Source organism: Streptomyces sp. NBC_00285 (assembly GCF_036174265.1).
Taxonomy (GTDB): domain Bacteria; phylum Actinomycetota; class Actinomycetes; order Streptomycetales; family Streptomycetaceae; genus Streptomyces.
This window is the reverse complement of record NZ_CP108055.1, coordinates 1-110,781: the sequence shown is the minus strand read 5'-3', so window position 1 is coordinate 110,781 and position 110,781 is coordinate 1. Positions and strand designations below refer to the sequence as shown.

Here is a 110,781-nt window from a genome sequence, read left to right as displayed (position 1 = left end):
GGAGCCGACAGTGTCACGCACCCGCAAGGCCGCCAACAAGTGTGCTCGCGTCCCTGCCCTCGGGTCAGGGACGTGTACCGGTCCGGTTGCTCCCGCAGTCCGGGAGCCACCCTGCACGGGTCACCGCCTTCACCCCCGAGCCGGCGGATCGGCGACCCGCCTTCGCCACCCACACCTGTAGTCAGAGGTTCCCGCATGCGCAGACCCAACGTCCCCGCCCTCGCCGCCACCGCTGTGCTGACAGCCCTGGCCCTCCTCCCCGCCACCACCGCCTCGGCGGACGGCGCCGTACTCACCTACGGCAGCGCCGCCGGCAACGCCGTCTCCGTGGGCGACGTTCTCACCGCCTCGCTGGCGAGCGGCACCACGGCCGCCCTCGCCACCAGCAGCAGCGGCACATCCGGCATCACCTGCACCGGCTCGACGCTCTCCGCCACGGTGACGGACAACCCCGCCGCCCCGGGCACCGCCACCGAGTCCGCGACCGCCCAGACCTTCAGCGGCTGCACCAGCAACGTCTTCGGCGTTCGCGGGGTGCAGAGCATCACCGTCAACAACATGCCCTACACCACCTCAGCCGCCTCCGACGGCACCGTCACGGTGACCCCGGCCTCGGGCGGTGCGATACAGACCACGGTGGTGCTCTCCACCCTGCTGGGCTCCGCCACCTGCGTCTATCAGGCACCCAGCCTCTCCGCGGTGGCCTCCAACAGCGATGCCGGCCTGACCTTCACCAACCAGGTGTTCAGCAAGGTCTCCGGCTCGCTGCTGTGCACCGGCAAGGGCTACTTCACGGCCGCCTACGCCCCGGTGGTCGACAGCAGCGTCGATGGTTCCCCCGCTGTCTACACCAACTGACTGCCCGTCCGAGAGGACTCCCGTGAACCTGTTCCCGTCCCGGGCACTCATGGCCATCTTCGCCGTCTTCGTCACGATGGCCCTCGCCCTCGCCGTACCCGCCCAGGCCGCCTCCGCCAACCCCTACCAGCGTGGCCCCGCCCCGACCTGGGCGAGCATCACCGCCGAGACCGGCCCGTTCGCCGTCGCCTCGGTCACCGTGCCGTCCGGCAGTGGCGCGGGTTTCAACACCGGCACCGTCTATTTCCCCCTCGACACGAGCCAGGGCACCTTCGGCTCCGTCGTCATCATGCCGGGCTTCGTCGCCCCGCAGGCGGAGATCGCCTGGTACGGGCCGCGGCTGGCCTCCCAGGGCTTCGTGGTGATGACCCTGGACAGCAACGCGCTGTGGGACTTCCCGACCGATCGCAGCAACCAGCAACTCGCCGCGCTCACCTATCTGACGACCCAGAGCGTGGTGAAGAACAGGATCGACCCCAAACGGTCGGCCGTGATGGGCTGGTCGATGGGCGGCGGCGGCACGCTGGAGAGCGCGGCGAGCACCCCGTCGCTCAAGGCGGCCATCGCCCTGGCGCCCTGGGACACCACCAACCCCTCCAGCCAGATCAAAGTACCCACCATGGTCTTCGGCGCCGACGGCGACAACGTCGCCCCTGTCGACACCTTCGCCCTGCCCGCCTACAACGAGCTGACGAGCGTCCGCAACAAGGCATTCGTCGAGCTCAACAACGCCGACCACTTCACCTTCGCCAGCGCCAACACCACGGTCGCCGAATACAGCATCGCCTGGCTCAAACGCTTCATCGACAACGACACCCGCTACGACCAGTTCCTCTGCCCGATCCCCAACGACCCCAACACCGACGCCTTCCTGAACACCTGTCCGCTGTAGCCCAACCAGGAACACGGCAGGCACGGGCCCTCGTGAACGCCCGTGCCTGCCGTGTGCGGTGTCACTCACGTCTCCGGGTCTTCGTGAAGGTGCACGACGAGCTCCGGCGTGCCTCCCTTCGGAACGACTGTTGCTGCTTCTCCCGCAACTGCGGTCAGCGGGTGAACGTGATGGTGCCGAAGCCGAGTTGGTCGAAACCTCCGCTGTTGGGACCGTAATCTCCGCCACCACCCTCCGGGCGGACGGTGGGACCCCACACCCATGGGGGAGGGGGCGGCAGGTGAGTGTGTTGATCGGGACGGGTAGGCCGATGGGCACCAGGAGATCGTCCGCCACGGTCTCGCCGAGGGCCAGGAGTACCGCGGTGCGCACCCAGGTGAGGCATCCGTGGACTCTGTGGCGGCGGACTGAGGCGGCGAGGAAATCCTCGACGCCACTGCTGACCTCCAACTCATTGTTCTTTGAACCCACTTCGGTGATCCGCGCGATGGCGGGGCCCGCCGCCCTGCATCACCTCTGTCTGATCACGCTCACCGATCCGCAATGACCGGGCTGTCGCGGGTCAACCAACTGATGAACGGAGAAATCGATGGGCATCTCCTCTGCCGAGTGGCTGGTGGCGCCGATGGTCGCAATCGAGGAGGAGCGGGCCGCAGCCCTCCTCACGGAGCGATTCGGCATCGAGGGAACACTCGAAGATCTGGGCAGCAACCACGACCGCGCTCCCCGCCTCTCGGCATGCGGCCGGCCGCAGTGGGATCTGGAACGCCTTGGCCGCACGCCGTCGGGTGCGCCGAGGTGATGCGGCATCAAGCCAAAGAGGCCCAAAATCCGTTGGCCCTCTTCCGGGATCGGTGCGTCGCCCATATCCTCGTGCGCCGGTGGTTACCTACGGTAAGGGGTAGCGATGGGCGGCACCTCACGCAGAGGGTTCCTGGGTTCGGCCGCGGCCGCCGGCGGCGGGGTCGCCCTCGCGACCCCCCAACGGGCCGCGGCCCGGAACGGTGCCGCCCCACAGACCGTGGCCGTACTGGGCGGAGGCGTCGCCGGGCTCACGGCCGCCCACGAACTCGCCGAACGCGGCTTCCGGGTCACGGTCTACGAACGCAAGGCGCTGGGCGGCAAGGCCCGCAGCATGGACGTACCGGACAGCGCCGCGGGCGGCCGCGGGCCCCTGCCCGGGGAGCACGGCTTCCGCTTCATCCCCGGCATCTACCACAACCTGCCCGACACCATGCGGCGCATCCCCTTCCCCGGCAACCCCAATGGTGTCCACGACAACCTCGTCGCCCCCAAGGAGATGCTGTTCGCCCGGTCGGGCGGCCGCGAGGACATCCGGATCCCGCTTCCGTGGCCCGGCAACACCCCGGCCGAACTCACCACCGACGAGATCCTCCGCGCCCTCACCTCGGTCCTGGACACCGCCTTCAACCTCCCCCTCTACGAGGCCCTCTACTTCGCCAACCGCTTCCTGGTCTTCCTCACCAGCTGCGATGAACGCCGCGACGAGACCTGGGAGCAGATGCCGTGGTGGGAGTTCGTACGGGCCGGACGGATGTCGTACGACTACCAGCGGATCCTCGCCATCGGCATCACCCGCAACATCGTGGCCACCAAGGCGGAAGAGGCCAGCACCCGTACCGTCGCCACCCTGCTGGAGGCCTTCGCCTTCAACCTCCTCGGGCGGGGCGCGGACGGACCGCTGGACCGGATCCTCAACGCGCCCACCAACGAGGCCTGGATCGACCCCTGGGTGACGTACCTGAAGTCACTCGGGGTCGAGTTCCACATCGGCTGGACCGTACGGGACCTGATCCTGGACACGGGCCGGATCGCCGGCGCCGTCGTGGAGGACCCGGGTGGTGCCCGCCGGACTGTCACCGCCGACCACTACATCTCGGCCATGCCGGTCGAGCACGCGCGCCGCACCTGGAACTCCGCCGTGCGCGCCGCCGATCCCCAACTGGCCGAGTGCGACCGGCTGGAGACGGACTGGATGACCGGCATCCAGTTCTATCTGACCGAACGTACGCCGATACTGCACGGCCACCTCGACCTCATCGACTCCCCCTGGTCGCTGACCGCGATCGCCCAGGCCCAGCACTGGCCGGGCCACGACTTCCCTGCCGACTTCGGCGACGGCACGGTCGCGGACTGTCTGTCCGTGGACGTCTCAGAGTGGGACCAGCCGGGCATCCTGTACGGCAAGACCGCCAAGCAGTGCACCCGCGCCGAAGTCGCCCGCGAGGTGTGGGCGCAGTTGAAGGCGGCGCTCAATGACAGCGGCCGTACGGTCCTGAAGGACTCCGTGCTGCACTCCTGGTTCCTCGATCCGGCTGTCGACGGCCTCGGCACTCCGAACCCGGTCAACGAGGAGCAGTTGCTCACCCATCCGACAGGGACCTTCCACCACCGTCCGCGATCGGCTACGAAGATCCCCAACCTCTTCCTGTCCGGCGACTATGTGGCCGTGCCCATCGATCTGGCCACCATGGAAGGCGCCAACACCTCGGCCCGGCAGGCTGTCAACGCCCTGCTGGACGGGATCGGTTCGGCCGCGGAACGCTGCACCGTCACCCGGCTGTACCGGCCCCCCGAGTTCGAGCAGCTCAAACGCCACGACCTCACCCGTTACCTCCTTCGACTGCCGAATCTCTTCGACGTCGGTTGACAGCAATGCTGAACCCGTCCCCGGCGACGGGGATCCCTGGGCTCTCCCGATGCTCCGGCTCTCAGCTGGTTCTTTACCGACCGTCCGCGTCATAGGGCGGGGATGGACGGTTCCAGACGGCGTCTGACCGGCTGACAACCTTCTGAAGTTCGCGGGTACTTCGGGGTGATATGGCCTGCATCACCGTGTCGAGGAGGGCTCGGGCTTCGAGGGGGTTGCCGCAGCAGTACCAGTGCGCGTTGCCCCACTCGTAGTCGTGCCACAGATCCCGCTCGGGCTGGTGGACGTAGTTCCTCCACAGGCCCACAGCGGTGCTGACATCGTCTGGCTGCAGATAGTTGCGGGTGTGCTCGAGACGGGCGATCTCGGACAGTGCACGCGATGACAGGCCGTCGATGACTGGCCTTGCACCTGTTGTCCGGTGGCTGGCGGGAGCGCCGGCACGGATCTGTCCTGGCCGTCTACGCGGCATGGACCTTTCGGTTCGTCGTCATGCCGTACATGGTGCCACAGTCTCGAATGGCGTCTCGAACGGATTCGCTCGCATGGGGATTCGCCGGACGTGGGGGCGGCCTTCGTCTGATCCTGTGCTCCGATCAAGGTGCACGTGACCACGACGAAGGCCGTGAGGGTGAGTCTGCTGCCTGATGCTGTCCGGCGGGAAGCGTTCGCAGAAGCGTCACGCTTCCGGGGCGAGTTCTACGAGTGTCTGACTGCACCGCCGGAACGACGCCGCCCTGCCCGCGTACCCCGTCGGTCACCGTCATCGTGGCGCCGCCGGGGTACGCCCGTCACCCGCGAGCGGAGTGCGACTTCAGCGGATGCGGTGCTTCCGCCAGAAGGGGCCGAGGTCCCTGTGCGTCATCGACTGTGCGGCCTTCTTGAAGTCGACGGTGGTGGAGACGCCGTACCAGTGGTCGTGGGCGTACTTCTTGATGAGGCGCGCCATGGTGCCGGCCCCGAGGACGTGCTCCAGGTCGGCCAGGACGCAGGGGCCGATTCCGTACACGACCTGGAAGTACTCGCCACGGTGTGTAGACCAGTAGGCCATCGAGTTGGTGAGCGCGGCGGTGGCGCTCGGCCAGGAGTCGTCCGGCGAGCACTCGAACCCGTCCCAGCGGTAGTAGCGCGCGTTGGCGTACTGAGCGAAACTCTCGTCCAGCCAGGGTGAGTTGTACTCGTCGTTGCCCACGACGCCGTACCACCACTGGTGGGCGATCTCATGGACGGTGGCGCCACCCTCCTCCTCGGTGCCGAGGATGACCAGGCCGGGGTACTCCATGCCGCCGGCGAACCCGGGGGTCATCACGAGGTCTATCTCGCCGTACGGATAGCGGCCGAACTCCCTGCCGAACCGGTCGATGGCGGCGACGCCGTCCTTGCGGTTGAGGCGGACACCGGCGGCGGGCGTGTTCGGCGACCAATACGACTTCACGCGCACGCCGTCGGGCGAGGTCTGGGTCGCGGTGCGGAACGGGCCCGCCGCCCATGCGAAGTCCCGCACCCGCTTGGCGACGCTGTGGGTGACCGTACGCCCGGTACCGCCGGTGCGGGTCCATGTGCTGCCGGTCGCCGGGACCTTGAGGGCGGACGGGTGGTCGAGGCGCACCCGGAAGTCGCTCGCCAGGGTGTAGAAGCTCTCGCCGTACGACACATACGGATCGAGGTGCCACCCCCTCGCGTCGTGCACGGCGAGGACCGGCAGCGCGTTGCCCAGGAAGCGGAACGCGCCTTCGCGGCCGAAGCGGTTGTTGCGTGCGGGCACGGTGAGGGCCACGTCGAAGGAGACGGCAGTCCGCTCACCGCGTGCGAGCGGCCTCGGCAGAGCGATGCGCAGCGCCGTGCACTTCACGCCGGGGCGGCCCGGAGTGCCGCCGCGCACGTGGGAGACGCGGACGGGAGACGGTCTTCCGGATGTCCCGCAGCCGTCCTCGCCATTGCCCCACAGGCGTATGTACACCTCACGCAGGAGCCGGCTGGAGGCGTTGCGGAAGGACACCGTCTGCCGGCCCGCCCAGTGGGAGCCGTCGCCATCGGCGCGCAGCTTTACGTCGTAGCTGGGGCGGTCAGGCGTCGCAGGTTCGGCCGCTCTCACCGCGGCGCCGGGCGCCGGGCCGGACGGCGTGCCGGCCTCGGCCACGGTGGAGCCTGCTGTCGCGAGCATCGCGAGCAGGGCGACCAGCAGACGGCGACCGGTTCTGGAGGGACCCGTGGGCGACGAAGGCAACGAAGGCATGGCGGACGACATGACAGATGACATGCCAGCGGATCTTGTCACAGGGTTCCCCACGGCCGACACAGGCCCGCGAGAAGAGGGGAGGTCGGCTCCGCTTGGGTGGCGAAAATGCCAGGATACGCAGGGGATATTCGCTGTATGTTGGAGCACAGTAATGATCCGGGTTCAACCCATTCGCCTTCGTCCTGGCCGCGTGCGCGGTCCTGGCCGGAGCGAAGTCCCCGGCCGTGATCTCGAAGTGGGCCGCCGACGCCCCGCCCAACGTCCTGGCCCGGCTCGGTGGCCCATGCCGGGAGCCGGACCGCGGTCCGTCGCCCCGGCCGAGGCCACCGACGAGGACCTGCTGAATCAGGAACTGGCCGACGCCAAGGCGGCAGGAGTAGCTCCCATCGACGCGGGAACGAAGGCGTTCGACGAGGCGGTGACAAACGGTGGAAAATACCTGTGGGCTGTCGGAGCCGACGGAAAGCTGCGCATCCTCTACGAAGCATCCCGCAAGATCAAGCACTCGGTGATGTTCCGGGGGGAGCCTGTGCAGGGAGCCGGAGACGTGATCTTCGAGCAGGGAAGAGCCAGGATGATCAGCGACCAGAGCGGTCACTACTACCCCATTCTGGATCTCGAAGTCCCCGACTCCTACCTCCAGTCAGGAGTCAACGCTTTCCGCGATGCCGGGGTCGACATTCCCGACGAAGCCATCCAGCCTTACGCGTGGTGACCGCAGATGAACAGCCCCATCGCCGACTACCGGACACTGATCCGCCTGGAGCCTCCCCAGCTCCAGGCGGCCCTGTGGCGGTTGTCGCCACCGCTACCCCCGGGCCGCCGAGCTCCGTGGGTCCTCGCCCTGCTGGACATCGCCATAACGGACTCCTACCCGGTCAACCAGGAACCGGACGTCGAGATCACGATGCGAGTCTGGTTCGCGTCGCGGCTACTCGACTTCATCGACCATCAGCTGGAGATCCCGCACTGGGAGCGCATCGCCGACACGTATGTGAGTTTCGCGCGCAAAGCGGTGGAAGACGGCGTCCAGCAGATTCCCCCGAACCTCACAGCAGACTACATAGTCGGGCGAGCACTTCAACGCTTCTCGCTCACCCGCACACAGGCGTTGCAGGTCGCCGCAGAGGAACGCGAGCGCTACCTGGAGGCGCTGACCGCAGGCCTGAGGGGAGAAGAGTTCCGCCGTGCGGTCCGCGTCGACGGCGTAACGGCCCTTTTCGTCATACGGAACCTGCTATCCGAAGTGCGCTGGTTTCAAGGAAAGGTCGTCGATAGAGACCTCGCCGAGGAACTGGACTCCTGGCTCGACATCCACTCCGATCTCGGGCTCGGCGACACCATCGCCGGGTTGCTGGCCGCCCGCATCCAAAGGAATCACGAGAACCTCTGACCTGGGCGATGGGTACGGTGGTGGGGTTGAGGCCGGAGGAGGTCCGGACTGCGGCGACCACTCGTCGGCAGAAATCGGCTGACGTATCGATCTCCAGCTGTACACCAGCCCGGCTCGCGCCATAGCCGACCCGATCGTTTGGAACGGCGAATGCGCACCGAGCTCGCCATCAATTCTCTTGCCACCATCTTCCTGGGCGCAACTCGGGCTGTGATCGGCTGGCTTCTGGACCACGAGTTGTGACCAAGGAGCGGCTGGCATTCCGCACGTTTGGATAGCAGGACATACCAGCAACGGCCATGGGAACTGCTCCGCGCGGGAGTTGGGCCAGCGGTTGTGGGAGCACGCGATGCGCGGACTACCGGGCGGGCCGACGGATCGGAGGAGGCTGGTGCGGCAACCGGCGCCTTATCCGGCAGGCCGGAGAGGGCGGGACTGCCGGCGAGCGCGGCGGCCTTCAAGGGGATCAGTCGGGAAGGGCAGCGTCTCACGACGCCTGATCGCGATCTACAGCTGGAGTATTAGGGTCGTTCCGAACGATCTCGTACGGAGGTGCCGGGATGGAGAACACTGCGCCCGACACCGGACCGACTCCGGCCGCTGGGACAGGGTCTGCCAGATCTTGGCGATGAACTCCAACGAGTCCATGCACGCCCGTGAGATCGCACAACGCCTCGGCCTCACCGTTGCGGGACGCATCCTCAGCGGCTTCAACGCGCAACTCTGCTACTGGGCCCGAAGCGGATGGCTCATTCGTACGGCACCGAGCACCTACAAGATCACTTTCCTTGATGGCTTGACACCGCCAACTCGCCCTTAACTACGTGGCATTGATCGAGTATCGCCCGGTGACAGTACGCTTCCGGCTGCCCGCCCCGGCCGCGCAACCAGCCGGGCACCGGCAGCAGCGGCCGGACCACGGCCCACTCCGCGTCCGTCATGTCCGAGGGATACCGCCGAACACGTTCCGGGTGATCGGCCGCATTCCCGAACCGGTGAGCGACACAACCACACGACGGTGCAGCCGAGTTGAACTCCACCGGCGCGAGCACGTACCACTGCGGCAACAGGGTCTCCTGGATCTCGGTTGGCTTCGCAACCCCGAGCTACCAAGAGGCCCTGCCTTCATGCCCGCAGCCGGCGGCAACCACCCGATCGAGACTCCCGTTCGACGAACACCCCTCAAGATCGGAACGACAACAGCTACTGAGGAAGTGGCCCGATGCGAGCTTCGCGAGTCAGCGTCGGCAGTACCAGCTGTACGGGTTGGTTGCACTCCCCAGGCCCGCGTAGGCGCCGGGGCCGTACTGGTTGGCGCACGCGGCATTGACGTTGATCTGACGGGTGTTGTCCCAGGGGGCCGCGCAGCGCCAGCTGTACGCGTTGTGCTGATCGAGGACGACCGCCTTCAGCCCGAAGGACGGGGGGTATTGCGTGTTGCAAGCGCGTTGCATGTCGACACCCCCCAGGGTCGCCGCCGAGGCTGAGATGCTCCCCATCCCGAACAGCGCGAGTCCGGCGACAGCAGTGATGGTCAGGATCCGTTTCATGGTGGCCCTCCGTTTCGCGCGGCACCCCTCATTCAAGAACCGACGGTCATCGGCTTCCTGATGAGGCGTTGCCGCTCTACCTGCCACGTCACGTTACGCAGGGCGACCGGCCAGGCGTGACGGTCGTTCGGGGGCCAAAAGGGCCTCCGCCCGTCCCCGCCACGTCACGCCGGACTACACGAGTTGGCCAAACCGACAGCACGGGGGCGACGTCGGGTCCATAGTCAGACAAAGAGCCAATTGACCACTCATGTCAGGTGACATGCATGCTCACTGCGCTGAAACTGCCGCAAGCCGAGCCTATGAACGACGCCCGGACGGGGGCCCGGACGTTGGACCTTGCCATCGCCCGCTCGGCCATCGTCTTCCGCTGCTCTTGGTGCGCTCTGACCGTACCGGCCGCCATAGCGGTGGGTGGTCCCGAATCAACCGGGGTGTGGCGAACTGCCGCAGTCGTCGCCGTCGTGCTCTGGGGGTGGGCCGTCTGGTGCGTCTGTCGCAGGCAACGGCGTCTGCCGGCCGGACTCGTCCACGCTGATGCTCTGCTGTTCGCCCTATTGCTGCTTGCGGCTGACGTGCTGTTGCCCAGGTCGCTGATCGGGGACGGCGGCACATGGGTGTGCGCCTCGGCATCGGTGACGGTGTTCCTTGCGTCCTGGGCGCTGCTGCCCTACGTCGCGGTGCTGGTAACGATGGCTGAAATGGCCGCCTACGGGGGTGGTTTGGCTCTCGCGAACGTTCCTGTTCAACCCGGTGCCGTCCTGGCCACCGTCGTTGTCTACCCGGTGCAGCTGGTGCTGGGTCTGCTCGTCGTTCGCCTGATGCGCCGAATCGCCCGCACAGCCGATGACGCCCTGACTCGACAGGCGCAGGCGCAGCAACGCCATGCTGTGGATGCAGCCCAGGCCAAGGACGCCTACGAGCAGCGTCTGCTCCTCCACGACACGGTACTCAGCACCCTCACCGCAGTGGCTCGCGGCATCCCAAGCACCCGGGCTGCACTCGTACGCCAGAGGGCTAGCCAGGATCTGACGCGCATGGAGGGCGCTTGTGCAATCGGCCCTGCTCTCGCTCCTCGGTGCGTCGCCGATGTGGTGGAGGGCGCCGTTCGTGAGGCCACCCTTCGGGGTATCACCCTGCACGCGTGTGCCACCCGGAGCCTGATGCTGCCTCCCGAGACGGCACAGGCCGTGAGCGCGGCCCTGCGTGAGGGCTTGTCCAACATCGAGCAGCATGCGGGAGTGAACACCGCCCTGCTCACAGCCACCGTGACAGCGGACGGATTTGTCGTCGGTCTCCAGGACTTCGGTAGCGGATTCGTCTCCTCGGCCTCCTCACCCGAAGCCGGATGGGGACTTCGCAGGTCGATCCAGCAGCGCATGATCGACGTCGGAGGCCTTGCCGATGTCGTCTCGGTCCCGGGTGCAGGCACGACGGTCACTCTGCGGTGGTCCGCCAAGCCCTCGGAAGGCGGCCGACCCTCTGACCTGTACAGCACGTTGCTCACCAGCGCCTACGCGACAGGATTCTCCTCGGGCCTGACCCGTCTTGCCCTGTACTGGCATCTGTTCAGCGGCTATCTGATCCTCGCGTCCTGGCACGTATACGCGCACCCGGAAGCGGAGGCCGCCGCGTGGGCCGCCCTCCTGGGCATCGTCATCTGGCTGATACGTCGTCCCTCCGAGCGCGGGCTGTCGGCCCGGCAGGCGTGGACACTCGTCGTGGTCATCGTGTCGGTATCCGTCCTGGCAGTTCTCGGCTGCCCGGGGCACGCACTGATCGGCAAGGCCAACTGGGTCTACGGCGGCTCGGGATGGTTTCTTGTGGCAGTCCTCACCCGTCGTCCGGCGCACCGGATGATGCCGACCCTTCTCATCGTCCCGGTGAGCGGGCTGATCGCAGTCTGCCGGACCGACGCAGACGGGGCGGGACTGATGGTCAGCCTGATGCTGGTGGTGGTGTACTTCCAACTCGGCGCACTCGCCATGGACGCGGTATTGCGCGGCCTGGGAGCAACCGCAGCAACGTCGTTCCATCACTTCCAACAGCCGGAAACCGCGCATCGCGCACGGGATGAGGTGCGCCGACACCGAGCGCTGCGCTACCGCGAACTGGAAGAATGGCTGGTGCCCGTGGTACAGGACCTCGCCGATGGCTCACTGCACCCTGGCAATCAGCATGACAGAACCCGCGCATGGGCCGCTGCGGCGGCTTTGCGCGTCCATCTCAGGCACGACAGAGCCTGCGAGCCGACTGCCGGGACGGACATCTCCACGGCACTGTCCTCCTGTGCGCGCCGCCACGGCGTCGCCGCCGAGGTGCGGGCCGACGTCGACGAAGTGCCCGCCATCGTGCTCACGGTGCTGTCGAAGACCGCCGCCCGCGTCTTGGCCCACGCCCAGCCCGGTGATGCGGAGATCGTTCTGCGGGGGGCAGCCGACGAGGCAATCCTGACAGTCTGCCTCCCCACTACGACCCCGGTGGGGGAACTGCGCCGTGCGGCTACGGCCGTCGCCGCAGCCAGCCCGGGAATCACCACGACGGCGACCGCAGTCGGTCAAGGACGTGTCTGGCTACAGGCAAGGTGGCAACAATGACAAGAGTGGCTGTCATAGATGACGACGAGATCGTCCTCGACGGTGTGCGGCGCTGGCTCGCGGACGACACAGCAGGGATCGCGGTGACCGCTACGGTGCGCACCGTCTGGGAAATGCTGACACTGCCGCCGGGAACGGCCTCCATCGTGCTGCTGGACCTCCGGCTGCGGGATCGGCGGTCGATCGGCGACAACGTCCACGACCTCGTAGCCGCGGGCTTGATCGTCATCGCGTGCAGTGCCCGCGATGACCGGGCCGACATCCTTGAGGCGATCAACTCCGGTGCGCATAGTTACGTGCGAAAGGCCAAGGACGCCAGTGCCGTCCTCCGTGCTGTCCAGGATGCTGCGCATGGACGCCCGCACATTTCCCCCGCCCACGCCGCAGCGATGGACTCCCCCGCCGAAGCGTCCCGGGCAGGACTCAGTGCCCAGGAGCGCGAGACTCTGCGTCTCTACGCCTCCGGCCTCACCCTCAAGCAGGTGGCCGAGATGCTCCGCGTCACGCCTCATACCGCCAAGGGCTACCTTGAGCGCGTGCGGTCGAAGTACCGGAACCTGGATCGCCCGGCAAGCAGCAAACTCGAACTCCGTGACCGTGCCATCGAAGACCAGGTCCTGCCGCGGCCACGCCCCGGGCCGATCGGCCGGCCCGGGGCGTGATGGACATCAGCTGTCAGGAGGACTTGGCGCCCGCGCGGCGGCGTACGGCCAGGACCAGCAGGCCGTCGGCGCCGCGGTGACGGCGGCGGCCAAAAGGACCTCGTCGCATCCGGAAGGAAGGTCGCCGAGGTAGCCCAGCTCCTCGGCATCAGCGACCAGACGATCTACATCTGGCGGCGCCAACACCTCATCGACACAGGACAGTTGCCCGGAACGAACAGCAGCGACCTGTCCGAACTGGCAGCGGCCCGCAAGCGTATCGCCGAGCTGGAGGCCGAGCTGTCCATCCACCGGCGAGCTGCCGAACTGCTGGGTGAGGTGACGTCCCCAAAAGGCGGTTCGAGGCCATCCGTGTGATGGCCCGTGAACACCTGCCAGTGCAGCTGGCCTGCCGAGTACTGCACGTCGCCGAGTCCGGTTACTACGCCTGGCGGGACCGGCCGCCATCGAACCGCCTGGTCAAGCACGCCTGGCTGACCGAGGCCATCGTGGGCATCCACTGAGGGGCCTCGCGTTTTCCGGACAGGCTTCTGACCGTTCATTTCACGCGACGATTCGCAACTTCACGTACCCGGCGTGGACTTCGCGCGGAGGGCGGTAACCCACCGCCGAGTGGAGGCGTTTGCGATTGTACCAGAATTCGATGTAGCGAGTGATGTCTTGCCGGGCTGCCTCGCGGGTCAGGTAAGTCACCCTGGATACGCGCTCGTTCTTCAGGGCGCCGAAAAATGATTCGGCCATTGCGTTGTCGAAACAAATCCCAGTGCGACCGGAAGATCTGCGGAGCCCGAATCGATCGAGCGTCTTCCCGAACTCGGCTGACATGTAGTTACTTCCGCGGTCGGAGTGAAATATCGCGTCGGCCGAGAGGTTCCTGTTCCGTGCCGCGTTGCGGATCGCCCTGGATATCAGCGGAGTCTGGTAGTGGTCGTCCATCGCGTAGCCGATCACCTCTTTCGTGCAACAGTCGATGACCGTCGCGAGGTACAGCCAGCCTTCCCCGGTCGCGATGTAAGTAATGTCGCCGACGAGCTTTTCACCGGGCGCATCCGCGGTGAAGTCCCGGCCCACGAGGTCTGGCACCTGGCCGGCCGCAGCCTGAGTGAGGTTGAACCTCTTCGGGCGTGGCTGGCAGGGCAGCAGGCCCTGTTCGCGCATGAGTCGGCGGACAAGCTCCACGCCTGCGGACACGCCCCAGCGGTCCAGCTGGGCCTGGACGCGCCGGTGCCCGTAGGTGCTGTCGGACACGTCAAAGGCTTTCGCGATGAGCAATTTCAGTTCTTCGCGCCGCTGAGCTGTCGCGGATTCCAGGCGGGAGCGCCAGTCGTAGTAGCCGGATCTGGATACACCGAGCCGACCGCACATGAACTCGACGCTGTATGCGTACTCCTCGGTGTCGAGCCTCATCTCGTCGATGAACTCGTACTTGCTTGCTACCGGGGATCCTTCGCGAAGTACGCTGCGGCTTTTTTCAGGAAGGAATTTTCCATCTCCAGCTCGCGGTTGCGTCGTTCGAGTTCCTTCAGGCGCGCCCGCTCGGGCACCGTCAGTTCTGCATCGGGAGCCGGTTCCTGCTGCTTCTGATGCTTCTTCACCCAGCCGCGTAGCGTCTCCGAGTTCAGCTCAAGCTCCCGGGCGACTTCGGAGATCGTCTTGCTTGACCTCAACGCGATCTGGACGGCTTCCTCGCGGAACTCCGGCGAGTACTTACTGGGTGGCGCCACTTCTTCCTCGTTTCCTCGTTCAGGACAACCCTATTGGGTGCCTGTCCGGGAACTTCGGGCCCCTCACACACCGCCTCCCGAGGCACCTACGGCTCCCGCCGGGTGCACGCCGAACTCGGCCTGGGCCTGCGCATCCATGTCAGCCACGGCACTGTTGAGCTGCTGATGCAGCGCGCCGGCCTGCACGGTCTGCCCGGCAACCGACGCCCCCGCGCCCGGCACGTGACCCCATCCCTCGCCGATCTGGTGGAGCGGAACTTCACCCGTCACGCCCGGGACCAGCTATGGGTCACGGACATTACCGAACACCCCACCTTTGAGGGCAAGGTGTACTGCGCAGTCGTCCTGGACACGTTTTCGCGGCGTGTGGTGGGCTGGTCGATCGACGCCTCACCCACCGCGGCACTGACCACCAACGCCCTGGCCATGGCCATCGGCAACCGTTCCCCGAAGCCGGGTGGCACGATCATCCACTCCGATCACGGAAGTTCGTCCGGGCGCTCGATCGTCACCGGATCGTCGGCTCGATAGGTCGGGGCGGCAGGCGACAACGCGGCCATGGAGTCCTTCTTCAGCCTGCTGCAGAAGAACGTCCTCGACCGTCGATCGTGGGCCACCCGCGAGGAACTGCGGATCGCGATCGTGACATGGATCGAGAGGACCTACCACCGGCGCCGCAGACAAGCCTCGCTCGGCCGGCTGACCCCCGTTGATTTCGAGAGCGTCATGACCACACCGGCCCTCCAGGCCGCGTGACCGAACCTGTCACCCAAAGCTGCACCAGACCCCATAGTTCCAGCGGGCTTCCGCCTCGTCGGAGGCATCGGCGATGCTGAGTCTGAACTGCGCTTCGGTGTTGTATCCGATGGTCAGGGTGGGCTGTCGCGGGTCGTCCCTCTCGTTGTCGATGAAGAACGAGACGACATAGATGTCCTGTGCCTGGCTGGCGGGGATCGAGTTGATTGCTCGTGTGGCGAGGTTCCGGAGATGGTCCTGGAAGGTCACGGGGCTGGAACTTTCGTGCGTTGAGGGGTGTTGGACGTCGTGGTCGACAGCTGCCATGGCGGCGCCATCGACCGCGGTTGGATCGTACGAGCCGCCGACCGTCACCAGAGCCAGCGTTCGAGGAACTCGGCCCAGATGAAGCCGAGATAGCCCTCGAAGGCGGGTGGGTCGATCCCCTTGAGTTCCTCCGCGAGCGCGCGAAGTTCAGCCAGGGCTTCGTCCTCGTGCTCATCCGGGTCGTTGAGGATCGGTGACTGGGCGACGTGACGGCCGTAGTGGTGCAGCGTGTGCAGCCAGAGGTCGATGGAGGAGTTGGCGAACCAGGCTTCCCCGTCGGGCAGGACGTAGTAGACCCTGCCAGTGCCCGGTTCGACGCCGAAGGCCCATTCCAGACCTGTCACGAGGTTGCCGTGATGGTTCCGAGAAACCTGGTAGAGGACGCTTCCTGAAGTGGTCTGGAGGGCAGGAGCCGGGTCTGTCTGGAACGCGACGTGCTCGATCAGTTGGTCGATGATGGGGACGCCGATGTGCACCAGGAGGGCCTTTTGGTGCTCAGGGATGCTCCAGCTGGCCAGGTTGGCGGGGTCGGCTTGGAAGACGTGTTCGGCTCCGGCCCATGCGGTCAGGTCTTCGTAGGTCAGCACGGGAGGTCCCTCCGAGCGTCAGATGCGTCGGGGTGATCCTCGCGGCTGTCTGCCGGCGGCTGGTCGCGAAGGAGGCGGACAAGGATGAGGTACTCGCTGGGGACTTCGATGTAACCCGACTGGATCTGGTAGCTGCCTGCGGGCAGGTCGATGCGCAGGTGTTCCTCCGTGGAGATCTCGGCGGATTCGTGGGCGGAGTCGAAGAGGACGACCGGCTCCTCGATGGACCAGGTGGGCCCCGTCTCCCATTCCACGAGTGGCAGCAGGTCGGCGACCAGGGAGGGGAGGTCAGCGTCATCCTCGTCGCCGGCGACTTCTCTGACCAGGACGTCGTACTGGGGAAGGAACATGGTGCGGGCCGGCATGTCGCCCAGCACGAGTGCCTGTGCGGCCCCGACGTCAATGAGTCCCACGTAGCCGTCGACCTCGCAGGCGCGTCCGTAGTCACCTTCGTCGTCGGGGTAGGTGCGCGGAGCACCGCCCCAGTGCTGGCAGACAGACTCGGGAATGAGGATCAAGGGTCCGCCAGCCGAGGTCACCCACATGCTGTCGCTGTTCATGCCAATTCCTTGCTATCGAGAAGCCGGTGAGGTGCCGTGCGAAGATGCCGAGGTTGATCACATGCTGACCTCGGCGGCGTAGGCGGCCCAGTCACCGGCTGCGGCTCGCTGCCATTTGACGGCGAGGGTGATGTCGATGCCGAGAGTGCGGGCGAGGACTGCGGCGGGCAGCGCCGCGCGGTGCTCCAGCTGGATCCGATCGGCTCGCCGGCCGTCGTGCTCAACCCGCGCCGCGCCACCTTCCCGGTCGGGCAGGTGGAAGCGACACGGGAGCAGACCGCCTGGGAGTATGAGCACCTGCGGATCGCCGACGTGATCCTCTTCTGGTTCTGTGCCGAAGCCGTCCGGCCCATCGCCCTGTACGAACTCGGAGCCCACGCCGCCCGCGGCACACGCCTCGCAGTCGGCGCGCACCCCGAGTACCCGCGCCGCCTGGACGTCCTGGAGCAGTTGCGGCTGGCCCGCCCGGACGTGACCGTCCACGACACCCTCCAGGACACCGTCCACGCCGCCGCAGCCCTCCTGCCCACCGCACCTGCACGCCCCTGACCCCACCGCCGGCCAGTCAGGCCGGCCCCTGTCGCCGTCCGCTGTTCACGGGTTTCGACTGCACCGACCGATGCCGGGAGAGTGCGCGCGGGCGAAGCGCGGGTGGGGTAGCCGGAGAGCTGCCTGTGTTTGATGATCAGCGGATGCGTCCGCTGAAGCACGGCTACACCAACTGCACCGTCGGCGATGGCGCCGTCGTGGAGAAGACATACGAGGGCCCCGAAGCCGACCTCAGACTCCGTCGGGAGCACGCACTGCTGACCCGGCTGCAGGGCCGGTTGCCCGTGCCGCCGGTACAGGGAACGACGGAGGCCACGCTCACCCTTGGCTTCGTGGCCGGTGCACCTGGCCAGGAGCTTCTTGCCGCCGGTCAACCAGAAGCCGTCTTGGCGAGCTGTGGAGAGTTGCTGCGACGTATCCACGGAACCGCACCGACGGTGCTGCCGGACGACGCGTCCGGAGCGGAGAACGTGCTGGTGCACGGTGACTTCGGGCCCAACAATGTGCTGCTCGATCCCGACACCTTCGAGGTCACCGCGGTGGTCGACTGGGAGTTCGCCCACATCGGGGACCCGGTCGAGGATCTGGCCTGGTGCGAGTGGATCGTGCGCACCCACCACCCTGAGCACCGCAGCGCACTCGGCTCCTTCTTCCGGGCCTACGGTGGGGAGGTGCCGCCCTGGCCGGTCCGCAGGGCGGCCATGCTGACCCGGTGCGAGGAGCTGCGGCAGTTCTGCGACCGGTGGGAGCCGAACGGTCCGGGCGTGAGGCTGTGGCAGGAGCGCGCCGCCGCCACAGAGGACTGGCCGGAGTAGCTCGGTATCCGGGCACCGGCAGAGCGGGCCGAGACTGTGGATACCAACGGAGCGGACGCGCTGCCAGTTCTCGTGAACATCGAACACCGTGCTTCGGCGGCTGCGGCGCGTCATGCCGTGGGTTCGGGGAGCTGGCCTGGTCTGACGGGCACGACCTCGATGCTGCTCGCTCCGGCGGCTTCCAGCTCCTGCTTGCGGTGTTCGGCGCTCTTCTTGTCGTAGGCGACAGCGGAGGACCACGCCACGCCGTCGGAGTCGGTCCAGGTGAGCCCGTAGCTCTGCATGGTGATCGCCATGCAGGCATCATCGCCGATGCCACCGACAGTGGCCTTCACATGCGGCGGCGTGCGCCCGTTCGAAGGCTGGTGTGGGATCTCAAAGCCTGCGTCATGTCCCGATGCTGTGACCTGCCGGTCTCCTGTCTCTTTCACAGCGATGGCCACGCTCCTGTCGCACGAACGTGGCCATTTCCTAAGTCTGGTTCCTGAGTCGCTCGGATTCTGCCGCGGTTTTGGGGTCGACGAGGTACCGCCGCAGTCCCGGTCTCACCTTGCGTTGACGCAGGCCACTGGCGGAACGCCGGGGTTACCGGTAGTTCGTTAAATGCGGCGGTAGAGGTCAATGCCGTGTCCGTTGGTGACCGCGTGGATCAGGGCCTGGAGCTCGGCGGGCGGGTCCTTGTCCGTCCAAGCTCGCCACCATCGGTTCAGGGTGGTGGCGGGGGTGAGCCATGCGCGGACTGAACGTAATGCCCTGGGCCAGCAGGGCAGTTGGGGTGGGTGGGGTTCGCTTGGTCCCCCTCTCTGGCCGGTCGTCGGGGCACGGGTCCGGTGCGATGGGATCCAGGGGTTCGGATGGGGTGAACCACTGGTCCCAGCAGAAGGAGAAGGCGCAGTTGACCAGGGTCTGGTGGCGGCGGATGGCACGGTCGGAGCGGACTTGGAAGTCGGCCCAGCCGAGCTCGTCCTTGACTTGTTTGTAGCTCTGCTCGATCCAGGGCCGCAGGCCGTAGAGGCGGACGATTTCGGCGAGGTCAGCCGATGGGTGGGGGCCGGTGGTGGCGTGGGGTGCGTCGGGGTGGGGCAGGTTGGTGGCCAGATACCAGGTGGCCTTCGGTGGCAAAGTGGCCGAGTCGGTGGTGGCCACGACCAGGCGGCAGGGTGAGCCGGGACCGTAGCCACTTAAGTGGGCATCGGCGGCCCACCAGGTCTCGGTGTGCCCGTCACGGAAGTGACGCTCCACGGGTGACCACTCGCCGGGACGCCTGGCATCGTGCCAGGCCAGGGCGTGGGCTGCTTCGATGGGGGTGTGCGGCTGGTCGGCTCGGGCCCAGGTGCCGCGGTGCGGCCTGAGCGCGACCACATAGGCCAGGCCGGCCTCGCGCAGAGCGAGGTACCAGTCGTCGCTGACGGAGTAGGCGCAGTCGGCAACCACCGCCCGGCAGCCGAAACCCGCCTCCTTCCCACGGGCCGCTAGAGCAGCGGACAGCTGCGGTTTCGTGCGGAACGCCGGGTCGGAGCGGCCGCGGGCGAAGTGGTGGGCGGGGGTGTAAGGACTCGCGTGCAGCGGGTAATACACGCGGCCGTCGGTCCATACCGTGGTCACCGTGACGACGCCGTTGTCGGTCTTTCCCAACCGGCCCAGCCACTGCCGGCCCACGTTCGCGGTCGCCGTGCCGTCCTTGCGGTCCCCGGAATCGTCGATCACGATCACCCCGCCGTCGTGCGGAGCCGTCGCCGGCTCCTCGCGCAGCAGCTCAAGCCGCCGGTCGTTGACCCGCTCGCCCTCCCACGGCGACTCGGACAGGAAGAACTGCAGCCGCTGCACCCCCGCCATGCCCGCCCCGGTCACCGGCTCCGCCCCCGCCAGGCAGGTGATCGTCTTGTTCCGCTCCCGAGGCGCCAGCAGCCCGGTCAGGTACTCGCGAAACCCTCGCCGCTGGGCCAGGCTGAAGAAGAGGTCGTCGAACCGGGCCGCGTACTCCTCCAATGGTCCCGGCGCGGGCGGACACGGACGGCGAGCGGTCATCTTCAGCCCCCAGCCAGGCAGTTGACTCCTACCACCGGCCTACGACCAACCTGGCCTACCGTCAACCCGCACCACCACCGGATTCAACGAACTACCGGTATTGAGGTTAGAAGCCGTGTCCCCTGGACGTGACCGATGCCTTTCCCCCGATGGGGGTGGTGGTGGCTTCTTCGATCGTTGCGTCAATGAAGGTTGCTGTCCGGACCGCGCACTCACCCCATGCTACGAGCGCACCCCCGGCAACCACGGTTGCCGGGGGTGCGCTCGTAGCATGGGCTGTCAGCCGGCGCTGCCGGTGACGGCGACGGTGGCGGGGATGCCCGGGATGTTGCCGACCTGCTCGGGGGCGTCCCACTTGCCGTCGGCGTGGCGCAGTGCGTGTTTGACCTTGCCGTCAGTGGTGACGATCGCGGCCTGGAGTTCACCAGCGACTGCGGCGGCATCCACGGACGTGGCCGTGTCGGTGCCGAGCTTCGTGCTGAGGCTGCCGAAGTCGCCCCAGCTGCCGTCGGTTGCTCGAATGCCGTGCTTGTTGATGCCATTGGTGCTGGTGAGGATGACCTGGAGGTCGCCGCCGATTCCGGCGAAGGCCATGCCACCGACGATGCCGATGCCGGTCGCGAACTGGGTCACGTTGCCCCAGGTGCTCCAGGTGCCGTCCTCGCGGCGGAGGCCATGGTAGGCCTTGCCGCCGGCGACGACGCCGACGTGTGTGTTGCCGCCTGAGGTCTGAGAGACGGTGAGCTGGGTGGCGTCGGCGATGGTGCCGAGCTTGGCGGTGGCGTCCGCCCACTTCGACCAGGTCTCGTCCGCGCTCATTGTGGCGTGGTAGACGCGACCGCCTGCGAGGCCGACCAGGGCCAGGCCGGGGCCGGTGGAGGTGACGGCGACGCGTGTCAGGCCGGCCTTCGCGCCGAGTTCGGTGGTCATGTCGTGGAAGGCGTCCCATCCGCCCGTGGCACGCCGGGCCGCTTCGTAGAGGTGGCCGTCGCCGCCGACGGCGAAGACGTAGTTCTTGCCCTTGATCGCGGCGTCCGCGGCGTAGGCGACGTCGGTGACGGATCCGGCGGCCTTTTCCACGTCGCCGAAGCCGGTCCAGTCACCGTTGCTGTTGCGCATGCCGTGGTAGAGCCCGGTGCTGGTGTTGGTGACCATCTGCAGGTTCCACGTGTTGAGCGTGGAGGCGGTGTTCTCCGTCAGCCAGGCGCGGATGTCGTCCACCCGGGAGGCTGCCGCCCCGGTGCGCGTCTGGGCGGGGTCTGTGCCCAGACAGCCGCCTTGCCAGGAGTTGGTGACGACCGCGGCAAGCTCTGGGCGGCCGTTCTTCTCCCGCAGGACCGGCCCGCCGGTGTCGCCCTTGCAGACCGGGGTGCCGTCGATGCCCAGGCCGGTGGCTTCGACGGTTCCCGCGGTGTAGGACGCGGTGTGCAGCTGGTCGGTGACCCAGGTGTCCTTGGTCCGCCCGTAGCCGGCGCCCCTGAGGGCTTCGCCCGTGGTGGGGGCGGTCGTGGCGGGGTGCAGGAAGCTCACGCCGTATACCGGGGTGTCGAGCTTGGCCAGTACGAGGTCCCGGTCGGTACGCGGGATCAGCTGGGTGATCTGACGGACTTCACCCGTGGTGCCGCTCAGATTGGTCCGCCCGATCGTCGCGGTCGACTTCAGCGCGGGTGCTCCGACGGGCAGTGAGGCGAACTTCGTGGGGTCCTCGGTGAAGCAGCTTGCGGCGGTGATCATCCACTGGTTGTTGAGCAGGGTGCCTGAGCAACTGCGTACCCCACCCCCTACATCGATCTTCGCGGAGAAGCTGTAGACACCATCCGCGGCGACGTCACCGTCGACAGCCTGAGCTGCGGAACCGGACAGTGCTCCAGCTGAGAGCACCACGGTGAGCAACGCGCCAGTCCACGCTTTACGCGGATGCTTGCCAGACATATCTGTTCCTCAAAATATCTAGTGGTCTGCCGAACTGCGCTCTGGCGAACGGTTATTGACCGGCCAAGTCACAGGGGTAGGCGGAGCGTCAGGTCGTCCTGGTGCGTCGCACAGCGGAACTTCCATCGGCTCCCGATGTCCCGTGGCGAAGCGATACGACACGAGACTGGAACTGCCAGGGGAGGGTGTGTCAGCCTTCCACTCGAAGTTCGATCAACGTGGTGCGTTGGCGATCGGCACCGGCCTCGCCGTAGCCGGTGAACCCGCCTGCGGGCGCGTCGATAACGGTAGAGGTGCCGTCGTCTTTCTGGACGGTTGCTTCCACTGGGTCATCGGTGGTCCAGATGCCGTACGCCTTGGGGATTTCCAGTGTGAGAAATGCAGGCTTGGCGGCAACTCTGAAACAGAAATACTGCTGGCCGTGAACGGACTCGATCTTTATGTCCTCGCTGCCGTCGCAGGACATGAGCAGCAGGTGTCCGTCGCCGCGTTTCAGGACGGCTCCCGTTTCCGCCTCGATCTTCGCCGCGTTGGGATAGGAGAAATCCTCGACCGCTGAAGGCATTCCGATTTCGGCGTCGGCGGTGGAGATGCCACTGCTGTCGGCGTGCGCTACGCCGAATGTCATAGCCGCGGCTGCCAGAGCGAGGCTCGCGCCCAGCAGAATGGATTTCTGCATGCGGAGTTTGGGCATAGGTGATCCTTCGGGAAGAGGTATTGAAAATTAATTCCAGGCAGGCTACATCAAGGGGAAGTAAAGCACGTCAAAAATCACCATCTGCGGCTAAGTGCATGTAATCTATGTCACAAAACTTTCATGGCTGCCCGTGCAGCTGTTTTGGCTGCTCGTGTGTCCGCGTGCGCAAAAAAGAGCCGTTGTCTGGAGATCTGCTTGGTTCGCTGACGCGAAGCGGAATAAAGCGACCCTGTGTGCGCGATTCGGGCAAGGGTGCTGAACTCGGGAGTTCACGTCTTTATGGAATCCTGGGCCTTGGACCGTGTGGTGGTCGGTTCAAGCTCATAGCGGGCTATCTCGGCTTGTGGTGGCTGGTCAGTGTGTACGATCAAGCGGCTTCAAGTGCAGGCAAAATCCCTGTTCAGAACATGAAGCGAAAGTAAATGGATGTCGATTGGCCTGCCCATCCGAAGGCAGTGGGAGCCCGTGCGTCCGGGCGATATCAATTCATTAAGGAGTCGCTGAGTGAAACGGCGAATGCCCTTCAGGGATATTAACTCTGGAGAACCAAGAACATTTATGGCCAGGCGCCGCATGCTGCGCTTGTTGATTTCCGCCGGTCTGGTGGCGGGCCTGCTCGGTACGCCCGTCACGGCAGTGGCGGCGGATCCGGCGCCACTGCCCGAGGGTGTGCGTGCGGACATTGTCACGTACTGGAGGACCGGCGGCACCGGTCTGAGGGAAGCCGCCGAAGAGGCGCTGCTTGGCGGTGACGAGGCCGTCCGGAAATTTCTCCAGGACGCCGAGTCCATCCAGAACACCGACAACCGCATCGAGTCCGCGCGCCTGGCCATGACCAGTGGTCCCTATGTTCGTGAAGCCGCCGTCGCAGCTCTGCAGAAGACGCCGGCCGAGTTGGAGGATTTCCTCCTTTTCGGCTATCAGGAGCCGCAGGACCAGGACAACAGGATCGAAACCGCCCGGGTGACGACCTTGGGCGGCACGTACGTACGGGAGGCGGGCGAGGCCGCCCTCCAGGGTTCCGCCGAAGATCGCGCGCTCTTCCTGAGCGAGGGCCAGTACACGGCCCAGCAGACCGACAACCGGATCGAAACCGCCTACCTGGCCACCAACGGCACCCCGAACGTCAAGACGGCGGCGACGCTCGCCCTGCGCGGCACGCCCCAGGACATCGCCGAGTTCCTGGACATCGGCCAGGTCACGGCACGCGCCCGTGACGTGGAACAGACCAATATCGAGGACCTGCTCAAGCAGGCGAAGCAGTCCGGCAAATTGGCTGCGGATGCTACTGAGCGGGCGGAGGAGGCGTCCGCGAAGTCGGTCGAGGCCTCCAAGTTGGCCAAAGAGGCCGCTCAGAATGCGGCAGAGGAGGCTGAGGCCGCCAAGAATGACGCCAAGCTAGCAAGCGTCAAGGCCCGGCAGGCCGCAGACGCTGCCAGGGCCGCCGCAGAGTCCGCCCAGGTGGCTATCGGAGCGGCTGATGCAGCCAACGCGGCTGCTCGACGGGCTTCAATCGCGGCCGCGCAAACAGCTTCGGCCGCAGCCAAGGCCGCGACTGCCGCCGACGAGGCGCACAAGCGGGCTGTCGCCGCCGGCCAGAACGCGCAGAACGCCGCCGCAGCGCGAACCGCTGCCACCAACGCGCGCAAGGCCGCAGACGCGGCCGAGGCATCGGGGGTCGCCGCCGAGAACGCCGGAAAGGCCTCTGAAGCCGCCGCGCGGGCCGCGACCAACGCCAAGGGCGCGGCCACCAACGCGCGCGCGGCGGCTGACGCCGCGATACAGGCAAACGACTACGCCGACGCCGCAGGTGCGCACTCGGACGAGGCCAGGAGCGCCGCGGCTGAGGCACGCCGTCACGCCGATGCCGCCGATCGAGCCGCCGATCGGTCTGCGGCTCTGGCCGCCCGTTCCGCGAAGGCCGCCTACGCCGCACGTGACGCCGCGAACTCGGCTGCGGGCCACGCACGCAAGGCCGCAGACTTCGCAGACGATGCGGCCGCCCACGCCGGCGACGCAGCCACCTACGCCGCCACGGCCAAGAAGAACGCTGACCAGGCCAAGATCGCTGCGGATGCCGCGACAAGCGCAGTCAACCAAGCCAAAGAGATCTACGCCCTGGCGCGGGAGACCGAGACCGCCGAACTCGACACCCGCACCGATGCGGCAATCGAGCGCGCTCGGTCGATGAGGGCCGCATCCGAAGCCGCCATCAAGGCGTCTGCGTCCACCGAGGTCGGGGCCCGGTCCCTGGACACTGAAGCGGCCGAGCTGGCCCAGGAAGCTGGCAGGCCCGACGTCGACATCCAGGCCACCGCCGCCAAGGGCCGCCAGCTTGCCATGCAGGCCATGAAGCTGCTCGGCCCCTGGCAGCAGGAAGCCGCCGCCCGCGCCTTGTCCGGAACCGACCAAGACGTCCTGGACTACCTGCGCACCCGCTGGAAAGAGGCCGATCAGAACGACATCCGGCAGCGGGTCGTCAACCTCAGCACGCAAAGCCCGTTCGAATCCGTCCGCACCGCGGCAACCAGCGCCCTCGCCGGCACCTCGGAACAGATCGAGGCCTTCTACACCACCGGCCAGTACGAAACCGGGAACACCGAAGCGCGGGTCGAGGTCGCCCACCTGGCCACTGTGGGCGGCACGTACCTCAGTGAGGCCGCGGAGGCCACGCTCAAGGACGGAAACCCCAAGACACTCGCCGCGTTTCTGCAGGCGGGACAGTACGGCAAGCGGCTCCAGGACGAACGGATCCTCACCGCACGGCTGGCCACCGAAGGAGGCCCCGAGCTCAAGGCGGCCGCCACGATCGCACTGGCTGGCCCCGCCGAACTGATCCACGAGTTCGTCACCGTCGACCAGTACATGGCCCAACGGAAGGACGACCTCTCCACCACCCACAACCATCACCTCCAAGGCCTCCTGGCCGAAGGGTCGATGATTGCGGCCAAGGCACACGAGGACGCCTGGCGTGCCGCCGAAGCCGCCGCCAAGGCTGTCAACGCGACGAAGGAAGCCACAGAAGCCTCCAACAAGGCTGCGACATCTGCCCAGCAGGCCGCAGAACACGCTGCCGATGCTGACGCTTCCGCCGATGCCGCCGAAAGCAGCGCCGCCGAGGCCGCAGCCTCCGCCGCAACCGCACGCGATGCCGCCAACCGGGCAGATAGTGCCGCCGAAGCCGCCGAAGACTCGGCGGCCGAAGCAGAATTCTCTGCCGCCTATGCCCGCGAATCGGCAAGAAGAGCGGACAAGGCGAAGGATGACGCGCATGCCTCTGCTCTTGCCGCAGGTAAGAGCGCAGACGAGGCCAAGGCAGAGGCCAGCGCCGCCTGGGAGCGGACGCGCCAGCTCGCCGAAGCGGAGCTGGAAGAAGCAAACCGCCAGGCCGAAGAAAACCGCAAGGCACAAGAAGGTCCCCGCAAAAAGACCTGTGTGCCGGGCCGGTTCGCCCCCGCACCCTGCCAACTACCCATCTTCCGGTGGATCTACGAAGCAGTCACGCCCGGCACCACCACACACACCGTTGTGTGGGAGATAACCGGCCTCGCGGACATCGAAAAATGCATTTTGGACCCTACCGCTGCAGACTGTGCGATGGCTGCCGTGGGCGTCCTCCCATGGGGAAAGCTCAAGCTTCTCGGAAAATTCGAAGAGGGCGTCGACGCCCTCATGGATGCCCGTGCAGCCCGCCGTGCTGTTGAGTGTCTGGCTGAATCCGGAACTCAACGCTTTGCGGCCGCCGAAGATTCTTGTCCTGCATTGCTGAAGAAAGTCGGGGAAATTCTTGACGGTCTCCCCGAGTGGAAAACTGGGGACAGGACGGTTGGCGAACTGCTCGACGATAGCGGGAACCCCATTCCCGATCTTCCGCCAGGAATCGCTCAAATGAAGAGTGGTGAGAAGTGGTATGACGGCGAAGGGAATGCGTACGACGATCCGCTGTGGGCGGAGGCGCAAAAGCGCCTGGCTGGGAAGAAGGGCTTCCCGGCGACCAAGAACGCGAAGTACAAAGCATCTTCTCATGTCGAAACAAAATATGCAGTCTGGATGGACAACAACAACATAAAAAATGCCACAGTCGTCATCAACAACAACGCTGGCGTATGCGACAAGGCACAGAACTGCGTGGACGCGGTGGGGTACATCCTGCCGGTCGGCTCGAAGCTCACAGTGTACTATCCTGGGGGTAAGAAGGTTCTGTACGGAGCGAGGCCTTAATGACACTGAAGGTGCTGGGAGAGACACCGGCATACCTGGAAACCCAAAGTGACGTAAGCGAATACCTTGATTCGGTATTCGCTGAAGGTCACCGACTTAAGTCCTCAGTGGACTTGGCTTTCCAGGTGATCTGGGACGTAGTATCAGACAAGGTGTACGCGTCACCTCCAGACAACGTACTTTCGGTCGGAATTAATTTTTCGTCGGAATATGCAGGAATCCTCTGGTACTGTGAGGGAATTATTTCCCAGAGAGTGTCGGCGGAGATCGGTCATGATGTCGCGAACCATGCGTGGGTGTCCCTGAATCCTGCCCCGCCGGAACCGGATCCCAAGGTCCTTTCTGATCCGGGGTGCCCTACCTTCTTCGACCGAGTCAGCGCGCTGCCTTTGTCTAGCATTCGTCCGGTTGTGGAAGAGTATTATCGGGAAGGGACCGGTTTCAGGCCTACGCAAGTGCAGTGGGTCAAGGGCCATTACACCGGAGAGCTCTACGCGGAAGAGGAAGAGGCGTAAAGGCTGCGCAATTCGCAAGTCGGATAGCTGCGCTCCATAAAGGGTCCGCCAGTATACTGGCGGACCCTTTATGGCTCGTAACACGATCTTGGCGAGGAGCTTCGGACTGGCTCGGTATGTCTGCTCTCGCTGGCGGCCTGATCAGCGAGTTGAGGCGGCCGGTGCAGGCTCTGCGGCCAGCAAGGTTTTCGGTGCACTGGGGCACAAGTGGGTCGTGGAGGATCCGCTTACCCAAGGCGAGCTTGCCGAGCTCGAGGCTCAGATAGGCAGTGCAACTGCCGGAGGAATAACGGGCCTTCCTGCTCCACGTGGGCGCCAGGACTGATTCAAAGTCCTGGTGATCATGTGGTGTTGCTGGTCAGGGCAGTCCGATCAGGTCCAGTGGGCGGGTGAAGGGTGTGTAGGAGAGCTCGCGCAGGCCGGCGGCGATGCTGTGGTGCCTGGCGGTGCGTAGGGTGTGGATCGCGAAGCTGCGCAGGGTGGCCATGTTCTGCGGTCCGTGTCTGGTGCGGATCTTCGAGGCGTCCTCGCCGAACGTGGTGTCTTTGACGTGGTGCACGGCCTCGATGCCCCATTGCGTGCGGGCGAGTTGGCCGATGGCCTGGGGAGATGGCGCACGCGCCGTCAGGTCGGTGATGGCGTAGACGGTCTGGCGGGTGATCTTGCCGGTCTTGAGGTCGGTGCGGTGCCGGTGGATCTTCGCGGCCTGCGCCACGTGCGGGGAGTCCAGCCCGAGACTGGTGACGGTGAGGGTGCGCACCGAGCGGGTCTCACGTCGCCCGTGCCCCGTCTCGCGGTCGTAGCGGCGGGCGGTCACCTCCTTCCATGGCAGTGACCGCAACGCGTTGTGCAGCGTCGGCTGGTTCCGCTTGACCACGAGCAGGTAGTGCGCATCCTTCGCTTCGACCAGCCACCTGGCGTGGTCACGGTGGGTGTGCAGGGCGTCGGCGGTCACCACGACACCGGCCAGGTCGAACGGGGACAGCAGTTTCGTGAAGCCGGTGATCTCGGTGGTCTTGTCCGGCACCCGCAGCTGGCTGACGGTGCGTCCGCCTTCCAGGACGGCGGAGAGCAGGTGGGCGGCCGGGCCGGTGTCCGTGCGCGAGCCGCGGGCAGCCTTGCCGTCCACGGCCAGGTGCCAACTGCCCGCGGGGTCGCATCCGAGCAGGTCGGCAAGCCCACCGGGGCATACGAGAGTCAGCAGGCGGCGGATGGTGGAGCTGGACGGTGCGCGGCGCACGCCCAGCGGGCCGGCGGCGCGCACGCCGAGACGGGCCAGTGCGTCCAGAGGCGCGTGACGGGCCCACTGGCCCACGGCCAGATAGGAGCGAGCCCCGGCCGGCACCGCGCAGCAGGCGGTGAGCAGGACCGATACCAGCGAATGGCGCCGTCCTCGGCGATCTCGTGGATCGCGAAGAACGGCCAGCCGTTCGGCAACACCGTTCACGCCGCGCTGGGCGGCGGTGGGCGACTTGGTCAGGCAGACAGTGGCACTCTGGCGGCACATCGAAGCTCCGGACGGGCAGGGCGACTTGGGAAGGTCACCCCGTCAACCGGAGCTTCGTTGTCTTCGTGACGGACTTCCACCGGATCATCACACCCCAGCGACCTGCACGTTTCCATGACCCGAAGACTTTGAATCAGCCCTGCTGGCCGGGTCGAGACCGAAGTGGGTTGCGAGTGCCCAGCGATCCGCCGCAATGCCCGGACAGGATGTCGTACCGGGCCCTGCTGCGCCAGCATCGAGACCGGCACCGACTCTTAAGCGAGCGAGGCAGTATGAGGCCGTGATCACACAGATTTCGAGAGACGACCTGTCACTGCTTGAGCGGGCGGTCCGCCACTTCCGTGGAGTCGAGGAGGCCGATGTGGTTTGGGCGTTTGCTGACACGCCCAGCGCACTCGCCTTCGTGGCGGCCGATGAGACAGAGATCCTTGGGTGGTGCTGGGGGCACCATCTGGCCCGTCCGGACTCGTCATCGATGCTTTATGTCCACCAACTTGAGGTGGCGGAAGCACATCGCCGTCGGGGCGTCGGACGGGATCTTCTTGGCGCCTTCATGGAGGCTGGGGCGAAGGCCGGGGCCACGAAGATGCTCTTGACCACCGGGGAGGCGAACGTGGCGGCCCGGTCCCTCTACGAATCCCTCGGAGGTGGGCTTGCTGCGCAGGGACCCACGGTGAACTACTGGTTCCTCCTTGATCCGCACCAGGGATGAGCGCGGCTATTGGCCGCCGTTGTCTCCGCGCGGAGTGATCGTGTTCGGTGCTCGACCGATGTTCGCCATGAACTGCAGCCACCGGTGAGCCTGTTGATGATCTGCGACGGTGGAGAACTTGCCCCACGGGATCGGGGAACGCCCGCCGCAACGCACGCGACTACGAACGCCTCCCGCAGCACTCCGAAGCGCACCTGAACTGGGCACTCATCACCATGATGACCCGACGCTTCACCCGCAAAAACCCGCGGACCGGCTGGGCGAAACAGCCCGGGTGCTCCCTCGATGACTAAGAGGTCGCGCAGATAGGCGCGTTGGTGGACCCCGGCAGTGAGGCAGGCACAGGTCTTGGTGATCATGGAGTTGCGACGCTCTGTGATCACCGGGGAGACCTGTGCCTGTACTGCCATCATGGCTGACCGAACCACTCTGGGGCCAATTCGCCGCCCTGCTGCCCGAGCGGCCGGGGTACCACCCGGACCATCCACTGGGCTGCCACCGCCCACGCACCAGCGACCGGATCATCTTCGACAAGCTGGTGCAGCTCCTGCGATTCGGCTGCTCCTACCAGGCGATCTCCGACACGACCTGCTCGGCCACCACGATCCGCAACCGCCGCGACGAGTGGATCCGGCTCGGCATCTTCGCCAAACTCAAACAGATCGCGCTGGAGTCCTACGACCGGATCGTCGGCCTCCTCCTCGACCAGATCGCCGTCGACGGCTCCATCACCAAAGCTCCTGGTGGCGGCGAGGTGGCGGGGCGTTCACCGGTCGACCGCGGCAAACAGGGCCTGAAACGCTCGGGTATGACGGACGGTTACGGCATTCCACTGGGCCGCGTCCTGGCCGGAGCCAACCGCCACGACTCCCCACTGCTCGCCCCGACCCTGGACCGCCTGGACGACCTCGGACCGCTGCCCGACGACATCACCGTGCACCTGGACGCCGGCTACGACTCGGACAAGAGCCGCGCCCTGCTCGACGAACGCGGCCTGCACGGCCGCATCGCGCACAAGGGCGAGAAGGCACCGATCCAGGCAAGCCAGCGCTGGCATGGCGAACGGACCCACGCCTGGCAGAACACCTTCCACCGCCTCGCCCGCTGCTACGAGCGCCGGACCACTGTCATCGACGCATTCTTCGACCTCGCCGACACCATCATCACCGTACGTAGCCTGATCCGTCAGGCATGGACGACCCACCGCTGGGACGGACGCCCGAACCGCCGCCCATGAGCACACGCCTATCTGCGCGACCTCTAAACCACTGAGACCTGCGCCAGCGCCTGGTTCAAGTGATGCTCGGCAATTCCCTGCATGAACGCCCGGTCGGGGAAGTCTCCGTCGAGCAGCCGGAGCGGCCCCGCCGTCAGTGACAGGTGCTGGGTGAGCTTGTAGAGGGCGAGTCGGTCCTCGTCGAGGTCCTCCACCGCCAACCGCCGGTATTGGTCCTCGGAGTGGCGGAGCCGCAGGAACACGTGCTCCCACTCGACGTCGAAGTACAGCAGCTCTTCAAAGTCGATCACGACGGGGTTACCGTCCCGGTCCACCAGCACGTGGTCCAGCCCCAGCTCGCCATGGACGACCGAGTACTCGGCTCGAGGCCGCACCGCCGCGGCGAGTTCACGCAGCCGCTCGTCTAGCCTGCCGCGGGCGTCCGCGATCCTCCTGTCACGGGACGCGGCCTCGGCGAGGCAACGTAGCGCGAACGTGAGCGCTGCCTCCTCGCAGGACGCCGCCTTGGACGTTCCCCCCTTGTCGATCTGGGCCACCTTGCCGAAGGACGGCGCTCGATGGCGTCGCATCGCCGCCAGGGCATCGGCGAGGCGTGCCATCGTCGGCTCAGCGGCGCGCGGGTCGCGGTTGAACAAGTCCATCAGGTCCTCGCCGGGGAAGTCCTCCACGATCGCCAGGTCGGCCGGGTAGTGAGTGCGGTCGCGGTCCACCAGGTGGACCTCGGGGACCCTCAGGCCGAGCGAGGCTAGGCGCGAGTGGCTGGCCTCGAAGAGGTCAAGTCCGACACCGGGCGAGAAGGGGTCGGTGAGGTCGCCGTCGCCTTCAGCCGCTGGCCAGTAGTTCTCCGCTTCCTGCCACAGGTAGGCGATCGCCGTCGTGGCGTCGTTCATCGTCAGGCGGTACACGCCCTTCGTGGTGCCGCCTGTGAGTCGCTCGACCGCCTCCAGCCTCCGGCCGCCACCCAACGCGGCCCGGGCCGCCCCCGCCAACTGGTCTCGCGTCACTTCCCGAGGTGCCACGTCCACATCCACCTTTTCAGCTCGGCAACTGGGGAACCCTACGCGAGCTACTACTCAGGCCCGAACGCTTTTCCGGAGCCTCAGTCCTCGGCCACGTTCAAAAACACCTACTATTACCGACTCGCCAGCACGCGGGCGGCCCGCGCACAAAATGCGACCGCGAGCTGCTCAGTCCTTACTTTCCCCGGCGGCTGCTTCTGTGCCAGGTCGCGTCAGGTCAGACGCCGAGGGATGGAGTTCGTCGGCAGTGCGGGCCCTGCGGGTGGGTGAAGTGGCCAGTACGAGTGCCTGGATGACTGCTCCGGACAGTCCGATCCACAGGGCGAAGCGATAGCTGACCTGGTCGGCGAGTACTCCGCCCAGTGGTGCCCCCACCGCTACCATTCCCCAGTTCATCGAGCGGATCGTCGCGTTCATCCGTCCGCGCAGCCGGTCCGGTGTCACCGCTTGGCGGTAGCTCATCTCTACCGGGCTTTCGATGCCGATGGCCAGGGACACGAGGAAGAAGGCGAGCGACACGGAGGCAAGCGCCCACGGTCCACGCTCGGCCAGGGCCCTGACCCGAGCCCCGCCTTCGGAACGCGGGCTTGGCCTGCGCCCTCTTCATGTGCGACCGCATACCTTCGACCGGTTGAATCCACAACGGAGGGTTCTTTGATGGACAGTCACATCGTGCAGGTGAAGATCCACCCCGCTATCGGTGTCGCGCGGGTCGGCAACAGCGCGGAGGCACCTTTCATCGGCCCGGAATCACCGGACCAGAAAGCGGCGGGCGCCGGCTCCTACAAGGACGCTTCCGGGGCGATACGGAGGCAGGCCGCACGATTTCGTGTGTACGGCTACAACGCCGCCGGGGAGGTCGTACGGGAACTGAAGCCAGGCAGCGAGGGTGTCACCGAGATCCAGTGGACGGTGCGTCTGGCCAACAAGAAGGCCGCCTGGTACCAGTTCCATCTGGCGCTGGACATCCCCGAGGGCAAGACGCTCACGGCGGCGCAGTACGGCCGACGCAACGCCGACGTCGTGGGCGCCGGCAGGAAGAAGCTGGTCAACGATCCCGGCAGCCGCACCGTTCGCGGCTCGAAGACCGAGACGCAGAAGTTCGACACCGGCAAAGTCATGGACAAGGCGGTGTACCTCGGCGAGATCTCCACCCGTTCCGACGGCCGCCTGGTGGTGCTCGGCGGCCGGGGAAACTCCGCCTCCTACAAGAACAAGCCGATCACCGGGGTCACCAACAACGACACCTGGTACGACGACGTGTCCGACGGCCCGGTGACAGCGAAGGTCACAATCGACGGCCACGATCTGACTGCCGTCCCGGCGTGGGTCGTGGTGGGACCTCCGCACTACGCCCCCGGCGTGAAGTCCGTCCGTACCCTCTACGACCTGCTCTTCGACGTCTTCGTCCAGGCCGGTTCGCTGACCCGCCCGCAGCAGATCTCGTACACCGATCACATCGAGCCGATATTCCGCAGGTTCTGCGATCTGCAGTGGGTCAACCACGGTTTCGCGACCCAGTTCGGCTGGAACGGCCCCAACTTCTTCCTCTCCCCGACGATGCGCAAGAGGCTCGCCGATCCGTCCAACCGAACCCGGGAACTGCGCCGCCAGGTGTACGCCTCCTTGCGCGACTACAACCGCGACGGAAAGTCCCCGCTGCCGTGGCCGTGGCTGTACGGCGACGCCATGGCCAGCAAGCCCAAGTCCGTGCTGCAGCACCTGGCGCTGTCGCCCACCCAGGACTGGATGCTGCAGCGCTGGGCGGACGGGGCGTTCGTGGCCGGACCCCTGCGCCAGCCGCGCCCCACGGTCGACGACGCCCCCGTCGCCGAGCAGCCGGGGCTGCTGGACCGGGCGGCCCTGGAGGGCTGCGCCGCCGACGCGTTCCACCCGGGGATCGAGGTCACCTGGCCGATCAGGCACGCGAGCATGTTCAGCGCCCCCTTCCGCATCCGGCACCGCGCCCCCGCCACCGCGGAACCCGACTACGGGCCCACCCTGCTTCCGGACGAGGCGGTCTCCGCCACCGGCCCCCTGCAGGCGCAGGGCCCCGGTGACCTCACCCGCTGGATGGCCGCGCCCTGGCAGGCGGACACCGCGAGCTGCCGCTCGGGCTACGAGGTGCTGGCCAACCTGGGGCCCCGCTACAGCCCGTACCTGCCGACCTTCTGGCCTGCGCAGGTGCCCAACCATGTGCTCAAGCTGGAGGACTTCGAGAAGGTCAACACGCCGTCGGCCGGGAGCGACGACAGCGCCCGGGAGGAGGCGTTCGAGCGGCGGGCGACCTGGCTGCGCGGACTCAGCGGCACCATGAACGAGCAGCGCACCCAGATGATCAAGGACTGGTTCAAACTCGGCGTCGTCGAGGTGCGCGACTACACCGTGGGCGACGGGAAGTTCCCCGCACGGATCCTGGTGGAGTCGCGCCCGGCACAACCGCTCGCTCAGGCACCGGACAGGGCGAACCTCGTCAACGTGCAGGTGCCCGAGGTGGGTCCGCACGTGTTGGCCGCGGCGGCAGGCCGCTCGCCCGAGGGAATGCTCGCCCCCGAAGCCGTCGAGGCCGAGTCGGCGGCGCGGGCGGTCGGCGAAGCGGCCAGGGCGACCGGCTACCGCGAGGAGGAGATCACCGCCGGATACCTCGAGAAACTCGACCCCTTCCGCGACGCGCGGTGAGCGCCGCCCTCGCTCTCGGCGCGGACACCTACGACGTCGTGGTGGCGGGCGGCGGCCCGGCCGGCTGCGCCGCCGCGCTCATGCTTGCCCGGGCGGGCCGTACGGTCCTGCTGGCGGACGCCGGCACCGGGCCGCCCAAGGTCGGCGAGACGCTCGTACCCGCCGGGCGGGTCCTGCTCGGCGACCTCGGCATAGCCGACCGCGTTCTCGACTCCGGCCATCTGCCCTGCTACGGCAGTCTTTCGGCGTGGGGTTCGGCCGACCTGCACGCCGTGGACTTCATCAACGACCCGCACGGCCATGGCTGGCACCTCGACCGACGGCTGTTCGACCAGCGACTGCGCGACGCCTCCCGCGCGGCGGGGGCGGAGGTCGCCGAGGGCACGGCCGTACGCGAAACGACGCGGACGCCGGACGGCGGCTGGACTCTGGTCCTGCGCGGCGGCAGGGGCCCTGCCGGTAGCGGGTCGGGGGGCGGTTCCGGGTCCGGGGGCGGGAGCGGGTCCGATACCGGGCCGGGGTCCGAGGCCGGTTCCGGGTCCGGGTCCGGGGGCGGGTCCGCAGGCGGAGGCGGGTCCGCGTCCGGGTCCGCGTCCGGTGGCGAGCGTACGGTGCGCTGCCGCTGGGTGATCGACGCCACCGGCCGCGCCGCCGCGATAGCGGTCCGGTGCGGGGCCCGGCGGCGGGTCCGGGACCGGCTCACAGCCCTGTACGTGCCCCTGGAAGCGGACCCGCTGGACACCGACCGCCGCTCCCTCGTCGAGTCCGACGAGGACGGCTGGTGGTACACCGCCCCGCAGCCCTCCGGCGGGCGCCTGGTCGCCTACTTCACCGACACCGACCTGCCGGCCGCCACCCACACCGCACGCCACTTCCACCGACGGATGTCGGCTACCCGCCACGTGTCCCGATGGGTCCACCGGGACGGGCCCCCGCCCACGTCACCCACCGCGCCCCGCCGGGCCGCCGCGCACACGGCGCACCTGGACCGGGTGTACGGAGACGGCTGGACCGCCGCCGGTGACGCGGCGGTCTCCTTCGACCCGCTCTCCTCCCAGGGCGTGCTGACCGCCCTCTACACCGGGCTGAGCGCGGGCCTGGCCGTCGACGCCCGCCTGAGTGGCGTTCCTGACGGCGCGGACTCGTCCCTCGGCGCCTACGCGGACCAGGTCGCGGCCGCACGGAGCGCATATCTGCGCGGCCACCGTGTCATCCACGCCCAAGAGGCCCGCTGGACCGACCGCTCCTTCTGGGCGCGGCGCCTGGCCGACGTGCCCTGACAGCCTCGGCCGGTGCGACCTGGACTGCTCAGGCGCACCGGCCTGAGCTTGACTCTGTATGCAGTGTCCCGTAAACGTGCAGGTCAGGGCGTCACGATCGTCGTGCAGGCTGCTCGTTTTGTGGGGACGGTGGGGTCAGGAAGGCTTGACCGCCGAGACTGGGGTGACGGTCACCTTGTTGTCGCACTCGGCCCACACCCCGTCGTTCAGGGCGACCTGGTGCTTTCCGGAGTGCGGCAGCCCGATGACCATCGTCGGATACGCCTTCGGGGTCTTGCCCGATACGCAGTAGCCGTCGCCCTCCCCCTGGACCTGGACGAAGGTCAGCTTCACCCAGGCCTTGCCGTGCGGTCGGACCGTCACGGTGGCCGCCCTGCCGGTGGGGGTGACCTTGAGCGGGGTGTTGTGGGCGGGGGAGCCGTTGCTGGCGCCCGCGACTGTCGGGTGGCCCTTCAGGATGCACGTCTTCCGGGAGGCGTTGGTGAACTGCACGACCGCCGCTCCGGTCCCGGTCCCGACGGGCGGGTGGGTGGCCTGCCGGGCGCTGACCTGGAGGGCGGAGGCGGGGCAGGCGGGCGGCGGGGTGGAGGTGGTGGTGCTCGCCGCCATGGCGGTGCCGGGCAGGATGCCGGTCACCGCCGCCGCGACGGCCGTGAGCGCCGTCGTCGCCAGAGCCGCCCTGTGAATGCTGTTGCTGTGCCGCATGCTGTAGTCCCCCTGAGTCGTCGCGTCCGCGGGTTTCGGTCGTCGGTTGTTGCCCCGCGGTACGCGTGGTCGTGGTGGTACGTGAGTGCAGACAGGGCGGGAGAGCGGCAGGGTTCCGTACGGCGACTATCTGTGACGGAACGGTGACGGCAGGCTGCACCCGTGCAGACGGCCGTCCTGCACCACCTCCACCAGGCGGGCGACGAGGCTTTGCCACGGCGTTTCGCCCTGCAGCAGCGGCAGTTGCGTGCTGAGCGGGAGTACCGGCGCGAAGACGCGCGACGGGAGGCGTATGAGGCGCTCATCGCGAGCACGAAGCTGTTGTCGAATGCGTGGTGGCGGGTTGCCGACCTGGTAACGGACGAGGAGTCCACGCCGGAACAGTGGAGGGCCTCCTTCGCTGAGGTGCATGAGGCGTGGGTCCAGTTCAGCACCGCGGTTGCAGCCGTAGTTGTGGCCGGCCCGGTGCCCGCTGCGGAGGCGGCTGAGGAACTGCGCGTGGCGATGTACGACTGGGAGATGGCCGGGATGGACTGGTTCTCGGCGGGGAGGGCCACGGCCAACTCCCCGAGTACGCGGAGCGCTTCAAGGAGGCGTGGCAGGCAAAACGCGGGCCAGGCCGTGCCTTCCAGCAAGCCGCGCAGCGAGCCCTGGGAACAGAAGAGTCATAGAGATCGCCCTGCAATTCGGTGATCTGCCCGGCCCGCGCGGGGCTCCGCAGTCGAGCAGGAGGGCGACGGTGGTTTGACCGATGTCGGAGGCCTGCCGCACTACAGCCGGCACCAGTCGCCGCCGCCCGCTCGAAGCGAACGGCCGAGGTAATCCTGCAGGTTGTTGGCAACCCATCGACGACTGTCGCTCTCGTGCTCCCAGACGAAAAATGTCGGGACGCTCGGGCTTCTGCACGGCGTCGGCGTGCGCAATGAGCTTGAGCATCGCGACAGTACCGAAGAGCAAACCTTCGTACATCTCGTCCAGGCCGACCTGATGTGTCTGGTAGGCGTGGACCAGGTCGGCCCAGCCGGGATGCACGTCATCGAGCAGGCCCGCGAAGGCGTCGCGGTAGCCCTCGCCGAGGAGATCGGCAAGGGTGAACCGCCGGGACTCACCGCCGCCACTCGGCGTCACGGTGATGCACTGGCCCAGGAGCGTGTTGGAGAACTGGTCGCACCGGAACTTGTCGGCGGCCTCGTACGCCCAGATTGCCGCCACCTCCTCCGGCGTCTTGGGACGGGTCGTCTTGGGCGGCCGGGTACAGGCTGCTGCACGAAGCCGGCCGATGAGTGCGTGTCCGTACTCGTGCACGACCAGGTGAAGGAGTTCCGCCTGCTCCAACTCCTCTTCGGCCGCCGCGTCGCCAGCGTCGAGAACGATGACCGTCTTGCTGAAGTCACGGGCCAGACAGATCGTCTTGCCCTTCACGATGCCACCGGACCGCTCGGGGGTGAAGTCCCTCTCGATCTCGCTGCGTGCGCGGATCGACGCCGTGATGTCGCCGGTGAGCACCACCGTCAGCTCCAAATCCGGAACGTCGAACTCGTCAGCGACCACGCTGATCATCGGATACCTCCGAGGAAACCCCGGCCTTCAGGCCGGGGAGGAATCGGACTCCTGCGGAGCAGGGCAGGGAGCTGGGATTCGCCGCCAGGGCGGATCGCAGTGCTCTGACCCGCAGATTTGATCTTAACCAGTAGTGGCGCTAGCTTGTGAGCATGACCGTGAAGCAGGTGAAGCGGGCGTTCAAGTACCGCTTCTATCCGACGGATGTGCAGGCGGCTGAGCTGTCGCGCACCTTCGGGTGCGTGCGGAAGGTCTACAACCTGGCGCTGGCGGCCCGTACGCAAGCGTGGGCGCGGCAGGAGCGGGTCAACTACAACCAGACCTCCGCGATGCTCACCGCGTGGAAGCGGACGGAGGAGCTGGGCTACCTGGGTGAGGTGTCGTCGGTTCCGCTCCAGCAGACACTGCGCCATCTGCAGGTGGCGTTCACCAGCTTCTTCGGCAAGCAGGCGCAGTACCCGCGCTTCAAGTCGAAGAAGAAGTCCCGCAGGAGCGCGGAGTACACCAGCAGTGGTTTCCGCTTGCGTGAAGGCCGGCTGACCCTCGCCAAGATGGCGGATCCGCTGGACATCGTGTGGTCGCGGCCGCTGCCTCAGGGGGTGCAGCCGTCCACGGTGACGGTGTCCCAGGACGCGGCGGGGCGCTGGTTCGTGTCGCTGCTCTGCGACGACACCATCACACCCGCCCCGGCCACCACGAACACGGTCGGTATTGACGCGGGGATCACGTCCCTGCTGACGCTGTCCACCGGGGAGAAGATCACCAACCCGCGGCATGAGCGCAAGGACCGCGCCCGCTTGGTCAAAGCCCAGCGGGAACTGTCCCGGACGGCCAAGGGTGACGGTGCGAACCGGGCCAAGGCGCGCCGCAAGGTTGCCCGTGTCCATGCCCGGATCGCCGACCGGCGCCGGGACTTCCTGCACAAGTTGACCACTCGGCTCGTCCGTGAGAACCAAACGGTCGTGATCGAGGACCTCACCGTCCGCAACATGGTCAAGAACCACACGCTCGCCCGTGCGATCTCCGACGCCTCGTGGAGAGAACTGCGGACGATGCTGGAGTACAAGAGCGACTGGTACGGGCGGGAGCTGGTGGTCGTCGACCGTTTCTTCCCCAGCTCGAAACTGTGCGGTGTCTGCGGCACTATCCGGGCGGAGCTGCCGCTGAACGTCCGCGTGTGGACGTGTGAGTGCGGTGCGGTCCATGACCGGGACGTGAACGCGGCGAACAATCTTTTGGCCGCCGGGCTGGCGGTGTCTGTCTGGGGAGCTGGTGTAAGACCTCAACGGGAGTCCTCCCGGACGGGGCAGTCGGCGATGAAGCAGAAACCCCCACGGCGCGAGCCGTAGGAACTTCCCCTCGTTCACGAGGGGGAGGAAGTCAAGGAGTGCACGCTCTCGATGAATCCGGCCAGGCCCGGACGGGCACCGTGCTCTTCGATCGCGGTCAGGGCGTAGGTCGCGCTCACGGGGGCCTCTCGTTCGCAGGACAGATGCCGTCCATCATCGACCCCAGCACTGACACCGACTCCGCACGGCCTGTGCGGGCAGCGGAAAGGACAAGATCGTGAGACGGAATGCCGGGCCAACTGAATGAGACAACGCGAGAACACGCAGGTCGTCACAGCGGAATGGGACACTCCAATTGCGGACCTACACTCGTGTAGGATCCGCGACTTCGTTAGCAGCGTAGGCAGTTCGTCAGCAGTGGATTAGCAAATCCGCGATCCCGTTGACAACTGCTACGTTCAGTAGTGGTTCAGCCCCGCTGTCGGGAAGGGGCCCGCCGAGCGTACGGGCCGCCTGGTCCAGCTCCGCGTGTGGCGGGACGTGCGCATCGGATGTCGTCCAGGATGCTCTCCATCCATTCGATCCACATCGTCTCTCCGTTCAGAAGGTGGGAAGGCCGGAAGGGAGTTGGGCCGGTTCGGGTTGTCAGACGAGGCCGTGCTCGTGGGCGAACACCACGATCTGCACCCGGTCGCGCAAGCCGAGCTTGCGCAGGATGGATCCGACGTGGGTCTTGACCGTCGACTCTCCGGCGAAGACGCTGCGTGCGATCTCGGCGTTGCTCAGTCCCTGGGCGACGGCGACGAAGACCTCCCGCTCCTTGTCCGTCAGGGCGCCGAAGGCGACCGGTGCCGGGGTTGTGGCGCGGACCTGCTGTTCCATGAGGGTGATGAGGTCGGCGGGGGCGAGCACCGCGTGCCCCGCGTGCACGGTGCGAATGGCGTTGCACAACTGCTGCGGGGTGGCTTCCTTGAGGAGGAAACCGCTGGCGCCGTGGCGGATGGCGGTGGCGGCCCGGTCGTCGAGGTTGAACGTGGTCAGCACCACCACCCGGAGCGGGCGGATGAGGCCGGTGGTGGGGGAGGGCAGGAAGATCTGCCGGGTGGCCTCGACGCCGTCCATGCCCGGCATGCGGATGTCCATGAGGACTACGTCGGGCCGGCGCTCGTCGACGAGGCTGACCGCTTCGTGTCCGTCGGCGGCGGTGCCGACGACGGTCATGTCCGGCTGGGCCTGCACCATCACCTGCACGCCCTCGCGGAAGAGCCGCTGGTCGTCGACGAGCAGGACTCGGATGTCGCGGGTGGAGTCGTCGAGCCGGTTCATCGGGACTCCGTCCGTATCGGAATCCACGCTGTGACCTGAAATTCCTCGCCTTCGCTGCCGGTTCCCCGCTGGATGTCGAGCCTGCCACCCACCAAGGCGAGGCGCTGCCGCATGCCGGCCAACCCCAGCCCGGCGGACGCGACGGACTTCGGCTCGGCGGCGATCGCGTTCCGCACCTGGATGCGCAGTTCGTGCTCCCCGGGCCGCTGCGGCCAGTGGCGGTCCAGACGGACCGGAACACTTCTGCGGCCGTGCTTGACGGCGTTGGTGAGCGATTCCTGCAGCACACGCAGGGCCACGTTCCGTGCATCGGGCGCCAGGGGACGTTCGGTGCCGTGCTCGGTGTGGATGACTTCCTGGCCGCCCGCGCGCACCCCGGTCAGGATGTCGTCCAGGCGCCCCGCCCGTCCGCCGGCGTCCGCGGGGGCGCCGGTCAGCACGTGCCGTACGTCCTGCAGGGAGCTACGGGCCGATGTCGCGATGTTCTGCATGATCCTCTTCATGTCGTCCCGTGCGTCCTCGTCGTCGGGAAGGTACTGGGCCGACTCGGCCTGCGCGAGGATCACCGCCAGCGAGTGGCCGACGACATCGTGGACATCCCTGGCCAGGCGCGCCTGCTCCTCCTGGAGCGCGGCGATCTCCTGGGCCTGGGAGCGTTCGGCGTGCGCGCGTTCCGTGTCCGCCTCGGCGGCTTCCTGCGACCGCTTCGCGGCGCGGGCGCGCTCCGCGAAGCGGACCGTCAGCCCGGCCAGCCAGGGCAGCCCGAGAAGCGTCACGGCGGTGACCAGCACGGCGTACGCCCAGTTCGCCCCGGATTGGCTGAGCCAGACGCTCAGCCCGTCGAGGGGCCCCGTGATCGGCAGCGGGCCACCCGCGGCGGCGTGCAGCAGGACCAGGCCGGCGGCGAGGGGGGCGGCCAGGCCACTCAGCCACACGGTCGCCCGGTTCCCCCACCGGGCACAGCCGAACAGCACGCTCGCCTCGCCGACCTGGACGAGCAGGAACGGGGCGGCGGCCAGCACTTGGGCCACGCTCACCAGCGCGGCCAGCGCGAGCGCCGCACCCGGTGCGCGCCGGCTCCCGCCGACCACCGTCGCGGCGCTCACGACCAGCAGGAGCTGTCGGCCGTCGGCCGTGGACGGAGCGCGCCAGGCCACCTCCAGGAGCCCCAGGAGAAGGACAGCGAGGCCGACGGCCGCGTCCGGAGCCCAAGCACGCCGGAGCCAAGAGACACTCAAACCGATTCTCCACCTGTTTCGGGGCCGGTCAGCCCAGAACCGACCCGAGGAAACCCTGGTAGACGACCGCGTAGGCGCACAGTGCTAGTGACATGGTTGCCGCCAGCGTCAGCGCCCGCTCACGGTTGCCGCGCCCCATCGCCAGAGGCAGCGCCACCATGAGCACCGCACACACCCAGGCCTGCGGCATGTACCTCAGCACGAAGGCGTAGTGGGCGGCCTCCGTGCCGATCGCTCCGGCCAATGCGGCGCCCCCGACGATACGGCGGTTGAGGCTGCCGCGCCGCCACCATGCCCCGGCGGCGCCGAACAGCGGTCCGGCTACGACCGCCATGACCAGCCACACCAGCCCGGTTGTCAGCATGCCCATACCGCCACGGCCGAATTCGGCGAACCCGTAGTAGCCGGTGACCAGGCCCACCTCCGCGGCCAGCCCTCCGGCCACCGCCACCCGCACGCCCCGGTCCGCCAGCAGGGCGCCGGCGACGAAGGCGACCGCCGACCAGACCGCCCCCGAGTTGGCGATCTGATTCCAGCTGCCCGGCAGCCAGCCCTGCGCCAGGTTCGTCATGACACCCAGCGCGAGTCCGGTGCCGAGACATCCCGCGACCCTTTTCAGCGCGAAACGGTACGGCGAGAGCGGTGCGACCTCGCGCCTCTGCGTGGCGAACATGTCGGGGCCAGCCCTTCTGCAGCAATCGGTAATGACGTCCCGCCGCACGTCAGACATGGTGCGGCTGAGGAGGCTTCCACTGTCCCCATCCCTTGCCTGCGCCGCCTCCGCCTCAGGTACGCGGAGTCGGTACCTGAGGCGGAGGAGGTGAGGAGATGATTCTGCGAGGTGGCAGCTGTAGCGGATCTTGCCGTTGTCCCGGGGCTCGCCGGTGGATGCAGCGGCCGTCGATGCTGTGCTCCCACCTGCCTCGGCGAGGGTCTCGTCGCCCCGGGAACGGTGTTCTCGGAGGTCTGGCTGCCCAGAGCCATCTGTTCGACGTCGCCGGAGGGGGCTGCCTTGCCGTCCGAGCACGACCGGTCGACGCTGCCGGTCCTTGGGCTGACCGGCCAGGAAGGCTTCGACGTCTTGGAGGTCGGCAAGTGCCCAGTCCGGCATGCCACGTTCGTCGGCAAGGAAGAGGGCAAGGCCACGCACGATGGCCAGCGCCCCTCGATGGTCGCATCGCTGCGAGACCGAGACCGAGACCGAGACCGAGACCGAGACCGAGACCGAGACCGAGCTGCTCCAGGGCGGCGAGGACGGCGAGTTTCATGGTGCGTCTGAGCGTCGGTTGGCCGACCAGCAGGCAGGACAGCGGGGAGTCCTGGTCCATGCCCTGGTTGGTCAGCATCCGCACGGTTCTCACGTGGAAGGACGAAGACGAGTACGCGCACGTACGACGGCTCGGCATCGTCACCGAGCACCGGGCCGTGGACGCCGCCCGCACCCAGGTCCTCGCGATGATCCAAGAACCCTCCGGCCCCTTCGCGGACCTCGCCGCGTGGGCCGGCTGGCGATGGGATCCGACCTGGCCCCTGCCCCGCCTGTCACAGCCCCTCCCGGCTACGCCCAGCGCGTGATTGGAGGCGGCTGTCCCACTCGGGGGAGAGGGCACCGGGCAACGCCCTCATGACCTGTACCCGTAGCCTCCTTAGCCGCCCGTACCCACAGGAAGGACTGCAGGCGCTGGCGTTCTCGTGTCGAGCTCGGCGGCGCGCACCTGAAGGTCGCTCAGGGCTGCTTGGGCGAGGGGCGGGAACGGTTCGTCGTCGTCCGCCTTCAGCCAGCGCTCGGCGGCGATGGCGAAGGCGAGCATCGCCACTTCCGCGCCCAGTCGGGCGGTCAGCTCGTCCGTGCCGCGTTCGCGCAGCGCGGTACTGATCGACGCGGCGATCCGGGCGTGCTTGAGCAGTCCCCGCTCCTGCAGGTCGCTGTTGGCCGCGACCACCCGCCTGCGCTGGACGGCCTTGGCGCGCCGCTGCGGGGTCATGACCGGGTCGGTGGCCGCGAACGCCGCCCGCAGGCACTGCGCGAGCGTCGCGTCCGCAGCGGCGGCGCGGATGCCGTCGGCGAACAGGCCGGCCAGTACGTCCTCGCCGCCGAACAGGACCTCGCGTTTGTCGGTGAAGTGGCGGAAGAAGGTGGCGCGGTTCAAGCCGGCGCGATCCGCGATCTGCGCGACGGTCGTCTGGTCGAACCCGTTTTCCACGAACAGGTCCAACGCTGCGCTCTCCAGGCGTTCACGTGCGTCCGGTGCCCATCTGCTCACCGTCGCAGTCTATGCGAAGCGACCAGGTCGCATCATCTCGCAAATGATGCGACCTAGTCGCATGGCCGCGCTACTGTTGATGCAACAGGGTCGCATCAGTCTCCCGCGAGCGAATCTGAGCTGCGCGTCCTCGGTCGCGCCGTCACCAAGGAGTCCCTCTCATGCGTATCTTCGTCACCGGTGCTTCCGGCTGGATCGGCTCAGCCGTCGTCCCCGAACTCATCAACACCGGGCACCAGGTCCTCGGGCTGGCCCGCTCGGACGCCTCCGCACACGCGGTCGCCGCGATGGGAGCGGAGGTGCTGCGCGGCGACCTGAACGACACCGACGTGCTGCGCGCCGGCGCCCTGGGCAGCGACGGCGTCATCCACCTGGCCTTCGTCACTCCCAGCATGAGCGAGGCCGCGACGGGGACGGACGCCAAGGCCATCGAGACGTTCGCCGCCGCCCTCGCCGGCTCCGGCAGGCCCCTTGTGATCTCCGGCGCCACACTCGTGACACCCGGCCGGCCCGCGACCGAGCACGACGAACTCGTCGCGGCAGGACCCGTCGCCGCCCGCATCGCCAACATGAAGGCAGCGCTCGCAGCAGCAGAAACGGGCGTGCGCACCTCTCTGGTCATGCTGCCCCGCTCGGTCCACGGCCAGGGGGAGCGTCACGGCTTCGTTCCCCAGCTCATCGCCACGGCCCGGGCCAAGGGCGTCTGCGGCTACATCGGCGACGGCACCAGCCGCTGGCCCGCCGTCCACGTCAAGGACGCCGCGACCCTCTACCGCCTTGCCGTCGAGCAGGCACCCGCCGGCTCCGTCCTCAACGCCGTCGGCGACGACGGCGTGCCGGTCCGCGAGATCGCCGAGGCCATCGGCCGACACCTCGACCTACCCGCACACTCTCTGCCCGCCGAGGAGTTCAACGGGATGCTCGTGCGCCTCCTCAGCACCGACATGCCCGCCTCCAGCAGCATCACCCAGCAACTCCTGGGATGGAAGCCCACCCACCCCGGCCTCATCGAGGACATCGAACAAGGCCACTACTTCCTGTGACCAACTACAGACAGCAGGCGCGAGAAGCCGTCTTGCGCAGCGATCCATTTGGGCGCCAGTTCGAGTGCGGTGACTCGGTTGCGTGATCTCCGGCTCCGACGTGCATGAAGGCGGGGCCTCCTGTCCAGCTCGGGATTGTCGAAGTCCGAACGAGCCGGCCGGTTGGCTTCACCGATGAGTCTTGGCCCCACCCAACAACCTTGGGTTCTAAAGGTGGTTGCAACACCTGACCCTGCAGGGTGCGGCGCAGCAGTGCGGCCGCGGCGGCCTCGCCGACCGGGCCGTCGAGGTAGTCCTGGGCCTCGTTCAGCCAGAGCACGCTGCGCGGGCTAAGGACGTCTGCGGCCAGCGCGGCCAGGAGGCTGTCGGCATCGGTGGGGAAGAGCAGCTGGAAGTCGTCGGGCACGGCCGCTGTGAGGGCCTCGACCGCGGTGCGGGTCTTGCCGGTGCACGACTCCCCGCGCACCACCACCAGTAGCGAGGCCTCGTTGGCCACCGCCGCGCCCAGACGCGAGCGCAGTCGGCTGTCATGGGGGCGGGGTACGTAGGCGGGCAGAACGACCCGGCGTCGCTGGAATCTGTCTGGTGTCCCGGAATCGCCGGGTGTACTCCGAGCCGCTGTGGAGTCCAGGACCGTACCGGGCGAGGACGGTCCGTCAGCGCCGCCTGACGGGCGAGCCGGTCCCTGTCCTCCAGGGCCCTGCGGGCCTGCTTACGTTCGCCCGCCGTCTGGTTCGACCGGGTCTGCCTTTGCCGCTCCGTCTTCCACGTCCGGTCCCAGCGGTCCTCGGCCAGCAACTCGGCAACGCTTTCGCCCGTTGACCCGTTGGCCGGGCTGTCGAGGACGCCTTGGCGGGCGGCCTCCACCTTGATTTCCCGCAGGATGGCCAGCAGCGGCTCCAACCGCTGAGGAAGGCACGCCCCCCGCAGCCACGCGCCGACCGTGTCCCCGGATTTCGGCGCACCCGGGACCTTGGACAGTGTGTTGTCCGGCGGCTGTCCGCTCAGCAGGTTCTTCTTGAGCGCGCCCACCCGCCGCAGGTCCTCGAAGAAGTCCGGTGTCGTGCCCATCGCGCGCCCCGTACGTGCAGGTGTCCCGGTGTCCGGAACGGACACGCCGGACACCAGAAACCTTAGGCCCGCGACCAGCAGTCCGGCAGCAGACTTATCCAACTTTGCGGTAGATAGGGGCAGGAGCGGCCCCGGACAGGCAGCGTCCCACTCAATCGGTCCGTACACCGGGAGGACCACCCACCCAAGGAGACACCGCGATGTCCACGCTTCAGGTGCTGACTCTGCTTCTGGCGCTGTCCGTGGCCGTGCATATCGGCTGCGCCGCCGCTTTCACCGCCTGGCGTGCAGGCACCCACCCCGGTACGGCCCTCCTGATCGGCGGCAGTGCCATCGGTACGGCCTGCGCCCTCTATCTGGCGGCCGTGAGCGCCTACCACTGACCATCACATCTGGCAGCCCGGCGGACCTCTGCACCGACCAGCGGGTCGCGGCGCCGGCAGGCCTACTCGGAGGTCAGCCGTCCGGTTCGCTTTCGAGGCGGCCGGCGTGGTCGGGGCCGGGGTGGTCGACGCCGGGCACCATGGGGTTCTCGTAGTCGAACTCCACCTTGCCGAAGGAGTCGCTGGTGATGGGCGGGGGATCGCTGTCGGCGATGATCAGTTGCAGGCGTTCGCCTCGCGGCGAGGGCTCCATGGGGCTTCAGCCGAACGATCTTCCCCATGGGCTAGGGGTGAGGCCCGGGGACACTGTCCCCTCCGCAGCCATAGGGACACCGACGAAATGCGGTGCGGTGGGTGACGGAACGCTGCGCGGTCCTCGCCTCGTGGGCTGGTGCTTCATCGGGTGGCGGGGAGGGTGGGCAGGATGCGGGTCTGGAGGAGATCGAGGAAGACCTCAGGGCGTTTGTAGATGGCGAAGTGGCCGGCGTCTTCGATGAGGGTGAATGCCTTGACCGGTGCCTGGACGTCGTCGAAGTAGGCGCGGGCGCGAGCGGGTGTGTTCACCAGGTCGCAGGCGCCTTGGATGATGAAGAACGGGACGTCGAAGCGGGTGCCGTCGGCCCAGTCGTCGAAGGCCGCGGTGTCCGGCAGCACGATGGCGGAGACCATGAAGCTCTTGAAGAAGGTGACGATCTCGCGCAGCGAGTGCAGGGGCGAGTACCACAGCGACTTCATCACCACGGACTTCATCGCGGCGAACGTGTAGGGGTCGGTGGCGGAGGCAAAGCGGCTGAAGTGGCTGAACTGCTCGGCGCTCCAGCTCCGCTGGTCGGGGCCCATCTCGCGGACGGCGGCCAGTTCCTTCTGCTTGCCTGCCTGGGCCAGCCGGTCCAGGGCGGCGTAGTAGTCGGTGGTGTCCCGGCCGCCGTCGAAGATCTTCTGATCGGTGCCGATGTACGCGCTGACGAGGTGCGGGTGGGTGCGTGCGATGCGCATCGCAATGGCGCTGCCGAAGGAGCACCCGAGCAGGATGACCTGCTGCACGCCGAGGCGCTCGCGGACGTGCTCCACCACCTCTACGGCGTCCTGCACCAGCCGCTCGAAGGACAACTTGCCCTGGCCGTCCGTCCCGGAGCGGCGCAGGGTCTTGCCGGTGCCGCGCATGTCCCAGCGCACCAGGGTGACGTGGCTCTCCCAGTCGCGGGAGACGCCCGCCAGGATCGAGTTGGACGAGCCGGGGCCGCCGTGCAGTTCCACGATGACCGGGTTGGCGCGGTCCTCGCCGCGGATGTGGAGCCACTGATCGAGGCCGCCGATCGTGGCGAAGTACTGCTCGTCGATGCCGTGGCTGCCGGTGATGCGCAGCCGGCGGGCACTGGCGGAGCGGACGAACGCGCGGCGCCCGAGGAGGCCGACGGCCGGGGCGGCGACGGTGGCGCAGGCCGCCGTGGTGATGACGGTAGCGAGCATGGCGTCCTCCAGAGGATGCGGACCCAAAAACCGTGTACGTGCTACACGATTAATTTCTGTGTATCTTATACACAGTTGACTGAGGGGTGCGCAAGACCCCTGGCGGAAAGGAGGCCGGTGTGCCAGCGAACAAGGAGAGTGATCGCGACCCGGGCGCCAGCCTCGCGCTGCTGTGGGGAGCCGCCGACGACCGTCCGCGGCGCGGGCCCAAGCCGAAGTTCACGCCCGCCCAAGTGACCCGCCGCGGCATCGAGATCGCCGACGCCGAAGGGCTCGAGGCCCTGTCCATGCAGCGGGTGGCCGAGCTGCTCGGGGTCACCACGATGGCCCTGTACCGCTACGTCCCGGGCAAGCCCGACCTCATCGACCTGATGGTCGACACGGTGCTCAGCGATCCACCCGACCTCACCTGCGTCCGGGGCGGCTGGCGCCCTCGCCTCGAAGCCTGGGCCCGCGCATGCTGGGACGTCTACCGCGCCCACCCCTGGATCCTGACCGCGACGGGTCTCCGCCGGCACGCCATGGGCCCGCACCAAGTGGCCTGGCTGGATACCGTCCTGGCCTCCCTCGAGGAGACCGGACTCACTGCCCGCCAACGTCACGACGCCGCGATCCTCGTCCTGAGCCTGGTGCGCAACCTCACCCAGGAGGCACTCGACCGCGACGAGCAAGGCGACCGGGAGTGGGACCGCCTCACCACCGACCAGCTCACCGCACACGCCGACCGCTACCCCGCCCTTACCCGGGCCATCGCCGAGGGCGCCTTCGCCCCCACCGGCGACGACCCCCTCGCCTTCGGTCTCACCTGCGTACTCAACGGCATTCAGGGACTCGTGGCGTCGTCCGCGCGTACCTAGGAGCGGGGCAGCTATAGGACCGCATCGGCCGGGATCCCGACCTTCAACGGCGGGAATCCGTCACCCCCGCTCGTCCAGCACTGCAGGTGAGCGCATTCCGTCAGTGGCCCCCATATGTAGATGGACGGTCAACTGCCCCGTCATGTTCCGCCGTTGGCGCTCCTGCCCGTGTGAACCACGGCACCCTGCTTGGTGCCTCGGAATCGCCGTGGCGCATATCGGGCAGCTTACGGTTCCGCGGCCGGGTGGTCGCAGTGGATACACAGCCGCTTACTCGGTCTTGATCTTTAGCTGGTCGCCGCAACGCAAGGTGGCTGGTTGTGCGTTGGTGGTCCAAGGAAAAACGCTCCGCCCCCTGCGGGGAAATGCAGGTGCACGGCCTGCCCGGAGCTCGATCATGGGTCTCGTCCACTGTCCGCGGACGGGACCCATGCGTTGCCCGGCGCGAGAACCTGGGGCAGCTGCGGATTCCCTGTTCCGGTGTGCGATGCGTCTACGGGTGTGGCACCGTGGCGGTCAGTGCGGCCCGCCGTTTTCCCCCGAGTCGGCGGGCCGTTCGCTTTCTGTAGGCCCGGCCGGGCACCTCTCCGTCAGACGTTGCGTATGAGGACCGGCCGTGGGTGATGGCCGGGCGGGGGCGGCCTGTCGTCGGGCGGGGAGGCGAGGTGCTCGCAGACTCCACCGTACTGGGGAAACGCGACCTCTAGCCTTGATGCCGATCTCAAAATTTCCTCAGTGTCGCTCTTCGTCCCAGTTGGTTCACGAAGTGAATCAACTGGGGAATGTGGGGAGCGGAAAGCAGAATGACTCACCGATCGCCTGTCGGTGAGTCATTGAGTGCGGGTGCGTCAGTGGGATGAGACGAACCCTGCTGACTGGTCGAGGTGGAGGGGTGAACCGGGGCTTTCGGCCGTCCAGCCCTGGGTGAGAGCGGTGCGGATGGTGGCAGCCACTTGGGATGGCAGGACTGGGTTGCCTGGGGTTCCGAACCAGTTGCTCGGATGCGGCTGGTTGGTGGTGATCACCAGTGTGGTGCCTGGGTTGTCCGCATGCTCGACCGCGTATGTGAGAGGCCAGTGGACGAGTCCCTGGTCGTAGGTTGGCCGTCCGCGCAGGCGCCATCGGAAGGTGGTGCCGTCCACGTTGATGAGCCGCGATCCCTTTTTGACCAGTGCCATGTCCACATCCTTTCCCATGTGACAGTAGTGAACGGCGACTGATCGTGTCCTGCCAATTCCAGCCGGACGATGTCAGTGTCTGCGCATGGGGATCACGTCCCGACTTGCTGGGATGGTCGGTCGCGCGGCCTCAGGGGTGGCCAGCAGGGCGACGATGGTGACGGGCTTGTCGCAGTGCGGCCAGTTCCGGACGGCCGTGGGCGCGAGTGGTGTCGGGTCTGGCGACGCTGGCGTCATCGGTTCGCCTTCAGTGGCGTCGGCGACTTCGTCGCGTTCGCGGCGTCGGCGCCGAGCGGCCTCTGCTTTGCAGCGGGGGTGCAGTAGGTGTGCCGGGCCGCCGCATTGCGGTTGACCTGGAATGACGTCCAGCAGATGGGGCACTCCCGGAATTCAACCTGCACGTCCGGTCACTCCTTTGCGGAGGTTGTCGGCGTGGGACTGGTGTGATCGGAGTCGGTAGGAAGGGCCGTCGATGCCGATCACGGCGGCGCGGTGAAGGAGCCGGTCAAGCATCGCGGCGCCGAAAGCGCCTGCCCAGTCATCTGAGGCTGGCACATGTTCCTTTTCGAGGATCGCCGCTGCCACCGGCCCGTATCCATCTCCTGCGGTTGCCTTCCCGGACTCGGCCAAGAGTTTGCCGGGAGGACCTTCGCATGCCCTCCTCATCGGCAATGCCCTGACCGCGTTGCGGCGTTGTGCCTCCAGCGCGCCGATCGATCTTGGGAAGATCAGGGGCGAGTTGACGCCGGCGAGCGCGAGGAACGCCGGCAGGAGTGCTCCGGCTGTGCCGGGGCTCCCCTTGAAGATCTGCCCAGTCGCGACGGCTGAGCTGCTGAGCACAAGCAGCATCGGCAGGATCCAAGCGAGCATCATGGTGATGCAGGCTATCGATGAGTCGAAATGCTCCTCGAACAAAGGGCTGTCCCGCAAGTGATCTTGAGGTGCGGTGAACATGGATCGTGGCTGGCATGCGTATGGCGCCGGAGCCGTTCCGGAGTCCATACACCGGGCTGAGCCCGGGCGCCTTCGGCAACGGGCTCGCCCTGAGCTGAGTGGTCTGGCGGTGGCGACCAGTCAGACAGCGGCCAGCAGTGATCCACAGCGTGAGGTTCATCATCGGCTCCTTGATCGAGGTTTGCCCGCACCCCTGTGACGAGACAGCAACCCCGCCTGTGCATCTCCGAACACCCCGGCAGCAGGCAGACGTGGGTCACACGCGTCCGTGTCACAGGGCGTGGGGCTACCTCGTCTCAGGGGGTGTAGCCAGTGACGACCATGGAGGAGCACACGATGGACGCGCGACTGAACTACTTCGCCGGCCCGAACCCCGGCAAGGCCCTCAAGCACCTCATGTCGGCGGGCAGGGCGCTCAAGGAATCCCCGCTGTCGGCCGCGACGCAGGAGTTGGTGGCGCTGCGCGTGAGCCAGATCAACGGCTGCGCCGTCTGCATCGACATGCACACAAAGGAGGCCGCCGCTGCCGGGGAGGCCCCGGTGCGGCTGAACCTGGTGGCGGCGTGGCGGGAGGCCACGGTCTTCACCGAGGCCGAACGTGTCGCGCTGGAGCTGGCGGAGCAGGGGACCCGGGTCGCGGACGCGGCCGATGGGGTCAGCGACGAGGTCTGGGCGCGTGCCGCCGAGCACTACGACGAGGAGCAGCTCACCGCCCTGGTGATCCTGGTGTCCTTCATGAACACGGTGAACCGGCTGAACATCATCACCCAGCAGCCGGCCGGCGACTACGAGGTCGGGCAGTTCCACTGAACGGTCCTCGGCAACCGGCCCGGGCCGCAGGCTCTGGGCTCCCGGCCCGTGGGGGCCTTGCTCTGCGCCGCCGGTGGACCGGATGATCACCACAAGATGCTCGCGCCGACAAGTACGGCCGGGCGGGAGGACCACGAGGGGGAGTCGGCGTGAGCAAGGTCGAGGAGTTCGAGGAGCTGCGGCCGCTGCTGTTCTCGATCGCCTACCGGATTCTGGGCAGCGTGGGAGAGGCCGAGGACGCGGTACAGGAGACCTGGCTGCGCTTCGACGGCTCGGCGACCCGGCCCACGTCGACCAAGGCCTTCTTGTCCGCCACGGTGACGCGGATCTCGATCGACGTGCTGCGCTCCGCACGGGTGAGGCGGGAGGAGTACGTCGGACCGTGGTTCCCCGAGCCGCTGCTCACCGATCCCTATCAGGATCCGGCACGCTCAGCGGAACTGGCCGACTCTGTGTCGATGGCGGCGCTGCTGCTCCTGGAGCGGCTCAGCCCGCTGGAGCGGTCGGTGTTCGTGCTGCGGGAGGTCTTCGGCTTCGGCTTCGACGAGGTCGCCGCGGCGGTGGGGCGGTCGGAGGCGGCGTGCCGGCAGCTGCTGGTACGGGCGCGGCGGCACATGCAGGCCGGACGGCCACGGTTCGAAGCGGACCGTCAGGAGCGGCAGGAACTGGCGACGCGATTCTTCGACGCCCTCCGCGAAGGCGATGTCGTCGGCCTGCGGGATCTACTCGCCGCCGACGTGTCGATGGTCGGGGACGGCGGCGGCAAGGCCCCGCAGCTTGCCAGGGCCGTCATCGGCGCCGAGAACGTGGCCCGACTGCTCGCCTCCGTCTTCCCCCGGATGGCCCGGATCGACGTGACCTTCGAGCCGCACGAGGTCAACGGCCAGCCCGGAGCGATCTTCCGCGACCGGGACGGCAAGGTGCTCCACACCTTGGCCCTCGAGGTGCTCGATGGACAGATCCAGACCATCCGCTCGGTGATCAACCCCGACAAGCTCGGCCACCTCGGGCCCGTCGCTGACGCCTGGGCTATCGACCGCGAGGTGAAGCAGGCCCGCCCGCAGACGAAATGACCTCGGGACTGGCGTGGGTCGGCTCGTTCACCAGCAGCTCATGCCAGCGGCCTCCAGGTGGCGGGCGCCTATCCGGCGAGGTTGAGGTCGTGCAGGCGAGCTATGCCGCGTACCGCGTGGTGCACACCGTCGCCGCGGAGGCGGCAGTCGCGCAAGATCTTCCAGGTCTTCATGCGGGAAAAGACGTGCTCAACGCGGGCCCGGACCTGCCTGTGGCTCTTGTTGTGCGCCCGCTTCCAGTCGGGGAGTTCTTCGTCCGCGCTGCGACGGCGGTGAGGGATTACCAGTCCCGTTCCGCGGTAGCCGCCGTCGGCGATCGTTACGGTCTTCCCGACGGCGTCCTTCGCGCCGGACTTCGACCTCGCCGACACGATCATCACCGTGCGCAGTCTGATCCGGCAGGCATGGACCACACACCGCTGGGACACCTGTCCTCGACGCCGCCCATGACAGATCACCAGGGCACGGGCGTTCCGGCCCACGAGAAGAAGCCACCGGTGGGGCCGTCGTCGGGCAGCAGGGCCAGGCGGAGGGCACCTTGGGCGGCCTCGGCCGGGTCGCCGCCGGCAGCGGCGGCCCGGGGGCTGAGATCAGTGAACCGCAAGCCGGGGGCGCCAAGCCCCCGCGGGCACCGGTGTGCCCGGCGCCCGCGGCAAGGACAACGGTTTCATGACCGGTCGCGGGCCAGGACGGCGATGGCGGTCAGCAGCAGGACCGATCCGAGGACGAGGGCCGTGGTGATCCGCTCGCCGAGCAGTACGGCGAGGAGCACCGCAGTGGCCGGTTCGAGCAGCACGAGCACGGCCGCGGTGGTGCCGGTCACCGTGGCCAGCCCGCTGAAGTACCAGCGGTAGGCCAGCAGCGTCGGCACGATGCCGAGGAAGACCAGCCAGGTGGTGGACTCGACGGCATGTCCGGCGCTCGGCCAGGCTCCCTCGGCCAGCGCGAAGGGAAGCAGACAGAGTGCGCCGATCGCCCAGGTGGCCGGGCCCGCGCTCGTGGTGCCTCCCGCGTGACGCGCTCGCAGGGTGACGGCGCTGTAGCCGACGGCAGAGAGCAGGGCCAGCACGACCCCTAGGAGGGGACGGGGTCCGGACTCCGGGCGCGCGACCAGGAGCAATAGGCCGAGCAGGGCCAGCCCGATCGCGGCACCCCCACGCCTGGTGAGCCGCTCCTTCAGCAGGACGTGAGCTCCGACACCGACCAGGATCGGACTCGCGTCGAGTGTGATCAGCGTGCCCAGAGCGAGTCCGGCGTTCTGGACGGCGCCGAAGTAGGCCGTCTGATAGACCGCCAGAGCGATGCCGGTGGCGACGGAGGAGCGCCCAGAGAGGGACCGGCCACCGACGACGCCTTGCCGAACGTGCTGGTCCTGCTCGGCCTGTTGCTGCTGGACGTGCTTGGCGATCAGGATCGCGGCGGCGATGGCGAAGCGCCAGAACGAAACGGCCAAGGGGCCAAGACCACTGGTGCGGAACAGCTGTTCCGCCGCCGCGCCACCGGCTCCCCAGGCGACGGCTGCGGCCGCGATGGAGAGTTGGCCGCGCCGAAGCGGCGTGAGGGTATGGGTGATCATACGGAGCGTCTCCATGATGGATGCCGGAAAAAGGGGCCGCGTGGGGCGCGGGCAGCATCCACCTCCCCGACGGCAGTGCGGTCGGGGTCGGAACCGGTCTGTGCGCTGCCCGCTAGCGGACGGGCGGCGGCAGGATCATGGATCGCATGGGCGGAACTGTAGTTCAGCGGCTCCCGCGCGAGTGACGCTCGCATCGACAACGGGACCGCGGGCTGCTCACCGCCGTGCCGCCCAGCCTGCTCGCACGCACACGCTGCGGGCGCCGCGACCGCGCCCCGCGGCCTGGGGGAGACGGGGGGACGCCGGATCAGCGATCAGCCGACAGGGTCCTCGCCGTCGTGTACGCGGGCAGCGATGGCTCGCGCGCACACCAGGGACGCGGTGCGCGACGTGTCGACCTCCAGGTCATAGACGACGCCCTCGTGAACCACGTCCGCCTGCGCCTCGACCATCCCCCGGGCCCGGTCTCCCCGGGCGACCGCGCGGCCTGCGGCGACGGCGTTCTCGCACCGGACGCCGACCCACAGCACGGACAGGTCGCCAAGAGCCCTGCGCCACCGCTGCTGGGACGCCGCTCCGCCGAGGAACACGTCATCGACCCCTGCTGACCTGCACGGATGGCCCGCGCGTTTCCGAAATCGACGAGGGGCGTTCCTGAAGCCCACCGAGGCAAGCCCTTGACCAGCGGCTTCGTATTTATCCGCAAGGCCCCGTTCGCCTCGGGCTGGATGCCGAGTTCGTGCGTGCTGTACTCGCCGAACCGGTTGATGTGCTCGGTCAGGTAGGGCGAGATGTGTGCCAGTTCCTCCGGGGTGCTCTCCTATCCCTCTTCCAGTAGTTGGCGGACGATCTCCGCGTTCATCAACAAAGCATTGAATTTCATCGACTTCTCCTGTCAGTCGACGTCCACCGTCTCCCCGGGCTTCACGTGGGCGGTCTGCACGTCCGTGACGGTGGGGTCCTTCGTGAGCTCGTCGACGCGGTGCTGCGCGCTCGCCTGGTCGTAGCTCACGACGGATACGGGACGCTTTCCGCTTTGGGTCCAGAGGACCTTGATGATCTCCATTGAGACCTGTGCAACATGAAGTGCGCAGGTCACGGGTCTGGTGTGCGGGGCGGGCAGGGTACTCGCGCTGGTCGTCGGCGGGTGTCCATGGTGAAGATCGTCTGACCTGTCGCCAGGGCCGTTGTCGGGTTCTGCTGCGCCGACCGCCGTGCCCTTCCTGCGATCCCTGACCGGGCCGGTAGTTGTCAAGTCAAATGAGACGTTCACGGTGCTATGAACCTTGTGGTTCGGTTTCCCTGCGTTTTGACGGGTCGTTGATCCAGACCTGGCCGGGTATCCGGGGTGGTCTCGGTCGGCGGGCGAAGCGTTGGGGGTGGCGCTCGTATGCCTCGGCGAGCGCGATGGCCCGCTGGTCGCGGACCTCCTCGGCGGTGCCGAAGTGGACGGAGGCGGGGGTGTGCAGGCCGATCCCGGAGTGTCTGTGGTCATGGTTGTAGTAGGCGATGAACGCGTCCATCCACTCCCGGGCATGGGGCAGCGAATCGAACCGTTCCGGATAGTCGGCGGTGTACTTCGTGGTCCTGAACTGGCTTTCCGAGTACGGATTGTCGTTGCTGACCCTGGGGCGTGAGTGACTCCTGGTGACACCGAGGTCGATCAGCAGCTGGGAGACCTTCTTGCTGGTCATTGAGGTGCCGCGATCCGCGTGCACGGTCTCGGGGACGATGCCGTTGCGCTCGATGGTCTCGCGGATCAACTCCTCGGCCCGTCCCGCCGATTCGGCCCGCTCGACGGTGTGGCCGACGACGTAGCGACTGAAGATGTCGATGATGACGTAGGCGTGATACCAGATCCCCTTGACCGGGCCGGGCAGCTTGGTGATGTCCCAGGTGAAGACCTGCGACGGCCCGGTGGCGACCAGTTCGGGGATCGTCCGTGGCGGGTGGGCGGCCTGGCGGCGGCGTTCGCCGTTCTGCCCGGCGGCGGACAGGATCCGGTACATCGTCCGCTGCGAGCACCAGTAGTTGCCCGCGTCCAGCTCACGCGCCCAGACCTGCGCGGGCGGCAGGTCGACGTACTCCGGCCGGTTCAGCAGCGCCAGGATCTCGGCCCGCTCGGCCGGCGAGAGGGCCGAGGCGGGTGCAGGTCTCGGGGACGGTGCGGGCTTCAGCACCGGATTGATGCGGCGGTAGTGGGTGGCGCGTGAGCGTCCGGTCAGCCGGCAGGCCGCCGCAGTCCCCAACTGCCCCTGGATGCCCGCGAAAGCCTCATCGATCACGGGCACGGCGGCATGCTTCAGTCCGCGCTCTCGGAGAGCAGATCCAAGAGCGCGTTGGCTTTTCCCATGACCTCCAGCGCGGCATCGCGGCGGGCCAGGTCCTTCTCCAGGCGGGCGACCTTCTTGCGCAGCCGCTCCAACTCGGCCTGCTCGGCCGCCTTCCTCGGCCGCACCGCCGAGGTCCTCCGGTCGGTCAGCGCGTCGAGTGCGCCGGCCTCACGGGCCTGGCGCCACTCGATGATGTGCGAGTGGTAGAGCCGCTCACGGCGCAGGACCGCGCCCTTCTCGCCCGGCGGGGCGGCGTCGTACTCGGCGACGATTCGCAGCTTGTACTCCGCGGGGAACGTCCGCCGCTTCGGCTTCGGCGCCGGATCGTCGCCGCCGGTGCTGGGTATCGGGGTGGTGCTGGCCATGCTGAGGGGATCTCCTGTCTCGCCCATCCAGACTAACCCGACAAAACGGGTGTCTCAGCCGAGACTGTCAGAGAGGGGGCCGGTGCAGGGAGAGCGCGGGGAGGGCATGGGGATGCTGGAGCGGATCGCGGCTCGCCGGAATGAACCGGACACGCTCGCCGCGGAGTTGGCCAAGCAGCTGGCGGAGGTCCAGGCCGAGCGGGGAGTTATTGTCAAGACCTGTGGATCGCTCGACGAGTCGCCTGCGGCCCTCGATGGAGAGCGGTGCGTTGGCATGGGTGGCCATCAGATGGCGGCGAGGTTGTTGAGCAGGTGGCCAAGCTCTGCCGGCGCCTGAATGTGGGCCAGATGGCCCTGCCCGGCGAGTTCGTGGACTCCGGCGTGAGTGATGTGCTGCCGCACGTTGTCGAACGACGTTCCGTAGGGGGCTGTTCCGCGGTTGCACTGGCCGATGATCAGGTCGGCATGACCTGCCTGTCGCGCCATCACATCCGGAGGCGGCGCTGCGTTGAGCGCGCCGAGTTCGGCGTACAGCGGTCCGCTCAAGCGGCGCAAGGTCGCCCAAGCGGAATGATCGGCCCGAAGGTCCTCGACGTGCGCAGCGGAGAAGCCGGAGATCTGCCGATTGACGATCTCGACGCAGCGATCCCAGTCCGCTGTCTCCGTGGCGCTCTTCAGGTCCGGCAGTGCATGGTGTCCGAACGGCTGCATCACCGGCTCGTAGGCGATCACCTGGGGAATCGGGTGTTCGTTGGCGGCCAGCAAGGTGATCAAGCCGCCGTAGCTCCAGCCGAAGAGCGCCCTCGTGCTGTCGAACTCGTCAAGGACTACACCGAGGTCCTCAACCTCTGTCCGTAGTGAGTAGGAGTTGGTCAACGGCCCCGAGGAGGCACGTCCCCGACGGTTTACGACTACCACTGAGGGCCAGGCGTCGATGGCGCCCGCAACGCGGCGCCACGTATGTGCATCGCTCATCACGCCCGGGACGACGACGAGGCCCGGAGCGTCCGGCTCCCCGTACACATCGACCGTGACCCAGCTGTCCCCGCCGACTGCAAGCTTCTTCTGAATCGTTCGCTCCATAAATCTATTATGGAGCGAACGGTCTAGAATGCAAGCGTGACCGAACGCAACCGTGGACGCCCCCGAGCCTTCGACCGCGACCGTGCGGTCCTTGACGCCGCTCGCCTCTTCTGGCGACGCGGCTACTCCGGCACCTCGACCCGCACCTTGACCGCGGCCCTCGGGCTTTCCACCTCTAGCCTCTATGCCGCCTTCGGCAGCAAGGCCGGACTGTTCGAGGAAGCGGTGCGGACCTACGCCGAGCGTTACCGCGAGATCTACCAGCAGGCTGTCGCCGAGAAGGACATCCAGACGGTCATCGAACGCATCCTCACCGACTCGGTCCACGAGTTCACCCAGCCAAGCGACACGCATCCCGGGTGTCTCATCAGCAGCGCCGTGATGACCGACAGCACGAGCACCCTCGATACCAGCGCCTACGTCGCCGAACTGCACAGCTCGAACGAGCAGGCCCTCCTCGTGCGCATCGAACGAGCGATCCAGGACGGGGAACTAGCCGCGGGCACCAACGCAGCGGTCCTGACCGGGCTCATCCAATCCGTCTGGTACGGATTGTCAGTGCGGTCCAACGTCGACACGGCTCGCGAGGACCTGCTCGCGACGGCACAACTTGCTCACCATCTGATCTGCCAACAACTCGCGTCGTCACCAACGTCCTGACCCGCAACAGCTAGTACTCCAGCTGTAGATAACGATCATGCTTTGCTCGCGGCTTGACGGCTGTAGTGGCTGGCTCGGGATCGGGCTTGGTGACGACGCCGCCAGTGGGACCATCGGAGCCAGTGCCCGGCCTCGTGGACGGGCCGGGCGACGAGGGCTATGAAGAGCCGCTGGATTTCGTTGCAGGTCAGCGGGATCAGGTCGTCGGGGCCTGGGCGGAGACGGTGCTCGTCGGCGCGGACGACGGCCAGGAAGGCGTGGGCGAGCATGGCGAGAGTGATCCAGCGGGACCATGACGTGTAGCGGCGGAGCTGGTGCTCGTCCAATCCGGCCAGACCTTTTCCGGACTGGAACGTCTCCTCGACTCGCCACCGGGATCCCGCGACCCGCACCAGGGCTGCCAGGGGTACCGGCCCGGGTGAGAAGCAGCGGTAGTAGGCGAGTTCGCCGGTGGTGCGGTTGCGGCGGATCAGCAGGTGGTGGTGACCTGGCGCAGTGCTGGGCAGGTCGATGTGGGCCCAATTGTAGAAGCGGTGTCCCTTGGCTCCGGCTCCGGCGGATAGCTTCTGCCAGGCCCGCTTGGGGAGCTTCTTGGCCAAGGTGTCCGCGCTGAACTTCCCCGCCCTGGTGGTGACCTCGTGGGTGCGGGCCACTGCGAGCACGTATCCCGCGGCCCGGTCCTCCAGGGCGGCGCGCAGTGTGGAGTTGCCGCCGTAGACCTCGTCGCCGGCCACCCAGGGGGCGTGGTGGCCGGAGTCCAGGAAACGGGTGATCATGCGGATGGCCAGTTCGGGCTTGGTGGCGAACGTGGTGCCCGGGTCGAGCCCGGCGGCCCGGCAGCGGTCGGGCTGGTCGGTCCACGAGCGCGGGATGTAGAGCTCGCGGTCCAGTGCGGCATGTCCTCGCTGACCTGCGTAGGCGAGGTAGACGGCGACTTGGGCGTTTTCGATTCGCCCCGCGGTACCGGTGTATTGGCGCTGGACGCCGACGGTGTGGCTGCCCTTCTTCACGTCGCCGGTCTCGTCGACCACGAGCACCGCCTGGTCGTCGTGCAGGTGCTCGACCACATAGTCACGCAGGTCGTCGCGGACTGCTTCGGCGTCCCACTTGGCGCGACTGAGCAAGTGCTGCATGGCGTCGGGAGTGGCCTCGCCGACCCATTCGGCGATGGTCCAGCATTTCTTCCGCGGCAGGTCCGCGAGCACTCCCAGGACCAAGTGGCGTGTTCGGCGTCGGGGTTCGACCCGGGCGAACCTGCCCGCGATGCGGTCCATCAGGCCCTCGAACGCTTCCTGCCAGCGGGCAGCGTCTACGCTGTGACCTGCGGCCACCGCGTGATCGTTTGTCTTCACACACCGATGATCAACGGTGGCCGCACCTGCCAGCGCCAGCGGGGTGGAACGGCTCGTCGAAGGAGACGCAGTGCTGGAATTGCTGGGCTTCTACGACGAACTCGACACCCGCTCCGGCCAGCCGAACGGATCGATCCGCGACGCCGTCCGGTCCGTCGGCGAGCCGGATGAGGCGGACCTGGTGGCCTACCTGGACGCCGGTCACGTCCTGATCGACGTCATGGAAGGGGGCCACGACATCATCACCGGCAACGCCCATCGACACTCTTCGGGATGCTCGTCGCTGGTGACTGATGGCACCTGGTTGTGGCGCCAGGACTTCCCGCACTACCTGGAAACCCACCACGTCTCGCTGCCCCAGACGTTCCTCGAACACGTCCGCAGTCTGAACCACCAAATGCCCGCCATCGCCGTCGCGCAGTTCGCCCCGCACTACGACGAGACCATGCCCCTGGTCGGTTGGGCCTCAGCAATCCCGTGGCGATCGATGGCGACCACGCTCCTACCTGAACCACGACCAGTGAACAGCAAGGTCCAGTTCGACGCGGCGATGCTGGCCCAGGACCGGAGTCGGCCGCAAGGCAGCTGGGGCAAGCGGCGCAAGCCACGGAAAGCGTAGGATCCAGCAGCTCAAGAGCGATCTACAGCTGGAGTATTAGGCGGCGCTGGAAATGCTGAGGAGTGCGGCATTGAACGTGCCAACGAAGTGAGCATGAGAAGGCCCCGCTGGGGACGTCCCAGCGGGGCGATGGTTGGTGAGGTGTCGCTGTGGTCGGCAAGGTGGCGGTGGGGTTCAGCGGGTGAGGGCGTCTGGGAGTTCGTCGAGGGAGTGGATGACGCGGATACTGCCGGTGGCGTTGCCGGAGTTGATGTTCGCCCGGTCGAGCCAGTAGGCGTGCAGCCCCGCGTCGTGGGCCCCCACGGCGTCGAGCGTGTACTTGTCTCCGACGTAGGCCACTTCGTGTGGTGGGAGGCGGAGCGCCGTGCAGCCCGCGAGGAAGATGCTCGGTGCAGGCTTGGCGGCGCCGTGCTGGTCGGAGCAGATGAGCGCGTTGTCGAAGTAGGGCAGCAGGCCGATGGCGTGGAGCTTGTCGCGCTGGTGGTCGCCGGATGAGTTGGAGACGATCCCGAGGCGGTAGTCCGGTGCGAGTTTCCTGAGGACAGGCTCGGCATCGGGAAATGCCGCCCAGGCTGCGTTGCGGTGAGCCTCGTAGCTGGCGAACCAGGCAGCCGCTTCGTGGTCCGGCATGCCCGAGGTGTCCTGCCCGAGGTGGGAGAGGAATTGACGGGTGCGTTCGAGCCGCTGTTCGGTGAAAGTGAGCTCGCCGTTGAGGAAGCGTGCGTACTGCACTTCCATGATCTTCCGCCAGAAGGCGAGTGCCGTGGCGGGGTCGGGGAACTGATCGAGCAGCCGTTGCTCCCGCAGGTGGGCGAGCACGCCAACTTCTTCCGAGGTCGAGTAGTCGAACAGAGTGTCGTCCACGTCGAAAAGCACACCTTGGATCGGCATGAGATCGCCCCTTCTGGCCCTGGTAGAAACCGCTTCCGGCATGGGTGAGCCTCCCACGAGTGCGGTGGGGAGTCAGTCGCCGACCACCTCGCTCACGGACGCGCGGGCGGCGGTCTCGTCGACCAGGTTCTTCCCGGTCACGAAGGCGGCGACGAGGGCCTGCAGGGAGAGGTTGTTGACCGCCCGCGGGTAGCCGCGCGAGGTGGTGTGGATCAGTGTGAGGGCGTCCTCGGTGAACAGTTGGTCCGGGCGCCCGGCGATCTTCAGGTGGTGGGCGACGTAGCTGGACGTCTCTGCCGAGGTCATGCCGGGCATGGTGTAACGCGGCGCGGTCCGCTGCTCCAGGGCGGCGAGGACGGCGAGTTTCATGGTGCGTCTGAGCGTCGGTTGGCCGACCAGCAGGCAGGACAGCGGGGAGTCCTGGTCCATGCCCTGGTTGGTCAGCATCCGCACGGTTCTCACGTGGAAGGACGAAGACGAGTACGTGCACGTACGACGGCTCGGCATCGTCACCGACACCGAGCACCGGGCCGTGGACGCCGCCCGCAGTCAGGTCCTCGCGATGATCCAAGAACCCTCCGGCCCCTTCGCGGACCTCGCCGCGTGGGCCGGCTGGCGATGGGATCCGACCTGGCCCCTGCCCCGCCTGCCACAGCCCCTCCCGGCTACGCCCAGCGCGTGATTGGGGGCGGCTGTCCCACTCGGGGGAGAGGGCACCGGGCAACGCCCTCTTGACCTGTACCCGTAGCCTCCTTAGCCACCCGTACCCACAGGAAGGACTGCAGGCGCTGGCGTTCTGTCCGGTCACCCCCCGCCTGGCAACCGGTGACTCCTACGGCACGGTGCGGGTCTGGGATTTCACCACCTCTCAGCGAGTCCATGAGCTGGACAGGCCGGCCCATATCGACCACGGGGTCACTGAGCTGGCGTGCACCGCCGACGGAGGCCTCCTTGCGGCAAGCTCGGGCGTGAAGGGATCAAGCTGTGGGCTATGGCCTGAGAAGCCGTTGTCGTACCGATCTTGTTGGATGCGAGTTCGAGCGTGGTGACTCGGTCGCGTGATCTTTGGCTCCGGCGTGCATGAAGGCAGGGTCTGCTGTCCGTTGTGATGCGCCAGACGGTGTGCGCCAGATTCTCGCGTCAGGTGGAGGGGCGGGGTCGGGTGTCGAGCTCGGCGGCGCGCACCTGAAGGTCGCTTAGGGCTGCTTGGGCGAGGGGCGGGAACGGTTCGTCGTCGTCCGCCTTCAACCAGCGCTCGGCGGCGATGGCGAAGGCGAGCATCGCCACTTCCGCGCCCAGTCGGGCGGTCAGCTCGTCTGTGCCGCGTTCGCGCAGCGCGGTACTGATCGACGTGGCGATCCGGGCGTGCTTGAGCAGTCCCCGCTCCTGCAGGTCGCTGTTGGCCGCGACCACCCGCCTGCGCTGGACGGCCTTGGCCCGCCGCTGCGGGGTCATGACCGGGTCGGTGGCCGCGAACGCCGCCCGCAGGCACTGCGCGAGCGTCACGTCCGCAGCGGCAGCGCGGATGCCGTCGGCGAACAGGCCGGCGAGTACGTCCTCGCCGCCGAACAGGACCTCGCGTTTGTCGGTGAAGTGACGGAAGAACGTGGCGCGGTTCAAGCCGGCGCGATCCGCGATCTGCGCGACGGTCGTCTCGTCGAACCCGTTTTCCACGAACAGGTCCAACGCTGCGCTCTCCAGGCGTTCACGTGCGTCCGGTGCCCATCTGCTCACCGTCGCAGTCTATGCGAAGCGACCAGGTCGCATCATCTCGCCAAATGATGCGACCTAGTCGCATGGCCGCGCTACTGTTGATGCAACAGGGTCGCATCAGTTTCCCGCGAGCGAATCTGAGCTGCGCGTCCTCGGTCGCGCCGTCACCAAGGAGTCCCCCTCATGCGTATCTTCGTCACCGGTGCTTCCGGCTGGATCGGCTCAGCCGTCGTCCCCGAACTCATCAACACCGGGCACCAGGTCCTCGGGCTGGCCCGCTCGGACGCCTCCACACACGCGGTCGCCGCGATGGGAGCGGAGGTGCTGCGCGGCGACCTGAACGACACCGACGTGCTGCGCGCCGGCGCCCTGGGCAGCGACGGCGTCATCCACCTGGCCTTCGTCACTCCCAGCATGAGCGAGGCCGCGACGGGGACGGACGCCAAGGCCATCGAAACGTTCGCCGCCGCCCTCGCCGGCTCCGGCAGGCCCCTTGTGATCTCCGGCGCCACACTCGTGACACCCGGCCGGCCCGCGACCGAGCACGACGAACTCGTCGCGGCAGGACCCGTCGCCGCCCGCATCGCCAACATGAAGGCAGCGCTCGCAGCAGCAGAAACGGGCGTGCGCACCTCTCTGGTCATGCTGCCCCGCTCGGTCCACGGCCAGGGGGAGCGTCACGGCTTCGTTCCCCAGCTCATCGCCACGGCCCGGGCCAAGGGCGTCTGCGGCTACATCGGCGACGGCACCAGCCGCTGGCCCGCCGTCCACGTCAAGGACGCCGCGGCCCTCTACCGCCTTGCCGTAGAGCAGGCACCCGCCGGCTCCGTCCTCAACGCCGTCGGCGACGACGGCGTGCCGGTCCGCGAGATCGCCGAGGCCATCGGCCGACACCTCGACCTACCCGCACACTCCTTGCCCGCCGAGGAGTTCAACGGGATGCTCGTGCGCCTCCTCAGCACCGACATGCCCGCCTCCAGCAGCATCACCCAGCAACTCCTGGGATGGAAGCCCACCCACCCCGGCCTCATCGAGGACATCGAACAAGGCCACTACTTCCTGTGACCAACTACAGACAGCTGGCGCGAGAAGTCGTGGCCCCACCCAACGAGTTCTGGCCCCACTTCCTGATCTTCAAGGCCGGAAGTAACAACGAGAGTTGGCCCCACCTTCAGACCGCTCTGCCGCCTCTCTCGCGCTGGTCTGACGTGAGAGTCTTGGCCGTTGACGAAGGGGTGGCGGTATGGCGGAGACGGCAGACCAAGGTGGCCGGACGGTCCTGGAGACGCTGGAGCAGGGCCAGGTCTGCAAAGGGGTGGTGTCGTCCATCGAGAGGTTCGGCGCGTTCATCGACATCGGAGGCTTCCACGGACTGGTGAACGCAGCCGAGTTGACCTGGGCTCATCACTTCGAGGCGGTGTCGGACATCGTGGAGGTCGGACAGGAGGTCACCATCGTGGTCCTGGACGTCGATGTCGAGCGGGAACGGGCTTCCTTCTCGCTGAAGGCGCTTTATCCGGATCCGCTTGATGAGTTCGCTCGCGTTCAGCTCGGTCGCGTGATTCCCGGCCGGGTGGAGAGGGTCGTGAGGATCGGAGCGTTCGTGCAAGTCCACGAGAATTTCGCGGGACTGGTTCCGATCCATGAGCTCGCAGAGCGGGATGCGGATCAGCCGGAGAGCGTCTTGCAGATTGATGATGAGGTCATGGTCGAAGTCGCTGGCATCAACCTGCATAGACGCCGGATCCTGCTGTCCCTCCGCTCGTGATGGGGGTTGCCGTCTCACGGCGGGGTAATCTGTGTGAAGCCGCAGTTCATACTGAGCCATTTCCAACCTGCGCCGGTGGCTGTGCAGGGCAGCACTCGCCGGGCTGCTCCCAGGCTCAACTTCCCTCGGAGTCCAGCCGCTCGGCGGCTTGGAGCACGTACGCGGGGAGCTTCGAAGTGGCGGCTAGGACCTCGATGCCGATGAGACGGCCCTGCTCGTCGAAGTCGAGGTTGATCATGCCGTCGACGTCGATCGGATCGCAGGGATAGGTATGTGCTGATCTCACGCTGACCTGCGGGTCGGTGAAGTATATGTACGCCGCGTTCACGCTCTTGTCGTAGGTGACTTTGACGTCAGGCACGATGCTGGGGTCCCTTCTGTGTTGTTGATCCCGGTCTCGTCAGTGCGCTGCGAGTTGCAGGGAGAGGATGGCCTTGACGATGGTGGTGATGCGGGTCGTACTGCAACGGAGTTTGCGCAGGAGGCGCCAGGTCTTGAGGGTGGCCATGGCCTGCTCGCCGAGCGCGCGGATCTTCGCGTGGGAGACATTGACGGCTCGCTGACCTGTGGAGAGTTTGTCCCAGCGACCGCGGTAGGGGACGCGGGCGGTGCCGCCTGCTCCTTGGTACGCCTTGTCCGCCCAGCAACGGACGCCGGCTTGGGTCAAAGCGGCGGGGATGCCGTGGGTGCGGGCGGCCTTGATGTCGTGGACCGCTCCCGGCAGCGCGGGTGATGCCCAGAGCAGGCGGCCGAAGGGGTCGGTGATGACCTGCACGTTCATGCCGTGCTTCCCGTGTTTGCCGGAGTAGAAGGGGCGGTCGGCGGCGATGCGGTCGATCGGCAGCAGGGTGCCGTCCAGGATCACGAACGCTTTCGTGGCCGCGGTGCTGACGGCTTGTTCGAGGGTGGGGGCCAAGGTGGCGAGGACATCGACGGCTTCGCGGATGTAGCGGTACACGGTGGCGATGCCAACCTTGAACGCGGCGGCGAGCTGGCCGTAGGTGTCGCTGCATCGTAGGTGTGCGAGGGCGAGGAGTGCCTGGCGTCCCGCTGGCAGGTGTCGCCACCGGCTGCCGATCTCAATACGGCTTCTAATGCCCGGTGATGGACGCGAGTGTGGCGGGTGTGGTGGGCGCGGTGATCGGCGTGCTCGGAGCCGTGGCCGGCGGGTGGGTCTCGGTGGTCGGTCAAGGGCGCCAGCAGCAGCGGCAGTTGCATGCTGAACGGGCGTACCGGCGCGAAGACGCGCGGCGGGAGGCGTATGGGGCGCTCATCGCGAGCACGAAGCTGCTGTCGGCGTCATGGTGGCGCTTTTCGGATCTGGCCCGGGACGAGCAGTCCACACCGGAGCAGTGGAGGGCCTCCTTCGCCGAGCTGCCTGAGGCGTGGGTCCAGTTCAGCACCGCGGTCGCAGCCATCGCTGTTGCCGGCCCGGTGGCTGCAGCGGAGGCGGCTGAGGAACTGCGCGTGGCGATGTACGACTGGGAGATGGCCGGGATGGACTGGTTCTCGGCGGCCCTGCGGGAGGGCCACGGCCAACTCCCCGAGTACGCCGAGCGCTTCAAGGAAGGATGGCAGGCAAAACGTGCACCAGACCGTGCCTTCCAGCAAGCCGCGCGGCGAGCCCTGGGAACAGAAGCGCCATAGAGATCGCCCCGCAATTCGGTGATCTGCCAGCCCTGCGCGGGGGCTCCGTCATGTAGAAGGAGAGCGTAGGACGGTGGTTTGATCGATGTCGGAGGCCTGCCGCACTACAGCTGGTACCAGTCGTCGCCGGCCTCCCGAAGCGAACGGCCGAGGTAGTCCTGCAGGTTGTTGGCAACCCATCGACGGCTGTCGCTCTCGTGCTCCCAGACGAAGATGTCGGGACGCTGGGGCTTCTGCACGAAGGCGAACTGGTCGCCGCCTCCGTTGTCCCCGAAGAAGAGAAGGGCATCAAACGGCATGTAGAGCTGCGTGAACGTCTGGTCTGACCAGAAGAGCAGGTTCCTCTCGAGGATCTGATCGACGGGCCAGACGGTGTCCACGCGAGCATGTCCGATGACGCCGTTGCTTTCGAGGAGCAATAGCCGAAGCTCTGCCGGCAGCGTTCGTCTGAGCCGCCCCTCCGCCGCGACGAGATCGGATGCCTGGGCCGGTTCCCGGAAGCCCACACCGGGGAAGACCGCTGTCGCTGCCTGCCTCCACATGATCCGCAGCTTAGCCAACCACCCCGAAGGCGCCCCTACTATGCCGGCGGTAGCAGATGAGCAGACATCGCCGACGAGAGGACCGATGTGTGACGGCCGACTGGAACACACTGGACTGGACATGCCCCACGTGCACGGCTTCGCGCATGAAGACGTGCACCACGAAGCACGGCCGCCCCCGGCCCACACACCTCGCCCGCCGCCTGATCTCGATCCTGCTGCAGTTCGCCGTACGCCGCGGCCGCAGCCAGCCGCCTACCGAACGCGCCCAGATCGTACGGTCCCTCACCACGGCCCAGGAGTCGGACACCTCCGCCCGCGAGGGCTACCTGTGGCACCAGGCCACCGAAGAGCTGTACCTGTGGGACCAGGTAGTGGCCGACGCTGGCCAGCACGCGGCGGCCGCCGTCGAAGACCACCTCGACGGCGGCGAACTTCGCGATGCAGCCCAGCAGGCCGCACACCGCATCACTCAGGCACGAACCCTCCTACACGAATGGCACGGCGAGCGCGCAGAGTATCCGCTCGACGAAGAACTCCTGGTGCATGTGCTGCGCCCCGCGCCGAGCCTGCTCGCCCGTGCCCGGCACCGCGGCGACCTTCAGCGACTTGAAGCCGACCTCGCTCGCCGGCCCGTCCACCTCGACCAGCCGGGCGGCGCCTGGGCAACGACGTGGCACAGCGACGGCACCCTGACCGCGGACCGCGACGACGGTCTTTGTGTGCGCGGCTGGAGCGCCACCCCCGACGCCGTCGAGCAAGCCCTGCAGTCGTTCGAGGCCACCAGCCGTCACCGCCCACAGGTCACCCTGACCTTGCACGGCGAAAGGCCAGAAGTCCCCGCCGCGGGCACTGACCCACCCGGCATCGATCGGGTGGCTGTCCTGCGCGCTTTCGATGCCGACCTCGCCGCGCTCGACGCCACCGTCACCGCCATCACCCAACTCCAGCAGACCTGGCCCGAGCACGAGATCAGCGATCGGGTGCGCGCAGCCACCAACCAGCTTCAGGCCGATGCGCCGCAGTCACCGTATTTCAACCTCTACACCCGTCAGGGGGAGCACTACTGGGCATTCAGCGAGAGTGCGGCCTGGGTGCGTACCGACGCCATCGTGCAGGCCGTTGATGAGGTCTGGGGCGACTTCGACCGGTCCGAGGCCTCTCGCGGCCCCAGCTGGATGCCCTGGGCCACCCGCGAACTGCTCACCACCGAGCCCGAGCAGCTCGCCGCGTTCGTCCGCCACCACCTTGCCGAGGAACCCGAAATCTCCCTCGGCGTCATCAACGGACCGGCCGGACCGCTCTACAACGTCTCCTCAGGCGGCGCCCATCGCACCCACCTCTTTCGGATCTTGGGCCTGCCCTGGGTGATCGCGAAGCTCTATGCCCGCATCCCGCCCCGACGGTTCGACGTCGCCTCCGTCATCGACACCGCCAAAGGCATGACCGAAATCGAGCGCGTCGGGCGCGGCTGGCACACCCTGCTCGAGCGCGGCCTCCTCCACGGCCGCATCCGCTACGAAGGCCCCTTCGCCGTGCTCGACCTCGACCACGGCCCCGCGCCCTGGCTGCTCGGAGACGCCGCCCTCGCCAGCGCCTACAACACGGCCTACGAGCGCGTGTACCCCGGCGCACTGACCGAACTGGGCATCCCCGCCACCGCCTTGACCGGCCGCAAAGCCTGGGAACAGTGGCTGTACTGCTGACGACCGTCAAAAACGCGGCACGGGCCATCGGCGTAAGCGGAGTACGACGGAATGCTGTGAGTTCCAGGAATGCCGTGTCTGCGGCGACTGCACCAGCGGTTGCGTCTCCGGGGACCGGAGGGCCCCGGGCCGGGCGTGGACGTCCGCGGTCCCGGCTGGGGCAGCGGCGGGTACCTCATCGGAGCCGGATCCGCCGTGGGCGGTACGTGCTGCGTCATCACCAACTCCCGGGCGAGAACACGCGCCGGGGCTGCTGAATGCCGCTCTGCTCCGGCGGCCGCGACGCAGGCGTGCCCTGGTTGAACAGGTCACGGTGGCCGGACAGACCAGCCGCAAGACAGTCCAGCAGGACGTCAGTCAGTGCCAGAGCCACGATCACCGGGGCCTGAGTACCAGCATCAATGTCAGTGCTCGTTCATAGGATCACGGCATGCCTGATGCCTTCACTGTCCTGTGGACCCACGACACGTGCAAGGCCCTGCGTGTGGCCGGGCGTGTGGGCGAGCGGCCTCCGGTCGCGTTCAGTGGCGTCCATTCCTCGCTGCCCGCCTGGTCAGGAGCCGAGGCCGGGGATGAGGTGTATGCGGTGCACGTCAACCGGGGCACGGTGTTTGTGGTGAGCCGGATGCGGGTGCTCGACAGGGAATGGGGCGCCTGTTGCGGTTCCGCCCCCGCATCGTGGCAGGACGAGGCGTTTCCCGGGCACAGCGAGTGGTCGATGCTCGGTGCCGGCGGGTGCGGCGCCGCACCCGTGCACGTGGACGCGACGCCCGTACGCTTCGACGTGCCGGTCCCCGCCGACCTCCTGGCACAGCTCACCTGGCGCAATCGTCGAGGTCAGACCCGCGGACTGAAGCACGTGGTCGACGGGCGTCTGGAGCGCGCGGTAAGCCTCCAGGGGTTCTACCGTCTGACCCCCGAGTCGGCTGGGGAACTGGCGCACGTCGCCGGCAGCACCGCCTCTTGAACCAGCTGGCTCAGGGTGCCGGGTAGGGGTGCGGGTGGCCGCGTCGGACGAAGTCGTTGGCCGATGCGGCGGTGAATCCCAGAGTTCCCTGGCGTCCGTGGGCTTCCAGGAGCATCACGGCCATGCAGACCGTGTGCGCGTGGATCTGGGCGGTCGTCGGGAAGTCCCCCAGTCCGCTGGGGGCCAGTCCTGTGTCCGCGGCGACACTTTTGCGTACCGCGGTCGTCATCATGAACTCGCAGTCCACCGGCGTGAGGGCGGCGACTGTGTCCGGGAGCGGCGCGGACATCGACGGTTCGCCCAGGTCGTCGAACAGTCAGTCGTGGTCCCGTACTTGCCACGCGAGTCCGGCCCTGACCCGCGCCTGGTCCTCGCTGAGGTAGGCCCACATCAGGTCCGTGGCCCGCCGCATCTCCTCCGCCGACGCCGCCTGCTCATCCGCCGCCGTGGCCCTCTTCTGCCGGACCCGTACCGGTCGCGGCAGCAGATTCCACCAGGTTCAGCACAACGAGGCACAGCCCACTTTGCTCCGTCGACGGAACCTCCGCGAGCACCTGCGACACGCTCTCTGCGGGCTACCAGCGGTCTGCGATGGCCTGTGCGGCGTGTTCGACGCCGGGGTCGAGCGGGGAGGCGGCGGCCAGAGCCGCCTGGTCTGTGCGCTGTACGTGGGCGGCCAGGCCGTGGTCGCCGAGGTGGATGTGGCCGAGGAGGGGGATGCCGGCGGCAGTCATGTTGGCTTCCACCGCGCGGACGAAGCCGGGTTCGGGTTCCGCGGCCGGCTGCTGGCGGCTTCCGGTGATCATGCCGAGGAAGGTGGAGGGGCGGTGGTAGAGGAAGTTGAGGTGGCGTTCGCGCAGCAGGGCGGCGCTCTGCTCGGCGGTGAGCGGGCGCTCTTGGCGCTCTTCGGGCAGCACGCCGTGGGTGAGGGTCTCCGCGTTCGGGGCGCCGTTGCCGGCGGCAAGCACGATGAAGTGGTCCACGAGCTCGCGCTGCGGCCAGGTCGGCCGGCCCATGAGCACCACGGTGTCGAAGTGGCGGCGTCCCTGCTGCAGCGCGTCGCGCAGCGGAGTGCGGTCGGTTGCGACGGGGGCGGCGGGAGGCGTCGACCAGGGGACGTGCTGTTCCACCAGGAGCCCGCCCGCCCCCGGGCCGGAGTCGGCTCTCCACACGAGCGTGCTGCGGTGTCCGGGCCACTCCTGCTGCCGTCGCTCGGCGGCCTTCCGTTCCCGGACGCGGCGCGAATACAGCGCCATGTCGGACCGGTACGGCTTGTACTCGTGCACGAGCAGCACGCGCATCCCCTGCCGCGCCCACGCGGCCGCCAGTTGGACCGCGAGCGTGCCGAGGTCGTACTGGTCCTCCAGCAGGAACTGCACGGTGCGCCCGCGGCGGGAGGGCGGGGCTGCCTGGCGGACCTGGGTGTAGCGGACGCCTGTGGCCTGTTGGGCTTTGCGGGCGCGGGCCTTGGGGCCGCTGGCACCGGACTTGGTCATGAGGATCGATCTCCGCTCCAGGGCCCCCGCCGCCCCGCAGAGTCGATGACGCGCAGGCATGAGCGAACAGTGCGGGACCGTCCCTGGAACCCTGGGGATTCCGGTGTCCTTGGCCCGGTGCGTGACCGGTGCGGGGTACCGGACGCGGGCTCGCGGCGTGCGCAGCCTGCCGCAGCCCAGACTCTAGCGGAACAGCAGGTCAGCGACCGGGCCCAACACGCGCACGTTCACGGAGTCGCGGCGGCGGAGGTGTACGGCAGCGTCCGCGATGGTGGCGCGGGCTCGAAAGCCTCGTGTTCAGCCGTGTCCGCGTGGTGTGAGGCCGGCCGGCGCCGACGAGTTGAGGGGAGCTTCGGGCGGTTGGGCACGGGCTCACCCGTGGACGTGCCTGGTTTGGGTCTCCCTTGAGCGGTTGGGTGAGTGTTTGGGGGTCTGGGTGTCAGGATCGGGCCCTGGCTCGGGGGTGGTGTCGGGCGGGTTTTTCGGCGTGAGGTTTTCTGCCGTTCGGGGTTTTGACGTGTGTGGATGAGTGCTGGGGTCCCGGCGGGCCGCTGCATGTTGTTCGCTACTATCCGTGCGCATGACGATGTGGGGGTGGCGGCTGGGTGTCGTGGTGGTGCTGGCGGCGATCTGTGTGTCCGGTCCGGGAGGCCCGGGGGTCATCCGTTCGGCGTCGGACCTCGGCCCTCTGCCGGCCGATCGCTACGGTTACACGCCGCAGGACTACCAGCGATCGCAGCGGGCATCGGCGTTGCTGGTCCGGCTGTGCATGGCGGAGCGTGGCCACCGGGACTTCCCGCTCGATCCCCGCTACCCCAGTGACCCTGTCGTCGCCACTGCGGTCGGCACCGACTACGGTGCCCTGGATCTTGCCGCCGCCCGCCGCTGGGGCTATGGCTGGGACCCGGTCAAGTCCCTGGCCCTCGGGCCGACGGGCCGCCGGATGACCGACGCCGAGTATGCGGACTTTCCCGCCTGCAACGCGGAGTCGAGCCGGCGGCTGCTGCGCGGCATCGACGTCAAGCGGGACTGGCTCTACGCGAGTACGCGGGCGGTCGAGGTGGACAAGGCGGTCAAGCGGGACCCGCGCCTGCGGGCGGCGTGGGATGTGTGGTCCCGCTGTGTGGCAGAGCAAGGATTCACGCGCTATCCCGACCCCGTTGCGGCGTATACGGACAGCGCCTGGCAGCGGGGCAGTGACGGCAACACCCGGCATTCGCAGCGCGAGCGGGCCACCGCCGTCGCGGATGTCATCTGCAAGCGACGCCACCACACGGCCGAGCTCTGGCACGCTGCACGGGCACAGCAGCAGACCCTGGACATCACACGGCACCGCGACCGCTATACCGCCGGGCTGCAGGCGCTGCGGACGTACCGGGCCACCGTCGCCGAGGTGCTGCGAAAGCTCGGCTAGCGGAGCGCCGACCCAAGACCGTGAGGCCCGCGAGAGGACCGGCACTGCGTGGTCAGTGACGGTGATGGTGACTGCGCAGGACGCCGAGGGACGGTTGCGAGGTGACATTGTCGAACTTCCGTGTGGGAGCGGGTTGTTGTTTCTGACGCGAGGCAGCCTGTAGCCCTGACCCGGCCACCGGCCATGAAGGCCCGACCACGGTCACGAAGGGGATACAAACGTGTGGTCGGGGTCGTGGTCGCCCCGACCACGGCCCCGACCACGGCCCCGACCACGGCCCCGACCACGGCCCCGACCACGGCCCCGACCACGGCCCCGACCACGGCCCCGACCGCGGCCCCGACCGCGGCCCCGACCGCGGCCCCGACCGCGGCCCCGACCGCGGCCCCGACCGCGGCCCCGACCGGGGCGTTTCGCACCCCTGGCGGGGTCTTGTTGCGATATGCCGGGTCACCTGGCGATCGGGGTTGGTGGCGCCCGGTGCGTAATGCGGGGTGCACTCCTGCGGGTGTGCGGCCCTGCGGGACTCCCGCGCTGGGGGACTGTGCAGTGGCAGGCGGATGTGCAGTGGCAGGGGGATGCGCAGCCGGCTCCCGAGCATCCGGGTGGGGGCTGCGCATTCACACGCGTACGTGGATTGCGCAGGATCCGCGGCCTGGTGCGCAGTGTCTGCGCACCGGCCCGTGGGGGGTGCGCAGTTGGCAGTGCGTACCGGGTGCGCAGCCGGATCGGATCGTTGTTCGCCGCGGGCGGCGGGGCACGGGTCGGCGGTCAGGCTGCCGGCGTGGGTGGGTTCATTCCGTGCTGGTATCTGTGAGGAGGGTGTTGCGGATCGTGGCAGCGACCACGTGGAGTGTTCCGGGGAACGTTTCGCGGGTTGCGGTCAGGCCGGTGTTCTTCGCGATGTCGTTCCGGTCTGTGGTCTTTCCGTGGTCTTTCCGTGGTTTTGTCCCGGGCTTTTGTGGCGGGCTGCGGCGGATGTGCACCGACTGCTGCGTCGGGGGTGTCGGGGTTGGGGGTGTGCTGTTCGTTACTCATTGTGCTTCTCCAGGTGCTGGATCGGTTCGGAAGGGTTCGTGGTGTCGGATGGGGAGGGCGGGGAGGGTGGTGGAGAGCTCAGGGGTGAGTGCCGCGACGTGATGTGTTGATGTGTGTGTCGTCGGTTCGCGGTACGAGGAACGCGAGGCTGGGGCGGGGGCCCTGGGCCCGCCACTGGGCCGTGCCCGGGATCCGAAGGTTCCGGAGAGGCCGTTCGGCGCCTGGGTGGCCGGGCGCGCATAAGTCCGTGCGGGCGTGGCAGGGGCTTGCTTGGGGCTTGACTGATCGTTTCGAAATGGTTGGTGTTCACATAGCGGCCTACGGTGTCCGAGGTGGTGGTGGCAGGATGCCGGGGTGGAGTCGATCTTGCGTGCCGCCGGTGAACTGTTGGGTGTCGAGTTGTCCGGTCCGGTTGATCTGGGTGGCAGCTCGCGTAGCATCGTGTTGCGTTGTGAAACGGCCGGTGGCGGCAGTGTGATCGTCAAGGCGTTCGGTAACGAGCGGGAGTCCCTGCGCGGCTTCACGGCTGAGGCCGCTGGGCTGTCTCTCGGGATCGCCGGTCCTGAGGTGCTGGGTGTGGACCTTGAGGTTCCCCTGCTGGTCATGGCGGATCTCGGGGACGCGCCTACTCTGGCGGATGTTTTGCTCGGGAGTGATCCGGCGGTTGCGGAGAGCGGGTTGCTGGCCTGGGCCCGCGGGCTTGGGCAGCTGGCTGCCGCGTCGGTGCACCGGCGTGCCGATCTCGCGCGGCTGTGGTCCCGCTACGACAAGGGCATGCTGTCCTGGGGGGACGAGCCGTGGATCGCGCGGAGGGCCACCGATCTGCTCGTGCTGCTCGACGGCGCCGGAATCGCAGTTCCGCAGGGCCTTGCCGGGGAGTTGGCCCGGATCGGGACAGCGGGTGGGCAGGAGTATCCGGCCTTCACCCCGGGCGACACGTGTCCCGACAACAACCTGCTCACCTCACAGGGGCTGCGGCTGATCGACTTCGAGGCGGCCTGCTACCAGTCGGTGTTCCTGACGGCCGCGTACTGCCGGATGCCGTTCTCCAGTTGCTGGTGTGTCTTCACCCTGCCGGCCGGGATCGCCGCACAGATCGAGCAGGCGTATCGCGCGGAGGTCGTCGGTGTGTACCCGGCGCTGGCCGAGGACGAGGTGTGGCAGGCCGGCATGCGGCAGGCCGTAGCGGTCTGGACGGTGGACGCGACGGTGAGGATGCTTCCTCGCACCGTGGAGGACGAGCCGCTGCACCGGACTCGGCGTCCGGTCCCGACGAGGCGTCAGGTGCTGAGGCATCGCTGGGAGATGGCGAGCACGCTGGAGGAGTTCCCGGCGTTCGCGGAGACGATGCGGTTGTTGTTGCGTGAGGTCGCCGGAGGCTGGGAGGTGGCCCCGCTGCCGGGGTATCCGGCTTTCGGAAACCGAGGGGAGAGTCGGTCGTTTCAGGCACCGGCCGATGTAACGACTCCCGGCTGAAGGTATGTCGGGGCAGGATCTGCCGCATGTCTGCCGATCTTGTTCCTGATGACCTGTGGGAGCGGATAGTTCCGTTGCTCCCGCCGCGGCGTTCTCGGCGGTACCGCAATCCTGGGCGGTTGCCGGTACCGGACCGGGTTGCTCTGGCCGGCATCGTCTACGTGCTGCGGAAGGGCGTCGCATGGCGGGATGTTCCTGCTCAGGTCGTCGGCTGCTCAGGGGTGACACGTTGGCGTCGGCTTCGGGACTGGACCGAGGCTGGTGTCTGGCCCCGCCTCCACAACGCTCTCCTTGGTGCATTGAGAGCATGGGGACTGCTCGCGATGGACGACACCGCGATGGACGGCTCTCACGTCCGCGCTCTGAAGGGGGGAGACCCTGTCGGTCCTTCACCTGTCGATCGTGCGCGTCCTGGCTCCAAGCACCATGTGATCGTCGACCAGCACGGCACACCGCTGGCCGTCTTGGTGACCGGGGGAAATCGGCACGACGTCACGCAGCTGATCCCGTTACTGGAAGGGATCCCACGTATGAGGGGATTGCGCGGTCGTCCCCGCAATCGGCCCAAACGGCTGTACGCCGACCGCGGCTACGACTTCGACAAGTACCGCCGCTTGTTGTGGGCGCGCGGGATCAAGCCCGTCATCGCCAGACGCGGGGTCGCACACGGCTCGGGCCTTGGGCGCACCAGGTGGCTAGTCGAGCGCACATTCGCCTGGCTCCATCAGTTCAAACGGCTGCGGATCCGCTACGAGCGCCGTGCCGATCTCCACCAAGGGCTGCTGGAGCTGGCCCTGCGGAATCATCTGCCTTCGCCGACTCCGGAAGGCATTTTGAAACGATCAGTAAGAGGTCAGACCCGAGATCTTCATTGAAGGGCGGGTCACGTCACCGTCTTGGCCAGATGATGCGGGCTGTACCAAGGCGCTGGGACTGCTCGGTGAAGAGGCCCTGGAGTGCGAGCGGCAGGGCCCCCCTCGGCGGTAGGCGATCACCTGACTCTGCCTGTCCGCCGGGCTCCACAGGCCGACCTCGCGGAACGGCCTGCCCGTCTCGTGGCGCATAGGTCGTGGTCGGGGGTGTGGTCGGCCCGGCCATGGGCCGGACCGTGGCAGCCGAGTGCGCATGGTGCCGGATCGTGATGGGTGGTCGGGGGTTGTGGCCGCCGTGGTGGTCGGTATCGGCGGGTGGGCTGCCTGCATGGATCTCGCGCATGTCCCTTCTACCGCAGGTACCGGCCGTCTCGCTTCCGTGAGCGGTGTGGGATGCCCCGGCTGCGGCGCACACAGTGCGCCCAGTGCGCCCAGCGTGTCGAGTGCGCTGGGGGGCGCGTGATGACCGGTGCGCGGATTCGTCGCGGTGTGATGGCCGGGGACCGGTTCACGCAGATCGCCAACGGCCTGTTCCGCGACCACCGCGTCAGCTTCAAGGCGAAAGGCCTCTTCGGATACATCAGCACCCACCAGAACGGCTGGCAGGTGACCGTCGCCGGCCTCGTCCGCTCCGGACCCGACGGACGGGACGCAGTGCGCACCGGGCTGAAGGAACTTCAGATCCACGGCTACCTGTTCCGCGAACGCCTGCGCCGCACGAACGGCACGCTCGGCGAGGCCGTCTACTCCATCACCGACCACCCCGTCTTCGCCGACGCTCTCATGGCGGACGCCGCCACAGCGCTCCACGCGCCGTCGGCACCTGCGGACGGCCGGGGCGGCTACGGCATGGGCATCCGCCGCGGTGTGATGGCCGGCGACGGGTTCACGCAGATCGCCAACGGCCTGTTCCGCGACAGGCGCATGTCCTTCAAGTCGAAGGGCCTGTTCGGTCTGATCAGCACCCATCGCGAGGGCTGGCACCTGACGGTCGCGGACCTGGCCCGGCGGGGGCGCGAGGGTGTGGACGCGGTGGCGGCCGGGCTGGGGGAGCTCGAGCGGCACGGATTTCTGCGGCGGGACCGCGACCGTCATCCCGACGGCACCCTCGGCTCGGCCACGTACGTCATCACCGACCTGCCTGCCCTGCACAACACCAGGTCCGGGCCAGAGTCGGGAAATCCAGGACTGGATAACCCTGCGTTGGCCGGCCGCCCCGCAAAGAACACCAGCAGTAAGAAGACCAACCAGCAGAAGACCAGTTCCCTCCCTCCGTGCGCCCGCGGCGCTCGCACGAGCGGCCGCCCGGCTGTGCCTTTGCAGCGGACGGACACGCCGGCGCGGCAGGATCTCGATCCGGGCACCCGGCTGCTGCTGTCGATCGGGTCGGCCCACCCCGGACTGCTGCTGCAGGAGAAGGCCTTGTACGACCAGGGCCGGGTCATGACCGCGATGCTGGAGGCCGGCTGGAACTCCGCGCAGCTGCGCCACGTCATCACCGGCCGCCCGCTGCCGAACAGGATCCGCACCTCCGTCGACGCGATCGTCGCCGCCCGGCTGCGCTCCGCGCAGCTCTACCCGCCTCCTGCTGCCCGCTTCGACGACGCCGGCCCGGGCGGGGCCTCGTGGACGACGCAGCCCTCCACCACGTCGTCGTCCGCCGCCGCCCGCACGGTCGGCCAGGCGCTCACCTACCGGGCGCTCGTCGAATGCGCAGGCTGCGGCAGGCCCGGTACCGCCCCCGGTGAAGACCTCTGCCCGGCCTGCCTCGGCTGGCCGCTGTGCCGCACCTGCCCAGGCCCCACTCCCCGTCGCGCGCACCCCGACGGCGACGGCCGCTGCGCCACCTGCACCTCCGCCCTGACCGGGACCGGCTTTCTGGAAGCGAGCACCTCATGACAGACACGCTCCACACACCCCGGACGGCACCCCAGCAGCCGCTGCGGCCCTTCGCCCGCGATCCTCGACGGTGGGAGGAAGAACAATCCCGCGCCCTGCGAACCGGCCACGTCTGCACCGGCACCACGTGCACCGGCACCACGTGCACCGGCACCACGTGCACCGGCACAGGCGAGCCCGCGCTCGTGCACGAGCGCACCGGGTGGGGATGGCTGACCTGGACCGTGCCCGGCAACGGCACCCTGCCCGGCCTCCCTCGACAGATCGGGGTCCTCACCCCGGGCGCGACGCTCACACAGCGGCTGGCCCTGCGCCGGCTGACCCGGCACCCCGCGCACCGCATCGCGCCGACCGCCACGAGCCCCGCAACCCTGCGTTTCTCCACCGTCCTCGTGGGGATCATCAGCCTCTTCGCCGCCCTGCACGCCCTCAGCCACGACGTGCCCACCGACGTCGTCCTGCCGGCGATGCTGCTCGCCCCGCTGCTCACCGAAGCCCTGCCCGACCGGCTCGACGACCGGACCCGTGAGCACGTCCGCATCGTCGAAGGAGACGCCGCCTGCCAGTACCTCCAGAGGCTCGCCGCCCTGCACACCAACATCGTCCACGCCGCCGCCGACAGCGACCTCCACGAACTGCACCGCTCGGCCGAACTCGGCCACACCCTGCTGTGGGACGCCGCCGGCCTGCTCCACAACGAGGACACCCGCCCGGCCTCGCCCCGCCTCATCGACCGCGAACGGCTGATGGCCCAGCTCGCCTACCAAGTCGCCCAGACCGTGGAGCGCACCCACGCCGAGCCGCCTCCCAGCGAGGCCGGCCAGCCCCACGGCGGCAACGGCCCGCTGGGCCCGCTCCCGCACGGCTTCGAACCCGCGGCACGGCCAACACCCTCGCCCAACACCGACACGTCACCGCTGAAGGGATACCGACCCATGACGCAGACCCCGCCCGACGACGCAGCCCGCACCACGGACGTCTATCTCCTCTTCGCGCACGAGCCGTACTACCCCGGCGACGGCACCCAGGAGATCAACACCACCCTGGTCACCGCGGCCTCCCTGCTCCACCCCCAGGTGCAACAGCCCGACGGCGCCCGGATTCACGACCGCCTCACCCAGGGACGCAGGCCCGGCGAGATCATCCCGCTCTCCACCCTCACCCACGAACTGGGCGGCGGCGCCCACTGGCCGACGGTCGGCGACTGGGAGAAAGTTATTACCGGCCTCGTGCAGCTCGTCCACACCAGGGAGTGCGACGCCCTCAGCCTCGGCCTCCCCGACATCGCACGCGCCCTCATCACCGCCGCCCCGCACAGCCAGGTGCGCGCCTTCGACGCCGCAGCCGACGAATTCATCGCCTATGGGCCCAAAGACCGTGCCGCGGTTCTCGCCGAGGTCGACAGGTTCCTCGCCGTCCTCGTAGCCGAGCAGGACTTCTGGCCCGGTGACGGCCTGCTGCCCCCACTCTCCCGCCTGAAGTGAGGGGCTGCCGACGCATTGCGGCCCGTATGGACGAGGCCGACGAGCCGGCCGGCCCCTCCAACGGCCCGAAGCTCAGGGGCCAGCAGATCGGCCCAACAGCACGGCGCCCCAGACCGGAGTCCGGGGCGCCGGCTTCCTGCTCCCGTCCGGGGGCCGGCCGTGGACCGATTACAAACCGGTCCACGGGCGGGGCTCGCCCCCAGTCAGCGGCACCCACACCGACCCAGACGGACCGTGCTCTTCGATGTCCTCCAGGACGACGGCTCCGAGCTGGACTTCGCGGGCGAGGGCTGCGACGAGCGGGTGCTGGGTGACCATCGCCTGCAGATCGCTGATTCGGTCGCCCAGCCGGGCCCGGGAGGCGCCGGTGAGCACGAAAAGTAGGCGGGGGAAGAGCGGATACCAGCGGAGCCAGGCCGGGCCGGTGGAGACGGGGCGGCGGCGGCCGACGGGCTGGGCCTCGTACTGGAACAATCTGGCGTACTCGATCAACTTCACGGCCAGGCGCTCGCTGCTCATGGTGCTGCGATCGACCTCCACGAACGCGCGCAGCTTCCGCCGGTGGTCGCCGGTGACGACGGTGTAGTGCATGACGGCGTCGGCCACGAGCCGCTCGCCCTCACCGATGGGGTGAGATACCTCGGGAGTCCAGTCCCACGGACCGTGCTCGTGCCCGAGCCGGCGGGCGTCTGCCGCAAACGGCAGGTGGGACCGTGTGACGGTCAGCGTGTGCGGAGTCTTCAGCGACGCCGCGGTAGTTGAGGTGATGGGGTACGGCGGACGCCCCCGCAGGATGGGGAGATCGCGGGTCAGACGCGAGCCCTCAGGCGTGAGGTACCAGGCGTGCGTACGAGAGCGGGCCGAGTCCGGCAATGGAGTGAGGTCGACGAAGCCCGTGGAGCGCAGGTTGTTCAGCACCCGCGAGAGCAACTGGCGGGAGCCGTCCGGCCGCAGCATCTGGCGCAGCTGGCCGGTCGTGGCCATCCGGTGCAGGGCGAGCGCGGTCAGGACCTGCAAGCGCAATGGTTCACGAGGGCTGGGGGCCAGCTCGGCGGCCGCGACATCTGAAGTGGAACGGGTCATGGAGGGGAGACAACCCTCAGCCCCCGACCCGACCCCCGACCACGGGACCCCGACCAAGGTCACGACCCAAGAACAACGTCGTGGTCGGGGCCATGGTCGGGGCGGTCAGAAGACAGGCGATGGCCGGTCCGCAGCAGCATCTGCCGCTGCGGGGCGTGGTGGCGAACCACGCCATGCCGGCCATCGTGCGACACCCGGCCCGCAAGGGACCAACTCCCAAAAACCGGGGACCGCGTTCATGGGGTGGTGCGCGGAAGTCCGCTCACCACCGGGTACTACCGCTTGGACCGCTGGGCGGCCTGATCGAGGATGCGCCGGCGCGTCCACCGCCGGCGCCCGTTCTGGCGCCCGGCATTCTCGGCAACCCCGTCCGTGTCTTTCAACAGCGGAAGGTTGCCCTGGGACAGACTGCTGGAGAAGGAGCCGACGCTCTTGTACCCCAGCAAGGCGGCTGCCTGGCTCGCCCCCAGCAGTTCGTCGGGATCACCGTCGACGGGAACGTCGGGCAGAGGCGGTGCCTCCCTGGCTCCGGCTCGCCTTCCGCGGCCGGGCCGGCTGGCCATCCACTCCTGCAGGGTCTGCACCTTCCAGAGCTGGCGGCGGTAAGGGTTCTCCGCCGTGCCCTTCTCTTCGACGACGTCCGGTTCGGGGAAGTAACCGGGGTGGTCGCGCACGAAGGTGGTGACCTGGTTGGGGTTCTTGTAACCGAGATACCTCGAGGCGTCCGCCGCGTTCAGCAACGTCTCCGGGGCGAGGGAGGGAGGTGCGTGTTCAGCGAGCCGTGCCAGCGCCCGGTGGGCGAACCACTCGGTGACCTCCGCGTGGTCCCACAGGCGGGCGCGGCCGCGCTTGTCGACAGGCTCGGGAAATGTCTCGCCAGCCGCGTTCTCCGCGCGCTCGGTATAGAGGCCGGTGATCCGTGCGGGTGTCAGGCCCTGTTCGGCCGCGATCTCGGCAGCGTCGGCCAGGCGAGGCTCACGTTGCGAGGTCATGGCAGAACCGTCCGTCCTGTCAGCAGCTAGCCGGCCTGCCCGGCTCGCAAAACAAATAATGGCAGAAGTTTCGGTCGGAGGTCCAGCCCGCGCCTCAAGGTTTCTCCCGGCCGGCCGCCCCACGGCGCACGGCCTACTCCTCGCGGATCAGACAGACACCCCGGCGTGCGGCGTCCGCGGCCATCTCCGTGTAGGCCATGGCGGCCGGCGTCATCTCCCACTCGACCAGGGCCAGCAGCAGGATCACCTCGTCGCGGCCCTGAGAGGCATCACAGGGCATGCCGACGGTGTCCGCGGCGAACATCAGGTCCGCGATGGCCAGCCCGTCGAGACGTGCTGCCACTTCCCGGTGCAGCTCCTGCAGGCCCTGCTGGTACAGCTCGTTCGCCTCGGCCAGGAGCAGCACCAGGTCCTCGCCGTGGCTGGCCGGTGCCGCTGCAGCGAGATCGAGGATGCACTGGGTGGTCGTCATCATGAGAAGTATCCCTCCAGAGGGGCGGTGTGCGGGGTGGTGGTCAGTGGCAGCCGTCGCACCCGGCGGCGCTGTGCAGGAGCTCGCCCGGCCCGGTGCGGGCCTTGGAGTCCCATGTGGGCGGCTTGCACAGGGCGGCGTGGACGTCACGTTCCATCCGCTCGAAGTCCTCGGTCTCCTCAACCACGACGCCGGGGTCGGGGGCATTGCGCCGGCGGGACAACGCGATGAGCTCGGCCATGGTGATGTTCGGGTTGAACGGCACCTGGCGGACGCGTTCGACCAGCGCGCACAGCTCGGCGAGCCGCGGCCGGCGCCCGGCCATCAGCAGCAGATCGCGGTGGTTGGCCAGGGTGCAGGCCGAGCACGAGCAGCGACTGGAGCCACGCCGGTCCTTGGCACCGGGATGCGAGTCGTAGCACCAGTGGTAGGGCAGCCCCGCAATGATCGTGCGCTCCCAGACCTCCTCGGTGCTCACCAGGTGGGCAGGCAACCGCTCGTCGACGACCCGGGCCGAGTTGTCGGTCGTACGGCGCCACATCTCCCGGTTACGCCGGTCCGGGCTCTCCTCGGCCCGCATCCCGAGCATATTCGCGAACATCAGCGGGCCGTCCGTCTCCTTCCTGAGCGCGCGGACCTGGGGAGTGAACGCCTGGTACACCATCTTCGTCTTCCACGGGCCCGTGCACGTGCGGGCCCGGCCGAGCCACGGCCAGTCGCCCCGCTCCGCGATGAAGGTCAGCAGGTCGAACGGCACCCGTTCACCGCCGACTTCACGGCTGCGCCGGACCTCGATATGCCGCTCGGGCGGCACGCCGAGGGCCTGGCTGTGCTGTGCAGCGAGTTCGCTGGCACTCGGCCAGCGAACTCCGTCCACGGTGACGGCGGGCCACTCCATCGGTCCCAGACTCGCGTGGGCGGTCCAGACGCGGTCGGCGACGCCTGCCTGGCGGGCGGCGTCCATCGCGATCAGGCCGGCCACAGGGCCGTCCTTCCCGCCGGAAAGGTTGATGACGATGCGGTGCCGGGTCGCGGCGAACGCAACCAGGTCGGCATACAGGGGGGTGGGGTGCGACATGGTTCCTCTTTCCTGCTGGGCGGGCTAGCGGGCAGCCCTGACGGGGCCGGTCTGGTGGGGCTAGGACTCGGTGAAGTGGGTGCACTGGGCCTCGGGAGGACGGGCTTTGCAGTGCCAGCAGGGCCGCGCCTCGGGGTAGGCACGTATGTGGTGGTGGCACTGGTGTCCGGCGTACGAGCCGCTCGTGCGCAGATGAGTGAGGAGGATGAGGTCGAAACGCGCGAGGGGAGCCCAGCCGGTGACGCCCCGCTGGGGGTGCGGGTACTCGGTGTCTCCGCCGGCGATGACGACGCTGCTGATCGACACGAGCAACTTGTTCTGGGCGGTGTCGACGGCGTGGATGCTGTATCGGGTTCGGTTCCCGGGCCGCGTCGACCAGGGGGCGGTGTCCTTGGGGCCGTGCGCGTGGCCGATCACGGGAAAGCCTTCGAGCTGGTGCACTGAGAGGGTCGGCGGCGGATTCCAGAGGGCGGGCATGGGTCTCCTCCTGGGAGAGCAGGGGAAAAATGGGCGGTGAGACCGGGCGACCGCGGCGGGCGGTACGGACTGCGGGGCTGAACAGCCTTCAGACCGCGATCGGTTCGGGGTCGGGCTGCTTGGGATAGGGCCGTTGAGCGGGGAGACCGAGCTTGATCTGCTCGCGCTCCCGCCGGCTTCGGCCCAGCCGCCATACGTAGCGGTGCGCGCCGCGGTGCCGTACGTTGCGGGCGCCGACCGCGACCAGGGCCTCCCGCAGCCAGACGGCCGGGTTGCACCCGGCCCGCGGAACCGGAGCTCCGAGCGCGATGAGCTGGGCTTCGGCGTACTGATAGCCCTGCTCCTGGCGGCGGATCTTCTGTGCCGTGCGGTCGTGGAAGACGGTGCCGTCCGGCAGGAGCTTCACCGTCCGGGCGGTGGCCCGGCTGGCGTAGACCGCGTTCGTGGCGGCGTAGATCGTGCCGACGTGCCCAGGCATGACCAGAACTCCCGAGGCGGCCCGGCGCGGGACAGGATCCGCGAACGAGACGACTCCGTGTACACCACTGGCGAGCAGGCGGTTTAGGCAGTTCGCGAGGAACCACGACTCGGAATTTCCAGGGCACTCATCCAGCAGGACGAATCGCGAGCAAACCAACGACTCGGTGTACGGCTCCTTCTGCGCACTGTTGGACGCGCTTCCCACAGGTCACGGGCTGTTCTACCTATGAGTCAATGGTGTGACCGACAGGTATGGCGGAGTATGCCCTCCCGCCAGTGGTGCGTCGTCGTCTCGCCGATCCTCGAGGGGCGTCGGCCTGCGGCTCCTCCGGCGTGCGGGCGACGCCGTCGGGACCGTCCGCCGGGAGATCCGGGCGGTGAGGCGCACGACGCTGTATGTGGTGCCGGCCGGGCCGTGGCGTTTACGGACTCCGATCGATGGGCGCACTGTCAGGATCCGGGCCCGTCCCAGGGTGGCTGGCCGCCCAGGCTGGCTGTCGGGACACACTTCGTCGCGGGCCCGGAGGCCGCCGGGAGGGAGCGGCTCCCGCCTCGCCCGTCCGGGAGGCATACATCCCACAACACCACGTATGGACGGGTCTCCTTCGGGCTCCGTATCATCATCGGGCATCGGCAGCGCAGGGAACGGTTGGTGCGGCGGCAAGAGCATGGGGGGCGATCTTGCAGGGGATACGTGCGTCCCATCCCGGCACCCTGACGGCACTCCGGTCACGGAGCCGTTCGGGCCCGCCAAGGGTGCTCCGTACGTGGCTAGCCTGAGGCGCGCGTCCACCCTGACCCTGTGGGTGGGGACGGCAGCCACTGGTTCTGTCCTGGCAGGGCTGGAGAACCACTCCTGGTGGGGGCTGGCGGCGGCGGGCGTCGCTGGCGCACTCGCCGAAGTGTTCGCCGCGCGGGCCGGGGCCGGTCCGTCCGCCTCGTCTGGCTCCTTATCAGGTGCGCTCGTCCCGCATCAACTCCCGGCTGGCTTACCCGACTTCGTGGGCCGTGCCGACGAGATCGCCCTACTCAGCGCATCGGGCAGGCGGCGCGGCGGGCCCACGGCCGACATACGGGTGATCTGCGGGCCGGGCGGGATCGGCAAGACCTCGCTCATCATCCACGCCGTCGAACAAGTCATCGCGAGGTTTCCTGACGGCCAGCTCTACGTAGATCTCCAGGGCTACGGACCGAACCCCCTCACCGCGCGGCACGTCCTTGGCGGCTGGCTGCGTGACCTGGGGATGGACGAACGCCGTATCCCGGCTGGCCTGATGGAGCGCAGCCGCGAGTTCCGCTCCATTATGTCCGGCCGGCGTGCCGCGATCATCCTCGACAACGCGAACGGCGAGGAGCAGATCCGGGCCTTGCTGGTGGCCAGCGGACGGTGCGTCACTTTCATCTCCAGCCGTGACCCGCTGGGCGGGCTGGCCGCGAGCCTGCGCCTGCGACTGGACGGGTTGTCCGTGACGGAGTCGCTGGAGCTGCTGTCTCGGGTCCTGGGCCGGGAGCGGATCGAGGGGGAGGCCGAGGCCGCCCGTCAGCTGTCCGACGTCGCCGGTGGCCTCCCTCTGGCACTGCGCGTGCTGAGCGGCAGACTGGTGGACGGCTCCCAGCCGATCACCTCGTTCCTGGGGCGGCTCGCCCGGCAGCGCGCCGAGAACCGGCTGCTGTCCGAGTTCACGTTCGGCGATCTGAGCGTCGAGCAAAGTGTCGCGCTCAGTCGGGAGCATCTGACTGAACCCACCCGCCGCGCCTTCGACCTGCTGGGGCTGCATCCCGCAGACGAGTGGTCCAACTGGTCGGTGGCCGCACTGTGCGGCTGCTCCCTGATGGAGGCGCAGGAGCTGACGAGTGCCCTCTGCCGGGCCCAGCTGGTGAGGACGAAGCGGACGAGAGTGCTCCAGCCGTCCCGGTTCTATCTGCACGACTTGGTGCGGGAGTTCGCCCGGGGCCAGGCCACCCGGCAGTTGACCCGCCAGGACCGTGACGCGGCCGTCATCCGGCTCGCCTCGGCCTACCTGGCGATGGCGGACCTCGCTGACCGGGCCGTTCATCCCTCTGGTGTGCGCCACCTGGGCCGGACCGACGCCCCACGCTATCCGCTCGACGCGGAGAGCGAGCAGCTCGCGATCACCGACCCCTTCGGCTGGTTCCGCCTGGAGAGCGAGCCGCTGGCTGCGGTCGTCTCCCGATGCCGGGATATCGGGGCATGGGGGCTGTGCTGGGAGTTGTCCGACGCATGCAGCGTCGCCCTGGAGAACCTGCGTCTGTGGGACGTCGGCGCGCGCTGCGCGGAGACCGGGCTCGAAGCCGCCGAGCGGCTGGATGCCGACCGGGCGCGCGCCGCGGTACTGCGCAACCTGGGGGAGATCGACCGTGAACTCGGGGCGAAGGACACCGCCGTCGAGCGGCTGGAACAGTCGGTGGACCTGTTTAAGTCGCTCGACGACCCATTCGGCGTCATCGACGCGAGCAGCAACCTGGGCCTGGTACAGCTGCGTTGGGGGGATCCGCAGGCGGCCCAGGAACGACTGCGGGAGGCCCTGGACACGGCCCGGGGCATCGCGGACACCCGGGGTGTGTCCTGGACGCTAGAGATCCTTGGTGAATGCGCTGCGCTGCGCGGCGACACGGACACTGGACTGCGGTGCCTGCGTGAGGCTACCGCGCTGTTCGAGGCCGCAGGCGAGCAGCGGGGGCAGGCGTTCGCCCTGTTGAACGAGGCGCTGCTCGCGCTGGACGACGCTGGCTGGACCCCTGGACCGTGCGTGGGCCCCGGCAGCGGCCGGACGCGGGACGTGGTGGAGGCGGAGGATGCGGCCCGGGTAAAAGCGCTCCTGGATCGTGCGGACGGCGTCTTCCGCGAACTCGGTGATGTCCGCAACAGCGCGCTGGTGGCGGTGGCCCGGATCAGGGAGCGGATCGTCACAAGCCGGGACCGCGAGGCGCGGGCGCTGTCGCGGACGGCCAAGCTGATGGAGGGCTTCGAACTGGATTGGCGGTTGCGCGGGCTCCTGGTGCACTGCGACGCGGTCCTCGACCACCGGCGCGGCGCGCGAGTGTCCGCCGTACGCGGGTGTGAGCGCGCCCTCGTGCTGGTACAGCCGTTCGGCGACCGACTGTCGATGGCCGGTATCCGGCTGCACCTGGGCGTATTGGCCCAGGACGGCAGGCGTCCCGCCGAGGCGACCGGGCACTACCGGGCGGCCCGTGAGCTGTACCGCTCCCTGAGGAGGGAGGACGGCCTGCGGGTGTGCGCGCAGCGTCTCGCCCAAGTGGAGTCCTGAACCCTGACCGGACCGAGTCATGTTCGCGAGCGAGCAGGAGAGTGACCATGCACAGTTCCCCTTTCACGCCGGCGGTGAGCCGTGACCTGGTCGCCTCCGACACCGCCCGGCGCTACCTCTTCGTCGAGCACCGGCTGGGGCCGGACGGCGCCCTGCCGTCGCGCCCCCCGTCCGCTGGCTACCGCACGTTCCTCGTCCTGGCAGGGTCGGTCCGGCTGGTCCAGAGTGGAGGCGGCCGCGACCGGGTCCTCACCCCGTTGGAGGGCTGGCACGCCTTACCGGGCAGCGTCTTCGGATGCGCCGCGGCGGGTCCCGGGGACGCGCTGCTCCTGGAGGCCGGCTGCCTTCCGGAGAGCACACGCCCAGTGAGGCCGGACGCACCTGAGCCGTGTCACGACCTGAGCGACTACATGGTGACCAAGCCCTGGGGGTCCGAGGTCTGGTACACGCAGAACGCGCCAGATTGCGGCTACGTGGTGAAACGCATCCGTATGGAGGCGGGGAACCGTTCCTCGCTCCAGTCGCACCGGCGCAAGACGGAGACGAACTACGTCGTGGACGGGGTGGCCGATGTACTGAACGGGGCCCCTGCACCGGACGGCCCCGGCGTCCCGGTCGCCATACCGGCGGCCGCCTGGACCCGCCACACGGCGGGCACGTTCTGGACGTCACCGCCGGACACACTGCACCGGGTCGTCGCGAAGCAGGCGTACACGTCCGTGGAGGTTTCCACAACCGAACTCGACGACGTCGTGCGCTGGGCCGACGACACCGGACGCGCCGACGGGCGGATCACTGCGGAGCACCCGGGAAGGCGGGCATGACGGCGAACCGGGACTTGGCCGCGGCCGTACGGCTCTACCTGGACGAACAGCGCTGCGTCCTGGATCGGTTCCCGGCGCGGGACGTGGTCCGCGTTGCGGACGAACTGTTCCGCACCTACCGTGCGGGCGGGACGGTCTACGCCCTGGCTAACGGGGGTAACGCTGGCACGCTCGATCACGTGTACGCCGACTTCCGGCTGCACCCCTTCGTCTCCGAGGACAAGTCGCGCCCAGTCTCCCCCGGAGTTCCGCGGCTGGACTTCGTGAACCTGTGCGGCTCCGCGGCGGAACTGACCGCGCTGGTCAACGACGTGGGGCCCGACCTTATGTTCGCCTCACAGCTCGCGGGCCGTGTGGGACTCGACGACTTCGTCATGGCCTATTCCGGCAGCGGGAACTCCCCGAACGTGCTCCGGGCGCTGGAAGTGGCGCGGTCGGCCGGTGCGCAAACCTTCGTGATGACCAAGGGCTCGGGGGGACGCTGCCGGAAGTCGGCAGACATCTGCTTGGTGGTGCCTGGCACCTCGCGTTTCCCCGGTCAGACCGGGGCGAATGACAATAACTTCCACTTCGAGGACGCGATCTTGTCAGTGAACCACATGCTGGTCGGCCTCCTCAAGGAGCGGGTGCAGGAGGCGGCCGAATGAGCGCCGTAGCCGAGGGCGGGCTGACACTCCAGCCGACGCCGCTGCCGTTCGACCTCGCCGGCTTCGAAGTACTCATTGGCCCCGAGCGCACGGCGCGGCTGCACACCGCTGCGGCGGCTCTCCGTGAATCCTTGGGCGGCGGAACCCTGTGGCATGTCAACTCCACCGGCGCGGGCGGCGGCGTCGCGGAGATGCTGCACACACTGCTGCCCCTGTACCGGCGGCTGGGGATGCGGGCACGGTGGGCGGTCGTCGGCGGCGACACCGGTTTCTTCACGCTAGCCAAGCGGCTCGGGCTCGCACTGTACGGCAGTACAGGCGACGGCGGTCAGCTGGGACCGACCGAACGCGATGCCTATCTCGCTGCCCTGGGCGGGCCGGGCGAGAGGCTCGCCAGCCTCGTCCGGCCCGGGGACGTCGTTTTGCTGCACGACCATCAAACGGCGGGACTTGTGCCACGGCTTGCCCGGCGGGGAGTACGGGTGTACTGGCGGTGTCATGTCGGCGTCGACCGGCCGACCGAGGTGTCCGACCGGGCCTGGAACCTGCTCGCCCCACTCCTGGACGGCGCACATGGCACGCTCTTCTCGGTGCCGTGGCACATCCCGGACCGGCTGCGGAACGGACGCGCAGCGGTCCTGGCGCCGTTCATCGCGCCGTTCTCCGCTAAGAATCGCCCACTGGACCAGGCCACGGTCCGGCGTGCCCTGGTCCGCTGCGGTCTGCGGCCGGATGACGGCACCCCGGCGGGCCCGAACGGCGGCGGCCCACCCGTCCAGGTGACCGGCGAAGCGCCGCCCGACCCCGAAGAGCCTCTGATCGCCCAGGTCTCCCGCTGGGACCGGCTCAAGGACATGCACGGGGTGCTGGCCGCGGTGACAGACCATGTGCCGGACGGCCACCTCGCGTTAGTTGGTCCCGACCCGCTGGGCGTGCCCGACGACACCGAGCAGGCCCTGTGGTTCGAGCGCTGCCGCACCGCGTGGCTGCGGCTCCCACCCGCCCAGCGCAGGAGGGTCACGCTGGTCTGCCTGCCGATGGATGACCTGGTGGACAACGCGCTGCTGGTCAACTCAATCCAGCGGGCTTCCACGGTGGTTCTGCAGAAGAGCCTCGCCGAAGGGTTCGGGCTTACCGTCACGGAGGCGATGTGGAAGGCACGAACGGTCGTGGCTGCGGGTGTCGGCGGCATCCGGGCCCAGGTCACCCACGGCCGGACCGGGCTGCTCGTAGACGACCCCCACGACCTGCCGGGTTTCGCGGAGCTGGTGATCTCGGCCCTGCACGGCGGCATGGACATCGACACCCTGGGCGAGCGTGCCCGGCAGCGGGTACGCGCGGACTTCCTACCCGACACCGAGATCCACACCATGGCCCGGCTCCTCACGGGGGGTGTTCACGAGTAGGGGTGACGTGGGGCGTCCGGAACATCTGAAGAATCTTTCCCCATCCGCACTCGATCATCTGTATCGTGCTCGCCGACCTCGGGCGGGTCCAGCTCAAGCGCGGCAACACCACCCAGGCCCTGCCCACCGGTAACGAGTTTCTCAACTGCGCGGACAGCGTTCAGTCATTTTTGCTCGCTTTTGTTCGGGCGTCGGCGAGGGATTGGATCGCTGAACATCACGGCGACTCGCAGCTTCTCAAGGGCCGGGCAGCTTGCGGGCGGCTGCGGTTATCCGGGTTGGTTCCGGAGCGTCGGCGGCGATCAGCCGGCTGTTCTCAACCATCAGCCGCTGGTTGACGTTGCGGAGTGCCTGCATGGCGGTCTCTGCTTGGCGGGCGACAGTCGGACGGTCTCTCCTAGAGTGGCCCGCATGACCATCGAGGTGCCCTACCAGCCGCTTCCGGTTGACCAGTCAGACGTTCGCTATGCCCACGGCCCCGACTCGGTTGTCCTGCCGGGCGTGCCAGCCGGCGAGACCATTGAGTTCGACTGGAACGAAAGCGCGGTCTACCCGGGCACGTCACGGAAGTTCTGGGTTCATGTCCCCGCACAGTACGACCGCTCAGAGCCGGCGTCGCTGATGGTGTTCCAGGACGGACAGTGGTACCTGGACCCTGAAGGGGAGGTCCGCGGCGCGATAGTCCTGGACAACCTCATCCATCGCGGTGACATCCCGGTCACCATCAGCGTGTTCGTCGACCCAGGTGTTTTCCCCGACGCTGAGGATCCGAAGAACCGCAACACCGAGTACGACGCATACGACGATCGGTACGTCACCTTTCTCCTGACCGAGATCATCCCTGAGGTCACCAAGCGCTACTCGATCACCGAGGACCCCGATCGGTGGGGCATCTGCGGTGGCAGCAGCGGCGGCAATTGCGCCTTCACCGCAGCGTGGCTCCGCCCTGACAAGTTCCGCCGAGTCATCGGGTACCTGTCCAGCTTCACGCAGATGCCAGGAGGCAACCCTTACCCAGGGATCATTCCCAGCGTTTCCCGTAAGCCGCTGCGTATTTTCATGCAGGCTGGCCATCGTGACCTGCACTGGAACGAGCCCGAGTGGAATTGGCTCGCCCACAACTTGCGCGTCGCGGCTGCTCTCGCAGAAGCCGGCTACGACTTCCGCCTCGTCCTGGGCGATGGCGGCCACAGCCCCAACCACGGTGGGGTCCTGCTCCCCGATGCCCTCCGCTGGTTGTGGCGGTCGGACGAGGGCTGAGTACCGCCTGCAACGCTCCGGCCGCAGGGCAGCCACTTGATCGCCCGGACACGTCCTCAACGGTTCCCGCTCGATTCCACATAAAGCAGAACGTGCAGTACGACTTCGGCCAGTGCACGCCGAACCGCTCCAGCAGGTAGGACTCGCACCGCTGCCGGTTCCAGCCCCAGTCGATGAGCGGGAACTCCCCGGTACGCCCGGGCATCTTCGAGGTGACCTGGTCGCCGAGGCGGCGGCCTTCCTCGTCGGCGTTGAAGCCCATGATTTGCCTGAACGGCCGACCGCCGAAGACCTGCTTGAGCCACCAGTCGCCTACGTCTCCCTTCGCCCAGAGGCTGCATTTGCGGGTGCCGGCCACCTGGGGCACCGTGCCACGGACTCCTGGTCGGCCCACAGCGTCCACGGCCCGCGCGCGATGAGCTGCTCGGGGTGACGGGAGTCGTCGAGGATCGTGAACCCGTCGGACTGGAGGTGCCCGTTGCGCGCCAGCTGGACGAAGCGCACGCCGTTCTCGCGCAGCAGCGGGATCATGAACTCGAACCCCGGGGAATTGCATCTGACGCGCGATCCCGTACGGCGCGACCTGCTGATCTGCATCCTTCCCCACCTTGTCGTCTTCGTCGACTCGGATAGCTGACCAGCAGCTTTGCGGCATTGCTTGCATGTGATGCATGATTCGTGCACCCAGAGGAAGGGGTGCAGCGTGGCTCGTTCGGGGTCGGATGACCCGCTCGGCCGGATGATCCTGGTCGACGGCGTCGCCCTCCTTCACCCTGAGGACGCGGTGTTCGACGCGATGCTGGAAGGGTGGCGGCGCCAGCAGCGGGGCGGCAGGCGGCTGCAGCCGAAGACGATCGGTGACCGGCTGTCAGTGGTACGCCGGTTCATGGAGTACGCCAACGAGTACCCGTGGACGTGGTCGGCGGGTGACCTCGACGACTGGATGACTGAACTGATTGCTGCGGGCGACCGGGCCGAGTCGACTATCCGCAACTACCAGGGCTCCATCCGGCAGTTCTGCGACTACATTACCTCGCCGTACTACCAGTGGCCGGAGATCTGTGAGGAACGCTTCGGCACCCATCCGGTCCAGATCTGCCACGAGTGGAACACCGTCGCCCACCTCACCGAGTACGAGGGCAGCGCCGACCGGCGGCCGATGACCCGTGAGGAATGCCAGGCACTGTTCGACTACGCAGACGACCAGGTGGAACGGGCGATCCGACTGGGCCGCAAGGGGGCGATGGCGGCCTACCGCGACGCCACGGTGTTCAAGACCATCTACGGCTGGGGCCTGCGCGCGACTGAAGTATCCCGTCTGGACACGACCGACTTCTACAAGAATCCGAAGGCTCCTGAGCTGGGCAAGTTCGGCGCCCTGCACGTCCGTTACGGCAAGCGGACCAAGGGATCCCCGCCCCGTCGCCGCACAGTGCTCAGCCTGATGCCCTGGGCAGTCGAGTCTGTGGAGGACTACCTCCTCAACCTCCGCCCCCGCTACCGCGCGAGCGACCGGCCAGCCCTCTGGCTGACCGAGCGGGGCGGCCGGCTCCAGCCCCGGGAGATCGAGGACCGGTTCGCCGAATACCGCGGCGCCCTGGGCATGGATGAGGATCTGACTCCGCACTGCCTCAGGCATGCGTATGTGACCCACAACATCGAGGACGGAGCCGACCCGAAGTTCATCCAGGAACAGGTCGGACATCTCTATGCCTCCACGACCGCCATCTACACCGGGGTCAGCGGGGACTTCATGAACACGATGATGCGGAAGGTCCTGGACCGTGCACTCACCGCTGACCAGTAGGGATACGACATGACGGCAAAACTGGACTACCGCTGGCACCTGCGCGAGGTCATGGCAACCCGCGGCATGTTCTCCACCACCGACCTACGGCCACTGCTGGCCGAGCGGGGCATCGACTTGTCCCCCAGCCAGACTTACCGGCTCGTGGTGGAGAGGCCCGAGCGGCTGAGCCTGAAGACACTCATGGCCCTGCTCGACATCCTCGGCTGCTCGATGGAAGAGCTGATCCAGCCGGTCGCCGTCGCCGCCCAGCGCCGCAAGGCGGCCGGCGACGCCGCCGAGACCCACGGCGGACTCGGCGGCCTCCGGCCGACGCGGGCCCGCATCGTGAAGGAGTAGGCCCCGCGTGCCCCAGGAGCATGACCAGCCTCCCCGGTTCCTCACCGAGCCGACCGCGTTGATCGCCGAGGTCGTCCTGGCTATCGAACCCGAGCTCTCCCCGGCCGTGGTCGCCGAGGCCATCGCCTCGACGGCCAAGATGAAGTCCCGTCACCGCAAGCTCGCCGAGGCCCTCAGCCGGGACCCCGAACTGCTCACGTCCGGTCGCCCCGAGGGACCCGTGGCTATCCAGAAACTCGTGCGGGCCCTGCAGGCTGTCGGCGCCACTCGGGTCGTGCTGCCCAGATGCGCCCACTGCGGCAAACAGCACCGCCTGCCCAACCTCGACGGCGACCAGCGGATCTGTGCCTACTGCCAGATGAAGCAGGCCGCGGCTGCGAACCCGTGCGTCATCTGCGGCCGGACCGCGTATGCCGCCAGCCACGACCGCCTCGGCCAGCCCCGCTGTGCCCTTCATCCCGACACCGGTAACCAGGACCCCGTCGACGTCGTCTGCGACCACACTGCCGCAGTCGACCCCGGCCTCGCCCGGGATGAGGTGGCCGCCGCGGTCCGGGCAATCTGCCAGATGCCCGCCCAGCAGCGTCAGCTGGCCTTGGCCCTGGAGGTCAACCTCCGCCTGTTGACCGGAGAGGGCGCCCACGGGCCGCACAAGCTCATCCTCCTGATCGAAGACCTCCTGGCCCGCGGCGCCCGGAACATTGTGCTGCCGGCCTGCCCGTTCTGCGGCACCGACCGAAAGCTCCGCCACGGCCTGGACGGCCAACGCGCCTGCCGCGCCTGCTACGAGAAGTTCCGCCTCCTGCCCTGCTCGCGCTGCGGGCGAACCAAGCCGGTCGCCACCAGAACTGTCGACGACCAGCCGCTGTGTCACCCCTGCACCCGAGCCGACCCGGTCAACCACGCACCAGCTGCGGACGTACCGCGAACATCGTTCGCGGCAACGGTCACCAGCGACTCTGCGGACGATGCTTCCGGCCACCGACAGCCGTCTGCGCGGACTGCGGCCGGACCCGGCCCTGCTACTTCGCCCAGAGCGAGGCGCCCCGCTGCGAGGCGTGTTCCAACCAGCTGCGGCCGCCCGAGACGTGCTCCCGCTGCGGCAACGAACGGTCGGTGAAGGCCCGGCTGCCCGACGGCGGGCCTCTCTGTCACAGCTGCATTCGGGTTCCGGTGCCGTGCCACATTTGTGGCACGGCCAAGCCGCTCACTGGACGCGGCCCGAACGGGGAAGCACTCTGCCGGTCCTGCTACGACAAGCACCCCATCGCCAGACGCAACTGTGTCCAGTGTGGTGCCCTCGAACGGCTCTATCACCACGGGCTTTGCAACTCGTGTGCATTCAACCGGCAGTTGACCGGCTTGCTCGGCGGGCCGGACGGCACCGTCCGAGCGGACCTGGAACCGGTGTTCCAATGCTTACACCGGGGCGATCCGCTCTCTCTTCTGTACTGGCTTCGTGAACCCGTTCCGCGGCGTCTGTTGGCCGCTCTCGCTGCCGCGAAGGGGCCCGTGACGCACGACCTCCTCGACCGCCTTGGACACCCGGTCAAAGCAGTCCGGCACTTGAGAGCAGCCCTGGCTGCCGACGGTGTTCTTCCGGCTCGCGACGAGCGCCTCGCCGAACTTGAGCGATGGCTGCCCCGGGCCGTCGCCCGAATCGAGGACGTAAGCGAGCGTCAGGTCGTCCGCGGCTTCGCCACCTGGCACCACTTGCGGCGGCTCCGGCGAGACGCCGAGAAACGGCCCGTCACGCTGCACCAAGCGGTTGTCGTCCGCCGTGAGGTCAAGGCCGCAATCCAACTGATCGAATGGCTCCGGGCCCGCGGCACGAGCCTGGCCACATGCACCCAACACGACATCGACGACTGGCTGGCCACTGACCTCTGGGTTCGCTATCTCGCCCGGACCTTCCTGGTCTGGTCAGTACGCAATCGCCACGCTCACCACGTCGTGATCCCGATCCCGCCTCAGGACTCGGCGATGGTCCTCATTGAGCAAGATCAACGATGGGCCCACGTCCGCCGGCTCGTGAAGGGAGACGGGGTCGACACCGCCACCCGCGTCACGGGCCTTCTTCTCTTGCTGTTCGCCCAGCCTCTGAGTCGAACCTCCCGGATCCGCCTGGACCAGGTCACCTGTACAAAGGACGCGGTTGCGCTCGCACTCGGGTCCCACCCGACCGACCTGCAGCCACCGCTGGACTCCCTCGTGTTGGAGCTCGTCCAGCAGCGGCACGGGTACTCCACTCTCGGACGCAGTGACGATCACCCCTGGCTGTTCCCGGGCACGGCTGGCGGACAGCCGATCAGTAGCCGACAGCTCATGCGCAAGCTCACCGCCCTGGGTATCAAGGCACGGCCCGCCCGCAACACCACACTCATGGAGCTCTCCTCGGAACTCCCGGCCGTCGTCCTCAGCCGCCTGCTGGGGCTTCACATCAGCCGTGCCGAGCAGTGGACCAAGGAGGCTGGTTCCACAAGGGCTGACTACGCCGCCGAACTCTCCCGCCGACAGGCGTTCCGCCCTTCGACGTAGCCGAGCATCAATCACTGACAGGGGTTCCTGGACAGAGCCCCAGCGTTCTCGCGATTCATCCTGCTTGGCTCCGGCGGCACGATCTCGACCTCGCCGGTCGGGACCAGCGGCAGAGCCAACGGGCCGTCAACCGTCGAGGAACGAAAGCAGCATTTCACGAGAACGCCGGGCCCTGCACCCCGGATATTTCTTGGCCAAACACGACCCTTGGTATTCGAACGACGCTCACAATGGCGGTGCAGCATCCCACAGTCACCACCTATTTCAAAACATCAACAATCAATCATGTATCCGTTATGTACACGTCGGCACGGAAGGAGGAGCCTGGGCGAGACAGGGCAAGCTCTACTTCAACAGGAAGGATCAATATGAGCGCCACCAATGAGGTATTTCGATTGGTCAGTCTCCGCGGTGCGGACAATCGGCGCACCCTGGAGCCGACCCCTCGCAACCCTGGGGGATCGCACTTTCGATCCTTAGACGCGGTCGGCAGGCTGTGGCGCAGCTCGGGTCAGGATCTCGCCGACGCAGCGCAGAGGCTGCCGTACTGGGACGAGGGTGAACTGGGAGAGCAAGTGCCATGGGTGGACCTGGCGTCTCAGTTCACCAAGAAGCCGCGGGCGAAGTTCCAGGACAAGACGGTCGAAGTCCTTGGCGAATCAGCGTCCGTGGAAGAATACGCACATACTGGGCACTTCGGCACCGCCCATGATCGGTTGATTGCATCCTGGCTGGCATTGCAGCTCCGGCAGCGCGCCGGCGATCCGGAGCCAGTCCGACTCATGACGGCACACGAGGCCGCGCTGCGATTCGCCGAGGTAATTCGGCGGATCGGTGCTGGCGCATACGCCGTGGCTGACGGTCCGGCATTGCTCACCATCCCGCTGGTCGTCCCCTCTGCGTGGCGAACGCCAGCTAGCGTCCTGGGAACTGGCCACGGCGGCGGGCCCAAGGCGCAACAGCCAGCCCAGCAGGTCGACGTCAGGAAGGACAGGAATGCGGCCGTGGCCGAGGCCCGCGCACTGCAGACCATCATGGTGAAGGCAACACTTCTCTTCGACGACTCTGGCGACTTGTCCGTCGACGATGGGTTCTTTACTGCGCTCGGCACGCGCCTCCGCGCACCCGCTCGGACGGTTCTCGCCGCATTCCTTCAGGATCGAGGCACGTTCTCGAACTTCGGCGACTTCATCGACGATCTACAGGTCGACCTGCAAGCCAAGCTCGCTACTGCCAACGACCTGTGTAGAAAGATCCGGGTGTATGAGCAATCGCTCACCGAGCAGCTCCCTGAACCGAGGAGACCCACCACGAAGGCCCGCCCGGCGATCACAGCCCTTGGGTGGGGTGATTTGCTCGTCGTTCGCGAGGACCTGGTCGGCTATGAGGCCCGCGAGATCTCGCACATTGAGAACGTCCTCGCTGGCGAGAGTACAACCCGCGAGCACGAGCGCTCTCACCGACTTGAAGCGACAGTGGAAAACGAGACCACGACAGAGACGACCACCGAACACGAGCTGGAAACGACGGACCGGTTCGAGCTGCAGGCGGAATCAAGTAACTCTATCTCCACAGACTTTGCCGTCCGAGCCGGAGTCAATACCTCCGGCAAGTACGGACTCACCAACGTCGATACATCGGCTGGGGTCGAGTTGAGTCGATCGGAGGAGGAGGCCAGCCGGTCGGCGACCCGCACCGCACAGGACGTCGTCAGCAAAGCGGTGACCCGCACTCAGGAACGCGCTCGGGAGTTGCGCCGCACGGTGACCACCGACACGATCCGCGAACTCACCAGCCACACGATCAACAACACGGCCGATGGAGGAGGAGGTCAGCCTCAAGCACGGTCCGGCGTTTACCGGTGGGTAGAGAAGGTGCAGCGGCTACAGCTCTACCAATACGGCAAGCGCTTCATGATTGAGTTCTCGATCCCAGAACCGGCCTTGTCGCTCATCGAGGCCGCGCAGCCGGTACGGCCGGACGTACCTAAGCCGCTGCCTCTCGCCTTCGGTCCGCACGACATTACCGAAGCGAACTATCTGTGCCTCACCGAGTCATACGGGGCGCGTGACGTCGCCGCTCCGCCACCGCTGCTGATGCAGATCGGGGACGCCTTCGCTATCGAGATCAAGGACTCAGACAACGAAGGTGAGGTCACGGTCGGTAAGGCACTTCAGGTGCCGGTGGGTTACGAGCCGATCAGCGGCCGATACGCGACGACCGGCCGAGGTCGCGGCGCCGGGAATGTAGTCAACAAATTCCATGCCCATCTCGCCGTGGGCGGGGAGGTCGTCCTCGACTCTGGTGTTGAGTTGGAGGGAGGTTCTGACGCCGACGGTTTGCAGAGCTATCAGTCATCCTTCGTGCTTGCCATGCCCAGCGTCGCCGATGACCATGGCATCCCGGTAACCGTCCGCTTCGCCAACGCCTACGACAACGCGGCCACCATGAACGTCTACCTCAAGTGCCGCCGCAGCGTAGCGTTGTTTGCACGCTGGCAGCTCGACACCTACCAGCGGCTTCTGCAGGCTCACGAGGTGTTGGAGACACGGTACCGGGAGTCGTTGAGTCAGGCCCGGTTCGGTACGCCGAGTGTCCCTCTCTTCGGCGGCCGACCCTCGGTACAGAACCGTGCCATTGAACGCGACGAACTCAAGAAATGGGCGATAGGGCTGATGCGCGGCGGACCGTACACCTACGACGCCGTCGTGCAATATGACGGAGTTCCGCAACTCGACCCAGTTGCCGCGGACGAGCAGGCGCCGGTTGTGAGGTTCTTCGCGCAGTCATTCGAGTGGGATCAGATGAGCTATGTGCTCGAACCCTACTTTTGGGGCCGCACTGCGGCCTGGCCACTGCGCCAGCATCTCTCTGTCCCGAACGACCCCAAGCACGAAGCATTCCTGCGAGCAGGCTCGGCCCGCGTCATCGTCCCAATCACCGCCGGTCACGAAGCCCGTGTTCTGGCCTACCTCGACAGTGAGCCGTCGCTGCCTGAATGGCAGCAGGACCGGCTGGATGAGTGGGATCCCAATGAACCGCTGCAGCGCATCCCGCCCACCGCCCGGGATTTGGTCACAACTAACCCCGCGGAAGTGCTTGGCCTCCAGTACTCAGACATGTGGCTGGAGTTACTGGAGGACGCCCATCCCGACGTGCTGCGCGGCTCTGGCCACCTCAACCTAACCAACGGCAACACGCAGGCCCTCCTCGTCGACACCGACGAGCGGATCACCAACCGCGACGTGGGGCGAGAAATCTTCATCGACGGAGAACGCTACGAAATCGTCAGCTTCGCCGCCGGAGGCCAACATTTCGACCTCGACCGGAACTACGAGGGACCAACCAGCCCGACGACGACCTACGCCATCGGCAGCGTAAAACGCGGCGCGCCGTGGGACGTAAGAGTACCGACCAACCTGGTGGTGCTGTCAGCCAACCGCGCAGACCTCACCATGTGACCCGAGGCGCTCACCATGACAGTCGACGCCACTGCTATCCGCGATCTAAAGGATCGGCTCAGCTTCGAACGGCACGCGCAGATCCGGTCGCTTCGAGAGGTTGCCGCATCGGTGATCGCGGCAGCTGGTCAGGTCCGCGACGTCCGGCTCGACCAGCTCGAAAACCCTGACATTGCCGAATCGGACACTTTGCGGGACATTCTGTTCGACGTACTCATCGAACTTACTCTCGGCCCGCTCGCGTCGGCTGCCACCTCGATGATCACCAAGCGGGTCACATCACGATTCCTCAAGCCCCTCCTCGGCAAACAGTCCGATAACAGCAGCCGCATCGTCACGATCCCCACCATCGTCGTGCCATACCCGCTTGGCTACGCGGTGGCCGCTGTGGAAAGCCGCGTGCCCGATTACGAGACGAATCCAGGACTCTGGAGAGAAGTCTGGACCAGCCTCACATTGGGATTCGCGAGCAGCGCTGTAAGCGTCGGCAAGGGCCTTGCCGAAAGAGCCGTCACTCCATCGCCGGCAAACACCTTCGTGCCATCAGCGGCAGACAGCCCCGCCAGTACCGTCGAAGAGGCCGTGCTGCGCCGTTGTGCCGTCCTGGAGCATGTGGTCGGGCGGACATTCGACAGCTACGAGCGCGATCTCGACGATCAGGGCCTCACCGCCGAGAAAGCTTCCGAGCTGAAGAAGTTCCTGGCCGAGCTAGCCGCGACACCACGCATCTCTGGCAACGAGGCACGTGTCTTGCGGCTCTTTTTCGAAAAGTGCATCTGGTGTATCGCGTTGCCAAGCATCGCCAAAGCCAACCGGGAAACTCTCTACCAGAGAGCTGGAGAGGATGAAGTGGAGATCACCTCAATCCCAGTTAGGGAGTTGACCATAAGCGAAGACCTGGCGAGCTATCTGGTACGTAGACTCCCCCATCCTCGCGGGGATGGCCTGCAAACTTTCGCCGCTCATGTCCCTGCTGGCTTCGAGCGGATCGAATCGCTCGGAAGAGGTTTTAAGTCTGACCTGCCATGGCGTGCCAAAGGTGGTGGCGAACTCAAATTGCCCTACTTTGTGCCGAGCGGTGCATACACTGAGCTGACGGATCACTTCAGCCGGATGCATGGAGAAATGGAGACGCTTGGCAAGAAGCTGGCCGCGGTCACCCCGAAGGCCATCAGTACGGCGAGCGATCCGATGCGCCAGGCAGCACGCATATACGGCCCCCCCGCTCCTTGAAGTTGTCGCGGCCACAGAGCAGGCACTCAGGACACGTGCGTTCTCACGCGGCGAGATGAGCAACGCACCCGGACGTGCCGTGATGGCCCGGATGGTGTTTCGCCACATCCAGAGGTCGGCCATTGCGCAGGTTCTGATAGCCGAACTTACCGATATCGGCCAGGAGCCGGGTTTCGGGCCACTCGCTGCCGGTGGCCATGTAGAGGACGGCGGTGCGGTCGAGGTCGATGCCGTGCGCATCCGGGGCGGTGAGCATCTTGGCGATGTAGGCCGAGGAGTCAGCGCCGGCACCCCAGTTGATGATGGTGTCCAGGTCGTCGTCGGCGGCGCTGAGGCCGGGCAGTGACGGCGTGTACGTCGTACGGGGCATGGCGGATCACTCCTCGAGGGGCCGGTCCGTCAGCCGCTGGGCGGAGACGATGAGTAGGCGGTCGTCGGCGGGCCAGGGATCGCAGGACTCCCAGGAATCGCCCTGGGACAGCAGCACCACCTCGCCGGGCGCCGTGACGAGGCAGCACACGCCGCAGCCGCACGACGGGTCGAAGGGCTCGGGGTGGGCGATGTAGGGGGTGACGAAGTAGTCGGCTCCCTCCTCGCCGACCGCGGCCAGGAGCAGGTCGCCGTCCGCGACGTCGCCGGCGCGTGCGGCAGAGCGAGCGCGAGACGGGGGTCCGGGCTGTTGACGGCGAGCTGCCCGTCGATGAGGCAGGTGAACACGGAGGAAGTCCTCGTGGTTGGGAGGGTCCAGGAGGGCGAGCTGGTCAAGCGCTGTGACCAGCTCCGGGTCGGCGATCTCCTGGCCAGCGCTGTCTCCGGCGGGCGCACCACGCGCACCATGGTGCGGGTGTTCCTGAGGTCGGGGATGTCCTCGTTGGTCGTGAGCGCCGCCATAAACGGGTTCCACTCGATGGACATGCCGTCCGTGCTCATGCGCTCGATCGTTGTGAAGTAGGCCGCCACGGGCGCGCGACCGCCGCGAGGCTGGGTGGCCGCAAACGCTGCGACCCGGCTGACCACGATCTGGCGCCAGGCTTCCTCGGTGGCCTCCACGACTTCGACGGCCAGCGCGTCCAGAGCTGCTGGTGTGAGGCTGCGCAGCGCGTCGCGCACCGTCGCCGCGGTCGGCGCCGCCAGGGATGCGGCCAGTTCCTCGGTGTTCATCGCGGGAGTCCTCCTCGGGCAGGCGTTTTAATGCAAATAATAGTGTCTCTTGATGGAAAGTGAACCCCCTCCGACCTGATGCTTTACGGCCAGTCGTGCTCTCGGCGGGGCGGTAGCGCGAAGGTGCGCCGGGGATCGATGCGCACACAGCGCTCGCAGTAGGCCGTGACGCGGTTGGCGGTGCACTCGCCCCACTGGCACTCGAAGCGCTCACGCGGCCCGCAGATGAGGCACCGCCACAGCGTGATCCCGTGCATCTCGCACGGCTTGTAGCGCGTGCGGGCGGGCAGCAACTCCAGTGCGGGGCGGGGGCGTTCGAGGCGCGCGACGTCGCCGGCCGGGAATGACTCGGCGCCGTCGTGTATCCAGCGGGGCGACAGATGGGCGTACCGCTCGGGCGTGGTGTAGTACGGCAGACCGGCCGGGCTGAACACCATGGCCAGATGGCCGCCGGAGACCAGGGTTTCCAGCCGGTCATGGCTGAACTCCCCGCACAGGGACAGCATTTCGTCCTGGCGCAGGCTGAAGCCGTACCCGTACCGGCGCAGGATCCGGCGCTCGGTGGCGGCCGGGCCCCACTGGGCGGCGTCGAGCTCTTCGACGGCCTCGATCGCGGCCGTCGGGTTGGCGGTCAGCTTGCGTGCCGAGTCCTCGGCGGCCGCACGGGTGGCGTGGCTGCTGAGCGCGTACCCGTGGAGCTGGTCCACGACCTGGTGGCGTCCCTCGTGCTCGGCGGCGGCATACCGGACGGGCCGCTGCTGGGTGCGGCGTCGGGGCATGGCGGAGCTCCCTCTGCGCAAGGGGCGGGAGGTGGCGGGGCGGCCGGCCGGGCGGGGGTCACCGCCTGGGTAGCGGCCTGTAGGCGGAGAAGACGTAGTGGCCCAGCTCGCGCAGCATGCCGGCGGTGCCGTCCACGGCCGCGGGGTCGTGATCGGCCTGACGGGTGTACGCCTCGATTTCGTTGTTCCAGGCGAAGCCCTGGGCGGCAAGGGACTGTTCGGTGGCGGGCGTGAGGTCGTCTGAGGACTGCGGAGCGGCAACGAGTCCGTGAGCGGGGTCGGGTACGACGAGGAACACCGGACTCCTTCCGTGTGGGCTGCCCTGGTCGGGGCGGCCCACGGACGGGGCGGATGGCTGGTCAGCGGGTGACGGTGACGGTGTAGTCGGCGTCCAGGACGGCGAGCGCGGCACGGATGGACGCGCGGGTCTCCGTGCTCGGGGCCGAGTAGGGGAAGTCCAGGGCGAGCACCGCGTCGTCCAGGTCGTCGTCGGACAGCGGCAGCGTGTGCCCGCTGCGGTAGAGAGCGACTGCGGTCGCCGTGGCGACACGGACGCGGTTGTAGGCGATGGCCTCCCCGGCCGTGACGTCGGTGCCGAATGCTTCGCGCGCGGTGGGCGGCAGTTCCGCGATCCCGGCGGCGAACCGGCGGGCGGGAATGCGCAGATGTGCCGGTCGCAGGGCGCGGCGCAGCGTTCCAAGCATGGCAACTCCTGGGACTGAAGGGGGAAGGGGGCTGTCAGCCGGTGAATGAGGGGGGAGGTGACGGCGCCCCCTCGGCCCACTACTAGTAATAGTGTGAGCTAGGAGGGTGTGAACCCGCCCCTGACCTGCTCTTTTTCACTCCCGTGACGCCAGGGTGAACGCGGCCAGCATGGCAATCACGGAGCTGGGGCGCCCGGACGCTTCGGCCTGCACCCTCTCACCGGAGGGGCCGACCAGCACGGTGGCGCTGTCGACCTGGACGGGGCCGTGCTCGCCGGGCGGCCTGGTGTCGTGCTGCCAGATGATCCGGGTGTGCCGGTACTGCTCGTCGATCCGGGCCCCGGGGAGTGCGCCGGCCACGGCTTCGGTGACGGCGCGGCGGCTGCTCTCCTCTGCCTCCTGCCGTGCGGCGATTTCGGCGGCCTGCTGTGCGGCCTCGGCGTGCAGGGGGTACAGCCGCCGGGTGATCTCACGGGCCACGTGGCGGGCGCTGCGGGCTGTGACCCCGATCGACGGTGCGATCATCTTGGTCTCGTCTGGCAGTGCGGCGTGGATCTTCAAGCGGTCAGGGTGGCGGTCGTCGGGCTGGCACAGGCGCAGGGCGCGGCCGTCTCCGTCGACGATGAACCGTCCCAAACCGCCGTCGTAGTTGGTGAGTTCGGCCGTACGGCAGTGCGTACCCAGCTCCCGCGCCACTTCGTCGGCGAACGCGTTGAACTGCTCCTGTGTAATCAACTCGCATGTCATGGCGCTCTGTTCACTCCTTCGGATGGCTGGGGGGTGTGCTCGGGGCGGGGTTCCGCGTGCCCTGGTCGTGGATCTCGGCATCGCGGCGGGCGTCCTCGGCGGTGTATCCGGTGTCGCACCATGCGTGGCACAGCTGGCCTGGGGGTGCGCCGCACGTCTCGCACCGGTCGTCGAAGTCCTCCGGGCGCCATGGGCGCAGCTGGCCGCTCACGTGGGGCTCTCCCGGATGTGGTCGGCCAGAGCACGGGCGGACATGACGGGGCTCTGGTGGGGCGGGGCGGCTCGGACGGCCCGCCACAGATTCGACGGCTGCCACGGGTCGAAGTCGATTCCGGCGACGGGCCGGATGGACCACTGGCGGCCGGGGGGGCCGGTGACGGTGTACGTCAGACGCCGTGGGGTGGCCCGGCGTCCGTTGTCCTCCCAGGAAAGGCCGGCGGCCGTGAGCGCGCTGCCCAGCTCGTTGCGGCGCGACCGGGTGATGTGCTCGAACTCGGCCGGGATCAGGTGGAAGTCGGCCATGTCGTGGCCCCGCCACTCCTCCTCGTGGCCGTCCTCGCGGGTGACGACATACACGCAGGCCTGCTGCTGGAGGGGGCGGCCTCCCCACGTCCATACGCGCTGGGAGCTGGTGACCTCCCACACGCCCTCAGGGCTGCGCAGCTGCTCACCCACCCGGAGCGGACGGGGCGGCTGGGTGTGGAAGCTGCGGGGGCCGGGCGTCAGACCGTTGTCCTTGAGATCGGCGCACTGCGAGCACATCCATGCGGTCTCGCCGTGAAGCCGGTGGATGGCCCAGCAGTCGGTGTAGCAGGTCGAGCACACGAACCGGCAGTCCGCAGAGGCGAGGACCGTTGCCATGTACGTCAAGCGGGGCAAGCGGCTGATGACCATGCCGAAGTGGCGTCCGGCGGACACGGTTTCTCCTTCCAGGGGGGGTGAGCGACGCGAGCGGCCTGCCGGACGAGTCAGGGTGCGGCGGTCCACAGAGGGAGGCCGGTGGTGGTGCGGGCGCTGATGCCGGGGCGCTCGGGCACCTCGCGGTAGTCGGACACCTTCACGTAGCCGCCCCGTTCGGTGTCGAGGCGGACCGGGGCGCCCTCCCATTCCCACTGCTCGATGAGTTCCGCGGGGAGGTTCTCGACGTTGTCGGCCTCGACCTGTACGGCCCACGCGGTCAGCTCCTCGCCGTACTCCCGCCGCCACTCCCGCAGAACGGTGAAGAGGTGGGCGAAGTCGTCGACCAGGGCCAGGGCGCGCGCCTGGTCGGGGGCGGGGTCCTCGGCGTAGGTCGGCGCATCGGGGCGGGTGCGCTCACCGAGGCTCATCAGCCAACGCATGATCGGGGCTCCTGTCTTCGGTGTCGGATGGTCACGCGGCGGTACGGGCGGGTGCGTTGCCCATGTAGGCGGTGTCGATCTCGTCGGGCCACTCGCAGTCGACGCACGGGAGGCGCTCGCACCACCGCCAGTCGTGGCCGTGGGGGCAGCGGGGCGCCCGGTAGGTGACGTGCACGACGGCCGAGTACGTGAAGTGCGCGTGGTCGACCGGGTCGGCGTACTGGTGGCGGACGGAGTTGGAGTCGTCGAGGTGCTCGGTGACGGTGAAGACGGTGATCTCGTGGCGTGTGTTGTCGAGGTCGGTGGTGATGTAGCGGTCGCCGGTTTCGAGGGTGCGGGCGTACTGCCGGCCGGTACTCAGGGCCATCTCGGGAGCCTTCGTGGTCAAGCGCCCCCGGGATCACGGGCTGAGCGTGTGGGCGAGGGGTGAGGGGCGGTGGGTCAGGGGCGGCCGGACGGCTCGGGCTTGCAGTAGCGGTAGAGGAACCGCGCGGCCCACGTGCGGCTGGTGAAGCCGGGGATGCCGCCGCTGCCGGGGCGGTTGCCGGGAAACTCGGCCACCCACGCGCAGACGCCGTTCGGGTCGTGCCAGACGACCCCGTAACAGGTGCTGCGATCTTGACGGTCAAGAACCCGGCGGCCGAACGAGCCGGTGTTGGCGGCGAACGTGAGCTGCTCGGTCACGGCGGTTCCTTCAGTCCGGGGCGGGTGCGAGAGGGGGCGGGGCAGGACTTGTGACGCCCCTCTCGCACTTTTAATAATAGTGTTTCTAGGGTGGGTGTGAACCCGCCCCTGACCTGCGCTTTCCTCCGTCTGTCAGGGGGTGCCGACCAGGGCCGGGCGGCGGCCGCGCGGGCGCCTGCGCTGCTGGGCACGCAGGGAGTCGGCTTCCTCCTGGGCGCGGCGGGCGCGCTCGTGCTCCTCGGCGGCCGCGCTGACGCAGTAGGGGGCCCACCACTGCAACCCCCTGATCTTCTGGGTCAGTGAGTCGGGGCGGTCGGCCAGCATCAGCAGCAGGACCGGGTCCGGGGAGAAAGAGAGCCACCGTGCGGCGGTCCGCCATGCGGCCTCGGCGGCCTTCCGCTCCGGGAGCGCGGTACGGGCCTCGCGCTCCAGGCGGACGGCTTCGGCCTGGTGGCAGGAGGCGGACCAGGTGAGGAAGCGCAGCAGGCCGGGGGTGTCACGCTGCCGTGAGGCCTCCAGGATCGCGGGCAGGTCGGCGCGCTGCGCGACGTGCTCGGCGCAGCCGCGCAGGACGGCGGTGAGTACCGCTTCCGTCTTCTCTGATGGCGGGTGATCAGCGGCGGACGGCAGCGGATATACCGAGACCCCGGGGCGGCCGGTGCTGTCGCGGTAGAGGGTCAGGCTGCCGTGGTAGCCGGTGCGGCCGCGGGAGGTCCTCGTCGGGGGCGGTGGTCTTGAAGGCGTTGACGGGGCCGAGACAGGCGCGGACGGCGGTGAACTGGTCCCAGCGGTGAGGGTCGGTGGTGCCGGTGACGTGCACGCTGCCGCGCATCGCTCCGCCCAGCTCGAACACGACGGCGTCGGCGTGGCGGGGGCCGGCGGTGGCGCGCACGGGGCCGGCGGGCGTGTCGATGGTCAGGATCGGACTGGTCATGGGCTGCGACTCCTCGGGACTCGACCGGGTGGGCTGAGGGGGCGTGCCGCCCCGCACTCGCCGAAGGGGAGGGTGCGGGCGCGGGGCGGTAGTCGGCCAGTGGCGCGCTGGCCGGGGCGGCCGTCCACGCCCCCGTACCGGGGGAGGGGCGTGGACGGCGTCTGCGGGGGTTACTCCTTCGGCGGCTTGTGTCGGCGGAGGGTGCCCCGGTCGGTCAGGCTGGGGCGGCGGCCACAGGGACAGTCCGCGTAGCGGCGGCCGTGCATCTTGAAGAACTTCCCGCCGAGCGCATGGCCGTTGACCTGCTCGATCGTGCCGGAAACCGGCTTGGTGTTGGTGCAGTAGCCGTCCGGCGTGACGGCGGGCTTGTCGCTCATGAGCGCTCCTCGGCGGTCCCGTGGGGGCGGTGCAGGACGGGGGCGTGACAGACCACGTGCGGCGCGGCGTCGTCTGCGGGGAGGGACGTGGCGGCCTTGTGGAGTTCGGCTGTGTCCATGGGGTGCAGCCATCCGGCCCGTACCTCCCACCCGCACGTGCGTATGCCTGCGTCGGCGGTCGTGGCGACCAGGACGGCGTCACGCACGGTGCTGTTCTCCAGCGCGAACGTCAGCAGTACGAAGAACTGCACGTACTCCTCGGCGGAGTGATCCACGTGACACGATCCCGGCTCGACGGTCACGTACAGGTCGGCGCTCACCTCCGTGCCGTCCGTGCGCTCGGCGTTGATGTGCAGCTCGTGGCTTCCCTCTCCGAGGGCCGGGAACAACGCGGTCAGCGCGTGCAGGGCGCGGCCCATGGCGGACGCCGTGGCGGCGTTGTCGGGCCGTGGGAGCTCCGGTTCAGGCATGCGGGGCCTCCTCGTCGGAGTCGGGGAGCTGGATGAGAACGGGGGCGGGGTAGACCTCACGTTCTACGGCGGCGACGTCGGGGCACGGAATGACGGCGGCCTGGAGTTCGTCCGTGTCCATGGGGTGAAGCCACCCGTCACGCACGGACCAGCCGCACGCGCGGGGGGTGGGCTCTGCGGCCGTGGTGGCGATCAGGACGGCGCTGCGCATCGTGCTGCCCTCCAGCGCGAACACCAGCAGCATGCGCAGGGCGCAGAACTCGTCTTCGTCCAGGACGGCCAGGCGCAGCGGCTCCATGCCGATCGAGAGATCAGTTCGGCCCGTGACGAACGCGTTGTCGGTCCGCTCGGCCACGAGGTTCAGCGTGTGCTCACCGTCTCCGAGTGCCTGGAACACGGCGGAAAGGGCGGTCAGGGTGCGGCTCATGGCGGCCGCGATGGCGTCGTCTCCGGGGTGGGTGATCTCCGGGCGTGCAGACATGAGGACTCCTCACGGGGCGGGGCGGTGGGCGACGGAGGCCGGCTGCACTGCGCCCCTGGGCACAACGGGCTTCTTGTGGGCGCGCGGGCGGCTCCGTCGACGCGTCGCGCTGCCGCTACGCGGCAGAGGCGGGGCGGGCGCGCTCCGCGCTCCCTGCGGGGCTGGGTCGCGCGCTCCGCGCTCTGGGACGGTCGGACCCGTGCGGGCCGGGCTGGGCTGGGGGAGTTGCCCGGCCCGCACGGGGGTCTGTCAGCCGTGCGCGGCGGCGGCCGTGAGGGCGGGAACCGCGAGCGCTTCCAGGGCGGCGGCCTGGTCGGCGTCGGTGAGGGTCTGCGCGGTCGACGTGACAGCCTGCATCACGCCCCCGGCCGTCATCTGCCCACCCCGGATGAAGTGGGAAAGGATCCGGTCCTTGGCCTCGTTGCCGATGCTGAGCGACTTGGTGACGTGCTCGATGGTCTTTGTCGGCTCGTCCAGCGTCTTCCCGGCGGCGGCCTCCATCTCGTACACCTTGGCCTCGACGTATTCCCGTGACAGGAACGTGCGCACGGCGTCGGCGGTCTTGGACGTGATCAGCTCCAGCGTCTTGCGCTGGGTCTGGCCGGACCAGGACACAACGCCCTCGTCCTGCTTGCCCCCCAGGTGCACGGCGCGCATGACGTCCTTGGTCTGGGTCAGACCGTTGCGGCACACCTGGATGACCGCGCGCGGGGTGATGGTGTACGCCCCCGAACCAACCTCGCTGTTGGTGATGACGAACCCTGCGGAGATCATCGGGAGTTCGTCACCGCTGCGGCCGTCGAACGGGGAGCGGTAGCCGCGCAGCAGGTTGCGGGCCTGGATCGCGACCGCTTCGGACTCGACGCGCACATACATGCGCCGGTCGGTGAGGTCGCACCCCGTGATCCGGGTGGGGTGCCCAGACTTCTCCACCCCGTCCAGGGCGGCCAGCAGCATGTCAAGGTTGTCCATCAGCTTGTAGCTGTCGGACAGCAGCGCGCGGGCCACACCCTCACCGGGCATGCCGGGGCCGTTCTCGCTCCGGAACGCGCGGAGCATGAAACGGCGCTCCGGCTCCTGCCGCATCCACGCGTTGACGTTCTCGTCCAGCAGCGGGACGTTCTCCGCGCGCATGCGGCGTAGGTAGGCGAGCGGGATGCGGAGCTTGTCCGAAACCCCCTCGTCGGCAACGGCGGTCGGCCGGTAGATGCCATCGACGGCCGTCACACCTGCCGCGCTGATCTGGGACTCCACGCCCTCGACGTGGATGTTTCCCTCACGCATCCGCAGCGCGGACACGGAGGCGATGATGTCCAGCTTCCGGCGCTCCCCGGCTTCCAGGATGCTGACCAGGTCGGACAGGTCGGCGTTACGGGCCCCCGTGGGGGCGAGGTTCGTAGCGCGCTCGGCGTACTGCTGAGTCATGCGGTGATCCCCTTCGCTGTTGGTCTCTGCGGGTCGGGGGGTGGAGCCACCACCCCCCGAACAACTTCAATAATAGTGTGTTTCAGGGGTGAGTGAACCCACCCCTGACCAGCACACTTAGACCAACGGCGCTCGGAACTCGGGGAGCGGCGTCACGCTCTGCCCCCGCACGTTCGTGACGGCG

Annotated in this window: 115 protein-coding genes and 8 pseudogenes; 57 read left to right on the top strand and 66 right to left on the bottom strand. The window is 68.0% G+C overall.

Features of this window, described 5'->3' with window-relative positions; all coding sequences use genetic code 11:
* The first annotated feature begins 195 nt into the window (after window positions 1–195).
* From OHT57_RS00610 to OHT57_RS00590, 5 genes are all read left to right on the top strand, one after another.
* Window positions 196–858, top strand: a complete 663-nt coding sequence (locus OHT57_RS00610) for a Tat pathway signal sequence domain protein (protein ID WP_328743819.1) — start codon at window positions 196–198, stop codon at window positions 856–858.
* A 49-nt stretch (window positions 859–907) separates the two neighbouring features.
* Complete coding sequence (locus OHT57_RS00605) at window positions 908–1,750, top strand: dienelactone hydrolase family protein (RefSeq protein ID WP_443053581.1); 843 nt, start codon at window positions 908–910, stop codon at window positions 1,748–1,750.
* A gap of 364 nt (window positions 1,751–2,114) precedes the next feature.
* A complete protein-coding gene (locus OHT57_RS00600; RefSeq protein ID WP_328743817.1) occupies window positions 2,115–2,297 on the top strand; it encodes a hypothetical protein in 183 nt (60 codons plus the stop codon).
* Window positions 2,298–2,339: 42 nt separating this feature from the next.
* Window positions 2,340–2,552 carry a hypothetical protein gene (locus OHT57_RS00595; protein ID WP_328743816.1) on the top strand — a complete coding sequence of 71 codons (213 nt, stop codon included), beginning with the start codon at window positions 2,340–2,342 and terminating at the stop codon, window positions 2,550–2,552.
* Window positions 2,553–2,657: 105 nt separating this feature from the next.
* Window positions 2,658–4,421, top strand: a complete 1,764-nt coding sequence (locus tag OHT57_RS00590) for a hydroxysqualene dehydroxylase (RefSeq protein ID WP_328743815.1) — start codon at window positions 2,658–2,660, stop codon at window positions 4,419–4,421.
* Between the two features lie 814 nt (window positions 4,422–5,235).
* Here OHT57_RS00590 and OHT57_RS00585 read toward each other — a convergent pair.
* On the bottom strand, window positions 5,236–6,657 hold the full coding sequence (locus OHT57_RS00585; RefSeq protein ID WP_328743814.1) for a M1 family metallopeptidase: 1,422 nt from the start codon (window positions 6,655–6,657) through the stop codon (window positions 5,236–5,238).
* 286 nt (window positions 6,658–6,943) lie between these two features.
* On the opposite strand from OHT57_RS00585, the gene OHT57_RS00580 reads away from it, so the two are divergent.
* Window positions 6,944–7,375 carry a hypothetical protein gene (locus tag OHT57_RS00580; RefSeq protein WP_328743813.1) on the top strand — a complete coding sequence of 144 codons (432 nt, stop codon included), beginning with the start codon at window positions 6,944–6,946 and terminating at the stop codon, window positions 7,373–7,375.
* Window positions 7,376–7,381: 6 nt separating this feature from the next.
* On the top strand, window positions 7,382–8,053 hold the full coding sequence (locus tag OHT57_RS00575) for a hypothetical protein (RefSeq protein WP_328743812.1): 672 nt from the start codon (window positions 7,382–7,384) through the stop codon (window positions 8,051–8,053).
* Window positions 8,054–9,291: 1,238 nt separating this feature from the next.
* Here OHT57_RS00575 and OHT57_RS00565 read toward each other — a convergent pair.
* Window positions 9,292–9,603, bottom strand: a complete 312-nt coding sequence (locus tag OHT57_RS00565) for a hypothetical protein (protein WP_328743811.1) — start codon at window positions 9,601–9,603, stop codon at window positions 9,292–9,294.
* 266 nt (window positions 9,604–9,869) lie between these two features.
* On the opposite strand from OHT57_RS00565, the gene OHT57_RS00560 reads away from it, so the two are divergent.
* From OHT57_RS00560 to OHT57_RS00545, 4 genes and pseudogenes are all read left to right on the top strand, one after another.
* A complete protein-coding gene (locus OHT57_RS00560; protein ID WP_328743810.1) occupies window positions 9,870–12,200 on the top strand; it encodes a sensor histidine kinase in 2,331 nt (776 codons plus the stop codon).
* Between the two features lie 5 nt (window positions 12,201–12,205).
* Window positions 12,206–12,862, top strand: coding sequence for a response regulator transcription factor (locus OHT57_RS00555; protein WP_328743809.1), 657 nt, complete (start codon window positions 12,206–12,208; stop codon window positions 12,860–12,862).
* 111 nt (window positions 12,863–12,973) lie between these two features.
* Window positions 12,974–13,219: pseudogene (locus OHT57_RS00550) on the top strand (transposase); the annotation flags it as partial.
* Complete coding sequence (locus OHT57_RS00545; RefSeq protein WP_328753531.1) at window positions 13,219–13,365, top strand: hypothetical protein; 147 nt, start codon at window positions 13,219–13,221, stop codon at window positions 13,363–13,365. The pseudogene OHT57_RS00550 and the gene OHT57_RS00545, both read left to right, overlap by 1 nt.
* Window positions 13,366–13,405: 40 nt before the next feature.
* Here the strand turns inward: OHT57_RS00545 and OHT57_RS00540 are convergent.
* Window positions 13,406–14,586 (bottom strand): IS3 family transposase gene (locus OHT57_RS00540; protein WP_328743808.1). Its coding sequence is split into 2 segments (ribosomal slippage): window positions 13,406–14,322 and window positions 14,322–14,586, totalling 1,182 coding nucleotides; the frame shifts between segments, so codons are not numbered across the junction.
* A gap of 102 nt (window positions 14,587–14,688) precedes the next feature.
* Between OHT57_RS00540 and OHT57_RS47320 the strand changes: the two genes are divergently transcribed.
* Together OHT57_RS47320 and OHT57_RS47315 are read left to right on the top strand one after the other, a co-directional pair.
* Entirely contained in the window at window positions 14,689–15,117 is a 429-nt protein-coding gene (locus tag OHT57_RS47320) for a DDE-type integrase/transposase/recombinase (RefSeq protein WP_443053396.1), read from the top strand.
* Between the two features lie 15 nt (window positions 15,118–15,132).
* Window positions 15,133–15,342: pseudogene (locus tag OHT57_RS47315) on the top strand (IS3 family transposase); the annotation flags it as partial.
* A 9-nt stretch (window positions 15,343–15,351) separates the two neighbouring features.
* Here the strand turns inward: OHT57_RS47315 and OHT57_RS00525 are convergent.
* Genes OHT57_RS00525 through OHT57_RS00515 form a run of 3 tightly spaced genes read right to left on the bottom strand, consistent with a single transcriptional unit; the run spans window position 15,352 to window position 16,795 of the window.
* On the bottom strand, window positions 15,352–15,696 hold the full coding sequence (locus OHT57_RS00525; protein ID WP_328743807.1) for a hypothetical protein: 345 nt from the start codon (window positions 15,694–15,696) through the stop codon (window positions 15,352–15,354).
* On the bottom strand, window positions 15,693–16,235 hold the full coding sequence (locus OHT57_RS00520; RefSeq protein ID WP_328743806.1) for an SUKH-4 family immunity protein: 543 nt from the start codon (window positions 16,233–16,235) through the stop codon (window positions 15,693–15,695). Before OHT57_RS00520 ends, OHT57_RS00525 begins: the two co-directional genes overlap by 4 nt.
* Window positions 16,229–16,795, bottom strand: a complete 567-nt coding sequence (locus OHT57_RS00515) for an Imm21 family immunity protein (RefSeq protein ID WP_328743805.1) — start codon at window positions 16,793–16,795, stop codon at window positions 16,229–16,231. Before OHT57_RS00515 ends, OHT57_RS00520 begins: the two co-directional genes overlap by 7 nt.
* 180 nt (window positions 16,796–16,975) lie before the next feature.
* Here OHT57_RS00515 and OHT57_RS00510 point away from each other — a divergent pair, with 180 nt between their 5' ends.
* The gene (locus OHT57_RS00510; protein ID WP_328743804.1) at window positions 16,976–17,344 is read left to right on the top strand and encodes a nucleoside 2-deoxyribosyltransferase domain-containing protein; all 369 of its coding nucleotides are present in this window, start codon (window positions 16,976–16,978) and stop codon (window positions 17,342–17,344) included.
* A gap of 143 nt (window positions 17,345–17,487) precedes the next feature.
* Window positions 17,488–18,159 (top strand): phosphotransferase family protein, encoded by a 672-nt coding sequence (locus OHT57_RS00505; RefSeq protein WP_328743803.1) that lies wholly within the window; start codon window positions 17,488–17,490, stop codon window positions 18,157–18,159.
* Window positions 18,160–18,269: 110 nt separating this feature from the next.
* On the opposite strand, the gene OHT57_RS00500 is transcribed toward OHT57_RS00505, so the two are convergent.
* From OHT57_RS00500 to OHT57_RS00485, 4 genes are all read right to left on the bottom strand, one after another.
* Window positions 18,270–18,455: a hypothetical protein gene (locus OHT57_RS00500; RefSeq protein WP_328743802.1), complete on the bottom strand. Its 186-nt coding sequence runs from the start codon at window positions 18,453–18,455 to the stop codon at window positions 18,270–18,272.
* A gap of 322 nt (window positions 18,456–18,777) precedes the next feature.
* Window positions 18,778–20,187 carry an IS701 family transposase gene (locus OHT57_RS00495; protein ID WP_328743801.1) on the bottom strand — a complete coding sequence of 470 codons (1,410 nt, stop codon included), beginning with the start codon at window positions 20,185–20,187 and terminating at the stop codon, window positions 18,778–18,780.
* A 279-nt stretch (window positions 20,188–20,466) separates the two neighbouring features.
* Complete coding sequence (locus OHT57_RS00490; protein ID WP_328743800.1) at window positions 20,467–22,119, bottom strand: S1 family peptidase; 1,653 nt, start codon at window positions 22,117–22,119, stop codon at window positions 20,467–20,469.
* Between the two features lie 190 nt (window positions 22,120–22,309).
* Entirely contained in the window at window positions 22,310–22,813 is a 504-nt protein-coding gene (locus OHT57_RS00485) for a hypothetical protein (RefSeq protein ID WP_328743799.1), read from the bottom strand.
* A 576-nt stretch (window positions 22,814–23,389) separates the two neighbouring features.
* Between OHT57_RS00485 and OHT57_RS00480 the strand changes: the two genes are divergently transcribed.
* Both OHT57_RS00480 and OHT57_RS00475 read left to right on the top strand, forming a co-directional pair.
* Window positions 23,390–27,037 carry a DddA-like double-stranded DNA deaminase toxin gene (locus OHT57_RS00480; RefSeq protein WP_328743798.1) on the top strand — a complete coding sequence of 1,216 codons (3,648 nt, stop codon included), beginning with the start codon at window positions 23,390–23,392 and terminating at the stop codon, window positions 27,035–27,037.
* A complete protein-coding gene (locus OHT57_RS00475) occupies window positions 27,037–27,552 on the top strand; it encodes an Imm1 family immunity protein (RefSeq protein WP_328743797.1) in 516 nt (171 codons plus the stop codon). Before OHT57_RS00480 ends, OHT57_RS00475 begins: the two co-directional genes overlap by 1 nt.
* Window positions 27,553–27,910: 358 nt before the next feature.
* On the opposite strand, the gene OHT57_RS00470 is transcribed toward OHT57_RS00475, so the two are convergent.
* On the bottom strand, window positions 27,911–29,059 hold the full coding sequence (locus tag OHT57_RS00470) for an ISAs1 family transposase (RefSeq protein WP_328743795.1): 1,149 nt from the start codon (window positions 29,057–29,059) through the stop codon (window positions 27,911–27,913).
* A 280-nt stretch (window positions 29,060–29,339) separates the two neighbouring features.
* On the opposite strand from OHT57_RS00470, the gene OHT57_RS00465 reads away from it, so the two are divergent.
* The 3 genes and pseudogenes from OHT57_RS00465 (at window position 29,340) to OHT57_RS00455 (ending at window position 31,008) form a co-directional block, all read left to right on the top strand.
* Window positions 29,340–29,771 (top strand): GNAT family N-acetyltransferase, encoded by a 432-nt coding sequence (locus tag OHT57_RS00465; RefSeq protein ID WP_328743794.1) that lies wholly within the window; start codon window positions 29,340–29,342, stop codon window positions 29,769–29,771.
* 137 nt (window positions 29,772–29,908) lie between these two features.
* Window positions 29,909–30,058: pseudogene (locus tag OHT57_RS00460) on the top strand (IS5-like element IS4811 family transposase); the annotation flags it as partial.
* Between the two features lie 107 nt (window positions 30,059–30,165).
* On the top strand, window positions 30,166–31,008 hold the full coding sequence (locus OHT57_RS00455) for an IS5 family transposase (RefSeq protein ID WP_328743793.1): 843 nt from the start codon (window positions 30,166–30,168) through the stop codon (window positions 31,006–31,008).
* A 23-nt stretch (window positions 31,009–31,031) separates the two neighbouring features.
* On the opposite strand, the gene OHT57_RS00450 is transcribed toward OHT57_RS00455, so the two are convergent.
* Both OHT57_RS00450 and OHT57_RS00445 read right to left on the bottom strand, forming a co-directional pair.
* On the bottom strand, window positions 31,032–32,012 hold the full coding sequence (locus OHT57_RS00450; protein WP_328753076.1) for a phosphotransferase family protein: 981 nt from the start codon (window positions 32,010–32,012) through the stop codon (window positions 31,032–31,034).
* A gap of 183 nt (window positions 32,013–32,195) precedes the next feature.
* Window positions 32,196–32,579, bottom strand: a pseudogene (locus OHT57_RS00445) (MFS transporter); the annotation flags it as partial.
* Between the two features lie 105 nt (window positions 32,580–32,684).
* Here OHT57_RS00445 and OHT57_RS00440 point away from each other — a divergent pair.
* Together OHT57_RS00440 and OHT57_RS00435 are read left to right on the top strand one after the other, a co-directional pair.
* Window positions 32,685–34,706: a LodA/GoxA family CTQ-dependent oxidase gene (locus OHT57_RS00440; protein ID WP_328743792.1), complete on the top strand. Its 2,022-nt coding sequence runs from the start codon at window positions 32,685–32,687 to the stop codon at window positions 34,704–34,706.
* Window positions 34,703–35,986: an NAD(P)/FAD-dependent oxidoreductase gene (locus OHT57_RS00435; protein WP_328743791.1), complete on the top strand. Its 1,284-nt coding sequence runs from the start codon at window positions 34,703–34,705 to the stop codon at window positions 35,984–35,986. Before OHT57_RS00440 ends, OHT57_RS00435 begins: the two co-directional genes overlap by 4 nt.
* 135 nt (window positions 35,987–36,121) lie before the next feature.
* Here the strand turns inward: OHT57_RS00435 and OHT57_RS00430 are convergent, their stop codons facing one another.
* Window positions 36,122–36,691, bottom strand: a complete 570-nt coding sequence (locus OHT57_RS00430) for a DUF4232 domain-containing protein (protein WP_328743790.1) — start codon at window positions 36,689–36,691, stop codon at window positions 36,122–36,124.
* 585 nt (window positions 36,692–37,276) lie between these two features.
* The gene (locus OHT57_RS00425; RefSeq protein ID WP_328743789.1) at window positions 37,277–38,251 is read right to left on the bottom strand and encodes a hypothetical protein; all 975 of its coding nucleotides are present in this window, start codon (window positions 38,249–38,251) and stop codon (window positions 37,277–37,279) included.
* 152 nt (window positions 38,252–38,403) lie between these two features.
* Between OHT57_RS00425 and OHT57_RS00420 the strand changes: the two genes are divergently transcribed.
* Window positions 38,404–39,600 (top strand): RNA-guided endonuclease InsQ/TnpB family protein, encoded by a 1,197-nt coding sequence (locus tag OHT57_RS00420; protein WP_328743788.1) that lies wholly within the window; start codon window positions 38,404–38,406, stop codon window positions 39,598–39,600.
* Window positions 39,601–40,185: 585 nt separating this feature from the next.
* On the opposite strand, the gene OHT57_RS00415 is transcribed toward OHT57_RS00420, so the two are convergent.
* From OHT57_RS00415 to OHT57_RS00405, 3 genes are read right to left on the bottom strand one after another with little or no spacing between them, the layout of a single operon-like run.
* Window positions 40,186–40,866, bottom strand: a complete 681-nt coding sequence (locus OHT57_RS00415) for a response regulator transcription factor (RefSeq protein ID WP_328743787.1) — start codon at window positions 40,864–40,866, stop codon at window positions 40,186–40,188.
* Window positions 40,863–42,104, bottom strand: a complete 1,242-nt coding sequence (locus OHT57_RS00410; RefSeq protein WP_328743786.1) for a sensor histidine kinase — start codon at window positions 42,102–42,104, stop codon at window positions 40,863–40,865. The genes OHT57_RS00415 and OHT57_RS00410 overlap by 4 nt, the downstream gene beginning before the upstream one ends.
* Before the next feature lie 28 nt (window positions 42,105–42,132).
* The gene (locus tag OHT57_RS00405) at window positions 42,133–42,777 is read right to left on the bottom strand and encodes a DUF6518 family protein (protein WP_328743785.1); all 645 of its coding nucleotides are present in this window, start codon (window positions 42,775–42,777) and stop codon (window positions 42,133–42,135) included.
* A gap of 653 nt (window positions 42,778–43,430) precedes the next feature.
* On the opposite strand from OHT57_RS00405, the gene OHT57_RS00400 reads away from it, so the two are divergent.
* Window positions 43,431–43,679: a hypothetical protein gene (locus tag OHT57_RS00400; RefSeq protein WP_328743784.1), complete on the top strand. Its 249-nt coding sequence runs from the start codon at window positions 43,431–43,433 to the stop codon at window positions 43,677–43,679.
* A gap of 71 nt (window positions 43,680–43,750) precedes the next feature.
* Here the strand turns inward: OHT57_RS00400 and OHT57_RS00395 are convergent, their stop codons facing one another.
* Entirely contained in the window at window positions 43,751–44,368 is a 618-nt protein-coding gene (locus OHT57_RS00395; protein WP_328743783.1) for a TetR family transcriptional regulator, read from the bottom strand.
* Between the two features lie 161 nt (window positions 44,369–44,529).
* On the opposite strand from OHT57_RS00395, the gene OHT57_RS00390 reads away from it, so the two are divergent.
* Window positions 44,530–45,411, top strand: a complete 882-nt coding sequence (locus OHT57_RS00390) for an SDR family oxidoreductase (RefSeq protein WP_328743782.1) — start codon at window positions 44,530–44,532, stop codon at window positions 45,409–45,411.
* A 4-nt stretch (window positions 45,412–45,415) separates the two neighbouring features.
* Here OHT57_RS00390 and OHT57_RS00385 read toward each other — a convergent pair whose 3' ends face one another.
* The gene (locus OHT57_RS00385) at window positions 45,416–45,907 is read right to left on the bottom strand and encodes a hypothetical protein (protein ID WP_328743781.1); all 492 of its coding nucleotides are present in this window, start codon (window positions 45,905–45,907) and stop codon (window positions 45,416–45,418) included.
* Between the two features lie 775 nt (window positions 45,908–46,682).
* Between OHT57_RS00385 and OHT57_RS00380 the strand changes: the two genes are divergently transcribed.
* The gene (locus OHT57_RS00380; protein WP_328743780.1) at window positions 46,683–46,865 is read left to right on the top strand and encodes a hypothetical protein; all 183 of its coding nucleotides are present in this window, start codon (window positions 46,683–46,685) and stop codon (window positions 46,863–46,865) included.
* A 73-nt stretch (window positions 46,866–46,938) separates the two neighbouring features.
* Here the strand turns inward: OHT57_RS00380 and OHT57_RS00375 are convergent, their stop codons facing one another.
* On the bottom strand, window positions 46,939–47,118 hold the full coding sequence (locus tag OHT57_RS00375) for a hypothetical protein (protein ID WP_328743779.1): 180 nt from the start codon (window positions 47,116–47,118) through the stop codon (window positions 46,939–46,941).
* Window positions 47,119–47,261: 143 nt separating this feature from the next.
* Entirely contained in the window at window positions 47,262–48,335 is a 1,074-nt protein-coding gene (locus OHT57_RS00370; RefSeq protein ID WP_328743778.1) for an alpha/beta fold hydrolase, read from the bottom strand.
* A 119-nt stretch (window positions 48,336–48,454) separates the two neighbouring features.
* On the opposite strand from OHT57_RS00370, the gene OHT57_RS00365 reads away from it, so the two are divergent.
* The gene (locus tag OHT57_RS00365) at window positions 48,455–49,192 is read left to right on the top strand and encodes a TetR/AcrR family transcriptional regulator (protein WP_328743777.1); all 738 of its coding nucleotides are present in this window, start codon (window positions 48,455–48,457) and stop codon (window positions 49,190–49,192) included.
* An 848-nt stretch (window positions 49,193–50,040) separates the two neighbouring features.
* On the opposite strand, the gene OHT57_RS00360 is transcribed toward OHT57_RS00365, so the two are convergent.
* The 3 genes from OHT57_RS00360 to OHT57_RS00350 form a co-directional block, all read right to left on the bottom strand.
* Window positions 50,041–50,370, bottom strand: a complete 330-nt coding sequence (locus OHT57_RS00360; RefSeq protein WP_328743776.1) for a hypothetical protein — start codon at window positions 50,368–50,370, stop codon at window positions 50,041–50,043.
* Between the two features lie 233 nt (window positions 50,371–50,603).
* Complete coding sequence (locus OHT57_RS00355; RefSeq protein WP_328743775.1) at window positions 50,604–50,771, bottom strand: hypothetical protein; 168 nt, start codon at window positions 50,769–50,771, stop codon at window positions 50,604–50,606.
* A complete protein-coding gene (locus OHT57_RS00350) occupies window positions 50,761–51,243 on the bottom strand; it encodes a hypothetical protein (protein ID WP_328753075.1) in 483 nt (160 codons plus the stop codon). Before OHT57_RS00350 ends, OHT57_RS00355 begins: the two co-directional genes overlap by 11 nt.
* A gap of 417 nt (window positions 51,244–51,660) precedes the next feature.
* Here OHT57_RS00350 and OHT57_RS00345 point away from each other — a divergent pair, with 417 nt between their 5' ends.
* Together OHT57_RS00345 and OHT57_RS00340 are read left to right on the top strand one after the other, a co-directional pair.
* Window positions 51,661–52,134, top strand: coding sequence for a carboxymuconolactone decarboxylase family protein (locus tag OHT57_RS00345; RefSeq protein WP_328743774.1), 474 nt, complete (start codon window positions 51,661–51,663; stop codon window positions 52,132–52,134).
* Between the two features lie 149 nt (window positions 52,135–52,283).
* On the top strand, window positions 52,284–53,207 hold the full coding sequence (locus OHT57_RS00340) for an RNA polymerase sigma-70 factor (protein WP_328743773.1): 924 nt from the start codon (window positions 52,284–52,286) through the stop codon (window positions 53,205–53,207).
* Between the two features lie 68 nt (window positions 53,208–53,275).
* Here OHT57_RS00340 and OHT57_RS00335 read toward each other — a convergent pair whose 3' ends face one another.
* Entirely contained in the window at window positions 53,276–53,602 is a 327-nt protein-coding gene (locus OHT57_RS00335; RefSeq protein ID WP_328753074.1) for a transposase, read from the bottom strand.
* On the opposite strand from OHT57_RS00335, the pseudogene OHT57_RS00330 reads away from it, so the two are divergent.
* Window positions 53,562–53,657: pseudogene (locus OHT57_RS00330) on the top strand (IS5/IS1182 family transposase); the annotation flags it as partial. The gene OHT57_RS00335 and the pseudogene OHT57_RS00330 overlap by 41 nt on opposite strands.
* A gap of 4 nt (window positions 53,658–53,661) precedes the next feature.
* On the opposite strand, the pseudogene OHT57_RS00325 reads toward OHT57_RS00330, so the two are convergent.
* The 6 genes and pseudogenes from OHT57_RS00325 to OHT57_RS00300 form a co-directional block, all read right to left on the bottom strand.
* Window positions 53,662–53,820 (bottom strand): annotated as a pseudogene (locus OHT57_RS00325) (short-chain dehydrogenase); the annotation flags it as partial.
* Window positions 53,821–53,874: 54 nt separating this feature from the next.
* Window positions 53,875–54,783: a DMT family transporter gene (locus OHT57_RS00320; RefSeq protein ID WP_328743772.1), complete on the bottom strand. Its 909-nt coding sequence runs from the start codon at window positions 54,781–54,783 to the stop codon at window positions 53,875–53,877.
* Between the two features lie 314 nt (window positions 54,784–55,097).
* Window positions 55,098–55,382: pseudogene (locus OHT57_RS00315) on the bottom strand (phosphotransferase-like protein); the annotation flags it as partial.
* A gap of 678 nt (window positions 55,383–56,060) precedes the next feature.
* The gene (locus OHT57_RS00310) at window positions 56,061–57,074 is read right to left on the bottom strand and encodes a DDE-type integrase/transposase/recombinase (RefSeq protein ID WP_328743771.1); all 1,014 of its coding nucleotides are present in this window, start codon (window positions 57,072–57,074) and stop codon (window positions 56,061–56,063) included.
* 11 nt (window positions 57,075–57,085) lie between these two features.
* Window positions 57,086–57,481 (bottom strand): transposase, encoded by a 396-nt coding sequence (locus tag OHT57_RS00305; protein WP_328743770.1) that lies wholly within the window; start codon window positions 57,479–57,481, stop codon window positions 57,086–57,088.
* 285 nt (window positions 57,482–57,766) lie between these two features.
* On the bottom strand, window positions 57,767–58,564 hold the full coding sequence (locus OHT57_RS00300) for an alpha/beta fold hydrolase (protein WP_328743769.1): 798 nt from the start codon (window positions 58,562–58,564) through the stop codon (window positions 57,767–57,769).
* 36 nt (window positions 58,565–58,600) lie between these two features.
* Between OHT57_RS00300 and OHT57_RS00295 the strand changes: the two genes are divergently transcribed.
* Window positions 58,601–59,224, top strand: coding sequence for a TetR/AcrR family transcriptional regulator (locus OHT57_RS00295; RefSeq protein ID WP_328743768.1), 624 nt, complete (start codon window positions 58,601–58,603; stop codon window positions 59,222–59,224).
* Between the two features lie 35 nt (window positions 59,225–59,259).
* Here OHT57_RS00295 and OHT57_RS00290 read toward each other — a convergent pair whose 3' ends face one another.
* Entirely contained in the window at window positions 59,260–60,498 is a 1,239-nt protein-coding gene (locus tag OHT57_RS00290; RefSeq protein WP_328753073.1) for an IS701 family transposase, read from the bottom strand.
* A 148-nt stretch (window positions 60,499–60,646) separates the two neighbouring features.
* On the opposite strand from OHT57_RS00290, the gene OHT57_RS00285 reads away from it, so the two are divergent.
* The gene (locus OHT57_RS00285) at window positions 60,647–61,195 is read left to right on the top strand and encodes a hypothetical protein (RefSeq protein ID WP_328743767.1); all 549 of its coding nucleotides are present in this window, start codon (window positions 60,647–60,649) and stop codon (window positions 61,193–61,195) included.
* Between the two features lie 174 nt (window positions 61,196–61,369).
* Here OHT57_RS00285 and OHT57_RS00280 read toward each other — a convergent pair whose 3' ends face one another.
* Both OHT57_RS00280 and OHT57_RS00275 read right to left on the bottom strand, forming a co-directional pair.
* The gene (locus tag OHT57_RS00280) at window positions 61,370–62,086 is read right to left on the bottom strand and encodes an HAD family hydrolase (protein WP_328743766.1); all 717 of its coding nucleotides are present in this window, start codon (window positions 62,084–62,086) and stop codon (window positions 61,370–61,372) included.
* A gap of 72 nt (window positions 62,087–62,158) precedes the next feature.
* Window positions 62,159–62,533, bottom strand: a complete 375-nt coding sequence (locus OHT57_RS00275; RefSeq protein ID WP_328743765.1) for an ExeA family protein — start codon at window positions 62,531–62,533, stop codon at window positions 62,159–62,161.
* Between OHT57_RS00275 and OHT57_RS00270 the strand changes: the two genes are divergently transcribed.
* Entirely contained in the window at window positions 62,514–62,768 is a 255-nt protein-coding gene (locus OHT57_RS00270; RefSeq protein ID WP_328743764.1) for a hypothetical protein, read from the top strand. The genes OHT57_RS00275 and OHT57_RS00270 overlap by 20 nt on opposite strands.
* 49 nt (window positions 62,769–62,817) lie before the next feature.
* A complete protein-coding gene (locus OHT57_RS47310) occupies window positions 62,818–63,135 on the top strand; it encodes a hypothetical protein (protein ID WP_443053392.1) in 318 nt (105 codons plus the stop codon).
* A 91-nt stretch (window positions 63,136–63,226) separates the two neighbouring features.
* Here OHT57_RS47310 and OHT57_RS00265 read toward each other — a convergent pair whose 3' ends face one another.
* Window positions 63,227–63,820: a TetR family transcriptional regulator gene (locus OHT57_RS00265; RefSeq protein ID WP_328743763.1), complete on the bottom strand. Its 594-nt coding sequence runs from the start codon at window positions 63,818–63,820 to the stop codon at window positions 63,227–63,229.
* Between the two features lie 162 nt (window positions 63,821–63,982).
* On the opposite strand from OHT57_RS00265, the gene OHT57_RS00260 reads away from it, so the two are divergent.
* Together OHT57_RS00260 and OHT57_RS00255 are read left to right on the top strand one after the other, a co-directional pair.
* The gene (locus OHT57_RS00260) at window positions 63,983–64,864 is read left to right on the top strand and encodes an SDR family oxidoreductase (protein WP_328743762.1); all 882 of its coding nucleotides are present in this window, start codon (window positions 63,983–63,985) and stop codon (window positions 64,862–64,864) included.
* Between the two features lie 178 nt (window positions 64,865–65,042).
* Complete coding sequence (locus OHT57_RS00255) at window positions 65,043–65,567, top strand: S1 RNA-binding domain-containing protein (protein ID WP_328743761.1); 525 nt, start codon at window positions 65,043–65,045, stop codon at window positions 65,565–65,567.
* 115 nt (window positions 65,568–65,682) lie between these two features.
* Here OHT57_RS00255 and OHT57_RS00250 read toward each other — a convergent pair whose 3' ends face one another.
* Window positions 65,683–65,928 carry a DUF2283 domain-containing protein gene (locus OHT57_RS00250; RefSeq protein WP_328743760.1) on the bottom strand — a complete coding sequence of 82 codons (246 nt, stop codon included), beginning with the start codon at window positions 65,926–65,928 and terminating at the stop codon, window positions 65,683–65,685.
* Window positions 65,929–65,967: 39 nt separating this feature from the next.
* Window positions 65,968–66,654, bottom strand: a pseudogene (locus OHT57_RS00245) (transposase family protein); the annotation flags it as partial.
* A 17-nt stretch (window positions 66,655–66,671) separates the two neighbouring features.
* Between OHT57_RS00245 and OHT57_RS00240 the strand changes: the two are divergent.
* Complete coding sequence (locus OHT57_RS00240) at window positions 66,672–67,214, top strand: hypothetical protein (RefSeq protein WP_328743759.1); 543 nt, start codon at window positions 66,672–66,674, stop codon at window positions 67,212–67,214.
* A 104-nt stretch (window positions 67,215–67,318) separates the two neighbouring features.
* Here the strand turns inward: OHT57_RS00240 and OHT57_RS00235 are convergent, their stop codons facing one another.
* The gene (locus OHT57_RS00235; protein WP_328743758.1) at window positions 67,319–67,756 is read right to left on the bottom strand and encodes an SMI1/KNR4 family protein; all 438 of its coding nucleotides are present in this window, start codon (window positions 67,754–67,756) and stop codon (window positions 67,319–67,321) included.
* Between the two features lie 146 nt (window positions 67,757–67,902).
* Between OHT57_RS00235 and OHT57_RS00230 the strand changes: the two genes are divergently transcribed.
* Both OHT57_RS00230 and OHT57_RS00225 read left to right on the top strand, forming a co-directional pair.
* Window positions 67,903–69,462, top strand: coding sequence for a hypothetical protein (locus tag OHT57_RS00230; RefSeq protein ID WP_328743757.1), 1,560 nt, complete (start codon window positions 67,903–67,905; stop codon window positions 69,460–69,462).
* A gap of 430 nt (window positions 69,463–69,892) precedes the next feature.
* Window positions 69,893–70,429, top strand: coding sequence for a hypothetical protein (locus OHT57_RS00225; RefSeq protein ID WP_328743756.1), 537 nt, complete (start codon window positions 69,893–69,895; stop codon window positions 70,427–70,429).
* 10 nt (window positions 70,430–70,439) lie between these two features.
* Here the strand turns inward: OHT57_RS00225 and OHT57_RS00220 are convergent, their stop codons facing one another.
* Together OHT57_RS00220 and OHT57_RS00215 are read right to left on the bottom strand one after the other, a co-directional pair.
* Complete coding sequence (locus tag OHT57_RS00220) at window positions 70,440–70,718, bottom strand: hypothetical protein (RefSeq protein WP_328743755.1); 279 nt, start codon at window positions 70,716–70,718, stop codon at window positions 70,440–70,442.
* Window positions 70,719–71,004: 286 nt separating this feature from the next.
* Complete coding sequence (locus OHT57_RS00215; protein WP_328743754.1) at window positions 71,005–71,925, bottom strand: hypothetical protein; 921 nt, start codon at window positions 71,923–71,925, stop codon at window positions 71,005–71,007.
* Window positions 71,926–72,505: 580 nt separating this feature from the next.
* Between OHT57_RS00215 and OHT57_RS00210 the strand changes: the two genes are divergently transcribed.
* The gene (locus OHT57_RS00210; protein ID WP_328743752.1) at window positions 72,506–73,339 is read left to right on the top strand and encodes a hypothetical protein; all 834 of its coding nucleotides are present in this window, start codon (window positions 72,506–72,508) and stop codon (window positions 73,337–73,339) included.
* On the opposite strand, the gene OHT57_RS47305 is transcribed toward OHT57_RS00210, so the two are convergent.
* Window positions 73,336–73,959 carry a glycine zipper family protein gene (locus OHT57_RS47305; protein ID WP_443053391.1) on the bottom strand — a complete coding sequence of 208 codons (624 nt, stop codon included), beginning with the start codon at window positions 73,957–73,959 and terminating at the stop codon, window positions 73,336–73,338. The genes OHT57_RS00210 and OHT57_RS47305 overlap by 4 nt on opposite strands.
* 772 nt (window positions 73,960–74,731) lie before the next feature.
* Between OHT57_RS47305 and OHT57_RS00205 the strand changes: the two genes are divergently transcribed.
* The 4 genes from OHT57_RS00205 to OHT57_RS00190 all read left to right on the top strand — a co-directional run bounded on the left by OHT57_RS00205 (window position 74,732) and on the right by OHT57_RS00190 (window position 80,108).
* Window positions 74,732–75,853, top strand: coding sequence for a hypothetical protein (locus OHT57_RS00205; RefSeq protein ID WP_328743751.1), 1,122 nt, complete (start codon window positions 74,732–74,734; stop codon window positions 75,851–75,853).
* A gap of 26 nt (window positions 75,854–75,879) precedes the next feature.
* Window positions 75,880–76,690, top strand: a protein-coding gene (locus OHT57_RS00200; protein ID WP_328743750.1) for an IS5 family transposase whose coding sequence is annotated in 2 segments (ribosomal slippage) — window positions 75,880–76,647 and window positions 76,649–76,690 — 810 coding nt in all. Because the reading frame shifts where the segments join, the coding sequence is not laid out codon by codon here.
* Window positions 76,691–77,187: 497 nt separating this feature from the next.
* Window positions 77,188–78,624 (top strand): hypothetical protein, encoded by a 1,437-nt coding sequence (locus tag OHT57_RS00195; RefSeq protein ID WP_328743749.1) that lies wholly within the window; start codon window positions 77,188–77,190, stop codon window positions 78,622–78,624.
* On the top strand, window positions 78,621–80,108 hold the full coding sequence (locus OHT57_RS00190; RefSeq protein WP_328743748.1) for a hypothetical protein: 1,488 nt from the start codon (window positions 78,621–78,623) through the stop codon (window positions 80,106–80,108). The genes OHT57_RS00195 and OHT57_RS00190 overlap by 4 nt, the downstream gene beginning before the upstream one ends.
* Before the next feature lie 168 nt (window positions 80,109–80,276).
* On the opposite strand, the gene OHT57_RS00185 is transcribed toward OHT57_RS00190, so the two are convergent.
* From OHT57_RS00185 to OHT57_RS00160, 6 genes are all read right to left on the bottom strand, one after another.
* The gene (locus OHT57_RS00185; RefSeq protein ID WP_328743747.1) at window positions 80,277–81,191 is read right to left on the bottom strand and encodes a replication-relaxation family protein; all 915 of its coding nucleotides are present in this window, start codon (window positions 81,189–81,191) and stop codon (window positions 80,277–80,279) included.
* Between the two features lie 275 nt (window positions 81,192–81,466).
* A complete protein-coding gene (locus OHT57_RS00180; protein WP_328743746.1) occupies window positions 81,467–82,183 on the bottom strand; it encodes a hypothetical protein in 717 nt (238 codons plus the stop codon).
* Window positions 82,184–82,316: 133 nt separating this feature from the next.
* The gene (locus tag OHT57_RS00175) at window positions 82,317–82,655 is read right to left on the bottom strand and encodes a hypothetical protein (RefSeq protein ID WP_328743745.1); all 339 of its coding nucleotides are present in this window, start codon (window positions 82,653–82,655) and stop codon (window positions 82,317–82,319) included.
* Window positions 82,656–82,698: 43 nt separating this feature from the next.
* Window positions 82,699–83,733 (bottom strand): phosphoadenosine phosphosulfate reductase, encoded by a 1,035-nt coding sequence (locus tag OHT57_RS00170; RefSeq protein WP_328743744.1) that lies wholly within the window; start codon window positions 83,731–83,733, stop codon window positions 82,699–82,701.
* A 60-nt stretch (window positions 83,734–83,793) separates the two neighbouring features.
* A complete protein-coding gene (locus OHT57_RS00165; protein WP_328743743.1) occupies window positions 83,794–84,210 on the bottom strand; it encodes a hypothetical protein in 417 nt (138 codons plus the stop codon).
* Window positions 84,211–84,298: 88 nt separating this feature from the next.
* Window positions 84,299–84,895, bottom strand: a complete 597-nt coding sequence (locus OHT57_RS00160; RefSeq protein ID WP_443053390.1) for a Mom family adenine methylcarbamoylation protein — start codon at window positions 84,893–84,895, stop codon at window positions 84,299–84,301.
* A gap of 796 nt (window positions 84,896–85,691) precedes the next feature.
* Between OHT57_RS00160 and OHT57_RS00155 the strand changes: the two genes are divergently transcribed.
* From OHT57_RS00155 to OHT57_RS00130, 6 genes are all read left to right on the top strand, one after another.
* Window positions 85,692–87,980, top strand: a complete 2,289-nt coding sequence (locus OHT57_RS00155) for a hypothetical protein (RefSeq protein WP_328743741.1) — start codon at window positions 85,692–85,694, stop codon at window positions 87,978–87,980.
* 47 nt (window positions 87,981–88,027) lie between these two features.
* Window positions 88,028–88,804, top strand: coding sequence for a cupin domain-containing protein (locus OHT57_RS00150; RefSeq protein WP_328743740.1), 777 nt, complete (start codon window positions 88,028–88,030; stop codon window positions 88,802–88,804).
* Window positions 88,801–89,451 (top strand): SIS domain-containing protein, encoded by a 651-nt coding sequence (locus OHT57_RS00145; protein WP_328743739.1) that lies wholly within the window; start codon window positions 88,801–88,803, stop codon window positions 89,449–89,451. The genes OHT57_RS00150 and OHT57_RS00145 overlap by 4 nt, the downstream gene beginning before the upstream one ends.
* A complete protein-coding gene (locus OHT57_RS00140) occupies window positions 89,448–90,857 on the top strand; it encodes a glycosyltransferase (protein WP_328743737.1) in 1,410 nt (469 codons plus the stop codon). The genes OHT57_RS00145 and OHT57_RS00140 overlap by 4 nt, the downstream gene beginning before the upstream one ends.
* Window positions 90,858–90,922: 65 nt before the next feature.
* Window positions 90,923–91,195 (top strand): hypothetical protein, encoded by a 273-nt coding sequence (locus OHT57_RS00135; RefSeq protein WP_328743736.1) that lies wholly within the window; start codon window positions 90,923–90,925, stop codon window positions 91,193–91,195.
* A 73-nt stretch (window positions 91,196–91,268) separates the two neighbouring features.
* Window positions 91,269–92,117 carry an alpha/beta hydrolase gene (locus tag OHT57_RS00130; protein ID WP_328743735.1) on the top strand — a complete coding sequence of 283 codons (849 nt, stop codon included), beginning with the start codon at window positions 91,269–91,271 and terminating at the stop codon, window positions 92,115–92,117.
* 312 nt (window positions 92,118–92,429) lie between these two features.
* On the opposite strand, the gene OHT57_RS00125 is transcribed toward OHT57_RS00130, so the two are convergent.
* The gene (locus OHT57_RS00125; RefSeq protein ID WP_328743734.1) at window positions 92,430–92,714 is read right to left on the bottom strand and encodes a hypothetical protein; all 285 of its coding nucleotides are present in this window, start codon (window positions 92,712–92,714) and stop codon (window positions 92,430–92,432) included.
* A 106-nt stretch (window positions 92,715–92,820) separates the two neighbouring features.
* Between OHT57_RS00125 and OHT57_RS00120 the strand changes: the two genes are divergently transcribed.
* From OHT57_RS00120 to OHT57_RS00095, 6 genes are all read left to right on the top strand, one after another.
* Complete coding sequence (locus OHT57_RS00120) at window positions 92,821–93,924, top strand: tyrosine-type recombinase/integrase (RefSeq protein WP_443053389.1); 1,104 nt, start codon at window positions 92,821–92,823, stop codon at window positions 93,922–93,924.
* 9 nt (window positions 93,925–93,933) lie between these two features.
* On the top strand, window positions 93,934–94,263 hold the full coding sequence (locus OHT57_RS00115; RefSeq protein ID WP_328743733.1) for a helix-turn-helix domain-containing protein: 330 nt from the start codon (window positions 93,934–93,936) through the stop codon (window positions 94,261–94,263).
* 7 nt (window positions 94,264–94,270) lie between these two features.
* Window positions 94,271–95,383 carry a hypothetical protein gene (locus OHT57_RS00110; protein WP_328743732.1) on the top strand — a complete coding sequence of 371 codons (1,113 nt, stop codon included), beginning with the start codon at window positions 94,271–94,273 and terminating at the stop codon, window positions 95,381–95,383.
* A gap of 233 nt (window positions 95,384–95,616) precedes the next feature.
* Window positions 95,617–96,801 (top strand): hypothetical protein, encoded by a 1,185-nt coding sequence (locus OHT57_RS00105; RefSeq protein WP_328743731.1) that lies wholly within the window; start codon window positions 95,617–95,619, stop codon window positions 96,799–96,801.
* A 368-nt stretch (window positions 96,802–97,169) separates the two neighbouring features.
* On the top strand, window positions 97,170–100,262 hold the full coding sequence (locus tag OHT57_RS00100) for a hypothetical protein (RefSeq protein WP_328743730.1): 3,093 nt from the start codon (window positions 97,170–97,172) through the stop codon (window positions 100,260–100,262).
* A gap of 15 nt (window positions 100,263–100,277) precedes the next feature.
* Entirely contained in the window at window positions 100,278–101,495 is a 1,218-nt protein-coding gene (locus tag OHT57_RS00095) for a hypothetical protein (protein WP_328743729.1), read from the top strand.
* Between the two features lie 43 nt (window positions 101,496–101,538).
* Here the strand turns inward: OHT57_RS00095 and OHT57_RS00090 are convergent, their stop codons facing one another.
* Window positions 101,539–101,865, bottom strand: a complete 327-nt coding sequence (locus OHT57_RS00090) for a hypothetical protein (RefSeq protein ID WP_328743728.1) — start codon at window positions 101,863–101,865, stop codon at window positions 101,539–101,541.
* A gap of 6 nt (window positions 101,866–101,871) precedes the next feature.
* Window positions 101,872–102,399 carry a hypothetical protein gene (locus OHT57_RS00085; RefSeq protein WP_328743726.1) on the bottom strand — a complete coding sequence of 176 codons (528 nt, stop codon included), beginning with the start codon at window positions 102,397–102,399 and terminating at the stop codon, window positions 101,872–101,874.
* 81 nt (window positions 102,400–102,480) lie between these two features.
* Between OHT57_RS00085 and OHT57_RS00080 the strand changes: the two genes are divergently transcribed.
* The gene (locus OHT57_RS00080) at window positions 102,481–102,687 is read left to right on the top strand and encodes a hypothetical protein (protein ID WP_328743725.1); all 207 of its coding nucleotides are present in this window, start codon (window positions 102,481–102,483) and stop codon (window positions 102,685–102,687) included.
* A 52-nt stretch (window positions 102,688–102,739) separates the two neighbouring features.
* Here OHT57_RS00080 and OHT57_RS00075 read toward each other — a convergent pair whose 3' ends face one another.
* From OHT57_RS00075 to OHT57_RS00005, 15 genes are all read right to left on the bottom strand, one after another.
* Window positions 102,740–103,435, bottom strand: coding sequence for a hypothetical protein (locus tag OHT57_RS00075; RefSeq protein ID WP_328743724.1), 696 nt, complete (start codon window positions 103,433–103,435; stop codon window positions 102,740–102,742).
* Window positions 103,436–103,493: 58 nt separating this feature from the next.
* Complete coding sequence (locus tag OHT57_RS00070; RefSeq protein ID WP_328743723.1) at window positions 103,494–103,733, bottom strand: hypothetical protein; 240 nt, start codon at window positions 103,731–103,733, stop codon at window positions 103,494–103,496.
* 61 nt (window positions 103,734–103,794) lie between these two features.
* Window positions 103,795–104,139, bottom strand: coding sequence for a hypothetical protein (locus OHT57_RS00065; RefSeq protein WP_328743722.1), 345 nt, complete (start codon window positions 104,137–104,139; stop codon window positions 103,795–103,797).
* Between the two features lie 135 nt (window positions 104,140–104,274).
* Window positions 104,275–104,886 carry a hypothetical protein gene (locus OHT57_RS00060; RefSeq protein ID WP_328743721.1) on the bottom strand — a complete coding sequence of 204 codons (612 nt, stop codon included), beginning with the start codon at window positions 104,884–104,886 and terminating at the stop codon, window positions 104,275–104,277.
* 10 nt (window positions 104,887–104,896) lie between these two features.
* Window positions 104,897–105,097 carry a hypothetical protein gene (locus OHT57_RS00055; protein ID WP_328743720.1) on the bottom strand — a complete coding sequence of 67 codons (201 nt, stop codon included), beginning with the start codon at window positions 105,095–105,097 and terminating at the stop codon, window positions 104,897–104,899.
* Window positions 105,094–105,804 (bottom strand): hypothetical protein, encoded by a 711-nt coding sequence (locus tag OHT57_RS00050; RefSeq protein ID WP_328743719.1) that lies wholly within the window; start codon window positions 105,802–105,804, stop codon window positions 105,094–105,096. Before OHT57_RS00050 ends, OHT57_RS00055 begins: the two co-directional genes overlap by 4 nt.
* Before the next feature lie 50 nt (window positions 105,805–105,854).
* Window positions 105,855–106,226 (bottom strand): hypothetical protein, encoded by a 372-nt coding sequence (locus tag OHT57_RS00045; protein WP_328743717.1) that lies wholly within the window; start codon window positions 106,224–106,226, stop codon window positions 105,855–105,857.
* 31 nt (window positions 106,227–106,257) lie between these two features.
* A complete protein-coding gene (locus OHT57_RS00040; protein ID WP_328743715.1) occupies window positions 106,258–106,593 on the bottom strand; it encodes a hypothetical protein in 336 nt (111 codons plus the stop codon).
* A 74-nt stretch (window positions 106,594–106,667) separates the two neighbouring features.
* A complete protein-coding gene (locus OHT57_RS00035; protein WP_328743714.1) occupies window positions 106,668–106,910 on the bottom strand; it encodes a hypothetical protein in 243 nt (80 codons plus the stop codon).
* Between the two features lie 132 nt (window positions 106,911–107,042).
* Entirely contained in the window at window positions 107,043–107,234 is a 192-nt protein-coding gene (locus OHT57_RS00030) for a hypothetical protein (RefSeq protein WP_328743712.1), read from the bottom strand.
* 289 nt (window positions 107,235–107,523) lie between these two features.
* Complete coding sequence (locus OHT57_RS00025) at window positions 107,524–107,844, bottom strand: hypothetical protein (protein WP_328743710.1); 321 nt, start codon at window positions 107,842–107,844, stop codon at window positions 107,524–107,526.
* A 170-nt stretch (window positions 107,845–108,014) separates the two neighbouring features.
* On the bottom strand, window positions 108,015–108,221 hold the full coding sequence (locus tag OHT57_RS00020; RefSeq protein WP_328743709.1) for a hypothetical protein: 207 nt from the start codon (window positions 108,219–108,221) through the stop codon (window positions 108,015–108,017).
* Window positions 108,218–108,691 (bottom strand): hypothetical protein, encoded by a 474-nt coding sequence (locus OHT57_RS00015; RefSeq protein WP_328743708.1) that lies wholly within the window; start codon window positions 108,689–108,691, stop codon window positions 108,218–108,220. Before OHT57_RS00015 ends, OHT57_RS00020 begins: the two co-directional genes overlap by 4 nt.
* Window positions 108,684–109,172 (bottom strand): hypothetical protein, encoded by a 489-nt coding sequence (locus OHT57_RS00010; RefSeq protein ID WP_328743707.1) that lies wholly within the window; start codon window positions 109,170–109,172, stop codon window positions 108,684–108,686. The genes OHT57_RS00015 and OHT57_RS00010 overlap by 8 nt, the downstream gene beginning before the upstream one ends.
* A 249-nt stretch (window positions 109,173–109,421) precedes the next feature.
* Window positions 109,422–110,597 carry a DUF932 domain-containing protein gene (locus OHT57_RS00005; protein ID WP_328743706.1) on the bottom strand — a complete coding sequence of 392 codons (1,176 nt, stop codon included), beginning with the start codon at window positions 110,595–110,597 and terminating at the stop codon, window positions 109,422–109,424.
* Between the last annotated feature and the right edge of the window lie 184 nt (window positions 110,598–110,781).

Bases quoted from the DNA above. Each gene is read 5' to 3' on its own strand.
- OHT57_RS00610 (WP_328743819.1), top strand. From the start codon at position 196: ATGCGCAGACCCAACGTCCCCGCCCTCGCCGCCACCGCTGTGCTGACA.
- OHT57_RS00605 (WP_443053581.1), top strand. From the start codon at position 908: ATGGCCATCTTCGCCGTCTTCGTCACGATGGCCCTCGCCCTCGCCGTA.
- OHT57_RS00595 (WP_328743816.1), top strand. From the start codon at position 2,340: ATGGGCATCTCCTCTGCCGAGTGGCTGGTGGCGCCGATGGTCGCAATC.
- OHT57_RS00590 (WP_328743815.1), top strand. From the start codon at position 2,658: ATGGGCGGCACCTCACGCAGAGGGTTCCTGGGTTCGGCCGCGGCCGCC.
- OHT57_RS00585 (WP_328743814.1), bottom strand. From the start codon at position 6,657: ATGCCTTCGTTGCCTTCGTCGCCCACGGGTCCCTCCAGAACCGGTCGC.
- OHT57_RS00580 (WP_328743813.1), top strand. From the start codon at position 6,944: ATGCCGGGAGCCGGACCGCGGTCCGTCGCCCCGGCCGAGGCCACCGAC.
- OHT57_RS00575 (WP_328743812.1), top strand. From the start codon at position 7,382: ATGAACAGCCCCATCGCCGACTACCGGACACTGATCCGCCTGGAGCCT.
- OHT57_RS00565 (WP_328743811.1), bottom strand. From the start codon at position 9,603: ATGAAACGGATCCTGACCATCACTGCTGTCGCCGGACTCGCGCTGTTC.
- OHT57_RS00560 (WP_328743810.1), top strand. From the start codon at position 9,870: ATGCTCACTGCGCTGAAACTGCCGCAAGCCGAGCCTATGAACGACGCC.
- OHT57_RS00545 (WP_328753531.1), top strand. From the start codon at position 13,219: ATGGCCCGTGAACACCTGCCAGTGCAGCTGGCCTGCCGAGTACTGCAC.
- OHT57_RS00515 (WP_328743805.1), bottom strand. From the start codon at position 16,795: ATGAACAGCGACAGCATGTGGGTGACCTCGGCTGGCGGACCCTTGATC.
- OHT57_RS00505 (WP_328743803.1), top strand. From the start codon at position 17,488: ATGCGTCCGCTGAAGCACGGCTACACCAACTGCACCGTCGGCGATGGC.
- OHT57_RS00500 (WP_328743802.1), bottom strand. From the start codon at position 18,455: ATGGCGATCACCATGCAGAGCTACGGGCTCACCTGGACCGACTCCGAC.
- OHT57_RS00495 (WP_328743801.1), bottom strand. From the start codon at position 20,187: ATGACCGCTCGCCGTCCGTGTCCGCCCGCGCCGGGACCATTGGAGGAG.
- OHT57_RS00490 (WP_328743800.1), bottom strand. From the start codon at position 22,119: ATGTCTGGCAAGCATCCGCGTAAAGCGTGGACTGGCGCGTTGCTCACC.
- OHT57_RS00485 (WP_328743799.1), bottom strand. From the start codon at position 22,813: ATGCCCAAACTCCGCATGCAGAAATCCATTCTGCTGGGCGCGAGCCTC.
- OHT57_RS00480 (WP_328743798.1), top strand. From the start codon at position 23,390: ATGCTGCGCTTGTTGATTTCCGCCGGTCTGGTGGCGGGCCTGCTCGGT.
- OHT57_RS00475 (WP_328743797.1), top strand. From the start codon at position 27,037: ATGACACTGAAGGTGCTGGGAGAGACACCGGCATACCTGGAAACCCAA.
- OHT57_RS00470 (WP_328743795.1), bottom strand. From the start codon at position 29,059: ATGTGCCGCCAGAGTGCCACTGTCTGCCTGACCAAGTCGCCCACCGCC.
- OHT57_RS00440 (WP_328743792.1), top strand. From the start codon at position 32,685: ATGGACAGTCACATCGTGCAGGTGAAGATCCACCCCGCTATCGGTGTC.
- OHT57_RS00430 (WP_328743790.1), bottom strand. From the start codon at position 36,691: ATGCGGCACAGCAACAGCATTCACAGGGCGGCTCTGGCGACGACGGCG.
- OHT57_RS00425 (WP_328743789.1), bottom strand. From the start codon at position 38,251: ATGATCAGCGTGGTCGCTGACGAGTTCGACGTTCCGGATTTGGAGCTG.
- OHT57_RS00420 (WP_328743788.1), top strand. From the start codon at position 38,404: ATGACCGTGAAGCAGGTGAAGCGGGCGTTCAAGTACCGCTTCTATCCG.
- OHT57_RS00415 (WP_328743787.1), bottom strand. From the start codon at position 40,866: ATGAACCGGCTCGACGACTCCACCCGCGACATCCGAGTCCTGCTCGTC.
- OHT57_RS00405 (WP_328743785.1), bottom strand. From the start codon at position 42,777: ATGTTCGCCACGCAGAGGCGCGAGGTCGCACCGCTCTCGCCGTACCGT.
- OHT57_RS00400 (WP_328743784.1), top strand. From the start codon at position 43,431: ATGCCCTGGTTGGTCAGCATCCGCACGGTTCTCACGTGGAAGGACGAA.
- OHT57_RS00390 (WP_328743782.1), top strand. From the start codon at position 44,530: ATGCGTATCTTCGTCACCGGTGCTTCCGGCTGGATCGGCTCAGCCGTC.
- OHT57_RS00380 (WP_328743780.1), top strand. From the start codon at position 46,683: ATGTCCACGCTTCAGGTGCTGACTCTGCTTCTGGCGCTGTCCGTGGCC.
- OHT57_RS00375 (WP_328743779.1), bottom strand. From the start codon at position 47,118: ATGGAGCCCTCGCCGCGAGGCGAACGCCTGCAACTGATCATCGCCGAC.
- OHT57_RS00370 (WP_328743778.1), bottom strand. From the start codon at position 48,335: ATGCTCGCTACCGTCATCACCACGGCGGCCTGCGCCACCGTCGCCGCC.
- OHT57_RS00360 (WP_328743776.1), bottom strand. From the start codon at position 50,370: ATGGCACTGGTCAAAAAGGGATCGCGGCTCATCAACGTGGACGGCACC.
- OHT57_RS00350 (WP_328753075.1), bottom strand. From the start codon at position 51,243: ATGATGCTCGCTTGGATCCTGCCGATGCTGCTTGTGCTCAGCAGCTCA.
- OHT57_RS00345 (WP_328743774.1), top strand. From the start codon at position 51,661: ATGGACGCGCGACTGAACTACTTCGCCGGCCCGAACCCCGGCAAGGCC.
- OHT57_RS00320 (WP_328743772.1), bottom strand. From the start codon at position 54,783: ATGATCACCCATACCCTCACGCCGCTTCGGCGCGGCCAACTCTCCATC.
- OHT57_RS00305 (WP_328743770.1), bottom strand. From the start codon at position 57,481: ATGGCCAGCACCACCCCGATACCCAGCACCGGCGGCGACGATCCGGCG.
- OHT57_RS00300 (WP_328743769.1), bottom strand. From the start codon at position 58,564: ATGGAGCGAACGATTCAGAAGAAGCTTGCAGTCGGCGGGGACAGCTGG.
- OHT57_RS00290 (WP_328753073.1), bottom strand. From the start codon at position 60,498: ATGGACCGCATCGCGGGCAGGTTCGCCCGGGTCGAACCCCGACGCCGA.
- OHT57_RS00280 (WP_328743766.1), bottom strand. From the start codon at position 62,086: ATGCCGATCCAAGGTGTGCTTTTCGACGTGGACGACACTCTGTTCGAC.
- OHT57_RS00270 (WP_328743764.1), top strand. From the start codon at position 62,514: ATGCCCTGGTTGGTCAGCATCCGCACGGTTCTCACGTGGAAGGACGAA.
- OHT57_RS00275 (WP_328743765.1), bottom strand. From the start codon at position 62,533: ATGCTGACCAACCAGGGCATGGACCAGGACTCCCCGCTGTCCTGCCTG.
- OHT57_RS00260 (WP_328743762.1), top strand. From the start codon at position 63,983: ATGCGTATCTTCGTCACCGGTGCTTCCGGCTGGATCGGCTCAGCCGTC.
- OHT57_RS00255 (WP_328743761.1), top strand. From the start codon at position 65,043: ATGGCGGAGACGGCAGACCAAGGTGGCCGGACGGTCCTGGAGACGCTG.
- OHT57_RS00240 (WP_328743759.1), top strand. From the start codon at position 66,672: ATGGACGCGAGTGTGGCGGGTGTGGTGGGCGCGGTGATCGGCGTGCTC.
- OHT57_RS00235 (WP_328743758.1), bottom strand. From the start codon at position 67,756: ATGTGGAGGCAGGCAGCGACAGCGGTCTTCCCCGGTGTGGGCTTCCGG.
- OHT57_RS00230 (WP_328743757.1), top strand. From the start codon at position 67,903: ATGAAGACGTGCACCACGAAGCACGGCCGCCCCCGGCCCACACACCTC.
- OHT57_RS00225 (WP_328743756.1), top strand. From the start codon at position 69,893: ATGCCTGATGCCTTCACTGTCCTGTGGACCCACGACACGTGCAAGGCC.
- OHT57_RS00220 (WP_328743755.1), bottom strand. From the start codon at position 70,718: ATGTCCGCGCCGCTCCCGGACACAGTCGCCGCCCTCACGCCGGTGGAC.
- OHT57_RS00215 (WP_328743754.1), bottom strand. From the start codon at position 71,925: ATGACCAAGTCCGGTGCCAGCGGCCCCAAGGCCCGCGCCCGCAAAGCC.
- OHT57_RS00210 (WP_328743752.1), top strand. From the start codon at position 72,506: ATGACGATGTGGGGGTGGCGGCTGGGTGTCGTGGTGGTGCTGGCGGCG.
- OHT57_RS47305 (WP_443053391.1), bottom strand. From the start codon at position 73,959: ATGCGCAGCCCCCACCCGGATGCTCGGGAGCCGGCTGCGCATCCCCCT.
- OHT57_RS00195 (WP_328743749.1), top strand. From the start codon at position 77,188: ATGACCGGTGCGCGGATTCGTCGCGGTGTGATGGCCGGGGACCGGTTC.
- OHT57_RS00190 (WP_328743748.1), top strand. From the start codon at position 78,621: ATGACAGACACGCTCCACACACCCCGGACGGCACCCCAGCAGCCGCTG.
- OHT57_RS00185 (WP_328743747.1), bottom strand. From the start codon at position 81,191: ATGACCCGTTCCACTTCAGATGTCGCGGCCGCCGAGCTGGCCCCCAGC.
- OHT57_RS00180 (WP_328743746.1), bottom strand. From the start codon at position 82,183: ATGACCTCGCAACGTGAGCCTCGCCTGGCCGACGCTGCCGAGATCGCG.
- OHT57_RS00175 (WP_328743745.1), bottom strand. From the start codon at position 82,655: ATGACGACCACCCAGTGCATCCTCGATCTCGCTGCAGCGGCACCGGCC.
- OHT57_RS00170 (WP_328743744.1), bottom strand. From the start codon at position 83,733: ATGTCGCACCCCACCCCCCTGTATGCCGACCTGGTTGCGTTCGCCGCG.
- OHT57_RS00165 (WP_328743743.1), bottom strand. From the start codon at position 84,210: ATGCCCGCCCTCTGGAATCCGCCGCCGACCCTCTCAGTGCACCAGCTC.
- OHT57_RS00150 (WP_328743740.1), top strand. From the start codon at position 88,028: ATGCACAGTTCCCCTTTCACGCCGGCGGTGAGCCGTGACCTGGTCGCC.
- OHT57_RS00145 (WP_328743739.1), top strand. From the start codon at position 88,801: ATGACGGCGAACCGGGACTTGGCCGCGGCCGTACGGCTCTACCTGGAC.
- OHT57_RS00140 (WP_328743737.1), top strand. From the start codon at position 89,448: ATGAGCGCCGTAGCCGAGGGCGGGCTGACACTCCAGCCGACGCCGCTG.
- OHT57_RS00130 (WP_328743735.1), top strand. From the start codon at position 91,269: ATGACCATCGAGGTGCCCTACCAGCCGCTTCCGGTTGACCAGTCAGAC.
- OHT57_RS00125 (WP_328743734.1), bottom strand. From the start codon at position 92,714: ATGCAGATCAGCAGGTCGCGCCGTACGGGATCGCGCGTCAGATGCAAT.
- OHT57_RS00115 (WP_328743733.1), top strand. From the start codon at position 93,934: ATGACGGCAAAACTGGACTACCGCTGGCACCTGCGCGAGGTCATGGCA.
- OHT57_RS00100 (WP_328743730.1), top strand. From the start codon at position 97,170: ATGAGCGCCACCAATGAGGTATTTCGATTGGTCAGTCTCCGCGGTGCG.
- OHT57_RS00095 (WP_328743729.1), top strand. From the start codon at position 100,278: ATGACAGTCGACGCCACTGCTATCCGCGATCTAAAGGATCGGCTCAGC.
- OHT57_RS00090 (WP_328743728.1), bottom strand. From the start codon at position 101,865: ATGCCCCGTACGACGTACACGCCGTCACTGCCCGGCCTCAGCGCCGCC.
- OHT57_RS00075 (WP_328743724.1), bottom strand. From the start codon at position 103,435: ATGCCCCGACGCCGCACCCAGCAGCGGCCCGTCCGGTATGCCGCCGCC.
- OHT57_RS00065 (WP_328743722.1), bottom strand. From the start codon at position 104,139: ATGCTTGGAACGCTGCGCCGCGCCCTGCGACCGGCACATCTGCGCATT.
- OHT57_RS00060 (WP_328743721.1), bottom strand. From the start codon at position 104,886: ATGACATGCGAGTTGATTACACAGGAGCAGTTCAACGCGTTCGCCGAC.
- OHT57_RS00045 (WP_328743717.1), bottom strand. From the start codon at position 106,226: ATGCGTTGGCTGATGAGCCTCGGTGAGCGCACCCGCCCCGATGCGCCG.
- OHT57_RS00040 (WP_328743715.1), bottom strand. From the start codon at position 106,593: ATGGCCCTGAGTACCGGCCGGCAGTACGCCCGCACCCTCGAAACCGGC.
- OHT57_RS00030 (WP_328743712.1), bottom strand. From the start codon at position 107,234: ATGCTGGCCGACCGCCCCGACTCACTGACCCAGAAGATCAGGGGGTTG.
- OHT57_RS00025 (WP_328743710.1), bottom strand. From the start codon at position 107,844: ATGACCAGTCCGATCCTGACCATCGACACGCCCGCCGGCCCCGTGCGC.
- OHT57_RS00020 (WP_328743709.1), bottom strand. From the start codon at position 108,221: ATGAGCGACAAGCCCGCCGTCACGCCGGACGGCTACTGCACCAACACC.
- OHT57_RS00015 (WP_328743708.1), bottom strand. From the start codon at position 108,691: ATGCCTGAACCGGAGCTCCCACGGCCCGACAACGCCGCCACGGCGTCC.
- OHT57_RS00010 (WP_328743707.1), bottom strand. From the start codon at position 109,172: ATGTCTGCACGCCCGGAGATCACCCACCCCGGAGACGACGCCATCGCG.
- OHT57_RS00005 (WP_328743706.1), bottom strand. From the start codon at position 110,597: ATGACTCAGCAGTACGCCGAGCGCGCTACGAACCTCGCCCCCACGGGG.